Source organism: Saccharopolyspora rhizosphaerae (assembly GCF_003931915.1).
In the GTDB taxonomy this organism is placed as follows: domain Bacteria; phylum Actinomycetota; class Actinomycetes; order Mycobacteriales; family Pseudonocardiaceae; genus Saccharopolyspora; species Saccharopolyspora rhizosphaerae.
On record NZ_RSAA01000004.1, the window covers coordinates 1 to 114637 of the forward strand.

107 protein-coding genes, 3 tRNA genes, 1 other RNA gene and 1 riboswitch (1 of these 112 cut by a window edge) are annotated in these 114637 nt (G+C 71.1%); of the genes, 44 read left to right on the forward strand and 67 right to left on the reverse strand.

Translation table 11 applies throughout. The features are described from left to right. Positions 1-474 precede the first annotated feature (474 nt). The 4 genes from EIL87_RS03430 to EIL87_RS03445 all read right to left on the reverse strand — a co-directional run bounded on the left by EIL87_RS03430 (position 475) and on the right by EIL87_RS03445 (position 9126). Positions 475-4179, reverse strand: a complete 3705-nt coding sequence (locus EIL87_RS03430; RefSeq protein WP_125088683.1) for an FkbM family methyltransferase — start codon at positions 4177-4179, stop codon at positions 475-477. A 272-nt stretch (positions 4180-4451) separates the two neighbouring features. Continuing rightward, entirely contained in the window at positions 4452-5795 is a 1344-nt protein-coding gene (locus tag EIL87_RS03435; protein ID WP_125088684.1) for a glutamine synthetase family protein, read from the reverse strand. Positions 5796-5870: 75 nt separating this feature from the next. Then, positions 5871-7484, reverse strand: coding sequence for an SLC13 family permease (locus EIL87_RS03440; RefSeq protein ID WP_125088685.1), 1614 nt, complete (start codon positions 7482-7484; stop codon positions 5871-5873). 61 nt (positions 7485-7545) lie between these two features. Then, a complete protein-coding gene (locus EIL87_RS03445; protein WP_125088686.1) occupies positions 7546-9126 on the reverse strand; it encodes an alpha/beta hydrolase in 1581 nt (526 codons plus the stop codon). Positions 9127-9209: 83 nt separating this feature from the next. Between EIL87_RS03445 and EIL87_RS03450 the strand changes: the two genes are divergently transcribed. The 5 genes from EIL87_RS03450 to panB all read left to right on the forward strand — a co-directional run bounded on the left by EIL87_RS03450 (position 9210) and on the right by panB (position 16828). Next, entirely contained in the window at positions 9210-10955 is a 1746-nt protein-coding gene (locus tag EIL87_RS03450; protein WP_125088687.1) for an NAD+ synthase, read from the forward strand. Between the two features lie 121 nt (positions 10956-11076). After that, positions 11077-14061, forward strand: coding sequence for a DEAD/DEAH box helicase (locus tag EIL87_RS03455; protein ID WP_125088688.1), 2985 nt, complete (start codon positions 11077-11079; stop codon positions 14059-14061). Next, positions 14054-14854 (forward strand): SWIM zinc finger family protein, encoded by an 801-nt coding sequence (locus EIL87_RS03460; protein ID WP_125088689.1) that lies wholly within the window; start codon positions 14054-14056, stop codon positions 14852-14854. Before EIL87_RS03455 ends, EIL87_RS03460 begins: the two co-directional genes overlap by 8 nt. A 192-nt stretch (positions 14855-15046) precedes the next feature. Continuing rightward, positions 15047-15838, forward strand: a complete 792-nt coding sequence (locus tag EIL87_RS03465; protein WP_125088690.1) for a transporter substrate-binding domain-containing protein — start codon at positions 15047-15049, stop codon at positions 15836-15838. A 135-nt stretch (positions 15839-15973) separates the two neighbouring features. Further along, entirely contained in the window at positions 15974-16828 is an 855-nt protein-coding gene (gene panB, locus EIL87_RS03470) for a 3-methyl-2-oxobutanoate hydroxymethyltransferase (protein WP_125088691.1), read from the forward strand. A gap of 8 nt (positions 16829-16836) precedes the next feature. Here panB and EIL87_RS03475 read toward each other — a convergent pair whose 3' ends face one another. The 13 genes from EIL87_RS03475 to rnpB all read right to left on the reverse strand — a co-directional run bounded on the left by EIL87_RS03475 (position 16837) and on the right by rnpB (position 29014). Then, positions 16837-17046 (reverse strand): hypothetical protein, encoded by a 210-nt coding sequence (locus tag EIL87_RS03475; protein WP_125088692.1) that lies wholly within the window; start codon positions 17044-17046, stop codon positions 16837-16839. Beyond that, positions 16995-17405: a DUF4326 domain-containing protein gene (locus EIL87_RS03480; protein WP_125088693.1), complete on the reverse strand. Its 411-nt coding sequence runs from the start codon at positions 17403-17405 to the stop codon at positions 16995-16997. The genes EIL87_RS03475 and EIL87_RS03480 overlap by 52 nt, the downstream gene beginning before the upstream one ends. Positions 17406-17809: 404 nt before the next feature. Next, a complete protein-coding gene (gene npdG / locus EIL87_RS03485; protein ID WP_199740240.1) occupies positions 17810-18475 on the reverse strand; it encodes an NADPH-dependent F420 reductase in 666 nt (221 codons plus the stop codon). Positions 18476-18555: 80 nt separating this feature from the next. Continuing rightward, complete coding sequence (locus tag EIL87_RS03490; protein WP_125088694.1) at positions 18556-19998, reverse strand: RNB domain-containing ribonuclease; 1443 nt, start codon at positions 19996-19998, stop codon at positions 18556-18558. Positions 19999-20004: 6 nt separating this feature from the next. Next, positions 20005-20190: a hypothetical protein gene (locus EIL87_RS03495; protein WP_125088695.1), complete on the reverse strand. Its 186-nt coding sequence runs from the start codon at positions 20188-20190 to the stop codon at positions 20005-20007. A gap of 85 nt (positions 20191-20275) precedes the next feature. Beyond that, a complete protein-coding gene (locus EIL87_RS03500; RefSeq protein WP_125088696.1) occupies positions 20276-20725 on the reverse strand; it encodes a hypothetical protein in 450 nt (149 codons plus the stop codon). A gap of 44 nt (positions 20726-20769) precedes the next feature. Continuing rightward, positions 20770-21783: a C40 family peptidase gene (locus tag EIL87_RS03505; RefSeq protein WP_125088697.1), complete on the reverse strand. Its 1014-nt coding sequence runs from the start codon at positions 21781-21783 to the stop codon at positions 20770-20772. Positions 21784-21786: 3 nt separating this feature from the next. Next, positions 21787-22374 (reverse strand): hypothetical protein, encoded by a 588-nt coding sequence (locus tag EIL87_RS03510; protein WP_125088698.1) that lies wholly within the window; start codon positions 22372-22374, stop codon positions 21787-21789. Next, positions 22374-24326, reverse strand: coding sequence for a hypothetical protein (locus EIL87_RS03515; RefSeq protein WP_233575996.1), 1953 nt, complete (start codon positions 24324-24326; stop codon positions 22374-22376). The genes EIL87_RS03510 and EIL87_RS03515 overlap by 1 nt, the downstream gene beginning before the upstream one ends. Further along, positions 24323-27214: an ATP-binding protein gene (locus tag EIL87_RS03520; RefSeq protein WP_407690510.1), complete on the reverse strand. Its 2892-nt coding sequence runs from the start codon at positions 27212-27214 to the stop codon at positions 24323-24325. The genes EIL87_RS03515 and EIL87_RS03520 overlap by 4 nt, the downstream gene beginning before the upstream one ends. Continuing rightward, the gene (locus EIL87_RS03525; RefSeq protein ID WP_125088699.1) at positions 27189-27749 is read right to left on the reverse strand and encodes a hypothetical protein; all 561 of its coding nucleotides are present in this window, start codon (positions 27747-27749) and stop codon (positions 27189-27191) included. Before EIL87_RS03525 ends, EIL87_RS03520 begins: the two co-directional genes overlap by 26 nt. A 6-nt stretch (positions 27750-27755) precedes the next feature. Next, complete coding sequence (locus EIL87_RS03530) at positions 27756-28046, reverse strand: hypothetical protein (protein ID WP_125088700.1); 291 nt, start codon at positions 28044-28046, stop codon at positions 27756-27758. Between the two features lie 575 nt (positions 28047-28621). Continuing rightward, an RNA gene (gene rnpB, locus EIL87_RS03535) (RNase P RNA component class A) lies at positions 28622-29014 on the reverse strand. A 276-nt stretch (positions 29015-29290) separates the two neighbouring features. Between rnpB and EIL87_RS26720 the strand changes: the two genes are divergently transcribed. Then, positions 29291-29467, forward strand: a complete 177-nt coding sequence (locus EIL87_RS26720; RefSeq protein ID WP_158628574.1) for a hypothetical protein — start codon at positions 29291-29293, stop codon at positions 29465-29467. Between the two features lie 73 nt (positions 29468-29540). Here EIL87_RS26720 and EIL87_RS03540 read toward each other — a convergent pair whose 3' ends face one another. Genes EIL87_RS03540 through cobC form a run of 4 tightly spaced genes read right to left on the reverse strand, consistent with a single transcriptional unit; the run spans position 29541 to position 33292 of the window. After that, positions 29541-30671: a bifunctional RNase H/acid phosphatase gene (locus EIL87_RS03540; RefSeq protein WP_125088701.1), complete on the reverse strand. Its 1131-nt coding sequence runs from the start codon at positions 30669-30671 to the stop codon at positions 29541-29543. Further along, positions 30668-31393, reverse strand: coding sequence for a zinc ribbon domain-containing protein (locus EIL87_RS03545; protein WP_125088702.1), 726 nt, complete (start codon positions 31391-31393; stop codon positions 30668-30670). Before EIL87_RS03545 ends, EIL87_RS03540 begins: the two co-directional genes overlap by 4 nt. Next, on the reverse strand, positions 31390-32265 hold the full coding sequence (locus EIL87_RS03550) for a Nif3-like dinuclear metal center hexameric protein (RefSeq protein ID WP_125088703.1): 876 nt from the start codon (positions 32263-32265) through the stop codon (positions 31390-31392). The genes EIL87_RS03545 and EIL87_RS03550 overlap by 4 nt, the downstream gene beginning before the upstream one ends. Next, positions 32246-33292, reverse strand: coding sequence for an Rv2231c family pyridoxal phosphate-dependent protein CobC (gene cobC, locus EIL87_RS03555; protein WP_125088704.1), 1047 nt, complete (start codon positions 33290-33292; stop codon positions 32246-32248). Before cobC ends, EIL87_RS03550 begins: the two co-directional genes overlap by 20 nt. Positions 33293-33358: 66 nt before the next feature. Between cobC and EIL87_RS03560 the strand changes: the two genes are divergently transcribed. The 3 genes from EIL87_RS03560 to EIL87_RS03570 are packed head-to-tail and all read left to right on the forward strand — an operon-like array spanning position 33359 to position 35609. Beyond that, on the forward strand, positions 33359-33814 hold the full coding sequence (locus EIL87_RS03560; RefSeq protein ID WP_125088705.1) for a low molecular weight protein-tyrosine-phosphatase: 456 nt from the start codon (positions 33359-33361) through the stop codon (positions 33812-33814). Then, positions 33814-34677 (forward strand): fructosamine kinase family protein, encoded by an 864-nt coding sequence (locus tag EIL87_RS03565; protein ID WP_199740252.1) that lies wholly within the window; start codon positions 33814-33816, stop codon positions 34675-34677. The genes EIL87_RS03560 and EIL87_RS03565 overlap by 1 nt, the downstream gene beginning before the upstream one ends. Before the next feature lie 47 nt (positions 34678-34724). Beyond that, a complete protein-coding gene (locus EIL87_RS03570; RefSeq protein WP_125088707.1) occupies positions 34725-35609 on the forward strand; it encodes an SURF1 family cytochrome oxidase biogenesis protein in 885 nt (294 codons plus the stop codon). A 126-nt stretch (positions 35610-35735) separates the two neighbouring features. On the opposite strand, the gene EIL87_RS03575 is transcribed toward EIL87_RS03570, so the two are convergent. Continuing rightward, positions 35736-36671 (reverse strand): cobalamin biosynthesis protein, encoded by a 936-nt coding sequence (locus EIL87_RS03575; RefSeq protein WP_125088708.1) that lies wholly within the window; start codon positions 36669-36671, stop codon positions 35736-35738. 137 nt (positions 36672-36808) lie between these two features. Here EIL87_RS03575 and EIL87_RS03580 point away from each other — a divergent pair, with 137 nt between their 5' ends. The 4 genes from EIL87_RS03580 to EIL87_RS03595 are packed head-to-tail and all read left to right on the forward strand — an operon-like array spanning position 36809 to position 45016. Then, complete coding sequence (locus tag EIL87_RS03580) at positions 36809-38458, forward strand: TIGR02677 family protein (RefSeq protein WP_125088709.1); 1650 nt, start codon at positions 36809-36811, stop codon at positions 38456-38458. Continuing rightward, entirely contained in the window at positions 38455-39654 is a 1200-nt protein-coding gene (locus EIL87_RS03585) for a TIGR02678 family protein (RefSeq protein WP_125088710.1), read from the forward strand. The genes EIL87_RS03580 and EIL87_RS03585 overlap by 4 nt, the downstream gene beginning before the upstream one ends. Continuing rightward, positions 39651-43769: a TIGR02680 family protein gene (locus EIL87_RS03590; protein ID WP_233575997.1), complete on the forward strand. Its 4119-nt coding sequence runs from the start codon at positions 39651-39653 to the stop codon at positions 43767-43769. Before EIL87_RS03585 ends, EIL87_RS03590 begins: the two co-directional genes overlap by 4 nt. A gap of 26 nt (positions 43770-43795) precedes the next feature. Then, positions 43796-45016 (forward strand): DUF2399 domain-containing protein, encoded by a 1221-nt coding sequence (locus tag EIL87_RS03595; protein WP_233575998.1) that lies wholly within the window; start codon positions 43796-43798, stop codon positions 45014-45016. Positions 45017-45327: 311 nt separating this feature from the next. Here the strand turns inward: EIL87_RS03595 and EIL87_RS03600 are convergent, their stop codons facing one another. Next, entirely contained in the window at positions 45328-45813 is a 486-nt protein-coding gene (locus EIL87_RS03600) for a GNAT family N-acetyltransferase (protein ID WP_125088712.1), read from the reverse strand. Positions 45814-45897: 84 nt separating this feature from the next. On the opposite strand from EIL87_RS03600, the gene EIL87_RS03605 reads away from it, so the two are divergent. Then, complete coding sequence (locus EIL87_RS03605; protein WP_125088713.1) at positions 45898-46449, forward strand: VOC family protein; 552 nt, start codon at positions 45898-45900, stop codon at positions 46447-46449. Between the two features lie 228 nt (positions 46450-46677). Here EIL87_RS03605 and EIL87_RS03610 read toward each other — a convergent pair whose 3' ends face one another. Together EIL87_RS03610 and EIL87_RS03615 are read right to left on the reverse strand one after the other, a co-directional pair. Continuing rightward, complete coding sequence (locus EIL87_RS03610; RefSeq protein WP_125088714.1) at positions 46678-47724, reverse strand: saccharopine dehydrogenase family protein; 1047 nt, start codon at positions 47722-47724, stop codon at positions 46678-46680. Positions 47725-47800: 76 nt separating this feature from the next. Beyond that, the gene (locus EIL87_RS03615) at positions 47801-48382 is read right to left on the reverse strand and encodes a TMEM165/GDT1 family protein (protein ID WP_233575999.1); all 582 of its coding nucleotides are present in this window, start codon (positions 48380-48382) and stop codon (positions 47801-47803) included. A 991-nt stretch (positions 48383-49373) separates the two neighbouring features. Between EIL87_RS03615 and EIL87_RS03620 the strand changes: the two genes are divergently transcribed. After that, positions 49374-50096, forward strand: coding sequence for a maleylpyruvate isomerase family mycothiol-dependent enzyme (locus EIL87_RS03620; protein WP_125088934.1), 723 nt, complete (start codon positions 49374-49376; stop codon positions 50094-50096). A gap of 171 nt (positions 50097-50267) precedes the next feature. Here the strand turns inward: EIL87_RS03620 and mshB are convergent, their stop codons facing one another. The 3 genes from mshB to EIL87_RS03635 all read right to left on the reverse strand — a co-directional run bounded on the left by mshB (position 50268) and on the right by EIL87_RS03635 (position 52944). Further along, positions 50268-51110, reverse strand: a complete 843-nt coding sequence (gene mshB, locus EIL87_RS03625) for an N-acetyl-1-D-myo-inositol-2-amino-2-deoxy-alpha-D-glucopyranoside deacetylase (protein WP_125088935.1) — start codon at positions 51108-51110, stop codon at positions 50268-50270. Between the two features lie 78 nt (positions 51111-51188). Beyond that, positions 51189-52151, reverse strand: a complete 963-nt coding sequence (locus tag EIL87_RS03630; protein WP_233576000.1) for a DUF3048 domain-containing protein — start codon at positions 52149-52151, stop codon at positions 51189-51191. A gap of 64 nt (positions 52152-52215) precedes the next feature. Continuing rightward, positions 52216-52944, reverse strand: coding sequence for a Clp protease N-terminal domain-containing protein (locus tag EIL87_RS03635; RefSeq protein ID WP_125088716.1), 729 nt, complete (start codon positions 52942-52944; stop codon positions 52216-52218). Positions 52945-53048: 104 nt separating this feature from the next. Between EIL87_RS03635 and EIL87_RS26725 the strand changes: the two genes are divergently transcribed. Beyond that, the gene (locus EIL87_RS26725; protein WP_158628575.1) at positions 53049-53225 is read left to right on the forward strand and encodes a hypothetical protein; all 177 of its coding nucleotides are present in this window, start codon (positions 53049-53051) and stop codon (positions 53223-53225) included. A 10-nt stretch (positions 53226-53235) separates the two neighbouring features. Further along, entirely contained in the window at positions 53236-53451 is a 216-nt protein-coding gene (locus tag EIL87_RS03640) for a hypothetical protein (RefSeq protein WP_125088717.1), read from the forward strand. Positions 53452-53953: 502 nt separating this feature from the next. On the opposite strand, the gene EIL87_RS03645 is transcribed toward EIL87_RS03640, so the two are convergent. From EIL87_RS03645 to EIL87_RS03655, 3 genes are all read right to left on the reverse strand, one after another. Continuing rightward, positions 53954-54703: a D-Ala-D-Ala carboxypeptidase family metallohydrolase gene (locus EIL87_RS03645; protein WP_125088718.1), complete on the reverse strand. Its 750-nt coding sequence runs from the start codon at positions 54701-54703 to the stop codon at positions 53954-53956. Between the two features lie 1127 nt (positions 54704-55830). Continuing rightward, positions 55831-56622 carry a thioesterase family protein gene (locus EIL87_RS03650; protein ID WP_125088719.1) on the reverse strand — a complete coding sequence of 264 codons (792 nt, stop codon included), beginning with the start codon at positions 56620-56622 and terminating at the stop codon, positions 55831-55833. 306 nt (positions 56623-56928) lie between these two features. Continuing rightward, positions 56929-57501, reverse strand: coding sequence for a GNAT family N-acetyltransferase (locus EIL87_RS03655; RefSeq protein ID WP_125088720.1), 573 nt, complete (start codon positions 57499-57501; stop codon positions 56929-56931). Between the two features lie 178 nt (positions 57502-57679). Between EIL87_RS03655 and EIL87_RS03660 the strand changes: the two genes are divergently transcribed. The 6 genes from EIL87_RS03660 to EIL87_RS03685 all read left to right on the forward strand — a co-directional run bounded on the left by EIL87_RS03660 (position 57680) and on the right by EIL87_RS03685 (position 61911). Next, positions 57680-58249, forward strand: a complete 570-nt coding sequence (locus EIL87_RS03660; protein WP_158628576.1) for a class I SAM-dependent methyltransferase — start codon at positions 57680-57682, stop codon at positions 58247-58249. Next, positions 58212-58703, forward strand: coding sequence for a DUF1059 domain-containing protein (locus EIL87_RS03665; RefSeq protein ID WP_125088722.1), 492 nt, complete (start codon positions 58212-58214; stop codon positions 58701-58703). Before EIL87_RS03660 ends, EIL87_RS03665 begins: the two co-directional genes overlap by 38 nt. Before the next feature lie 46 nt (positions 58704-58749). Beyond that, entirely contained in the window at positions 58750-59424 is a 675-nt protein-coding gene (locus tag EIL87_RS03670) for a helix-turn-helix domain-containing protein (protein ID WP_125088723.1), read from the forward strand. Then, positions 59421-60263, forward strand: a complete 843-nt coding sequence (locus EIL87_RS03675; protein WP_125088724.1) for a GNAT family N-acetyltransferase — start codon at positions 59421-59423, stop codon at positions 60261-60263. Before EIL87_RS03670 ends, EIL87_RS03675 begins: the two co-directional genes overlap by 4 nt. A 90-nt stretch (positions 60264-60353) precedes the next feature. Continuing rightward, entirely contained in the window at positions 60354-60986 is a 633-nt protein-coding gene (locus EIL87_RS03680; protein WP_158628577.1) for a LysE family translocator, read from the forward strand. A 67-nt stretch (positions 60987-61053) separates the two neighbouring features. Next, a complete protein-coding gene (locus tag EIL87_RS03685) occupies positions 61054-61911 on the forward strand; it encodes an alpha/beta fold hydrolase (RefSeq protein WP_125088726.1) in 858 nt (285 codons plus the stop codon). On the opposite strand, the gene EIL87_RS03690 is transcribed toward EIL87_RS03685, so the two are convergent. The 3 genes from EIL87_RS03690 to EIL87_RS03705 form a co-directional block, all read right to left on the reverse strand. Then, the gene (locus tag EIL87_RS03690) at positions 61908-62414 is read right to left on the reverse strand and encodes a putative immunity protein (RefSeq protein WP_199740253.1); all 507 of its coding nucleotides are present in this window, start codon (positions 62412-62414) and stop codon (positions 61908-61910) included. The two genes, EIL87_RS03685 and EIL87_RS03690, sit on opposite strands and share 4 nt — an antisense overlap. 83 nt (positions 62415-62497) lie before the next feature. Further along, positions 62498-63121: a class F sortase gene (locus EIL87_RS03695; RefSeq protein WP_125088728.1), complete on the reverse strand. Its 624-nt coding sequence runs from the start codon at positions 63119-63121 to the stop codon at positions 62498-62500. A 650-nt stretch (positions 63122-63771) separates the two neighbouring features. After that, a complete protein-coding gene (locus EIL87_RS03705) occupies positions 63772-64296 on the reverse strand; it encodes a PadR family transcriptional regulator (protein WP_158628578.1) in 525 nt (174 codons plus the stop codon). A 73-nt stretch (positions 64297-64369) separates the two neighbouring features. Between EIL87_RS03705 and EIL87_RS03710 the strand changes: the two genes are divergently transcribed. Together EIL87_RS03710 and EIL87_RS03715 are read left to right on the forward strand one after the other, a co-directional pair. Beyond that, on the forward strand, positions 64370-65764 hold the full coding sequence (locus EIL87_RS03710) for a carotenoid oxygenase family protein (protein WP_125088730.1): 1395 nt from the start codon (positions 64370-64372) through the stop codon (positions 65762-65764). A gap of 104 nt (positions 65765-65868) precedes the next feature. Further along, on the forward strand, positions 65869-66654 hold the full coding sequence (locus EIL87_RS03715; protein ID WP_125088731.1) for an OBAP family protein: 786 nt from the start codon (positions 65869-65871) through the stop codon (positions 66652-66654). Between the two features lie 103 nt (positions 66655-66757). Here EIL87_RS03715 and EIL87_RS03720 read toward each other — a convergent pair whose 3' ends face one another. The 8 genes from EIL87_RS03720 to EIL87_RS03755 all read right to left on the reverse strand — a co-directional run bounded on the left by EIL87_RS03720 (position 66758) and on the right by EIL87_RS03755 (position 72135). Then, a complete protein-coding gene (locus EIL87_RS03720) occupies positions 66758-67534 on the reverse strand; it encodes a sulfite exporter TauE/SafE family protein (protein WP_199740255.1) in 777 nt (258 codons plus the stop codon). An 80-nt stretch (positions 67535-67614) separates the two neighbouring features. Beyond that, entirely contained in the window at positions 67615-68193 is a 579-nt protein-coding gene (locus tag EIL87_RS03725) for a rhodanese-like domain-containing protein (RefSeq protein ID WP_125088732.1), read from the reverse strand. 38 nt (positions 68194-68231) lie between these two features. After that, positions 68232-69656 carry an MBL fold metallo-hydrolase gene (locus tag EIL87_RS03730; RefSeq protein WP_125088733.1) on the reverse strand — a complete coding sequence of 475 codons (1425 nt, stop codon included), beginning with the start codon at positions 69654-69656 and terminating at the stop codon, positions 68232-68234. Then, positions 69653-69976: a rhodanese-like domain-containing protein gene (locus EIL87_RS03735; protein WP_125088734.1), complete on the reverse strand. Its 324-nt coding sequence runs from the start codon at positions 69974-69976 to the stop codon at positions 69653-69655. The genes EIL87_RS03730 and EIL87_RS03735 overlap by 4 nt, the downstream gene beginning before the upstream one ends. A gap of 78 nt (positions 69977-70054) precedes the next feature. Continuing rightward, entirely contained in the window at positions 70055-70324 is a 270-nt protein-coding gene (locus EIL87_RS03740) for a metal-sensitive transcriptional regulator (RefSeq protein WP_125088939.1), read from the reverse strand. A gap of 633 nt (positions 70325-70957) precedes the next feature. After that, positions 70958-71032, reverse strand: a tRNA-Val gene (locus tag EIL87_RS03745). A 92-nt stretch (positions 71033-71124) separates the two neighbouring features. Next, entirely contained in the window at positions 71125-71589 is a 465-nt protein-coding gene (locus tag EIL87_RS03750) for a peroxiredoxin (RefSeq protein ID WP_125088735.1), read from the reverse strand. A 111-nt stretch (positions 71590-71700) separates the two neighbouring features. Continuing rightward, positions 71701-72135, reverse strand: coding sequence for a DUF3052 domain-containing protein (locus EIL87_RS03755; RefSeq protein ID WP_125088736.1), 435 nt, complete (start codon positions 72133-72135; stop codon positions 71701-71703). Between the two features lie 299 nt (positions 72136-72434). Between EIL87_RS03755 and aceE the strand changes: the two genes are divergently transcribed. Both aceE and EIL87_RS03765 read left to right on the forward strand, forming a co-directional pair. Continuing rightward, positions 72435-75206: a pyruvate dehydrogenase (acetyl-transferring), homodimeric type gene (gene aceE / locus EIL87_RS03760; protein ID WP_125088737.1), complete on the forward strand. Its 2772-nt coding sequence runs from the start codon at positions 72435-72437 to the stop codon at positions 75204-75206. A 125-nt stretch (positions 75207-75331) separates the two neighbouring features. Then, positions 75332-76375: an isocitrate/isopropylmalate dehydrogenase family protein gene (locus EIL87_RS03765; RefSeq protein ID WP_199740242.1), complete on the forward strand. Its 1044-nt coding sequence runs from the start codon at positions 75332-75334 to the stop codon at positions 76373-76375. Here EIL87_RS03765 and EIL87_RS03770 read toward each other — a convergent pair. Next, positions 76362-77009 (reverse strand): nicotinamide mononucleotide transporter family protein, encoded by a 648-nt coding sequence (locus EIL87_RS03770; protein ID WP_125088739.1) that lies wholly within the window; start codon positions 77007-77009, stop codon positions 76362-76364. The two genes, EIL87_RS03765 and EIL87_RS03770, sit on opposite strands and share 14 nt — an antisense overlap. 97 nt (positions 77010-77106) lie before the next feature. Further along, positions 77107-77233: riboswitch (FMN riboswitch) on the reverse strand. 157 nt (positions 77234-77390) lie between these two features. Here EIL87_RS03770 and EIL87_RS03775 point away from each other — a divergent pair. Next, positions 77391-77618 (forward strand): DUF3263 domain-containing protein, encoded by a 228-nt coding sequence (locus EIL87_RS03775; RefSeq protein ID WP_125088740.1) that lies wholly within the window; start codon positions 77391-77393, stop codon positions 77616-77618. A 338-nt stretch (positions 77619-77956) separates the two neighbouring features. On the opposite strand, the gene EIL87_RS03780 is transcribed toward EIL87_RS03775, so the two are convergent. Both EIL87_RS03780 and EIL87_RS03785 read right to left on the reverse strand, forming a co-directional pair. Further along, the gene (locus tag EIL87_RS03780) at positions 77957-78820 is read right to left on the reverse strand and encodes a peptidoglycan recognition protein family protein (protein ID WP_125088741.1); all 864 of its coding nucleotides are present in this window, start codon (positions 78818-78820) and stop codon (positions 77957-77959) included. Positions 78821-78945: 125 nt separating this feature from the next. After that, positions 78946-79665: a mechanosensitive ion channel family protein gene (locus EIL87_RS03785; protein ID WP_125088742.1), complete on the reverse strand. Its 720-nt coding sequence runs from the start codon at positions 79663-79665 to the stop codon at positions 78946-78948. Between the two features lie 246 nt (positions 79666-79911). On the opposite strand from EIL87_RS03785, the gene EIL87_RS03790 reads away from it, so the two are divergent. The 5 genes from EIL87_RS03790 to EIL87_RS03810 all read left to right on the forward strand — a co-directional run bounded on the left by EIL87_RS03790 (position 79912) and on the right by EIL87_RS03810 (position 84754). Continuing rightward, positions 79912-81126, forward strand: coding sequence for a PucR family transcriptional regulator (locus EIL87_RS03790; protein WP_199740244.1), 1215 nt, complete (start codon positions 79912-79914; stop codon positions 81124-81126). 174 nt (positions 81127-81300) lie between these two features. Continuing rightward, complete coding sequence (locus EIL87_RS03795; protein WP_125088743.1) at positions 81301-82221, forward strand: ACP S-malonyltransferase; 921 nt, start codon at positions 81301-81303, stop codon at positions 82219-82221. After that, positions 82218-83198, forward strand: coding sequence for a beta-ketoacyl-ACP synthase III (locus tag EIL87_RS03800; protein WP_125088744.1), 981 nt, complete (start codon positions 82218-82220; stop codon positions 83196-83198). Before EIL87_RS03795 ends, EIL87_RS03800 begins: the two co-directional genes overlap by 4 nt. A gap of 75 nt (positions 83199-83273) precedes the next feature. After that, complete coding sequence (locus EIL87_RS03805) at positions 83274-83513, forward strand: acyl carrier protein (protein WP_125088745.1); 240 nt, start codon at positions 83274-83276, stop codon at positions 83511-83513. After that, the gene (locus EIL87_RS03810; protein ID WP_125088746.1) at positions 83510-84754 is read left to right on the forward strand and encodes a beta-ketoacyl-[acyl-carrier-protein] synthase family protein; all 1245 of its coding nucleotides are present in this window, start codon (positions 83510-83512) and stop codon (positions 84752-84754) included. Before EIL87_RS03805 ends, EIL87_RS03810 begins: the two co-directional genes overlap by 4 nt. A gap of 105 nt (positions 84755-84859) precedes the next feature. Here EIL87_RS03810 and EIL87_RS03815 read toward each other — a convergent pair whose 3' ends face one another. After that, a complete protein-coding gene (locus EIL87_RS03815; protein WP_125088747.1) occupies positions 84860-85444 on the reverse strand; it encodes a hypothetical protein in 585 nt (194 codons plus the stop codon). A 50-nt stretch (positions 85445-85494) separates the two neighbouring features. Then, on the reverse strand, positions 85495-86010 hold the full coding sequence (locus EIL87_RS03820; protein ID WP_125088748.1) for a DUF3145 domain-containing protein: 516 nt from the start codon (positions 86008-86010) through the stop codon (positions 85495-85497). Between the two features lie 376 nt (positions 86011-86386). Between EIL87_RS03820 and EIL87_RS03825 the strand changes: the two genes are divergently transcribed. Further along, on the forward strand, positions 86387-87631 hold the full coding sequence (locus tag EIL87_RS03825; RefSeq protein WP_125088749.1) for a hypothetical protein: 1245 nt from the start codon (positions 86387-86389) through the stop codon (positions 87629-87631). Between the two features lie 247 nt (positions 87632-87878). Here EIL87_RS03825 and EIL87_RS03830 read toward each other — a convergent pair whose 3' ends face one another. The 3 genes from EIL87_RS03830 to EIL87_RS03840 form a co-directional block, all read right to left on the reverse strand. Further along, on the reverse strand, positions 87879-88502 hold the full coding sequence (locus EIL87_RS03830) for a hypothetical protein (protein ID WP_233576003.1): 624 nt from the start codon (positions 88500-88502) through the stop codon (positions 87879-87881). Between the two features lie 134 nt (positions 88503-88636). Further along, a complete protein-coding gene (locus EIL87_RS03835; RefSeq protein ID WP_125088751.1) occupies positions 88637-89641 on the reverse strand; it encodes a hypothetical protein in 1005 nt (334 codons plus the stop codon). Then, a complete protein-coding gene (locus tag EIL87_RS03840; protein ID WP_125088752.1) occupies positions 89638-90168 on the reverse strand; it encodes a SigE family RNA polymerase sigma factor in 531 nt (176 codons plus the stop codon). The genes EIL87_RS03835 and EIL87_RS03840 overlap by 4 nt, the downstream gene beginning before the upstream one ends. 230 nt (positions 90169-90398) lie before the next feature. On the opposite strand from EIL87_RS03840, the gene EIL87_RS03845 reads away from it, so the two are divergent. The 3 genes from EIL87_RS03845 (at position 90399) to EIL87_RS03855 (ending at position 93726) form a co-directional block, all read left to right on the forward strand. Beyond that, positions 90399-91223, forward strand: a complete 825-nt coding sequence (locus EIL87_RS03845; protein WP_125088753.1) for an LLM class F420-dependent oxidoreductase — start codon at positions 90399-90401, stop codon at positions 91221-91223. A 164-nt stretch (positions 91224-91387) separates the two neighbouring features. Further along, on the forward strand, positions 91388-93523 hold the full coding sequence (locus tag EIL87_RS03850; RefSeq protein WP_199740247.1) for a carbon starvation CstA family protein: 2136 nt from the start codon (positions 91388-91390) through the stop codon (positions 93521-93523). Next, a complete protein-coding gene (locus tag EIL87_RS03855; RefSeq protein WP_125088754.1) occupies positions 93520-93726 on the forward strand; it encodes a YbdD/YjiX family protein in 207 nt (68 codons plus the stop codon). Before EIL87_RS03850 ends, EIL87_RS03855 begins: the two co-directional genes overlap by 4 nt. Positions 93727-93742: 16 nt before the next feature. On the opposite strand, the gene EIL87_RS03860 is transcribed toward EIL87_RS03855, so the two are convergent. Then, positions 93743-94366: a TetR/AcrR family transcriptional regulator gene (locus tag EIL87_RS03860; RefSeq protein WP_158628579.1), complete on the reverse strand. Its 624-nt coding sequence runs from the start codon at positions 94364-94366 to the stop codon at positions 93743-93745. A gap of 120 nt (positions 94367-94486) precedes the next feature. Between EIL87_RS03860 and pobA the strand changes: the two genes are divergently transcribed. The 4 genes from pobA (at position 94487) to EIL87_RS03880 (ending at position 99010) form a co-directional block, all read left to right on the forward strand. Next, the gene (gene pobA / locus EIL87_RS03865; protein WP_125088756.1) at positions 94487-95659 is read left to right on the forward strand and encodes a 4-hydroxybenzoate 3-monooxygenase; all 1173 of its coding nucleotides are present in this window, start codon (positions 94487-94489) and stop codon (positions 95657-95659) included. Between the two features lie 55 nt (positions 95660-95714). Then, on the forward strand, positions 95715-96410 hold the full coding sequence (locus tag EIL87_RS03870) for a class I SAM-dependent DNA methyltransferase (protein WP_199740248.1): 696 nt from the start codon (positions 95715-95717) through the stop codon (positions 96408-96410). A gap of 694 nt (positions 96411-97104) precedes the next feature. Continuing rightward, positions 97105-97305, forward strand: coding sequence for a cold-shock protein (locus EIL87_RS03875; protein ID WP_125088758.1), 201 nt, complete (start codon positions 97105-97107; stop codon positions 97303-97305). Positions 97306-98656: 1351 nt separating this feature from the next. After that, positions 98657-99010, forward strand: coding sequence for a nuclear transport factor 2 family protein (locus EIL87_RS03880; RefSeq protein WP_125088759.1), 354 nt, complete (start codon positions 98657-98659; stop codon positions 99008-99010). 377 nt (positions 99011-99387) lie between these two features. Here the strand turns inward: EIL87_RS03880 and EIL87_RS03890 are convergent. The 3 genes from EIL87_RS03890 to EIL87_RS03900 form a co-directional block, all read right to left on the reverse strand. Then, a tRNA-Ile gene (locus EIL87_RS03890) sits at positions 99388-99462 on the reverse strand. A 161-nt stretch (positions 99463-99623) separates the two neighbouring features. Next, positions 99624-99911 carry a hypothetical protein gene (locus tag EIL87_RS03895; protein ID WP_125088760.1) on the reverse strand — a complete coding sequence of 96 codons (288 nt, stop codon included), beginning with the start codon at positions 99909-99911 and terminating at the stop codon, positions 99624-99626. Between the two features lie 129 nt (positions 99912-100040). Continuing rightward, positions 100041-100250 carry a hypothetical protein gene (locus tag EIL87_RS03900; protein ID WP_125088761.1) on the reverse strand — a complete coding sequence of 70 codons (210 nt, stop codon included), beginning with the start codon at positions 100248-100250 and terminating at the stop codon, positions 100041-100043. 659 nt (positions 100251-100909) lie between these two features. Here EIL87_RS03900 and EIL87_RS03905 point away from each other — a divergent pair. Both EIL87_RS03905 and EIL87_RS03910 read left to right on the forward strand, forming a co-directional pair. Further along, positions 100910-101773, forward strand: coding sequence for an SAM-dependent methyltransferase (locus EIL87_RS03905; RefSeq protein ID WP_125088762.1), 864 nt, complete (start codon positions 100910-100912; stop codon positions 101771-101773). 130 nt (positions 101774-101903) lie between these two features. After that, entirely contained in the window at positions 101904-103049 is a 1146-nt protein-coding gene (locus EIL87_RS03910; RefSeq protein ID WP_125088763.1) for a magnesium and cobalt transport protein CorA, read from the forward strand. 11 nt (positions 103050-103060) lie between these two features. Here EIL87_RS03910 and EIL87_RS03915 read toward each other — a convergent pair whose 3' ends face one another. From EIL87_RS03915 to dnaG, 7 genes are all read right to left on the reverse strand, one after another. Beyond that, the gene (locus EIL87_RS03915; protein WP_125088764.1) at positions 103061-103261 is read right to left on the reverse strand and encodes a DUF4177 domain-containing protein; all 201 of its coding nucleotides are present in this window, start codon (positions 103259-103261) and stop codon (positions 103061-103063) included. A gap of 73 nt (positions 103262-103334) precedes the next feature. Next, a complete protein-coding gene (locus tag EIL87_RS03920; RefSeq protein WP_125088765.1) occupies positions 103335-103904 on the reverse strand; it encodes a thymidine kinase in 570 nt (189 codons plus the stop codon). A gap of 295 nt (positions 103905-104199) precedes the next feature. After that, positions 104200-104931 carry an ASCH domain-containing protein gene (locus EIL87_RS03925; RefSeq protein WP_125088766.1) on the reverse strand — a complete coding sequence of 244 codons (732 nt, stop codon included), beginning with the start codon at positions 104929-104931 and terminating at the stop codon, positions 104200-104202. Between the two features lie 86 nt (positions 104932-105017). After that, positions 105018-105090, reverse strand: a tRNA-Asn gene (locus EIL87_RS03930). 111 nt (positions 105091-105201) lie between these two features. Beyond that, positions 105202-105963 (reverse strand): trans-aconitate 2-methyltransferase, encoded by a 762-nt coding sequence (locus EIL87_RS03935; protein WP_125088767.1) that lies wholly within the window; start codon positions 105961-105963, stop codon positions 105202-105204. 81 nt (positions 105964-106044) lie between these two features. Further along, positions 106045-106572 (reverse strand): hypothetical protein, encoded by a 528-nt coding sequence (locus EIL87_RS03940; RefSeq protein ID WP_233576004.1) that lies wholly within the window; start codon positions 106570-106572, stop codon positions 106045-106047. Then, entirely contained in the window at positions 106569-108461 is a 1893-nt protein-coding gene (gene dnaG, locus EIL87_RS03945; protein ID WP_125088768.1) for a DNA primase, read from the reverse strand. The genes EIL87_RS03940 and dnaG overlap by 4 nt, the downstream gene beginning before the upstream one ends. Positions 108462-108530: 69 nt before the next feature. Here dnaG and EIL87_RS03950 point away from each other — a divergent pair, with 69 nt between their 5' ends. After that, complete coding sequence (locus EIL87_RS03950; protein WP_125088769.1) at positions 108531-109424, forward strand: sigma-70 family RNA polymerase sigma factor; 894 nt, start codon at positions 108531-108533, stop codon at positions 109422-109424. A 416-nt stretch (positions 109425-109840) separates the two neighbouring features. Here EIL87_RS03950 and EIL87_RS03955 read toward each other — a convergent pair whose 3' ends face one another. From EIL87_RS03955 to EIL87_RS03980, 6 genes are all read right to left on the reverse strand, one after another. Continuing rightward, on the reverse strand, positions 109841-110407 hold the full coding sequence (locus EIL87_RS03955) for a carboxymuconolactone decarboxylase family protein (RefSeq protein WP_125088770.1): 567 nt from the start codon (positions 110405-110407) through the stop codon (positions 109841-109843). 79 nt (positions 110408-110486) lie between these two features. Continuing rightward, positions 110487-111578: a serpin family protein gene (locus tag EIL87_RS03960; RefSeq protein ID WP_125088771.1), complete on the reverse strand. Its 1092-nt coding sequence runs from the start codon at positions 111576-111578 to the stop codon at positions 110487-110489. A gap of 221 nt (positions 111579-111799) precedes the next feature. Beyond that, positions 111800-111985, reverse strand: coding sequence for a hypothetical protein (locus EIL87_RS03965; protein WP_125088772.1), 186 nt, complete (start codon positions 111983-111985; stop codon positions 111800-111802). Positions 111986-112159: 174 nt separating this feature from the next. Continuing rightward, complete coding sequence (locus EIL87_RS03970) at positions 112160-113437, reverse strand: deoxyguanosinetriphosphate triphosphohydrolase (protein WP_125088773.1); 1278 nt, start codon at positions 113435-113437, stop codon at positions 112160-112162. A 197-nt stretch (positions 113438-113634) separates the two neighbouring features. Further along, positions 113635-114288, reverse strand: a complete 654-nt coding sequence (locus EIL87_RS03975; protein WP_233576005.1) for a YdcF family protein — start codon at positions 114286-114288, stop codon at positions 113635-113637. A gap of 88 nt (positions 114289-114376) precedes the next feature. Further along, positions 114377-114637, reverse strand: the final stretch of a protein-coding gene (locus tag EIL87_RS03980; RefSeq protein WP_125088944.1) for a glycine--tRNA ligase. Its footprint extends 1125 nt past the window's final position; the window shows 261 of its 1386 coding nt (coding positions 1126-1386); its start codon lies off the right edge, out of view; its stop codon occupies positions 114377-114379.

A 114637-nucleotide genomic window follows, 5' to 3' on the forward strand; every position in this document is an offset into this window, starting at 1 on the left:
AACAGTCCGCTGTTGAGTTCTCAAAGAACACACCCACACCATCACCACACCCCACTTCAGGGATGCCGGATCCGGGGAGTCATTTCCTCGTTCGTTCTTGTGCTGATCACTCTAGCAGGCTCTTGTTTCCGCGTTTTCAGGGGGGTACCCCCTGACGTTTCCCGCCGAACTAGCGAGCCTCATTCGAGTTATCAACTGCCGGTCGGAGGCAGAACCGAAGTTCCGCTTCTCCCGGCGACCGCCTTACGTTACCCGGTGCGCTTCGCGGTGTCAAACCGCGCGCCCCGAACCGGTCTGCGCTGTCGCGTTGCCCCGAACCGTGGTCCGGAACCTCGCGGCGCTCCCGGTGCCGTCCTCCGCGAGTGGCTCGCGGCGTTCGGCTTTCCGTGCGACGCAGACGAAGTTACGCACACTCTGCGTCAAAGTCAAATCGGCCGCGCAGGCCTGGACTCCACCCGTTCAGCCGATTGTCGATCACTTCTGCTTCGGGCGCAGCCAGAGCTTCACCGTGCTCCCGCTCCCCGCCGCCTTCATGGCTTCCAGCAGGTCAGAGGCTTCCACCGGGCGATCACGACCGACCGGCACGAGCTCGTAGCCCCAGGTTCCGAACTCACGGAGCGCAGCGGCCGGGTCGTCGCCGAGACCGCTGATCGCGTCCGGTGTGAACGAGCACACGATCGAGGGGCGATCGCGTCGGAGCAGCCGGACCAGCCCACCGAGCACCCGGTGCACCCGGGCTCCCACGTCGACGTGCACGACCGAGAGCTTGAGGTTCTCCAGCGAGGCGTGGTTCTCCAGCTCCTTGTCGAGCCGGAACGCCGGCACCCGCTCCCCCGCTTCCTGCTCGGAGTCCGCTGCGGCCGGGCTCACCGACACGCCGCCGGCGAGTGCGGGTTCCGCCGCGAGCTCGCCCGGTCCGTCCCAGGCGGCGCCTTCGACCAGCAGCAGCCGGTGCGCCCAGGCGGACGGGACGTTCATCTCGACGTTGTGCTTGAGCAGCGCCCGGGCCTGCGGGCTGGGCTCCACGGCGACGACCGCGCCGCTGTTGCCGAGCCTGCTGAGCACCCGCACGGTCTGGTAGCCGACGTAGGCGCCGACGTCGAGGAACACCCCGTCGGGTTCCAGCAGCGAATCGATGAGCGCGGAGACCTCGCTGTCCCACGTGGGGTTCGACGACAGCCACGGCAGCATCAGCGCGTCGTCGGCCGGCAGCCGCACCAGGCCCGCGTCGCAGAGCACCGGAGTGGTGGTGCCGTCGCCACCGGTGGCGCGCTCGTGCTCGCGCAGCAGGATCCGCTGCAGCACGTCGGTGCGCTGCAGCGCGTTCGCGGCGTCCCCGGCGGCGCTGCGGACACCGGACTCCAGATCGGCGCCGGGCTGGCGGGCTTCGAGCGCGTCCATCCGGTCGAGGACCTTCTCCAGCGCGCCGGTGAGGCCGTCGATGCGTTCGGCGAGGGCGTCGACGCGCCCGTCCGAGCCACCGGCGTCGGCCTGGGCACCCGTCTCCTCCAGCCGGCGGAGCCTGCGGTGCTGGTCGGCGAGGTCGGCACGAGCCCGGACCAGCCCGTCGTCGGTGCCCACCAGCTGCGCGCCGAACTGGTCCTGGCGGCGCAGCAGTTGAGCGAGCTCGGCGCGCACGGCCTCGACATCACCGTCGCCGTCGACCTCCTCCTGGCGGCGCAGCAGCTCGCCCGCGGTCTGCTCGACCCCGTCGACCAGCGAGCGGAGCACGTCGCGGATGTGCTCGTCGTAGTGGCTCAGCGCGCGCAGCACCGCCTTGCGCAGGGCCGGGGCGAGCGCGTTGTTGCCGCTCGGGCCCACGTCCGGGGCGCGGTGCAGCGCGTGCCGGGCGACCAGCAGCGGCCGCAACGGGTCGTCGAACTGCCCGTGCTTCTCACCAGCCCACTTCGTGCGCCAGCTGCGGTAGGCGTGCTCGACGCGCTCCCGCAACCGCGCGCCCGCGCGGGCGACGGTGTGGGTGCCCAAGAGCGTTTCGCGTGCCGCGACACCGAAGGCCGCGGTGCCCTCGGGGTCGTCGGCGGCGGCGCGCAGGATCTCGGCGGCCGCCTCGACGTCCGGTTCACCCGCGCCCTGGCAGGGCACGAGACGCGCGCACTGCCCGCCGAGGAGCTCGGCGACCGCGCCGTGCTCGCCGGCGATCACCGGCACGCCGTGGGCGGCGACCTCCCACAACCGCAGCGCGTGCTCGTCGTCGGCGTCGCCGCGGTGCAAGGAGACGAAGCAGTCCGCCGCGGCGAGCAGCGCGTGCAGGTCGACGTCGGTCTCCACCAGCACGACCCGGGCGTCGGAGGCGGTGGCGAGGCGGAGCCGCTCGGCGGCCTCGGGGTGCCGCGCCGCGCCGGTCACGCCCACCACCAGGCGCACGTCGTCGCGCTCGGCGAACGCGGAGAGGAACGCGGAGACGAGCCCGAGCGCGTTGTCCGCGCGCTCGGCGGAGTGGTCGACGTGGGCGGCGATGACGAACTCGTCGGAGAGCTCGAAGCGGGCGCGGGCGCCCTTGCGGGTGGGCAGGTCGACGCGGTCGCGCTCCGGTGCGGGCAGCGTCAGCACGCGGGTCTTGGTGCCGGCGCGGCGCACGGCGGCGCGGCTGCTCTCCGAGAGCACCCACGTCTCGGCGGCGTCCGAGTCGGTGGCGGCACCGGCGGTGAGCACGTCGATGACGTAGCGGCCTGCGGGGACGGCGAGGCCGGGCGAGCAGCGCAGGACGACCGGGTAGTAGGCGGTGTCGGCCGACGGCAGTCCGGACGCGCCGGCAGCAGTGCGCACCAGGTCTGCCAGCGGGCCGGTGCCGAGCACGGCGACGCCGAGCTGGTCGACCAGGGCGAGGTCGCCGCCGGTCCGGCGGTGCACGGCCGCGGCGGGCACCCGGCCGCTCGCTACCCCGACGCCCGCGCACCACTCGTGGAAGGCTTCGGCGTGCGCGCCGAACGGGTCCGGGTAGTCGCGCTGGAGGAGCTCGTCGTCGGCCCACACCGCCGCCGTCCAGCGCGAGCCGCCCGCGGCGCGCTGCCGCTCCTCGGCGGGCGCGCAGGCCCACGCCGTGAACGGCTCCGCTCCGCCGGGTTCGAACGGGCTCGGCGGTGCGTCGCCGGCCACGAGCCAGGCTTCGAGGTACTGGCGGCGCAGGCCATCCGGCAGCAGCACGCCGTCGGCGAGGGCGTCGAAGGGATGCGGCTGTTCGCGGCTGTACCCGGCGTCGACCAAGGCGTTGCGGTAGTTCGCGCACAGCCCGGCGAGCAGCGGGTTCTCCGACAGCAGCAGCCGCGGGTTGTCGGCGTAGTCGGCGGACAGCAGCCACGGCCGCTGCGGCTGGAAGCCGTCGAAGTGCACGCTGCGCAGCGCGGACCCGTCCACGACGTGCTCACCGTCGGCGAGCTCCAGGTCGCGCTGGGCGGCGTTGAACACCGACAGCCCGACGCCCGGGTCGCGGATGACCTGGTGGTCGACCAGAGCCGGAGCGCCGTCGAGGACCGGTGCGTCCATCGTCGGATCGGCGCGCAGCTGCTCGATCCAGGTGCTCAGGAGGCCCTCGGCGCCCGGGCGGACGGCGAAGGCGCTGGCGTCGAAGGTTCCGGATACGGCCAGGTCGGCGGGGCTCGGGCGGAGCCCGTCGGCGGCGAGCGGGTGCAGCACGCGCGGCACCAGCGCGACGGGCCGCTCCGCGGTCAGGCCGGTGAGCAGTTCGTCGAACGGGCCGAAGACCTGCACCCAGGGTTCGAAGTGCAGCACGGTCGAGCCCGACCGGAGCAGGTGCTGGAGCAGCCAGGGGCGCAGGACGCCGCGGAGCTGCTCGGCGGTGCAGCCGACGGCCAGCCGGGCGAACTCCTGCGGGTCGACCCCGATGTCGGTGATCGACAGCGCGTCCGGCTCGTCGCGGGCGGCTCCCGGTTCGTCGACGAGCAGCAGCACGAACCCCGCGTCGGGGTGGTGCTCGCGGAAGCTGCTGCGCAGCACGCGCGCGGCCGGGAGCTGGTCGCGGCAGGCCACGGTGCAACCGAGGAGGGTCAGCGCGGCGGGCTGGGCCGGGGACGGCTGCTCGGCCGGCCACTCCGGTTCGACGGACTCCGACGACTGCTCCAGGACACCCGACTGGAGCTCGACTGCGGACTCACCGGAGCGCCTGTCGTCCGGCTCGGGGTGCGGCTGCGCATCAGTCACGGCCGCAACCTATCGCCAACAGATCCAGACTGGAACGCCCAGTCCCTACCCACGACACTCCGCGGTTCCGATGCCGATGCCCGTCAGGCGACCGGCGAAGCCGGTTCCTCCTCCCCCCACCCGAGCAACCGGCACGGCCGGGGGTTCTGAGCGGTGCTGTGGCGAGCACGCCTCGACGCCGTGTTGGGCATCCACAAGTCGGGGCGCGCGGAGTCCACAGCGCCGCTCAGGATTCCCTGCTCGCACCGCTGAGCAGGAGGACCACAGTCTTCTCAGAGCACGGGGAGCATGGAGGAGAGCTCGTAGGGGGTGACCCGGCTGCGGTAGTTGTTCCACTCCTCGCGCTTGTTGCGGAGGAAGAAGTTGAACACCTCTTCGCCGAGGGTTTCGGCGACGAGCTCGGAGTTCTCCATCTCGCCGAGCGCCTCGGTGAGGTTCTGCGGCAGGTTGGCGAAGCCGGCGGCCTTCCGCTCGTACTCGGTGAGGCTCCAGACGTCGTCCTCGGTGGCCGGCGGGACCTCGTAGCCCTTCTCCACACCACGCAGGCCGGCGGCCAGGATCACCGCGTAAGCCAGGTAGGGGTTGCAGGCCGAGTCGAGGTTGCGGACCTCGACGCGACGCGACGAGGACTTGCCCGGTGAGTACATCGGCACCCTGACCAGCGCGGACCGGTTGGCGTGGCCCCAGCAGACGGCCGTCGGGGCCTCGCCACCGACGACGAGCCGCTTGTAGGAGTTCACCCACTGGTTGGTCACGGCGCTGATCTCGCGGGCATGGTGCAGGATGCCTGCGAGGAACGCCCGGCCGGTCTCAGACAGCTCGTAGGGGTCCTCGGGGTGGTAGAAGGCGTTCTGGTCGCCTTCGAAGAGGCTGAAGTGCGTGTGCATGCCCGAGCCGGGCTGGTTGCTGAAGGGCTTGGGCATGAACGAGGCGCGCACGCCCTGGGTGATCGCGACTTCCTTCACCACGTAGCGGAAGGTCATCACGTTGTCGGCCATGGTCAGCGCGTCGGCGTAGCGCAGGTCGATCTCCTGCTGACCGGGAGCGCCTTCGTGGTGGCTGAACTCCACCGAGATGCCCATCGCTTCGAGGGTCTCGATGGCGTTGCGGCGGAAGTGCGGGGCGGCGTCGTGGCTGGCCTGGTCGAAGTAGCCGCCCGAGTCAGCGGGCTCGGGCTCGCTGCCGTCGCCGGGCAGCCCCTTGAGCAGGAAGAACTCGATCTCGGGGTGCACGTAGCAGGTGAAGCCGGACTCGGTCGCTCGCGCCAGGGTCCGGCGCAGCACGTGCCGCGGGTCCGACCAGCAGGGCGAACCGTCGGGCATCTGGATGTCGCAGAACATCCGGGCCGAGTAGTGCTCGCCGTCTGCGGTCTCCCAGGGCAGGACTTGGAACGTACCCGGATCGGGCTTGGCGACCATGTCGGACTCGTAGACCCGGGCGAAGCCCTCGATCGCCGAGCCGTCGAACCCGATGCCCTCGGCGAAGGCGCCCTCCAGTTCGGCGGGCGAGATCGCCACCGACTTGAGCATGCCGAGGACGTCGGTGAACCACAGCCGCACGAAGCGGATGTCACGTTCCTCCAGGGTGCGGAGCACGAACTCCTGCTGGCGGTTCATGCTCCGCACTCTAACTTCCTGGCCTCGTGCTCGTCGTGATCGGCGTCGCCGGGTTACCTCGCGGTACCGAGGTCTTTACCCGAAGCCGACCGCGGCGACCATCAGCGGCAGCACCAGCCCGATCGTGATCGCGCCGGCGACGTCGAACACCACGCCGGAGCGGATCATCTTGGTGATCGGGACCGCGCCGGAGCCGTAGACCACGGCGTTCTGCGGGGTCGACACCGGCAGCATGAACCCGAACGAGGCCGCGAAGGTGGCCGCCAGGGCGGGCACGAACGGGTTGGTCCCGGCCGCCAGGGCCACCGGGATGACGATCGGGACCACCACCGAGGCCGCCGCGGTGTTGGAGGTCGTCTCGGACACCAGCACCGCCAGCACGATCGCGAAGACGGTGATCGCGACCCCGCTGGTCAGCCCCAGCGTCCCCGCGGTGCCCTCACCGATGGTCTTGGCGAGCTCGGTGTCGGCCAGCAGGGAGCCGAAGATGATGCCGGTGCCGAACAGCACCACGGTGCCCCAGTCGATGCGGGAGGCCTCGGTCCAGGTCAGCGTGAACTGGCGCTTCGACCAGTCGGTGGGCAGCAGGAACAGCAGCGCGGCGCCGAGGACGGCGACGATGCCCTCGTCGAGGCGGTCGCTGACCGCGTCGTAGGCGGCCGAGTCGTTGCCGGCGATCAGCGCGACGAACCCGGGCGTCACCCACAGCACGACGGTGACCGCGAAGGCGATCAGCGTGTTCTTCTCGGCGCGGGAGAAAGGGCCGAGCTTGGCGCGCTCGCCGGCGACGTACTCCTCGACCCCGCTGAGCTTGTTGATCTCCGGCCGGTTGAGCAGCAGGAGCACGACGGACAGCGCCGCGAACATCAGCAGGCAGACGGGCGCGGCCATGGCCATCCACTGCAGGAACGAGATGCGCTGCCCGGTGACCTCCTCGATCAGCCCGCGCCCGATGAGGTTCGGCGGCGAGCCGATGGGGGTGAGAAGGCCGCCGACGCTGGCGCCGTAGGCGAGCATCAGCATCAGCGCGACGCCGACGCGCAGCCGCAGCGGGTCGAAGGGCTCGCCCTCCGGGACCTGCCTGCGGACGAGCTCGGCCATGACCGAGAGGATGCCGACCGCGGTCGGCAGCAGCATCGCGACCGTGGCGGTGTTGGACACGACCGCCGAGAGCACGGCGGTGATCACGCCGAAGGCGATGATGACCCGCCAGGCGCTCCTGCCGACTCCCGGCAAAGACAGGATGGTGAAGGCGAACCGCCGCGCCACGCCGTGCCGCAGCATGGCCTGGGCGAGGATGAAGGCGCCGATGAAGGTGAACACCGTCGACGAGCCGAACGGTTCGAGCACGTCGTCGGGCGGCATCACGCCGAGGACCACCACGGCGCCGACGCCGAGCAGCCCGCCCACGGGGATCGGCACCGGTTCGCACACCCACAGCACGATCACGCCGAGCAGCACGGCGGCGAGCTTGTGCTGCGCGGGTTCGAGCTGCGTCGGCATCAGCAGGAACAGGATGGTCAACGCCGGTGCGAGGAACAGTCCTGTGGTGCGGCGGGCTCGCTCGAACCGCTCCTCCGCCGGGGACAGCACCTGCTCACCGAGGCTTTTGTACGTGCTGCCCGAGAGCAGCACCGAGGTCACGCTCTGCTCCTCGGGCTTCCTGCCCGATTCGTCCGCTGAACTCATGTGCTGACGATAGGCGGGACGTGACCTGGTTCACCACATCAAGATCAGACGAATCGATCAATCAACCCGAACAACGAGCCCCTTCAGGCGGGAGCTGGAGGTCGACCAGGTAGTTCGTGCCGGCCTCGTCGACGCAGCTCACGCCCTGCAGGAACACCGTGTGCTGGGTGCCCTCGTAGGTCAGCAGCCTGCCGTGCAGCGCCTGCGCCAGCTGCACACCCGCCTCGTACGGGGTGGCCGGGTCGGCGGTGGTGGAGATGACCAGCACCGGGGGCAGCTGCCCGACCTGCGGCTGGGTGGGGTCGCCGGTGACCGGGACCGGCCAGAACGCGCACATGTCGCGGGCCGAGCTCGGCGGGTTGCCGTCGTCGAGGAACGGCGCGGCCTCGCGGTAGCGGCGGTCGGCGGCGCGGACCTCCTCGGGGTTCAGGACCCGCTTGTCGTCGACGCAGTGGATGGCGTCGAAGGCGTCGGTGGTGTTGGTGTAGCGGCCGGCGGCGTCGCGGCCGAAGTAGCTGTCGGCCAGGCTCAGCAGCGTCTGGCCGCGTCCTTGCTGGAGCTCGGCGAGCCCGGAGTCGAGGGACTCCCACAGGGTCGGCGCGTAGAGGCCCTGGATCGCGGCCATCGTGGCGTCCGCGTAGGACAGCTCGCGGCCGTAGCCCGCCTGCACCGGGTCGTCGACCAGCGGGCGGGTGAGGTCCTGGAACCGCTGGACCGCCTTCGACGGGTCGTTGCCGAGCGCGCACTTCGCACGGGCCGCGCACCAGGCGGCGAAGTCGTTGAAGGCGCGCTGGAACCCGGCGCCCTGGGCCACCAGGGCGTCCACAGTGGTCTGTCCGGGGTCGATGGCGCCGTCGAGGACCATCGCGCGGACGTTGCCGGGGAAGGTCTCGGCGTACTCCGAGCCGATCCGGGTCCCGTAGGAGTAACCGAGGTAGTTCAGCTTCGGCTCGCCGAGCGCGGAGCGCAGCACGTCCAGATCGCGCACCACGTCGCGGGTCCCGATGTTGGCGAGCACGTCGACGCCGGTGCGCTCGGCGCACTTCGTCGCGTACTCCCGCTCCTCCTGCTCGGACTCGGCGACGCCCGACGGCGAGGTGTCGGCGTCGGAGTCGAGGCGCTCGGCGTCGCGCTCCGGGTCGGTCAGGCAGCGCACCGCGGGTTCGGAGGCGGCGACCCCGCGCGGGTCGAAGCCGACCAGGTCGAAGCGCTCCCCGATCTCCGTGTCGGCGACGCTGGTGGACAGGCTCGCCGCGGCGCTCATGCCCGAGGCGCCCGGTCCACCCGGGTTCATCATCAGGGCGCCGATGCGCGATCGCGGGTCCGTGGCCGGTTTGCGCAGCACGCCGATCCGGATGGTCTTGCCCTCCGGGTGCGCGTAGTCCATCGGCACTTCAAGCCGCGCGCACTCCAGCTCCGGGTCCTGGAAGGCGGTCCGGTCGGACGAGGAGGTCGCGAAGTTCGAGCACGGACCCCAGGCGAGCTCCTGGCCGTAGAACCGGTCCAGGCTGGCGGGGACCGGGCCGACCGGGCCCTGGCGCTCGGTGTGCGGCTGCAGGGTCGGGTTGCTCGGGAAGGTGCAACTCCCCGCGGCCAGCGCGAGCAGGGCCATCGCGGTCAGCACTCGAAGTCGGCGCGCCATCGTTCGATCCTGACATGGAAGGGCCCGTGTGATTCATCTCGGGCAGGGGCACACCACCTGGGTGGGTGCGCGAAGATGGGCCCATGCCCCAGCTGCGGATCGCACTCGCACAGGTCAACACGTGTGTCGGCGACGTCGCCGGCAACAGCTCGCTGGTCCTGGACTGGACTCGGCGCGCTGTGCAGGACGGCGCCCACGTGGTGGCGTTCCCGGAGATGACGCTGTCCGGGTACCCCATCGAGGACCTGGCGCTGCGCAAGTCGTTCGCCGCGGCGAACCGCGAGGCGCTGGAGCGCCTGGCGCGCGACCTGCTGGCGAACGGCTGCGGTGACGCGCTGGTGGTCGTCGGCCACCTGACCCGGGACGACGAGGGGCAGCGCAACTCCGCCTCGCTGCTGCACGGCGGCGAGGTCGTGGCGACCTACAACAAGCACCACCTGCCGAACTACGGCGTCTTCGACGAGGCCCGCAACTTCGCGCCCGGTTTCGACCTGCCGATCGTCAAGCTGCACGGCGTTGACGTGGGTGTGGTGATCTGCGAGGACATCTGGCAGAACGGCGGGCCGGTGGCCGCGCTGGGCAAGGTCGGCGTCGACCTGGTCGTGTGCCTCAACGCTTCGCCGTACGAGCGCTCCAAGGACGACCAGCGGGTGCCGCTGGTGTCGGGCCGCGCGGTCGAGGCCGGGGCGCCGCTGGCGTACGTGAACCTCGTCGGCGCGCAGGACGAGCTGGTCTTCGACGGCGACTCGGTGATCGCCGACTCCGCAGGGCAGATCATCGCGCGGGCGCCGCAGTTCACCGAGCACCTGCTGGTCGCCGACCTGGAGCTGACCGCGGGCGGCCACACCTCGACGACGGTCCCGGCCGAGCCCGGGCCGGTGCGGATGCCGGCCTTCGACGTGCACCGCATCGTGCTGCAGCCCGATCCGCTGCCGCGCTACGAGCCGCTACCGCTGCCGCAGCTCGCGGAGCCGCTGTCCGACGAAGCCGAGGTGTGGGGCGCGCTGGTCACCGGCCTGCGCGACTACGTGCACAAGAACGGCGCGAAGTCGGTGACGTTCGGCTTCTCCGGCGGCATCGACTCCGCGGTGTGCGCCGCGCTGGCCGTCGACGCGCTGGGACCCGACTCGGTCCACGGCGTGTCGATGCCGTCGGTGTACTCCTCGGAGCACTCCCGCTCCGACGCCGCCGAACTCGCGCGACGGCTGGGCTGCCACTACGAGGTCCAGCCGGTCGCCGACATGGTCGACCTCTACGTGCGGCAGCTGGGGCTGACCGGCCTGGCCGAGGAGAACGTGCAGGCGCGGGTGCGCGGCATGCTGCTCATGGCGCTGTCGAACCAGCACGGCCACCTGGTGCTGGCCACCGGCAACAAGACCGAGCTGGCCGTGGGCTACTCGACGATCTACGGCGACGCTGTGGGCGCTTTCGCGCCGATCAAGGACGTGCCGAAGACGTTGGTGTGGAAGCTGGCGCGGTGGCGCAACGACGCCGCGGAGAAGCGCGGCGAGCTCGCTCCGATCCCGGAGAACTCGATCACCAAGCCGCCGTCGGCCGAGCTGCGGCCGGACCAGACCGACCAGGACTCGCTGCCCGAGTACGACGTCCTGGACGTGGTGCTGGACGGCTACGTCGAGGGCGACAAGGGTTACCAGGACCTGGTGCAGGACGGGTTCGACGCGGAGCTGGTCGAGCGCATCCTGCGGATGGTGGACCGGGCGGAGTTCAAGCGGCGGCAGTACCCGCCGGGCACGAAGATCACGTTCAAGGCCTTCGGCCGGGATCGCCGCCTCCCGATCACGAACCGCTGGCGCGAAACCGCTCCGTGACGCCGTCTCCCGGACCGCGGCGGGCGGGCTCCGGTGAGTCGGGCGCCCGCCGCGGAACCGACACGCGTGCCCCGACCTAGACTCGCGGTCCGGGTTCGTTCGAAGCGTTGGGGGTCCGGCTGTGTGGGTGGTGCACGCGTGGTGCGACTCCCCGGACCGCGTGCTCGTGTGGGCCGAGGACTCGGAACGGCCGCCGCGCGTGCCCGGGCGGGCTCCCGCCGGGGTGCTTCCGCACCCCTTCGCCGTCGGCGACGACGAGCTGCTGGACGAGTTGCCCGCGGACGGCGTCGTCGAGAGCGCTGAACTGGCCCTCCCCTCCGTCGCGTCGGCACCGCTGGCCTCGCCGGAGCTGGTGCGGGATCCGCTGACCGCCGGGGCGGCGCCGCGCGGGAAGCTCCGGTTGCGGCGCTGGCGGCTGCCCGCGGTGGCGATCCGGCCCGCCGCCCTGCCGGACCTGCTGGCGGCCGAGCTGCCCGGGTGCCGGATCGGCTCGGACGCGCGGTTCCTGGCCGAGCTCGCCGAGTTCGCCGCATCCCTGGTCACCGGTGGCCGGGTGCTGCCGTCGCTGGTCGTCGAAGACGACCAGCCGGCCGCGCGCTGGGTCCCGGCTCTGTCGGGCTCGGACTCCGCGCGCTTCGTCGCGCTGCGCGAAGCGATGCCGCACGCCCTGCGCGCCGCCGGCGGCGAGCCGGTCGAGGACGTCCTGCGCGCGGCCCTGCACACCTTCGTCGACGACCTCGCGCGCAGCACGCTCACCCGGGGCCTCGCCCCCGCCACGGGCGTGACGGGCGCCTGGCTCCACGCGCTGAGCGGCGATCCCCACGTCGACGGCGACCCCGCCCAGCTGCGCGAACTCGCCCGCAAGCTGGAGTCCTGGCACAGCGGTCTGGCCGGGCAGAGCCCGCTGCGGACCTGCTTCCGGCTGCACGCTCCCGAGGACGACGAGACGGACTGGCTCGTGGAGTTCATGCTGCAGGCCGTGGAGGACCCAGGCGTGCTGGTCTCCGCGCAGGACGTGTGGGCCGGCAGCACGCACGTGCTGCAGCGCTGGGTCGACGAACCGCAGGAACTGCTGCTCGCCGAGCTGGGCCGGGCCAGCCGCACCTGCCCGGAGCTCGACACCGCGCTGCGCACGTCGCACCCGACGGGGCTGGTGCTCGACACCGAGGGCGCCTACGCGTTCCTCAGCCGCGCCGCCCAGCTGGACCAGGCGGGCTTCGCGGTCCTGCTGCCGTCGTGGTGGGGTCGCAGCCAGCGGCAGCTCGGCCTCAAGCTCAACGCCACCAGCACCGGCAGCGCCGGCGCCGTCACCAAGGACTCCGGCATCGACAAGGACGCGCTGGTCGACTACCGCTGGGAGCTGGCGCTGGGCAACGAGGCGCTGACCCGCGAGGAGCTCGCCGAGCTCGCCGCCGCGAAGGTGCCGCTGGTGCGGATGCGCGGCCGCTGGGTGCAGGTCGACCGGGAGCGGCTCGCCGCCGGTCTGGCGATGCTCGAGCAGGACGCGTCGGGCACGATGACCGCCCTCGAGCTGCTCAAGCAGGCAGGCGGTGAAGGTGAGGAGCAGCGGCGGCTGCCGGTCGTGGAGGTCAACGCCACCGGCTGGATCGGCGAGCTGCTGTCCGGTGAAGCCGACCAGCACCTCGAACCCGTCGACCCGCCCGCCGACTTCCGCGCGGAGCTGCGGCCCTACCAGCGGCGCGGTCTCGCGTGGCTGGCGTTCTTGAGCCGTCTCGGCCTCGGTGGCTGCCTGGCCGACGACATGGGCCTGGGCAAGACGGTCCAGCTGCTCGCGCTCGAAGCCCTCACCCGCGAGCAGGAGTCGCTCCCGCCGACGCTGCTGGTGTGCCCGATGTCGGTGGTCGGCAACTGGCAGCGCGAGGCCGAGCGGTTCGCGCCGGGCCTGCGGGTCCACGTCCACCACGGCGGTGGGCGGCTCAGCGGCGAGGACCTGCGCGACGAGGTGGAGCGCTTCGACCTGGTGCTCACCACCTACCCGCTGGCGATGCGGGATTCCGAGGCGCTGCGCGAGATCCGCTGGGAGCGGGTGGTCCTGGACGAAGCGCAGAACATCAAGAACAGCGCTTCCCGCCAGGCCAAGGCGGTGCGCGGGCTCTCGGCGCGGCAACGCCTCGCGCTGACCGGCACACCGGTGGAGAACCGGCTGGCCGAGCTCTGGTCCATCATGGACTTCGCGAACCCGGGGATCCTCGGTTCGCTCAGCACCTTCCGCGCCCGCTACGCGGTCCCGGTCGAGCGCGACGGCGACACCGACGCGGCGGCACGGCTGCGCCGGGTGACCGGCCCGTTCGTGCTGCGGCGGGTCAAGACCGACCCCGCGGTCATCAGCGACCTGCCGGACAAGTTCGAGGTGAAGCAGCTGTGCAACCTCACCGCCGAGCAGGCCACCCTGTACCAGGCGGTGGTGGACGACATGCTCGCGCGCATCGCCGAGAGCGAGGGGGTGGAACGCCGGGGGCTGGTGCTGGCGACCATGTCCAAGCTCAAGCAGGTCTGCAACCACCCGGCCCAGCTGCTCGGTGACGGCTCCGCCCTGCCGGGTCGCTCCGGCAAGCTCGCGCGGCTGGAGGAGCTGCTGGAGTCGGTGCTCGCCGAAGGCGACAAGGCGCTGGTGTTCACCCAGTTCGCCGAGTTCGGCGGGCACCTGGTGCCGCACCTGTCGGCGCGCTTCGACACCGAGGTGCCCTTCTTGCACGGCGGCACCCCGAAGAAGGCCCGCGACGCGATGGTCGAGCGCTTCCAGGACCCGGAGGGGCCGCAGGTCCTGCTGCTCTCGTTGAAGGCCGGCGGGACCGGGTTGACGCTGACCGCGGCCAACCACGTCATCCACCTGGACCGCTGGTGGAACCCGGCGGTCGAGGACCAGGCCACCGACCGGGCGTTCCGCATCGGGCAGCGCCGGGACGTGCAGGTGCGCAAGCTGACCTGCATCGGCACGCTGGAGGAGAAGATCGACCGGATGATCGAGGACAAGAAGGCGTTGGCGCAGCTCGTCGTGGGCAGCGGCGAGAACTGGCTGACCGAGCTGTCCACCCAGCAGCTGCGCGAACTCGTCACGCTGGACGCGGAGGCGATCGGTGACTGAGCAGTGGAAGTTCGAGGCGCGCGGGCCGATCCGGGTCGAGGGCGGCATCAAGGCGCGGAGCAAGCGCGGTGCGATCCCGCAGACCTGGTGGTCCGAGCGCTTCATCGAGGTCCTGGAATCCTTCGGCATGGGCGGCCGGCTGCAGCGCGGCAAGTCCTACGCGCGCGCCGGTCAGGTGCTCAACCTGACGCTGTCGACCAGCGTGGTGGTCGGGCTCGTGCAGGGTTCGCGCCCCGAGCCCTACCGGGCGCGGATCGGGATCAAGGCGTTCAGCCCGCAGCAGTGGGCCCACATCGAGCGCGAACTCGCAGGTCAGGCCCTGTACGCGGCGAAGCTGCTGGCCGGGGAGATGCCGCTCGACCTGGAGCGGGTGTTCGCCGAGCTGGGGCTGGAGCTGTTCCCGTCGACGATGCGCGAGCTGACCATGGACTGCTCGTGCCCGGACTGGGAGATCCCCTGCAAGCACCTGGCCGCGACCTGCTACCTGCTGGCCGAGTCCTTCGACGAGGACCCGTTCCAGATCCTGGCCTGGCGCGGCCGCAACCGGGAAGAGCTGCTCGACCGGCTGCGCGCCCTGCGCGGCACCCAGCAGGTCGTGCCCGCGGACACCGCCGACGACCCGCTGTCGGGCCACCTGCACGACTTCTGGACCAGTCCCCCGCCGGCCGGAACGCCGGAGGGCCCGGCCGCGAGCACCCCGGCGCTCGACGAGCTGGAGCCGCTGCCGCTGGAGGTCGACGGCGTGCCGGTGACCGACCTGCTGCGCCCCGCGTACCGGCGGTTCGCCGGGTGAATGCGTCGGGGAGGGGAGCACCCCCAAGCAGCTCCCCTCCCCGACGTCGCACGGCTCCCGCGCGCTCCGTCCGTCAGACGCTCACCGCCTGATCGACGTTGCTCGACGGGTTTTCCCGTTCTTGCCGGAATCAGGTCTGGTCTTCCGGGCGACGACGGGATATGCCTTGTCCACGGAAGATCAGGAGGCGGTATGCGCTGGGTGGAGTTCGGCATCGGGATGCTCGTGGCCACGGCGGTGGCGGCGGGGTGCAGCGCACCCCCACCGGAACCGCAGGCGGCCCCGCACCGGCTGCAGGAGGTGGTCCAGCGCGGCGAGCTGCGGGTGTGCAGCACCGGCGACTACCGGCCCTTCACCTATCGCGACGAGGCTGGCGCTTGGAGCGGCATCGACATCGACGTCGCCCGCGACATGGCCGAGGAGCTGGGCGTGCGCGCGACGATCGTGCCCACCACCTGGAAGACGCTGCTGGACGACTTCGCGGCGCGCTGCGACATCGCCGTCGGCGGGGTGTCGATCACGTTGGAACGGGCGCAGCGGGCGTTCTTCAGCACCTCGTTCGGGGTCGACGGCAAGACGCCGATCACCCGTTGCGAGGACGTGGGCCGGTTCCACACCCTGGAGCAGATCGACCAGCCCGGGGTGCGCGCGGTGGTCAACCCGGGCGGCACGAACGAGAAGTTCGCCCGGCAGGCGCTCAAGCGGGCGACCATCGTCGAGCACCCGGACAACAACACGATCTTCCAGCAGATCATCGACGGCCGCGCGGACCTGATGATGACCGACGCCTCGGAGACCCGCTGGCAGTCCCGGCAGCACCCGGAGCTGTGCCCGGTGCACCCGGAGCAGCCGTTCACCTTCGCCGAGAAGGCCTACCTGCTGCCGCAGGGTGACGTGGCGTTCCAGCAGTGGGTCAACCACTACCTCACCATCGCTCGCAACGACGGCACCTACCAGCGCTTCGCCGCTGCGTGGATCGGCTGAACCGCCGCGGGAACCGCTGTGATGTGAGTCGGGAGTCGTCGCCCCGGCGTCTCCCGCGTGCGACGCTGGACGCGCCACCATCCGCAACTACCCGGGGACCCGCGCGCGGGCCTCGAGGGAAAAGGACGGTCAACGATGACAGCTGCTCACAACCCGGGCGAGACCGCGGCCCCCTACGGATCGGGCCCGACCCGGCGCAAGGTGCGCATCCACCACCTCCAGCAGCTCAAGGAGCGCGGCGAGCCGTGGCCCATGCTCACCTCGTACGACATGTACAGCGCCCGCATCTTCGACCAGGCGGGCATCCCGGTGCTGCTGGTCGGTGACTCCGCCGCCAACAACGTCTACGGCTACGAGACCTCGCTGCCGGTGACCGTGGACGAGCTGCTGCCGCTGACCCGGGCCGTGACCCGCTCCGCCGAGCACGCGCTCGTGGTCGCCGACCTGCCCTTCGGCTCCTACCAGGCCTCGCCGCAGCAGGCCTTGGAGACCGCGACACGGTTCATGAAGGAAGGTCGCGCGCACGCGGTGAAGCTGGAAGGCGGGCGCCGCTTCGCACCGCAGATCGAGGCGCTGACCTCGGCAGGCATCCCGGTGATGGCGCACATCGGCTTCACCCCGCAGCACGAGCACGGCCTCGGCGGCTACCGGGTGCAGGCCCGCGGCGACCAGGCCGACCAGCTGCTCGAGGACGCCCTCGCGGTGCAGGAGGCCGGTGCGTTCTCGGTGGTGCTGGAGATGGTCACCGCCGAGGCCGCCAAGCGGGTCACCAACGAGCTGCGCATCCCCACCGTCGGCATCGGTGCGGGCCCGGACTGCGACGCGCAGGTGCTGGTGTGGACCGACATGGCCGGCATGAACACCGGCCGCACCGCCAAGTTCGTCAAGCAGTACGCGGAGCTCGGCAAGGCCCTCTCCGGCGCGGCCGAGCAGTTCGCCGCCGAGGTCAAGGGCCGGACGTTCCCCGGTCCCGAGCACTCCTTCCACTGATCACCGCGTCACCGGCCGGTGCCCCCTGCGCAGCTCACGTCCGCGGGCAAGGGGGCACCGCCGGTCGCGGCGGCGACCTCGTCGAGCCGCTCGAGGACGTCGTCGAGCCGCGACTGGTCGGCGACGAACTCCAGCGCCGCGCGGGAGAGGGCGTTGCGCCCCGGGTTCAGCCCGCCCGGTGGGCGAGCACGTCCGCGTGGCAGGGCTTCGGGGCGCACCAGCAGCCCAGAGCTCGGCCCGAGAGCTCCCCTTCGCGGATGCGCTTGAGCAGGTCCGGGCGGTCGTCGAGCCACTGCTCGTAGTGCCGGACCATCGCTTCGCGGTCGTGCTTGGCCTCGGAGACGAACGGGCTGGCGAAGTCCGACTGCGGCCAGCCGTGCCTCGGACCGGAGTGGCCGACGTAGGTCAGCAGGTCCTGATCGATCAGCCACGGCACCAGGTGCTTGTGCGGTCCGTCCTTGCGGACGTTGACCACCACGGTGTGTCCGTCGAGCAGGGCATCGGCGCGTTCCCGCTCGTCATCGCTCCAACTGCTGGCTTCCTCCGGCAACAACCGAACCACCTCCACCCCCAGCATGCCGTCCCCACGACAACACCACGGAAGACCGCCACCAGCAGCCCAGAACCACCCCAGGTGCCACCGCGGAGTGCCCCCAGCACCCAGGTCACGCCGGTGATCAGCCATCCGATCACCGGGGGCGGTAGGCCGAACTCGGCCGGATGAAGGCCGAACACGCGGCGAAGCCACCGTTCAGTGCAGGACCCCACCCGCACCGCGCAGGGATCCAGGCGGCCCGCGGCGGCAGCCGCTAGCCCAGGGCACTCAACCGGCACCGCGCCGCAGGTTCTGAGCGGCGTCGTGGCGAGTACGCCGCGACGCCGTGTACCGGCGTGCACCAGAGCGGCGCACGGAGTCCACGGAGCCGCTCAGGTCCTGCCACCCCGCACCGCCAAGCAGAGCGAGCACCGCCAAGGACGACCTCAGACATCCGTGATGCGGAGGCCTGCGTGTGCCTTGTAGCGCCGGTTGATGGCGATGACGTTGGCGGTGAAGGCCTCGACCTGGTGGGCGTTGCGGAGGCGTCCGCCGTAGATGCCGCGGACGCCGGGGATGACGTCGGCGAGTTCGCGGACCGTGTCGGTGGCTTCGCGGTCGTCACCGAGGACCAGGACGTCGAGGTCGACGTGGTCGACGCTGAGGTCGGCGAGGGTGACGGCGGAGACGTGGTGGAAGGCGGCGGTGACGCGGGAGTCCGGCAGGAGCTGCTCGGCCTGCTGCGCGGCGCTGCCCTCGTCGACCGGGAGGGCGTAGGGGCCCTTCTTGTCGAAGCCGAGGGGGTTCACGCAGTCGATGACGATCTTGCCCGCCAGCTCGGTCTGCAGCGACTTCAGCGTGTCGGCGTGGCCTTCCCACGGCAGGGCCGCCAGCACCAGGTCCGAGGCCGCCGCGCAACCTGCGTTGTCGGCTCCGGTGACGTCGCCGCCGGCGATCTCCTTGATCTCGTCGGCCGCCTGCTGCGCGCGCTCCGCGTTGCGGGACCCGATCACGACCTTCAGCCCGGCCTTGGCCCAGCGGATCGCCAGTCCACGGCCTTGGGCTCCGGTACCGCCCAGCACTCCGACGGTCATCTCCCGCACGCTCGTCACCTTCACGGCCCCTTTCGCCACGGTCAACTCGACACGGTCCACGATCGACCCGTGCCCCCGAGAATGCCACGGGGTGTGCGTCAGGCCACTTCGAACTCGACGTCGCGGCGGGCGGGATCGGCGGTCACCAGCCGCACCCGGACCTGCTGGCCCTCGGCGAGGCTGCCGCCGGCGCAGCGGGCGATGATCGGCGGGTCGGCCACGAAGACCTCCCCCGCCACCCCGTTGGGCACGCGCAGCACGGTCGCCGGGAACTCCTCGCCGACCCGCGATTCCAGCGACCACGCCTGGGTCTGGGCGATGCAGGCCCGCTCGACCTGCGCGGCGACCCGGTCGGACCCGCCCATGGCGGAAGGGAGTTCGCCCAGCGCCAGCAGCACCCACTGGGGAATCTCGCGCCCGGCGGTCACCGCCAGGCAGACCTCCGCGCTGTAGCGGTCGACGAGCCGCCGGATCGGTGCGGTGACGTGCGCGTAGGACGCCCCGATGCCGGCGTGCCCGGCCTTGGCCGGGGCGCCGGTGCCGAACGCGGTGTAACCGGCACCGCGCAGCAGGCGGGTGGCCGCGACGTGCACCGCCAGCGCCTCGGGGCGGGCGGGGTCGAGATCGGCCAGCGCTTCGGCCGCCGACAGGCCGACCGGCCAGTGCACGCCGAGCTGGTTGGCCGAGCGCCGCAGCACGTCGACGGTGTCGGCGTCCGGGTCGGGCACCGTGCGCAGCACGCCGACGCCGGCCTCCAGCATGATCTCAGCAGCGCACATGCCGGTGAGCAGCGAGATCTCGGCGTTCCACTCCTCGACGACGATCCGGGGCCGCAGCGCCAGCCGCCAGCCGCCGTGACCGTCGGACTCCACCTGCTGCTCGGGCAGGCCCAGCTCGATCGCGCCGCGTCGCAGCGCCTGCTCGCGGCGGAGCCGCCCGACCTCCGGCAGCAGGTCGATCGACGGGTGCGCGCAGCCCTGCTCCAGCGAGCGGTGGACGCCGTCGTAGTCGAGGCGGGCGACCGACCGCACGAGCGCCCGGCGCAGGTCCACCCGCTGCGGCGAGCCGTCGGAGTCCAGGTCGATGGTCCACAGCACGGCCGGGCGCACCTGGTCGGGCAGCAGGCTCGCGGCGTCCTCGGACAACCGGGTGGGGTGCAGCGGGATGTTGCCGTCGGGCAGGTAGAGCGTCTGGCCGCGGCGTCGCGCCTCCTCGTCGAGGGCGCCACCGGGCGGGACGAACGCGGCGACGTCGGCGATGGCGTAGTGGATCCGGTACCCGCTGCCGCGGCGCCGCAGCAGCACCGCCTGGTCGAGGTCCTTGGCCCCGGGCGGGTCCACGGTGACCAGCGGCAGGTCGATGGCGTCGTGGCGGACACCGGTGGGCAGCGGTTGGGCGACGGTCTGCTCGACCTCGGCGAGCGCGCCGGTCGGGTAGTCGCGAGGCAGGTTCAGCTCACGCCGGATGGCGGCGAAGTCCGCGTGCGCGGCTGCGGGAGGAACAGCGTTGACGCCGTTCGGGGACTTCTCCGCCGCCGCCACGGGAGCTCAGTCCTCTTCTTTCCAGCGGCGGTCGGCCTCGTCGGCCACCTTGGTCCGTTCCTCGGCTATCTCCAGCGCACGAGCAGCGGTCTGCTGGTCCGGGTACGGGCCCAGCCGGTCAGCGGCACGACAGCCCGACTTGGGCTCGACCTGCCGATGCTTCAGGCAGAAGTACCAACCTCCGCGGGCCATGCTTCGAGCCTCGCACGCGAACGCCGTGCTGTCACGCGCCGAGCGCCGGTTCGACCGAGATGTCGGAACGGGCGCCCACGATCGGTCACCAGGCAGGAGGAGGTGGTGGCGCGGCCGGCGGCCGGGCTCCCCGCGGTGGGATCGGGTCCAGGCAGGACACCAGGACCTGGAGGGCTTCCGGGTCGTCGATCCGGCGGCCGTCGCGCATCCGGTACTCCAGCTCACCGTCGTCGCCGACCTCGACGGTGCAGCCCACCTCCGCGAGCTGGTCGTCGTCGAGGTTGGCCAGCTGCTCGTAGCGGGACGGCACGACCCGGTAGACGGGCCACTGCACGTGCCCGAACGCCTGGTGGAACTCGGCGAGCAGGTTGCGCATCTGGTGCTGCCACGGCAGGGGCATCGCCTCGGCGAGCGACCGCGGTAACACCGCGTAGCCCGAGGAGCTCCCGGGCGGGGACTGGTTCAGGTAATCACCGAGCGGCGTGCTCGAGGCGGGCGGACCGGTCGGCCGCGGGATCGGGTCCGGCGTGAACATGAGCAACCCCCTCCGGTGTTCCAGCAGGCCGCCGCCATTGTTACCTAACGCGCACCTCCCGCGGCGGGCACCGCGCCGGGCGGCGCGGGCGTGTCCGCGACCGGCCGCACGACCGTCGGCAGCAACTGCCCGCCGTCCCACAGCTTCGTGACCTCGACCGACTCACCCGGCTGCGGCGCGTGGAGGAGCTGGTCGTCGCCGAGGTAGAGCCCGACGTGGTGAATTCCGCGCGGATCCCGGCCGTAGCCCCAGAACACGAGATCACCCGGTTGGGCCTGTGCCAGCGGCACGTGCACGCCGCCCTGGAAGTACTGGGTCTGCGAGTACTTGGGGATCTCGACGCCCGCCGCCTTCCACGCCTGCTGGGTGAGGCCCGAGCAGTCGAAGGCCGCCGGACCGGCCGCACCCCACACGTAGGGCTTTCCCAGCTGGCCCTTCGCGTACGACAGCGCCTGTTCGGCGAGCACGCTGGAACCGGGCAGGTCCTCGCAACCGGTGATGCCGGGGACGTCGCCCTGGACGCTGACCAAGTGCGCCGCCATCGGCTCCCAGCGGTGGTAGCGCAGCGGGAACGCGGAGCGCTCGACGCGCTGCGCGGCGGTGCCCGGCCGCAGCTCCTCCCACCCGGGGACGGCCAGCAGCACGTCGTAGAACTTGTTGATCTGGTAGTCGACGTCGGTGACCTGCGCGACCGAGCCCCAGCCCATCGAGGGCCGCATCTGGAAGATGCCCAGCGAGTCGCGATCGCCGTGGGCCACGTTGGCCAGGTTCGACTCGGTCTTGCCCGCCTGGATGGCGATCTGCCAGGCGCGCGGCGGAAGTCCGCGCTGCTTGCCGACGTCGATGATGCGCTTGGCGATCTGGACGGATTCGGGCTTGAGGGTGCGCGCGTCGCGCTCCCCGCGCCCGGCGCCGTCACCCCACGGTCCGAGGTCAGCGCTGCAGTTCGACCAGCCCTGGTTGCCGCCGCTGCCGCTGATCAGCATGGTCAGCGCCCCGAGGCCGATCATCCCTGCGAAACCCGCGAGCACGACGACGGCGACCACGAGCTTGCGCATGCGTCAGCCTTCCTTGTCGTACTGAGCCACCCGCCATCCGGCCGGGGTCTTGTTCACGGTCACGTTGAGCACCCCGATGTCGGTGGGCAGCCGCACGACCATCGAGCCCTCGGTCGAGCTCACCGCCGCAGGAGCGCCGGTGACCACGTTGCCCGCGTTCACCGGGTCCACGGTGGACAGCTCGCTGAGGAACTCGTCGGTGGTCAGCGGACGCAGCCCGTCCAGCCACTGCCGCCGTTCGGCGCCGACCGGGTGGTTCACCCAGGCCTCGCCCCACTTCTCGACGACCGCCACACCGGCGGGGTCCGGCGCGGTCGGCGTCGGTCCCGCCTGCGGCACGGAGATCGTCGGCGGCCGCTTCGGCGTGGGCACCACGGCGGAACGCTGCGGCGGGAGCTGGTAGCTCGTCGTCCGACCGCCACCGGCGGCCTCGTTGCGGCTCGGCGGCGGTTCGGGCAGCAGGAGTCCGACGACCGTCGCCGCCGCGCCCACCACGACCAGTGCGGCCGCCAGGTGCTTGGGCGAGCGCAGCGGCCAGCCCCAGAACCTGCGGTACACCGCGGCTCGCCCGCGGTGCGTCCGGATCGGCATCAGCTCCCCCTCGTCTGGTCGCCATCGGCCACCTCCAGCCCCCGGGAGGGCCGGTAGATCACGTGCACGGGACGGCCCTGCACGACCTCGCGGTCGGCGAGGCGCGGCGACTCGCCCACCGGCTGGTCCGACACCCGCTCCACCGTCGCGCGCGACGGGATCAACACCGGATCTTCGTCGTTCCCGTCCCACTTGGCATCCGCCACCGGGTTGGTATCAACCACCCGACTGGTCGCACGTGCCTCCGCGGCGCCCTGCGCACCGCCCGGCCGGCGCGGTGAAGCGCCGCCGGCGGGAAGGGCTCCGGCCGCGGCACCACCGTTCGAGGGGAGGGCGTCCGGCGCGGACGGGGCACCGTCCTCGCGGTCGAGCCGCTGCGCGACCGCGGGCAGCGCCGCCTCCGGGCGCCACCTGCGCGGCCGGTCGTCGTGGTCCTCGTCGACGTCGCTGTCGCGCAACTGCTCCCAGAACTCGCCACCGGCCGGGCTCTCGCCGCGACGGCCGAAGCGCGCGAAGACCCCGCCGGGTGCGCGAGGCGCCGCCCGGCCGACCGTGCCCACCGACAGCTCGACCATCTGGGTGAGCCGCCGGACGGGTTTGGCGATCAGCAGGAACACGATGGTGATCAGCGCCGCCAGCAGGATCTGGGTGAGCGCCGAGAAGCCCCGCGAGGGGTCGAAGATCCAGGTCAGGATCAGCGTGTGCAGGCCCGCCATCGCCGAGATCATCACGACGTTGAGCACCGCCGCGCCCGCCACCCGGCCGATCAGCCGCAAGATCTGGTGGTAGACGAGCGCGACCAGGCCGATCAGCGGCCCTGCCAGGATCAGCACCCGCAGCAGCACCTGCGCGAGCAGGATCGTGGCCTTGGCCAGCAGCTGGAAGGAGGCGTAGGAGAGCGACTGCACGCTGGCCAGCACGCCCGCGCCGACCCGGCTGCCATCGATGCCCTGGAAGTAGCCGTAGGAGCTGCCCATCTTGCCGGCGACGTCCTCGAACGCCTGCTTCTTGGGCTCCGGCGACCCGGCGTCGGCCCCGGCGTTGACCTCCTGCTTGGTCCAGGCCTGGGCGCGCAGCAGTTCCCGGCCCCACTGCTGGGCCTGCGGGGTGTCCGGCGATCCGAACTCACCGCGCAGCCAGTTGCGGTAGACGACCTGGTCGTGCAGCAGCGTCGGCAGCGCGTTCGCCTCGTCGACGCCGACCTCGTGCAGGAAACCGGCCTGCACCGCCGAGGTCCCGGTGATCACGATCTCGTCGAGCGCGTGCGTGTAGACCAGCGGCGTCAGGTAGGTCGCCGAAGCGAACCACAGGCCGGCCAGCGCCCACATGCCGCGCTTGCCGATGCTGGCCAGGTCGCCCTGCCAGATGTAGCGGAACAGCACCACCGCCAGCACCAGCGCGACCAAGCCGAACCAGGGCGCGAACACGCTGTCGTAGAGCGCGACCGTGCCGGTGGCGATCACCTCGTCCAGCGGGTCCATCAGGTCGCCGTTGAGCAGCGCGTAGTGCAGCCCGTTGGTGGCGCCCACCAGGTTCTTGGCGAGGTTGAACAGCTCGTTGCCGACCCAGGTGTCGACCATCGCCTCCGGGTGCGTCACACCCTGCGGGCCGCAGCCGAGGTCGTAGGTGTGCCAGACCAGACCGGCGTAGCCGACCTCGTCGTAGGCGCTGCCCGGGTTGCCCGCGCCCAGGGGCGCGGGGTCGAGCGCACCCACCATGCCCGAGCCGGGCCGCTCCGGGTTCGGCGCCTCCTTGCAGTCGAGGCCCTGGCCCCAGGCCGGGGCCGCCAGCAGCGACTGGAACGCCAGCACACCCGCGACCAGCAGGTAAGCCTTGCGGCGACGGGGCGTCAGCACCTCAGCCGAACGCGTCCGGCGGTTGATCACCAGCGTGGTGATCACCGCTGCCAGCGCAGCGGCGATCACCACCATGCCCAAGACCGCGCCGCTCACCGGGCGTCGTCCCCACCCCGCTCGCCCGGCCGGCGGGTCGAGCTCTCGGTGCCGTCATCGAAACCGATGCCGACGCTTTCGAGTTCGAACTCGTCGAACGCTTCGAAGTCGTCCCCGTAGTCGTCCTCAGCGGGGTTCAGCGCGGACGTGGTGGAGTCGGAGTTGGCGCCGTCCCCGTCGGGGGCGGGCGCCAGCGCCCGCGGTTCGCTGTCCGGCTCGGAAGCCGGGGTGGTGTCCAGCGATTCGCGCAGGTGCTCCAGGTGCGGGCCGGAGAAGTCGATGCGGATCTTCTCCACGCCGCCCGCGCCGTCGCCGAAGATGAACTGGCGCGGCGCGCGGTCCCGCTGCGTGGCGTTGCGGGCCGGGCCCGGCCGGCGACCCAGCGCCGAGACGACCTGCTCGTAGCCCGCGTCGACCGGCACCTTCAGCAGCTTCAACGCGTCGGCCTGCGCCTGCTCGTCGTCGAGCCGGCCGACGAACACCGAGTCCAGCAGGGACACGAAGCCCTGGATGCGCAAGAAGTCCGCCGGGATCTGACTGGACAGCAGCACTCGCACGTTCCACTTCCGGGAGTCACGAGCGAAGCGGTTCATCAGCACGCGGCCGGTCGGGACCTCGGAGAGGAAGAACGCCTCGTCGATCCAGACGCCCTTGCGCTCGCCCTTGGGCCGCTCGTAGATCGACCGCTGGGTCAGCCAGGCGGCGAGGTTGAGCATCTCCACGCCCAGCGCCTCGGCGTCGGTCCAGTGCTCGCGGCCGACGCCGTCCTTGGGCAGCGTCAGCCCGGCCATGGTCAGCACCGTGAGCCGGTCGTCGCGGGTCTCGGAGTAGGGGTCGGCGTCGTTCTCCGGGATGAGCAGCGCCATCCGCTCCCGGATCTCGTCGAGGAAGTCGGCGACGACGACCGCGTGCTCGTGGTGCTCGCTGGCGTCGCGGCGCAGCGCCTCGAAGACCATGCCCGGGTGCGCGTCGACCCGCCCGCCGACGGCGCGAACCGCGCGCAGCAGCACGATCCGCGTCTGCGGCAACTTCGCCACCTCGTAGGGCAGCAGGCCGGTGAGCACGTCGAGCACCAGGCGCCGCCGGGTGGCGGCGGCCAGCGCACGCTCCCGGCGCCAGCCCCGCTCCGGGTCGTCCTCGTCGACGAAGTGCTCCAGCTCCGGCTCGGCGACCACCCGGTACGGGTTGAGGATGCCGGGCTGGGCGTTGAGCAGGTTGATGTTGCGGGCGTAGGGCTTGATCTCCGGCAGGTTGCACAGCTCGGCGAGCGGACCCGACGGGTCCAGCAGCGTCCAGTGCGCCCCGGAGCGCAACGTCTTGTAGACGATGCCGCCGCCGAGGAACGACTTGCCGCCACCGAGACCGGCGACCATCGCGGTGAGGCCGGAGGCGTCGCGGACCTCCTGCGCCATCCACGGGTCCCAGGCGACCGGGCGCCGGGTGGCGGTGCAGGTCTCGCCGAGCAGGATGCCGCGGCGGTCACCGACCTCGGCGGTCGCCTGCGGCACCGCCGACGCCGCCCACACCACGGAACCGCGGCGCAGGTAAGCGGTGTTCGCCAGCGGCTCACCGGGGATGAACTCGCGCGCCATCGCGTACTGCGCCTCGGGGTGCTCGATGGCGACCTTCGGCTTGTACAGGTCGAGGATCTGCTGGGCGAGCCGCAGCGCGTCGCGCTCGGTGGGGCCGGACACCGCCAACCGCCACCAGGACTTGACCCGGGTGGCCAGGGCGGTGAAGCCGGAGGTCATCTCGTCGTCGATCTCCAGCACTCGGCTCGCCTGGCGGGCCAGCGAGGTCGGCGGCTCCAGGCCGTGCTCCTCGGTGTAGTGCCGGACCTGGGAGCGGACCTTGTTCATCTGCCGCTGCAGTTCGCCACCGACGTCCTCGGGGCGCCGCACGTAGATCCGCGCCGACCACTCCACCGGCGCGGGCAGACGGTCGGAGTGCTGCATCCACGGGTCGTCTATCTCCGGGATCTGCAAGCCGTGCGTCTGGCCCACGGTCAGCACCGCGACGTGCCGGGTGACGCCGGCGTTGGACCCGGTCCGCCCGCGCACGGTCACCGTCGGGGCGTACGGGTCCTGGTGCATGTCGGAGGCGTCGGTGAACGACGCGAGGTCCTCGGGTTCCCACGGGGCGCCGGGCACGGCGGGGAGGTTGCGCGGCGCGGGCAGGCCCAACGAGCAGGACCGGTGCATCAGCCAGGAGACCTCCTCGGCGGTCACCGGGCGACCGTCCAGCCCGGCGGAGCCGATCACCTGGTCGAGGTGCTCGATCTCGCTGTCGAGCGCGAGGAGTTCGGCGTCGACGGCCTCCGGGAAGACCTTCTGCAGCAGCGGCGCGGCGCGCTCGACGGCGCGGTCCACGACGTTGCGGGTCTGCACCTGGACGCCGAGGTAGACCTCCTTCTCCGCCATGGAGCGGCCCATCAGCTGCTGCTGCTCGCCGACCATGTAGTCGTCGAAGCTCAGCGTGCCCTCGGTGTCGGGCAGCGGGTTGCGCGCGTTGTGCACGTGCGCTTCGGCCCACATCCGGATCGGGTAAGGCCGGTTGGTCACCCGCAGGTGCAGCCAACGCCCCTGCAGTTCCGAGTACTGGCCTGCGATGGCCGCGATGAGGTCCTGCCGCTGCGAGTCGGAGCGGAAGGACCAGCGCTGCGGGGAGAGCCGGTACCAGGCGAAGACGTCCTGGCCGGTGCGCAGCAGGTGCCCGTCGATGGTGCGCGCGGCGATCGACGGGGTGTAGGTCGGGATCGACTGCTCGTCGCCCAGGCCTCGCGCGCGCTTGCGCGGCTTGCCGCTGCCCTTGGCACCGCGGACCTTGCCGCTGGAGCCACGGGGTACCTGCTGCGGCTGCTGCTCACCGCCTCGACGGCGACCGAACACCGCGAACCTCCTTGCTACGCGTGCGCCTGCTTCCGACCTGCTGGGTCCGGGTGGTGCGCGGCTGCTGCTGCGCCTGCCGGCCCTCTTGCCTGCGTGCTTGCGACTGCCGCTGGGTCTGCCGCTGGGCTTGCCCCTGCCGCGCTCGACCGCGGCGGGGACGCTTGTTCTTGGGCACGGGACGACGCCGGCGCACCCGGACCCGGGCGGCGCTGGCCGCTCCGCCGGTGGCCTGCGACTTCTCGCGGGGGGCCGTCAGCTCTCGCATCCACATCTGCATCACCGCGCCGAGCGGGCGCTCGTGCCCGATCTTGGCGCAGATCAGCCGAGTCAGCGCGACGGTGATGACCAGCGCCCACGCCGTGGAGAAGAAGCCGAAGCCGATGTTCATCCGTCGTTCGACGGCGAGGACGAGCAGGAACACGACCGTGCCGACGCCCCACGCCACGTAGCGGGCACGCCAGGGGAAGGTCGCCTTCGGCGGGCCGAGCCAGACGGCGTCCACCCGGTAAACCTCGTCATCGGTGCGTATTCGCACTGAGCATCACCCGTTGGTGCTGAAGAGCTGAGCGATGAAGGTGCCGATGTCGATGCCCGCGTTGGTGACGGCGATGCCGACGATGGCCAGCGCGACCAGCACACCGCCGAGTCGGCGCATCACGCCGGCGTTGTCGCCCTTGCCGCCGCCGAGCCACAGCAGCAGGATCGCGACGGTCAGCAGCAGCAGCGGTAGCAGGTTGTTCAGGATCCAACCGCGAATGCCTTCGGTGCCCAGCTGAGTCTGCTGCGCGAGTACGTCCAGGTGCGCCAGTGTTTCCAGCGGCATGGCGGTCATCTCTTTACCCCTGATTGCGCGGAGTGTCGGCGGGCCGGTACCTCAACGCGTGGCGGTGATCCGCAACGCGCCGGTACGAGTAGAACATGACATGGTCACCAGAAGTAGTGGTTGCGAGCTCGGGTGTGGCGGGTTGCAGCGCGGCGCGACAGCGGGCATCACGCGGCGCATCGGCCGTTCGAGCGGGCGACCACGGGCTGGTGATCGCGGAATCGGCGCTCAGGAGGCCGGTTTCGAGCCTGGATCTCGTGGCTGTTCACCCGCTTGCGAGCCCCTTCGTAACGCACCGTGAACATCGCGGTGGTCCAGTGGATTTCCGCACACCGCGCCAGGAAGCACCCGACTGGATCACTCGACGTGATCGCCGAACCCGGAGGGACGAGGTGATCTTGACGCGCACGGCTCAGGGTAACGCCCGCGGCACGGGCGGTTCTCGTCAGGGCATGGGTTCCGCCACCTAGGCCGCGAGGCCGAAAACCGCTGCGACGAACGGAGTAGTGCGAAGCGCCGGACGTCGCCGGAGGCGCGCACCGCCGGACGCGGAGGGTCCTGGGGAACGTCCTCGGAGGAGGGAGCGGAAGAGTCGGTCTGTAAGCCGGATTCTGTTCCCGGCGGTCTTGCGACCGACCGTTCAGCGACCATCTATCTAGGCCCGCCGTCACCGACGAGCTCGTGCGGCCTACCCGCGAACCTCGGGCGAGCAACCCTCGAACGTCCGCGCGGGCGTCGGAACGCCCATCTTGGCCTTGCTCCGGGTGGGGTTTACCGAGCCACCCCGGTCACCCGGGGTGCTGGTGGTCTCTTGCACCACCCTTTCACCCTTACCCGGCGCGCGAACGCCGGGCGGTCTGCTTTCTGTGGCACTTTCCCGCGGGTCGCCCCGGGTTGCTGTTAGCAACCACCCTGCTCTGTGGAGTCCGGACTTTCCTCGACGGGTCGGAGCCCGCCGCGGCCGCTCAACCGGCTCTTCCGCACCAGCGATCCTACCGCCGCACCGCTACCCCTTCCGCCGAGCCCCGCCCCCACCGTCGGCCAGGCGGCCCGGGGCCCAGCCCGCGCGTTCTCCACCCGCGAGCGACCTGCGGGGAGCGCGCCCAGCGGCTGTTCGAGATCACGACGGGAGCCACTCCGTTCAGCACCCACCCCGCACCCGCACCGCGCAGGCGCCTTCGAAGTTCGCGCGAACTTCGACCGTCCAACTTCGCGCGAATGGGGAACGGGGGCTCAGACGGCACCGCGCAGGGGTGTCCACCGCCGTGGGCTGTCCATCGGCCCTTGACGAGGACAGCGGTGCCGCCTGCGACGTGCTCGAGTCGCGGATCCCGGGCTACGTGCTCGAGTCGCGGATCCCGGGCTACGTGCTCGAGTCGCGGATCCCGGGCTACGTGCTCGAGTCGCGGATCCCGGGAGACGTGCTCTAGTCGCGGTGCTCGGAGTTCAGACGTCTGAGTTCCGGTCCCCGCACACTTGAGCAGGCCCGAGGGCCTCCCCCGGTCAGGCCCAGTGGGAGATGTCGTTGACGAGCCGCACGGAGGCGTTGCCGTCGGGGTAGAACTCCACGATGGACAGCGAGGCGAGGTCGAGGTGCATCCGGTAGAAGACCTCCGGCCCGACGCCCAAGCCGATCCGCAGCAGGGACTTGATCGGGGTCACGTGGCTGACGACGACGATCGTCCCGCCCGCGTGCCGCTCGACGAGGTCGTCGCGAGCCGCGGCGACCCGCTCGTGGACGGCGGCCAGGCTCTCCCCACCCGGCGGCACGACGGTCGGGTCACCGATCCACTTGCGGTGCACGTCGGGGTACCGTTCCGCGGCTTCGAGGAAGGTCAGCCCCTCCCACTCTCCGAAGTCGGTCTCCAGCAGGCCGTCGTGCAGTTCGAGCTCACCGCCGGTGGCGTCCGCGACGGCCTGAGCGCTCTGCCGGGCGCGGGTGAGCGGCGAGGTGATGATCGGTGCCGGCCCGTCGTCGGTGACGACGCCGTCCATGGCCGCGAGCCGCTTGGCGGCGGCGTGGACCTGCCGCTCCCCCAGCTCGGTGAGCTCGACGTCTCCGCGACCGGAGTAGCGCCGGTCGACGGACATGGCGGTCTGGCCGTGCCGCAGCAGCAACATCCTCACCGGGGCACCGCGGAGGTCCTGCCAGCCCGCGGGGCTGGTCCGGGCTGCGGCGCCCTCGGCCTCCGAGACCGGGTCGGGGTCGTCCGCGGGCGGGTGGGAGTCGACGGTGCGCCCGTCCATCGCGTCGTTGGCGAGCTGGTCGGCGGCCGAGTTCTCGGCGCGCGGGATCCACTCGTAGTCGACGCGCTCGAAGTCGGCGGCGAGCTCCCGGGCGACGGCGTGGAGCGGCTGGAGGTTGGCGTGCTTGACCCGCCAGCGCCCGGCCATCTGCTCGATGACCAGCTTGGAGTCCATCCGCACCGACACGTCGGTGGCGCCGAGTTCGTGAGCGGCGCGCAGCCCGGCGATCAGGCCCTGGTACTCGGCGACGTTGTTGGTGGTCTCGCCGAGACCGAGGGCGCGTTCGGCGAGGACGGCGCGGGTGTCGGCGTCGAGCACCACCGCGCCGCAGCCGGCCGGCCCCGGGTTGCCGCGCGATCCGCCGTCCGCTTCGACGATGACTCTCACTTGTTCTCCCGCACCATGATCGCGCCGCACTCCTCGCAGCGGACCACGTCGTCGGGGGCTGCTTCGCGGACCTCGTTGAGGGCGTGCCGGTCGAGTTCGATGCGGCAGGCGCCGCAGCGCGAGCCCTGCAGCAGTCCGACGCCCACGCCGCGCTGGCCGCGGACCCGCTCGTAGAGGGCGACGAGGTCGTCCGGCAGCGCCTTGACGAGGACCTCGCGCTCGTGCTGCTTGCGGGTCTCGGCGACCTCGAGCTCGTGGAGCGCCTCGTCGCGGCGGGCCTGGACGTCGGCGAGCCGCTGCTCGGCCTCGGTGACGGCCTCGCGGGACTTGGTCACGTTGGTCTCCAGCGCCTCGCGCTGCTCCATGACCTCGAGCTGCTCGTCCTCCAGGACCGCCTGCCTGCGCTCGAGGGTCTGCAGCTCGTGCTCGAGCTCCTCCTGCTGCTTGGCGGGCCCGCCGGCGGCCATCAGCTCGCGGTCGCGCGTTTCGCGCTTGCGAACGTTGTCGACCTCGGTCTCCAGGCGCTTGACCTCCCGGTCGAGGTCGTTGAACGCCGTCTGGGCCACCACGAGCTCGTCGCGCTTGGTCTGGACCTCTCGCTCGGCCTCACCGATCTGCTCGAGTTCCGGCAACGTGCGCCTGCGGTGGACGACGCGGTTGAGCTCCGCGTCGGCATCCGCGAGGTCGAGCAGCCGTCGTTGAACGGCGGGGTCGGCTTTCACGCGAGCGCCCTCCCTGGGTCTGGGGTCGCACCGGCGTGCACGGTCCACGGGTCGGTGCGTCGGGTGGAAACGAGGACTTCGACTGTATCCGGCAGCGCGGCGGACACGAGGTCCGCGGCCTGCTGGCACCACGGCCACTCGCTGGCCCAGTGCGCCACGTCGACCAGCGCGGGCACCGACGCGCCGGGCACGTCGGCCTGGGCGAGGTGCTCACCGGCCGGGTGGTGGCGCAGGTCGGCGGTGACGTAGGCGTCGACACCGGCTTCGGCGGCGGCGCTCAGGAACGAGTCGCCCGCGCCCCCGCAGACGGCGACGCGGCGGATCTCGCGGTCCGGATCACCGGCGCCGCGCACGCCCCACGCGGTGGTGGGCAGGCCGTCGGCGACGCGGCGGACGAACGCGCTGAACGGTTCGGCCGCCGGGAGTTCGCCGATCCGGCCGAGCCCGGTCTCGGCGTCCGGAGCGGTGGGCATCAGCGGCCGGGTCGCGCTCAGGCCGAGGGCACCGGCGAGCGCGTCGGACACGCCCGGCTTCGCCTTGTCGGCGTTGGTGTGCGCGCAGTAGAGCCCGATGCCGGCGCGGATCAGCCGGTGCACGACGCGTCCCTTGTGGTCGTCGGCGGGCACGCCGTGCACGCCGCGCAGCAGCAGCGGGTGGTGCGAGACGAGCAGCTGGGCCCCGAAGTCGATGGCCTCGTCCACGGTCGCCTCGATCGGGTCGACGCAGAACACCACGCGCTGGACGACCGAGTCGGGGTCGCCGCACACCAGGCCGACGGCGTCCCAGTCCTCGGCGAGCTCGGTGGGGTACGCCTTCTCCAGCGCACCGATCACGTCCCGGATCCGCACTGCCTCACCCACGTTCCACAACATCTTTCAGAGCCTTGACGAACAACGAGTTCTGCTCCGGGTCCCGCACCGCGATCCGGAGGTGGTCGGTGTCGAGACCGGGGAAGGTGTCGCCCCGGCGCACCGCGATGCCGCGTTCCCGCAGCGCTGCGCGCACCTGCTCCCCGCCGGGCACCCGCAGCAGCAGGAACGGGGCCTCGGCGGAGCGCACGACCTCGACGCCGGGCAGGCCGGTGAGCTCGGCGAGCAGTCCGGCCCGGTGCTCGGTGAACTCCGCTGCGGCGCGCTGCGATTCGGCGATCGCGGGCGGCTCGCAGCAAGCCTGCACCGCGGTGAGCACCAGCGAGTTGACCGGCCAGTGCGGGCGGTAGCGGCCCAGCTCGGCCAGCACGGCCGGGTCGCCGAGGGCGTAGCCGGCGCGCAGACCGGGCAGGCCCCACATCTTGGTGAGGCTGCGCAGCACCAGCAGACCCGGTTCGGCGAGGTGCGCCACGGATTCGCGTTCGCCGGGGACGGTGTCGATGAAGGCCTCGTCGACGACCACCACCCGGCCGGGCCGCAGCAGCTTCCGGACCTCCTCGGCGGGGTGCAGCACCGAGGTCGGGTTGGTGGGGTTGCCGAGCACGACCAGGTCGGCCTCGTCGGGGACCTGCTCGGCCCGCAGGCGGTAGCCGTCGGACGCGTCGAGGAGGACCCGTTCGACCGGCACCTCGGCGTTGCGCAGGGCGAGCTCGGGCTCGGTGAACGACGGGTGGACCAGCGCGGCCAGTTCCGGGCGCAGGGAGGGCAGCAGCGCGAAGCCCTCGGCGGCCCCGGCCAGCACCAGCACCTCGTCCGGCCGCCGGTCGTGCCTGGCAGCGACGGCGCAGCGAGCGGCCTCGTCGGCGTCGGCCGACGGGTAGGAGCCGAGGTCGTCGAGGACGTCGGCCAGTCGCGCGCGCAACCACGCCGGTGGCCGGTCGAGCCGCACGTTGACCGCGAAGTCGGTGAGCCCGCGCGCCGCGTCCACGTCGCCGTGGTGGCGCAACAGTTCTCGATCGTCCCCGCTCATCGTGGGCAGTTTAAACGTCCACGTCGGATCGCTTCAGGGTGCCGGGGATCCGTACCCTCGGTGGACGTGCATGTGTCTTTCATCTGTACGGGCAACATCTGCCGTTCGCCGATGGCCGCGCTGATCTTCTCCGAGGAGCTGCGCCGAGCCGGCCTGGACTCGCAGGTCCGGGTCTCCAGCGCCGGCACCGGGCCGTGGCACGTCGGTGAGCCGGCCGACCCGCGCACCGAGAAGGTGCTGGCCGCGAACGACTACCCCACCGACCACGTCGCCGCGCAGGTCGACGAGCGGCACCTGAGCGCGGACCTGCTCGTCGCGATGGACGAGAGCCACCTGCGGGCGGTCCGGCGGCTGGCCGACGATCCGGACAAGGTCCGGCTGCTGCGCTCGTTCGACCCGGACGCCGACGGCACCGAGGTGCCCGATCCGTACTACGGCGGACCGAACGGCTTCGAGGAGGTCCTGGCGATGGTCGAGGCCGCGATGCCGGGCCTGCTGGCCCACGTGCGGGAGCAGCTGTGATCGCCGACGAGGTCGCCCGGATCACCGGACGCCCGGTCGCCGAGGCGCGGCGGCTCGCCGGCGGTGACACGGCGGCGGCCTTCGCGGTCCGGCTCGCGGACGGCGCCGAGGTGTTCGCCAAGTCGATCTCGCCGTCGATGCCGGGTGCGGCCGCCGCGGAAGCGGCGTCGCTGCGGTGGCTGGCCGAGCCGGGGGTCGTGGCGGTGCCGGAGGTCTTCGGCGACGGCGAGGGCGTGCTGGTCACCGAGCACGTCGCCTCCGGGTCCCCGTCGGCTCGGGCCGCCGAGGAGCTGGGACGCGGGCTCGCGCGCTTGCACGCCGCCGGGGCTCCCGCGTTCGGCAGCGCTCCGCCCGGTGGGCCCGCGGACGCGTGGATCGGGCTGGCGCCGATGCGCAACGAGCCCGAAGAGGACTGGCCGACGTTCTACGCGCGGCACCGCGTGCAGCCCTACGTCCGCCGCGCGGTGGACGAGGGGGTGCTCAACGCGGACTCGGCCCGGGTGCTGGACCAGGTGTGCGAGGCGCTCGCCGATCTCGCTGGTCCCGCCGAGCCACCGGCGCGGCTGCACGGCGACCTGTGGAGCGGGAACGTGCACTGGGGCGAGGACCGGGCGTGGTTGATCGACCCGGCCGCGCACGGGGGCCACCGGGAGACCGACCTGGCGATGCTGCACCTGTTCGGCTGCCCGCAGCTGGACCGGATCGTCGCGGCGTACACCGAGGTCCACCCGCTGGCGGAAGGCTGGCGGGACCGCATCGCGCTGCACCAGCTGTTCCCGCTGCTGGTCCACGCGGTGCTGTTCGGCTACGGCTACTCAGCGCAGGCCACGGCGGCTGCGCGGAGGGCGCTCGCGTCACACTGAGACGGGGTCTCAGTTCCGGCGCAGGCCACGCGGCCTACCGTGGGGGTGTGCGTCTCAAGTTCTTGCTGCGGCCCGGGTGGCTGGGTGCGATCGCGCTGGTCGTGGTGTTCGCTGGGCTGTGCTTCACCACGCTCGCGCCGTGGCAGTTCGGGCGCAGCGAGGAGACCGAGACCCGCAACCAGGCCATCGCGGAGTCCTTCCACGCCGCGCCGAAGCCGCTCGACGAGGTGCTGCCCGCCGGACGGGCTCCCGACGTCAGCACCGAGTGGTCGCAGGTGGTGCTGACCGGCGAGTACGTGCCCTCGGCCGAGACGCTGGCCTGGCAGCGCACCGTGCTCGGCGAGCCCGCGTTCGAGGTGCTCACCCCGTTCCGGCTGCAGGACGGGACGACGGTGCTGGTTGACCGGGGCTTCGTGCGCCCGGTGAACGGCACGCAGGCCCCCGCCTACGCCACCCCACCTCCGGGGCCGGTGACGATCACCGCGCGGATCCGGGCCGATGAGACCGACAGCAAGCAGCGCCCGCTGTTCGACCACGACGGCCACCGCTGGACCTACGCGGTCAACTCGGGAACCGTCGCCGAGGGCACCGGCCTCCCGCTGCGTCCGGGCTACCTCGCGCTGACCGAGGGGCAGCCGGGCGTGCTGGGCGCACTGCCGCTGCCGCGGCTGGAGTCGGGGCCGTACTTCTCCTACGCGCTGCAGTGGATCGCGTTCGGCGTGATGGCGATCATCGCCATCAGCTACCTCATGTACACCGAGCTCCGGCCGGAGGCGGCCCCGGCCTGGCGCCGTGACACCGGCAGCGCGGGCGCCGGGGGAGCCCCGGCGAAGCGGCGCAAGCTGTCCGTCGCCGAAGCCATCGCCGAGGAGGAGCGCCGCGAAGCCGAGGAGCGGGGCGAGGCGAACTCCCTCCACCACCCCGGCGGCTGACCGAGCTCAGCACCTCCCTGGGCGCCGCCCGTCCACCTCGGGCCGGGGGACGGTCCCGTGGGAACCGGCACCCCCGCGGACCGCGGCGACCAGCCCTCGGAACGGCGCGGGCGGAGCTGTGGTGGGTCAGCGGCGGCGGAGGAGGGCTGCCGCGGCGGCGGTGGCCCCGGTGACCGCGCCGATCAGCCGGGAGAGCTCGACGCTGCGGGTGACGTCACCGGCGTCGGCGGTGCGGCCCTCGCCCATGATCGGGCGCTGCTCGGTGACGTGACCGTAGGTCGTCCGCCCGCCGAGCCGGATCTCCAGCGCGCCCGCGAAAGCGGCCTCGACCTGCCCGGCGTTCGGGCTGGGGTGGGCGGCCGCGTCCCGCCGCCAGGTGCGCCACGCTCCGCCTCCGGAGCCGCCGACGACCGGGGCGCAGGCGGCGGTGAGCACGGCGGCGAACCGGGACGGCACGAGGTTGAGCAGGTCGTCGAGCCGGGCGGAGGCCCAGCCGAACTCGCGGTAGCGGGGCGAGCGGTGGCCCACCATCGCGTCGAGGGTGTTGGCCGCGCGGTAGGCCACCAGTCCGGGGATGCCGGCGACGGCGCCCCACACCAGCGGGGCCACGACGGCGTCGGAGGTGTTCTCGGCGATGGACTCGACAGTCGCGCGGGCCAGCCCCTGCCCGTCGAGGACGGCGGCATCGCGGCCGCACAGGTTGCCCAGGCGGGAGCGAGCGGACTCGACCTCACCGGCGTCGAGCAGCCGTGCCATCGCCGTGCCCTCGTCGGCCAACGACGCGCCCCCGAGCACCGCCCACGTGACCACGCCGGTCGCAGCTGCTTCCAGGACCGGGCTGCGGCGGGCGGCGCGCTGCACCAGCGCGCCGAGCGCGGCCGCACCGCCCACGAGCGCCCCGGTGTAGACGACCCCGGCGGAGCGCCGGTGCTGGTGGAGCGGCTTCTCCAGCGCCTGGGCGACGCGTCCGAACACGGCGACCGGATGTCCGCGCCTGGGGTCGCCCAACGCCGCGTCCGCCGCCACGCCGAGCAGCAACCCGACGGCTCGTCCCGCGCTCACCCGCACCTCCACCTGCCGAAAAGACGATCTCGGACAACTCGGAAACAGCACCGCACGCTACCGCGAGACCGGGTGTGACCGATCACGGCATCCCGCGTGACCGGCTGTGTCCGGGCGACGGGATATCGTGGCGGACCGTGACGGCCCCTGATCACGAAGCCGATGTGCTGCGCGCCGGTGTCGCGGGGAACGCGACCGACGTGCCGGTGCCCGCTGCCGGGACGGCGCTGGACGACGCCCAGCGCCTGCAGCTGTTCGCCTACCTGCAGGCCCCGGAGCACCGCACGTACCTGGCGATCATGCGGTTGTTCACCTCGACGCTGCTCGCGGACCTCTCGGCCGGTGAAGTGGCCGCGGCCCTGGCGGCGGCCGAGCGCGAGGGCCGCGTCGCCGCCGGCGAGTCCGATGTGGACACCGTGATCGACCGGCTCAAGCAGCTGGTCAAGTGGGGCAACCTCGTCGTCGGGCGCCGCGAGACGATCGCCTCGAGCATCGCCGAGTTCCAACACGGCAGCGTCCGCTACCAGGTCAGCAAGCTCGCCGTCCGCGTCCAGCGCGACGTCGACGCGCTGCTGCGGGTGCCGGAGGGCGCCCGCGAGGTCTCCCGCGAGCTGCTGCCCGCGATCGACCGCGGTCTGGCCGGCATCGGCAAGGCCCTCTCCGAGGCGCTGGCCGCAGAACGCCACGACGCCGGCGCCAAGCAGGCCCGCCACGCCCGCGAACGGCTCGCCGAGCAGGTCACGACCGTGTTCCTGCAGCACGCCGAGCTCGCCGCCACGGTCCGCGACTTCTACGCCTACCTGGGCCAGGTCGTCACCCGCCACCAGCTCGCGCCGGAGGAGATCTCCGGCTTCCGCAACCTCTTGGTCGAGTACATCCAGATGGTCGTCGAGGACGTGCTGCGGCACACCGAGACCATCGCCGGTTCGCTGGCGGGCCTGACCGGGGCCCGCGACGACCTGCTGCGGCTGCTCGGCCCGGCCGACCAGCTGGGCACCGACGTCGAGCGGGCGCGCGGACGCACCCAGGCCGACTGGCAGGAGCTGACCGACTGGTTCGTCGACTCGCCCGGTCGTCCCAGCCAGGTCGCCGCGCTGCGCGAAGCCACCGCGCGGGCCATCGGTTCGCTGCTGGCCAGCGTCAAGCGCGCCACCTCCGGCGGCGGCCTCGTGCCGGGCAGGCGGGGCGAGTTGCTGAAGCTGGCGAAGTGGTTCGACCGCGCCGACGAGCGCAGCGCGCACCGGCTCTACGCGGCGGCTTTCGGCCTGCACTCGGCGCGGCACCTCCAGCCCGCGCCAGACTACGACTCCGACAACGACAAGGTGCCGTGGCGCGACGGGCCGGTGCAGGACGTGACGGTCAGCGTCCGCAGCCGTGGTGATCGCGGTGCGCGCGGACGCACCTCGCGGGTGCTCGACGACCCGATGACCGAGGAGACCCTGCTGCAGCAGGCCCGCCAAGCCGACCAGCGGCGCAGCGCGGCGGTCGCCGAGCTCGCCGGAGCGGGCGCGGATGTCGCCCGCAGCACGCTGTCGCCGGACGCGCTGGGGGTGCTTTGCGAGCTGCTGACGCTGGCGATGGCGCAGCGCGACAGCTCCGAGGACGAGGGGTCGGCGCTCGACCCGGTGCACCGGCTGCGCGTGACCGTCCGCCCGGAACCCGGCCGAGAGACCCGGATCCGCAGCGAAGCCGGTGAGCTGACGCTGCAGGACACGGTGCTGGAGCTGGCCGGTGACGGCGGCCTGCCCGAGTCCGAGGCCCCCGCCGCCCGAGGAGCCGCCCGATGATCTCGACGTTCGACGAGCTCCCCGACATCGACGCGGCGAACGTGGTGCGCTGCGCCCGGGTCCTGCTGCGCAGGCCGCTGCTGCGCGCCGACGGCCCGGACGGTGACCTGCTGCCGATGATCTACCGGCAGCGCGCCGCGCTGCAGGACGTCTTCTCCGGCCTGCTGGGGTACCGGCTCGTGGTGGAGCGCCGTTTCGCGCGGCTGTACAAGTCCGGGCCGGGCGAGGACGCCGGTCGCGGTGTGGAATCGCTGAGCCCGCGCGGCTACGCCTACTTCGCGCTGGCGCTGGCCGCGATGACCGGCATCGGCCGCCAGGTCCTGCTGTCCCGACTGGTCAGCGATGTGCGCGCGGCCGCGGCGGAGGCCGAGGTCGAGGTCTCCGACGACCCGGCGGACCGGCGCGCGCTCACCTCGGCGCTGCGGCACCTCGTCGCGCTGGGCGTGATCACCGAGACCGAGGGCTCGGTGACCGCCGAGTCGGCCGCCGAAGCGCTCATCACCATCGACACCGACATGCTGGGCCAGCTGGTGGCCGGCCCGCTGGCCGAGGCCGAGGACCCGCAGCAGCTGGTGGAGTTGGCCTCCGCCGCGGGACCGCGCCGGGTCGAGCACGCCGTGCGGCGCCGACTGGTCGAGGACCCGGTCGTGCTCTACGCGGACCTGCCGCCCGAGCAGGCGAACTGGCTGCGCGAGCACGTCGTCGGCGAATCCCGGCTGCTGGAGCGGTTCTTCGGGCTGGTTGGCGAGGTCCGCGCCGAGGGCGTGGTGGTCTGCGACCCGGAGGACTACCTCACCGACCTCGCCTTCCCCGGCCCCGCCACGGTCGCGCGCATCGCCCTGCTGGCGCTGCCGGAACTGCTCGACCGCGGCGAACCGGACTCCGCCGGCAGGCATCCGGTGAGCTGGCAGGACTTCGCCGACGTGTGCTCGGAGCTCGTGGACGCCTACCCGTCGGCGTGGTCGCGGCAGGCGACCGAGGACCACCAAGCCCTGGTGCGCTCGGTGATCGACCTGCTGACCAGGCTCGGCCTGCTGGCCGAGTCCGACGGGTCGTGGCTGCTGAGCCCGGCGGCGCACCGCTGGCTCCCGCAACCGGACGCGACACCGGCGCAACAGCAACGGGAATCCGAGCCGCCGGCACCCGAACCGCCGGGATGGTCACTGTTCGACGAGATGGAAGAGGCATCCCGGTGAGCCCACACAGCACCGAAGCGGCCGTGGCGGAGACCGCCCACCGGTGGCGACTGCACCGCGGCGGGATCGTCAACATCTGGCAGTACGCCGAGACGACCTTCGACCTCGACGGTGGGCGCGCGATCTTCCAGGGCACCAACGGTTCCGGCAAGTCCCGGACCCTGGAGCTGCTGCTGCCGCTGTGCTTGGACGGCGACCTGCGCCAGCTGGGCTCCAAGGGCTTCGACACGGTCAGCATCCGGCGGTTGATGCTGGACGAGTACCCCGGTGGGCCGAACCGGATCGGCTACGCCTGGATCGAGCTGCGCCGCGAGACGCCCGAGGGCGGCGAGGAGTTCCTCACCTGCGGCATCGGGGTGAAGGCGTCGAAGACCTCGCAGTCGATCAGCGACTCGTGGCGGTTCATCACCAGCCGCCGGGTCGGCCACACGCTGCACCTGGTGGGTGCCGACCGGGTTCCGCTGGGCGCGGCGCAGCTGCGGGAGCTGCTGGGCGCCGACTGCGTGCTCGACGACCAGTCGTTCCGCGCGAAGGTCGCCGCCACCGTCTACGGCGTGCCCGCCGCCCGCTACGGCGACCTGCTGCACCTGCAGCGCACCCTGCGCAACCCCGACGTGGGTCTGAAGGTGCTCGAAGGGCAGCTGGAGCAGATCCTCTCCGACGCGCTGCCGCCGCTGGACGCGGGTTTGATCGAGCGGCTGGCGACCTCGTTCGACGACCTGGAGTCGATCCGCGAGAACATCGTCCGGCTCACGGGCGCGGACAAGGCGTTGACCGCGTTCCTGTCCACCTACTCCGGTTACGCGTTCGGCGCACTGCGCGACCGGTCGGAGGCGATGCGCACCGCGCAGCAGAAGCTGGCGTCGCTGCGCGAGGAGCTGACCGGTCTCGAGTCGAAGTGCACCGCCAAGCGCGAGGACCGGGAGAAGGCCGAGCGCACCATCGCCGAGCTGGAGCAGCGCGAGAGCGAGCTGGAGTCCAGCATCGACGCGCTGCGCTCCCACCCCGCCTACTCGGAGCTGCAGAACCTCCGCGACCGCGAGAAGTTGGTCGAAAGCTCGCGCGCTGCAGCAGTTTCCGCGCTCGACACGGCGACGCGGCACCGGGCGCAGGAGACGCGCTCGGCGGAGTCGGTGCTGGGCGTGCTGCGCCGGCTCACCGGTGACGCCGAGGCCGCAGGCCACGCCGCGACCCGCGCCGGGCAGCAGCTGAGCACCGCGGGCCTGGGTGGCTCCGGTGTGCCGCACCCGCCGCCGGTCCCGGCGGCGGAGCTGGTCGCCGAGTCCGACCAGGTGCGCACCTCCCCAGAAGCGGACGCCGAACCGACCACTGTGGACCGCTACCGGCCGCCGCAGCTCGACGCCGACGCGCTGGCGGCCCAGTTCCGGGACGTGGTGGGCAGTTCCGCGCAGACCGCGACCGAGGCGCGGGACCGTGCCGCGCTGACCCTCGCGCTGCACCAGCAGGCCGTCGAGCTCGACGCCGAGCAGGCGCAGGTCACCGAGCTGCAGCGCAACGCCCGCCAGGCCCAGCTGACCTCGACCGAGGCGGCGGGCCGGCGCAACCAGGCCCAGCAGGAGCTCGCCGACGCCGCTGCGGTGTGGGTCGAGCTGGCCCGCAAGTGGGCCACCGAGTGGCCCGCCGCGACCGAGCAGCCCGCCCCGGAACCGCCGACCGTCGAGGACCTCAGCAACGACCGCGGTGCCAGCCGCAAGGCGCGCGAGCAGGCCCGGCAGTGGGCGCGTCCGCAGCTGCACGAGGCGCGGCGCGCGGTGTCGGCGGTGGAGCAGGAGATCACCGAGCTGCAGGCCGAAACCCGCGTGCGCGAGGAGGAGCTCGCCGAGCTGCGGGCCGGTCACGAGCGGCGGCCGGCACTGCCGTCGTGGGCCGAGGCCGAACGCGACCCGTCGCAGGGCCGCGCCTTCTACGAGCTGGTCGACTTCACCCCGTCGCTGAGCGACGCCGAGCGTGCCGGGCTGGAAGCGGCGCTGCAGTCCAGCGGGTTGCTCAACGCCTGGGTCACCGCAGACGGCCACGTGCCCGGCCTGGCCGACCTGCTGGCCGGCCCCGCCGCTCCGGTCGACCCGACGACCGGCGGCACGCTCGCCTCGTTGCTCACCCCGGCCGCCGTGGCGGACTCCCCGGTGCCGCCGGAGCGCGTCGCCGGACTGCTCGCGACGGTGTCCACCGGCGGAGGCACCGGGCTGTCCGTGTCCACCAACGGTTCCTGGAAGGCAGGGGTGCTCAGCGGCACCTGGCACAAGGACGCCGCCGAGTTCGTCGGCGCGGGCGCGCGGGAGGACGCGCGGGCGCGCCGGGTCGCCGAGCTGGAGGACGAGCTCGCGCGACTCCGCGAAGCGGTCGGTCAGACCGAACGGCGCCAGCGCGAGGCCGGGGAGCACGCGGCCGCCCTCGAGCAGCACGTGGAGGTCTTCCCCGACGACGGCGACCTGCTGACCGCGCAGGCGAAGCTGACCACCGCCCTCGAGACCGCCGAGGACGCCGAGCGGCAGGTCGTGCAGCTGCGCGAGCAGCACCTGGAGGTCGAGCAGCGCTGGCAGGCCGCGCAGAGCGAGCTGGTGCGCGCCGCGGGCGAGGCCGGGCTCCCCGCCGAGACGCAGGCGCTCGACGCCGCGCACCGGGCGGCCGTGGAGGCCCGCTCGGGCATCGACGCGCTGCGCGACGCCGTCGAATCCCGCTGCCTGCCCACGCTGGCCGAACTGCGCGAGATCTCGCTGCACCACGACGTCGCGGTCGCCGACCGGATGGAAGCCGAGTCGCAGGCGGAACGGCGCTGCGCCGAGTACGCCGAGCAGGCCAACGGCCTCGGCGAGCTGACCTCGGCGGTCGGTGGCGCGGCGCAGGAGATCTCCGACAAGGTCAGCGGTTTCGAGCGGGAGCGCGCCGAGCTGCGCGAGAAGCTGCCGCAGGAGCGCGAACGCATCAGCGCGCTGCGCGAGACCGCCGCGCGGCTGGAGACCCAGCTGGAGAACAAGCAGTCCCAGCTGGCCGGCCGGGAGCGGGACGCCGAGTCGGCGACCACCGCGTTCCGCCGGGCGTTGCAGATCCCCGGCCTGTGGGCGGCGGCGGAGGTCTCCTCCGAACCGCCGGGCGAGCTGTCCGACGCCGCCGAGCTGCTGGCCGGTTCGGACCGCAAGGGGTCGAACGAGTCCACCGTGCTCAACCGGCTGCAGACCCTGCAGCACTCGCTCAGCGGGAACTACGACATCTCGGCTGCCGACCAGGACGGCCTGCTCACGGTGACCGTCACCGGTGAGGAGGGCCCGCAGCCCGTCGCCGAAGCCGCGCGGCGGGTGTCCGAGAGGCTGGGTGAGCAGCGCGGGTACCTCAACGAGCGGTACCAGTCGATCTTCGCCGACTACCTGATCCGGGACCTGGCGGAGCGGCTGCGCGGGCAGATGACCATCGCCGAGGACCTGTGCCGGCGGATGAACGAGGTCCTCGACAGCGCCCGCTCCAGCCAGGGCGTGCACGTCCAGCTGGAGTGGCAGCCCTCGGCGGCGCTCGGCGACGACATCAAGCAGGCCATCGAGCTGGTGCGCACGCCGTTCGCCCACCGCAGCGAGGACCAGGACGCGTTGCTGCGGCGGGTGTTCACCGACCTCATCGAGTCCGAACGGGACAGCGCCTCGGGCGGGTACGCCGAGATCCTGGCCCGGGCGCTGGACTACCGGTCCTGGTTCGCCTTCACCGTGCGGGTCCGCGACACCGGCCCGGACGGCAAGCCCCGGGTCCGCCGCCTGCGGCAGCTGTCCTCGGGTGAGACGCGGCTGATCTCCTACGTGACGCTGTTCGCGGCAGCGGCGGCGTTCTACGACGCCGTCAGCGTGTCCTCGGACGGACGCGGCCCGCTGCGGCTCGTGCTGCTGGACGAGGCGTTCGAGCGGTTGGACGACCCGACGATCGCGCGGATGCTCGGGCTGCTGGTGGACTTGGACATGGACTGGCTGATCACGTGGCCGAGCGGCTGGGGCGTGTCGCCGAAGATCCCGAAGATGCACATCTACGACGTCCTGCGCCCGCGCAGCGGCCACGGCATCGCGACCACGCACACCACCTGGACGGGCACGGACCTGCAGCGTCCGAACACCTGACCAGCGATCCCAGAGGAGGTTCCGCCGTGGCGAGCACGGACGCGATCCGGGACGCGCTCGGCGGACCGGAGTTGCGCGGCCTGTGGGAGGCGGCGCGGGAGGCGCTGGCGTCCTCGAGGCCCACGTTCCGGCTGGAACTGCCCGACGACGCGACCCGCGCCGCGGTCGGGGAGCTCTACGGGCGGCCGATGTGGGGCGAGGGCACCCGGATCAGCGTGTCCAAGTTGGACGACGCGGTGCAGAACCGGTTCGGCGTCGGGATCTCCCAGGTCCTGGAGGCCCTGCACGGCTCGGTCGAGGTGGCCGGACCGGCTGCGGAGTTCGACGACGAGCTGCTGCCGGTCCTCGACGAGCACGGGTTGGCGGGCGCGTCGTGGGCCGGGCCGTGGCTGCGGTGGGTGCGCCAGTACGGCCGGATCGGCGAGGCCGAGCTGACCGGTATCGCGCACGCCGCCGCCCGCGTGCTGGCGTCGATGTCGCTGACCGAGCCGCCGCGCTCTTGGACCTCGCGCGCCACGCTGGCCGGGCGGACCGGGTTCCCGCACTCGCTGGACGACGGCACCGCGCTGAGCCGCGTGGTGCTCAAGGCCGCTTCGCTCGCCCAGGGCGTCGACCTCCCCGGCAACGAGCGCGACCGCCGCGCCCTCTGGGAGCGCTGCGGCGTCGCGCCCGACGCGGTGTCCGCGACGGTCCTGACCTGGGCGTTGCCGGTCTCCGGTGACGACGCCTGGTCGGCGGTTGTCCGCGCCCGCACCGAGCTCGGGCTCCCCGCGCACCTGACGCACCTGGACCTCGAGGCCGCCCCGTCACGGCTCGTGGCGTCCGGCACCCCGATCGCGGTCTGCGAGCATCCCCGCGTGCTGGAGGCGGCGGTCCGAGAAGGCCTGCGGCACCCGGTGATCTGCCTGAACGGGCTGCCGTCGACGGCAGCCCGCGAACTCCTCGAACGCCTGACCGCTGAGGGCGCCGTGCTGCACGTGCACGCCGACTTCGACTGGCCCGGCGTCGCGGCTGCCCTCACCGCCCAGCGGCACGGTGCGGTCCCCTGGCGCATGTCGGCCGACGACTACCGCGCGGCCCTCGACCGCGCGGCGCAGGACCGCACGGACCTCCCGAACCTCATCGGCGCACCCGTCCCCACTCCGTGGGACCCCCAACTGGCCGAACTGATGAGCACCACGGCCAGGGCCATCGAAGAGGAGCAGGCCATGCAACCCCTCCTCACCGACCTCCGCCAGGGCCTCTAGGAGCAATGCGGCGAAGCCGCCGTTCCCGGTGTGGCACTCAACCAGCACCAGCACGACCGCAGGGATCCACGCGGCCAGCGGCAGCAGCCGCTCCCCAGCTCGCACCAGCACGACCGCCGGGATCCACGCGGCCCACGGCGGCAGCCGCTCCCCCAGGTGCGGAACTCAGCTCGCACCGCCGCAGGTTCTGAGCGGCTTCGTGGCGAGTACGCCACGACGCCGTGTACCGGCCGTGCACCAGGAGCGGCGCACGGAGTCCTCGGAGCCGCTCAGGTCCTGCCACCCGCACCGCTCAGCCAGACCACGGACACCTAGAACATCCTGTACATGACGTGGAGTCCTACGTAGCCGTGCTCCGGGTGCCGGAAGGCCTCCGGCAGCGTCGCGACGATCTCCATGCCCAAGGACTTCCAGAGGTCCACGGCGCGGGTGTTGGTCTCAACGACCGCGTTGAACTGCATGGCGCGGAAGCCGTCTGCCTGAGCGCGGTCCAGCACGTGCCGCCCCAGGGCGCGGCCGACGCCTCGTCCGGCCGCGTCCGGGTCGACCATGAAGCTGGCGGTCGCCACGTGCGCTCCCGGTCCTTCCCGGTTGGGGCCGGAGATCGCCGTGCCCAGCACGCGCCCGCCGTCCACGGCCACGACGGTCCGCGCGGGTGGCGCGGGGAACCACCGCTCCCTCGCGCGCTGCTCGTCGAGGTCGCGCTCGTACGAGAACGTCTCCCCCGCGGCGATGATCCGCTGCATGAACGGCCAGATCTCCGCCCAGTCGGCGGCCTCGGCTTCCCTGATCTCCATGCCCCCAGCCTCGACGATCGGGCTCGCCGGTGCCAGGGCTTTTTCCCGGAGTGCCGTTCTGCCCGGTTCAGGTAGCTTCCCCGTATGCCGTTGGTCGTGGAGTTCGCCGCGCAGGAGCCGGAGCGCCTGGCGACGTGGTGGGCCGAGGTGCTGGGCTGGACCGTCGTGGGAGGGACGGAAGTCCGCCCCGACGGTCCCGGTGTCCCGTTGCGGTTCGTGCCGACGTCCGACACCAAGGACGGGCAGAACGACGTGCACCTGGACCTGCGCAGCGAGACGCACGGGGAGCAGAACCACATCGTCGAGCGGCTGTTCAACCACGGTGCCCGGTTCGCCGACATCGGCCAGAGCACCGAGGTGCCGTGGGTGGTCATGGCCGACGTCGAGGGCAACGAGCTGTGCGTGCTCGAACCTCGCAAGATCTACGCCTGCACCGGCCCGCTCGCAGCGGTCGTGGTCGACACCACCGACCCGCGTGAGCAGGGCAGGGCGTGGGCCGACGAGCTCGACTACGACGTGGTCATCGAGCAGGCCGAGTTCGTCTCCCTGCGCCCGCCCACGGGCGAGGGCCCGCACCTCGAGTTCCTCCACAACGAGCACCCCAAGCCAGGAATGCTCCGCGTCGTCCTCGGATAGGGGGGAGGCGTCGCTCCGCGTGGCGGTGTGGACAGGAGCAGGAGGGCACAGCGGCTCCGTGGCTCTCTGCGCCACTCCCTGGAGTACGGCGGGTGCACGGCGTCACGGCGCGCTCGCCACGGAACCGCTCAGGAACTGCGGCGGTGCCGGCTGTGTCCCACACCTGGAACAGCGGCGTCGCTGCACTTGAACAGCGAGCACCGTCAAGCGAGGTGATCCCGAGCAGGTCTAAGCCGGTTCGATGATCTTCACTCCGTGGAGCCGGCGGATGAAGTCGGCGCCGAAGGCTGTGGCGGGGGTGTGGGCGCCTGGGGCCGGAGCGTCGGCGACGAGGGCGCTGACCGAGCGCAGGACCGCGTCGGCGGTCATGTCGTAGGTGTCCGGCCCGATGAGCGCCGCGGAGACCGAGCGGCCCTCGGCGTCGGTGGCCTCGGCGAAGACCTCGACCCAGCTGTGCTGCCGGGTCGCTCGCCCCGGGCCCTTCACGAAGGCTCCGATGGCGGCCTTGCCCGCGCGCTGGACCGGCGCGGACCCGAGCACCTTCTGCCCGAGCTTGCCAACCCCGTCGCCGACCTCCGGCACGGGCAGCCGGGCGAACGTGGTGATGGTGCCGATGCCGGTGCTGCGGTAGGCGGTCGCGACATCGCCCCACGGCAGCGAGGTCACCTGGCGCGGTCCGGACGGGAAGGCCACCTCGCGGCGCCGCCACGCGAGCGGGACCGTGCGCAGCTCGCCGTCGACGCGAGCGCGCCCGCCCAGCGCGGCGCCTTCGAGAGCGCTCTTCAGCGTGCCGGGGCTGATCCGCCCGCCCGCCTGGAAAGCGAGGTCGAGATTGGTCGCGCCGGGCAGTTCGGCGGCGACCATGGCGGCGAGGCAGTCGGTGGGCACCACGTCGAAGCCGGACCCGGGCAGCAGCACCACTCCGGCCGCGCGGGCGTCCTCGTGCCGGGCGAAGATCGATTCGAACACGTCGATCTCGCCCGTGATGTCCAGGTAGTGGGTGCCTGACCGCAGGCACGCCTCGACCACCGGCGCAGCCGTCGCCGAGAACGGTCCCGCGCAGTGCGCGACGACGTCGATGTCGTGCAGCATCTCGGCGACCCGGGCGGGCTCGGAGAGGTCGAAGATCCGCGACTCCAGCCCGCGCGGGGCGGCGAACGCGGCCACCTTGCCCGGGTCGCGACCGGCGACCACCGGCCGTTCCCCGCGCTCCACCGCCAGGTCGGCCACCAGGCGGCCGGTGAAGCCGTTCGCGCCGTAGATCATCCAGGTCATCGCGTTCCCTTCGCCGTCCTCACCCCCGCTAACGAACACCGCTCAGAGCGGTCACGGGTTGCCTGGGCGTCGCCGATCACCCGTTCAGCGCGAGCACGGAGTCGACGATCAGCCAGCCGCCGAAGAGCACGAACAGGGCGGTGGCGCCGTAGCGGACGGCCTTCTCCGGCAGGTGCCGGCCCAGCAGCAGGCCCACTCCGATGGCCAGCGCGTCGGCCAGGACCATGCCGACCGTCGAGCCGATCCAGGTGCCGAGCCAGTCGTAGTTGGTGGCGAGGGTCACCGTCGCGAGCATCGTCTTGTCGCCGAGCTCGGCCAGGAAGAACGCCAGCGTGACCACGAGCACCGCGGAGCCGAACTTGCGGTTGGCCTTCTGCCGCTCCTCCTCGGTGAGGTGGTCGCCACGCAGCGTCCAGGCCGCGAAGAACAGGAACGCGATGCCGGCGACGAGTGCGATCCACTCGGTCGGCAGCAGTTCGCCGAGGCCGAACCCGAGAGCCACCGAAATCGCGTGCACAACGGTCGTGGCGACGGTGATGCCGAGCAGCACCTGCCACCACCGGTATCGAGTGGCGAACGTCATCGCCATCAATTGCGACTTGTCGCCCAGTTCAGCCACGAAGATCGCCGCAGAACTCAGCGCAACGCTGCCCAGCACGATGCGGAAAAACCACCTTCCAGAGGACTCCGAAGGTCTCGTCCACCTCGAACGCAAGGCTCGCGACCGGGTGCGAAATTGTTGCACCAGCATGTCGACCGCGAATTCGCGGACTACTCCCCTTCAACCGCGAATCGACGCTACCGGAAACATCGAATGCGGTGAAGATCGGGGCGCGTAGCAATTCGCATTTCCATTCCGCCAAATGCTCCTTTCGGCATGCCGCAAATCCAGGTGCGCCAGCGCGACGAGAGCGGGCTCACCCCCAGCCCGGGAAGACCCGCGGGCCCCTCGCCGTTGAAAGGGGCGGTCGATGCGTTCCGTGTCCCCGGGCCTCACCCATCGCCTTCGCGGAACACCGTCCGGCAGGAGCCGCGTCGCGCCACTCGCCGAGAGGCGACCGACGCATCGACCCCCACACCCACCACGCGGCCGCCGCTCCCTCTCCTCGGAGCGACGGCCGCACCGGTGTGCGTCACCAACGGGTCCGAGCCAGCGGCAGGTCCAGCATCCTGGTGGGCGGGCGAGACAGCGCTGCACGCGCCTGCCGGCCCCTCGACTCGACGAGAGCGGGCTCACCCCCAGCCCGGGAAGACCCGCGGGCCCCTCGCCGTTGAAAGGGGTGGTCGATGCGTTCCGTGTCCCCGGGCCTCACCCATCGCCTTCGCGGAACACCGTCCGGCAGGAGCCGCGTCGCGCCACTCGCCGAGAGGCGACCGACGCATCGACCCCCACACCCACCACGCGGCCGCCGCTCCCTCTCCTCGGAGCGACGGCCGCATGGTTCGCCAGAGCCTTCAAGAGCTGGCCGAACGGCTGGGCTGGGGGCACCGCTGTCCCACCGGCGCGCGGCCGCCGGGACAGCTGCGCAGCCCGAATGTCGTTTTGGCACAACACGGTTTGATAACAGCGCGCACGTAACCTCTTTCGGGTACCGATCGAGGCGAGGTGGTTTCAAACCGGTGATCCGCCCCTAGGATCACGCCGCGTGATGCCTCCGTTGAAAGCTGTTGCAGAGGGCCACCGGCGGCTGCTCGGCCTCACCGCCACGCTCACCGATGAGCAGGTGGCCGCCCCCTCACTCCTGCCTGGCTGGTCCCGCGGGCACGTGCTCGCACATCTCACCGACAACGCCCGCGCCTACGCGCGGGTGTGCTCGCTCGCGCTCAACGGCGAGCTCGTCGATGCCTACGAGGGCGGCCAGGCCGAGCGCGACGCCATCGTCGAAGGGCTCTCCGGCGGGAACGCTTTTTCCCACCACGACGGTCTGAACCGCCACATCGGCGTGCTCGAAGCCGTCTGGTCGCACGCTTCCCCCGCCGACTGGGAACGCCCGGTGCGCTACCGCAACGGCGACCTGGCCGGGATCGTGCACATGCGCTGGCGCGAGGTGTGGATCCACCTCGTGGACCTGGACCTGGGCGTCGGACCGCAGGAGTGGACCGAGGAGTTCTGCCACCACACCATCGAATTCCTGCTGCCCAGGCTGCCTTCCGGGGTCGCGCTGCGGCAGACCGATGGCCCGCGGCGCTGGTCCGCCGACGGTGAGATCAGCGCGGTGGCCGACGTCGAGATCACCGGCCGGGCGCACGACCTGGCCGCATGGCTGGCCGGGCGCTCTCCGCAGCGCCTGCCCTCCGGAGACCTGCCCGAACTCGGCCCGTGGCCGCCGCACCCGGCACCGGCGGACCGCTCGCACCTCGCCGCCGGCTAGGCCCGCTCGCGAGGTGCTCGCCACGGCACCGCTGGAGGACCTGCGACGGAGGCAGGCCTGGGCTCCACACCGGGAGCAACGGCCGGGACCAGACCACGTGGGTTCTCCAGCGGTGCTGCGGCACCACGCGGAGCACCGGCGCACACGTGGATCGCCTCCGGTCTTCCGCGGTCAGTCCAGTCCTGCGAAGAGGTCCGTCTCCCAGCGGGAAGGGCCCTCGCCCGGGCCCCGCTCCCCGCGGACCAAGACGTAGTGCTCGCGGCCGAACTCGGGGTCGTTGACCATCTTCGCGAAGAAACCGTCGTCGTCGATGTTGACCTGGCTGCGGTAGGCGCGCAGGGCGGCGAGCTTGTGGGCGTGGAACTCCCGGCCGTCGATCTGAGCGGTCAGCTCCTCGTCCGGAACGGTGCTCGGTTCGAAAGCCGCGACGGCCTCCTCGGACAACAAGCCCTCGTCCACCGCGCGCTTGAGCAGCGAACGCGGCATCGCCGTCCAGTACACCTTGGGCACGTCCCAAGCCTCGCCGAGCTCCGGCTCGTAGGACGGGTCGGCGGCGGGTTCGAGGGCGCCCATCAGCGCCTTGTTGGCGGCGATGTGGTCCGGGTGGCCGTACCCGCCGTTCTGGTCGTAGGTGACGGCGACGTGCGGACGTTCAGCGCGCAGCACGGCGACCATCGCGCGGGTCACCTCGGCCGGATCGGCGGAGGCGAAGGCGCCCGCGGCGTGGTTGGTGTCCTCACCGGCCATGCCGCTGTCGTGGAAGCGGCCGGGACCGCCGAGCCAGTGGTGCTTGATGTCGCCGAGTTCGTCCAGCGCGCGCACGATCTCGCCGCGCCGGTGCTCGCCGAGCTCCTGCGGCTTGTCGCGCAGGTGCGCGAGGTCGTCGGCGATGACCTCGCCCAGCTCACCACTCGTGCAGGTCACGAGGCTCACGGTGGCGCCTTCGGCGCTGTAGCGGGCCATGGTCGCGCCGGTCCCGGTCGCCTCGTCATCGGGGTGGGCGTGGACCAGCAGCAGTCGGCGTTCGCTCATGTCCTCCGAGCGTAGCGACTGGCACCGACACTGGTCGGCGATGTGGTGTTCGTCGCTGCCTCACGGCGCCTTCGGCACCAGCACCACCCAGACCTGCCCGGGCGCGAACTGCACCGGCTCGCCCGCTTCGGTGGTGTAGGTGGTGCCGAGCTCGGGGGCCGGGCGGTCCCAGTGCGCGTTGAACTTCAGACCGTCGCGCAGCACCACCGCCCGCCCGCTGCCCACGGTCTCGGCGAACGGTGAGACGTTGCCCCCGACGTCCTGGAACGGTGAGCTGAACACCGGAACCTCTTGCAGCACAACGGTGCTCGCAGCACCGGGTCCGCTGTCGGTGGTCACGTAGGGCTTGCCGTCCATCGACACCAGCCAGCGCCCGCCGTCCCAGTCGAACCCGATGCGCGCGTAGCGGTAGGCGATCTCCTCGTGCCCGGTGGGCACACCACCCGCCGCCGGAGCCGGACCGAACACCAGCGGAGCGGCCGGCGACCAGCCCGCACCCGGTGGCAGGCGGTCGGTGCGCGCGAAGAGGTTGTGCGGCGCCCGGCCCGGCCCCCGGTAGAACGCGCCGGGAAGGGTCTGCTGCGAGGCGTTGGTGACCGAGGAGCGGCCGATCTCCGGCAGCAGTTCCGGTGCGGCCCCGGAAAAGGCGAGCGTCGGCCGGCCGAACTGGGGCAGCAGCCGCAGGTCGGTTTGGCGCGCGCTTCGGACCGGCCCGACCACAGGCGGTGTGTGCGAGGCGAAGATGCCGATCAGGCGGCTGATCCCGGCCTCGACGGGTTCCACGTAGATCATGTCCGCAGCGCCGGTCCCGGTGTGCGGACGCGCCTTCGGCGCGTTGTCGATCTTGACCGCGAGCACCGGCGGTCCGGGTGGCGGTGGAGGCGGGGGCGGCGGCTCAGGGGCGGGTTGCGGCACCGGGTCGAGGGTCGGCAAGGACACCGTCTCGGTCGGTTGCACCGCCAGTCCGGCGGCCACCAGCAGGATCGCCGACACCAGCGTGCCGACCACGCGCACAACCCACATCGCCCCTCCACCGCGTAGCCTCGCCCGGCCGGTGGACGAGGACAAGCGGCCGAACGGCCCAGCTTCAGGGCTGCTGGCGCACGATCTCCTCGATGGTGGTGGCGATCTGGGACTCGCTCGTCCGCTTGTCGATGCCGAGGCCGGCGAGGATGCCGTCGCCGTCCTCGTGCTCGAGCAGGGCGAGCAGGATGTGCTCGGTGCCGATGTAGTTGTGGCCGAGCCGCAGGGCTTCCCGGAAGGTCAGCTCCAGGACCTTCTTGGCGTCGGCGTCGAAGGGCACCAGCGCGGGCAGCTCCTCGACGGCCGCGGGCAGCGCTGAGGTGGCGGCGTCGCGGACGGCGTCGAGCGCCACGCCCTGGGCCTGGACCACCTTGGCGGCCACGGCGTGCTCCTCGCCGAGCAAGCCGAGCACCAGGTGCGCGACGCGGATCTCGTCGTTGCGGGCCTCGTGGGCGGCGTTCTGCGCGAGCACCACGACGTTGCGCGCGCGTGGCGTGAACTTGCCGAAACCAGCGCTGGGATCGAGCCCGGCCTCCTCAGACCCCTTGGCCACGAACCGCTTCTGCGCGGCCTGCTTCGACACCCCCATGCTGCGGCCGATGTCGGTCCAGGACGCGCCCGTGCGACGGGCCTGGTCGACGAAGTGCCCGATGAGGTGGTCGGCCACCTCACCGAGGTGCTCGGCGACGATCACGGCGCCCTCGAGCTGGGCGAGCGGTTCGTCGTTGGCCTTCTTGATGCCGTCGATGAGGTCGTCGAGCCGGATGGTCGGGATCTCGTTCTTGTCAGCCATGCGTCAACCATAGGTTGACGAGGAAGCAGCGTCAACCTCATGTTGACGCCATCGACCGTGCGGTCGGACGGCGGTAGCGTTCGAGCTACGGGGGAGGTGAGCGCATGCGCGAGGAAGCGGAATCGGAGTGCCGCGGCTGCGGCGGCACCGGCAACATCAAGGTGGCCCGCCGGTTCATGGCTCTCGACACCGGTGAGGTGTCCACGGTGATGGCCTTGGGGCGCTGCCCGTACTGCCGGGAAAACCCGGGCCGACAGCGGGGCGGTGGGCCTCCCGTGTGAGGATCAACCCATGTCGGACGAGGGTGGCGACAACGCCGGTATCGACGCCAACGGCCCCAACGCGCTGTGCTCGTCGTGCGGGGGCCTCAAGAAGATCAGCGAGCCGCGCCTCTACATGATCCAGGCCACCGAGGAGATGCAGACCGGCATGACCATGGCCGAGTGGCGAACGTGCCCGCAGTGCACCGGCAAGGGCTACCGCCGCGGCATCAACCCTCCTGCCTGATCCACGGTTTCGGGAGGACGGGCCGCGCGGAGGCGGGGGGTCGCTCCGCCCGGCCCGTCCCCTCCCCACCGGGAGGCACGAGTCGGGCCCCCGGGGGGAGAGGGCCCCGGCTCGCTCCCTCGCTGGCCGGGGGCCGACTGGGGGGTTCGGCCCTCGCTCGGCCAGTCGAGCCGCTAGCACGGCCCGCACTCCTCCCCCTCAGAGGTCCCACGACGGGGAGGAGGGTCGGAAAGGCGTTGTCACGCGCGGTCGCGGTGGTGACGGGGGCGGCGTTGCGCACCTGCCCAGGTGGCCGGCTCCCCGCGGAGGCTTCCCACTACGCCGTGGAAGCGCTTCATCCATCATGCCGGATCGCACGCGCGTTCGGACCCGCCGACTACGGATAGTCACATCACACGTCATGCCCGTCACACAGGCGCAACTCCGAGCCACCGCCACATCGTCGGGCCGGACGCAGGACGGGCACCCGGCGGCCCCAGGTGCCCGCTGCTGACGACGCCGGTCAGATCCCGCAGTCGGGCGCGGACCAGGTGTCGGCTCCACCGGCGACGTGGACGTGGTCGTCGTGCCCCGGGTAGCCCGGGCCGAGGATCTCACCGAAGCCGTGGTTGCGCGCCTGCTTCGCCAGGGCGCAGAAGCCCTGCGACCCGGCGCCCAGATCGGCGGCGTCACCGTGGAGGTGGCGGCTGTTGGGGGCCCCGCCGACGGAGTCGTTGCAGGACACGCTGCGGAAGCCGCCGTTGACCTGGATCGGCGCGTCACCCAACGCGTGCCGCATCGCCTGGAGCTTCCACATCGTCACCAGTGCGTTGGACCTGGCCTCCGAGGCCGAAACCTTGCCGCCGGACCAGTCGGAGTTGCAGTTGTTGAGCTCGGAGTAGTCGAAGTGGGCGGGCGAGCAGTCGTCGTCTTGCAACTCGTAGATCTTGGCGAAGGTGGACTCGCCCGCGGCTCCGTCGGCGGGCAGACCGTACGCCTCCTGGAACCGGGCGACGGCGTCCTTGGTGCCCGGCCCGAAAACGCCGTCGATGGCGAGCTTTCCGCCGCTGCCCGGATAGCCGGCGACCCGGATCTGCAAGTTGCGGACGTCGTCACCGGAGTCGCCTTCGCTGAGCGACTTGCTCCAGGTGTAGCAGCCGTCGGCCTTCGGCGCGGGCGCCGCGGGTGCGGACACCGCGACGGGCGCGACGAAGGTCGCGGCGGCACCGGTCACGAGTGCAGCTGCCACACCGGCTGATCGTGTGCTCTTCATGCGGGAACACCTCTCGCTGCGAGGGAAGGACTTGCAGCTGCGGATGTTTCCGGAAGAACCCCACGAACTAGTGCTGTTGTCAGGAAATCACCAAAAAAGGCACAACGCGGTCGAACCCGGCCGTCCAGACGGCCGATCCACCACGACACCGGCGAACCGACACGACCCCGAGCAACCCCTACCCGACCACGACCCCGTCCGCGGACCGCACGAGATCACCGGCACCCGCTCGGTGAGAACGTCAACGACAGGAGCAGGCCCCACCACGCGACAACCGCCCGGTTCCACGGAGGGCCCGCCGCGCCACGACGTGCACACCCCACCAACACGCGCGCTCCTCCCGGGAAGGCCGGGCGTGTCTCTCCTGGTCACAACTCCGCTCGTTTCGAACTTCGCGCGGAATTCGACGCCGCCTCGTCCAGGCGGAAGTTCGCGCGAAGTTCGACCCCCAAGCCTCCAAGGAACTAACAGTGAGGCGAGAACCGCCCCCACTCGACGCAAGACCACTCCCCTCCCCCGAGGACCGCGAACCCGCGAACCCGCGAACCCGCGAATCTGCGCCATCCCGCGGAAGACCCGTCCAACTCGCTCGAGAACCGCCCCCCACGGCACGCCCCTGAACCCCATGAGAGGCCGTGAACCCAACGAGACGACCGTGACCCCAGCGGAGGGACCGCGGGCTCGGGTTCTCGGTTGTCGTGAGGGGCGAGGGTCGGGAGGAGTTCTCCTCCGGCGGAGCGGTCACCCCAGCGAGACGACCGCAGACCCTCACGAGACGACCGGGCACCCTGCCGAGATCCCGCGTCACCCCGTGGATACCGCGCCACCTACGCCGCCTCTCGCACTGCCTCACCAACGCGCGCCCTTGTGGGAAGCCCGGGCGTGTCTGCCCTGGTCACGTCCCCGCGTGTCGAGGTTCGCGCGAAGTTCGGTGGCGCATCGGCAGAGTCGAACCCGAGCGAACCTCGACCCTCACGCCTCCAGGGACGACCCTCAGGCCTCGCGGGGACCACCCCCAGGCCTCCAGGGACGACCTTCAGGCCTCGAGGGGACAACCCCCAGGCCTCCAGGCACGACCTTCAGGCCTCGCGGGGACGACCCCCAGGCCTCAGGGACGACCTTCAGGCCTAGAGGGGACGGACGGTGAGGATCTGCTCCGCGTGGCCGACGGGCCCGTCGACGTCGTGCAGGTCGGTGCTGGTCAGGCCCTGCCCACGGGCGCCGAAGGTGACCTTGGTGTCCAGCCCGGTCCACTCGCCCGAGGGCTGCCGGTGGAGGTGGAGGGTGAGGTCGACGTTGGGGAACATCCACTTCGTCGGTTCCTGCCGCACGGCGATGCCGTTGGCGGTGTCGATGAGCGCGACGAACGAAGCCAGCGGGCTCACCTCCTCCCCCACGACGAGCTCGTGCCCGGTGGTGACCCACGCGGTGGTCCGGCCCGGCCGCGGTTCACCGACGACGCGGGTGTGCAGCGATTCGATGAAGCCGCCGGACCACACGGACCCCATCGGCCACGGCTCCAGCTCGTTCGGGGGCGTCAGCGAGGCGGGCTCCCCACCGGCGACGACCTCGGTGTCCACCTCGGCGAGCAGCCACGCGCGCGCCCGCACGACCGCGCGTCCGCCGATGACCACGGTCGCCTCGGTGAGCTCGATGGTCCGCCCGGGGCGCACGGTCTCGACGTGGATGTCGAACTCCTCCAGCGCGATCTGCCCGAGGATGTCGAAGCTGATCCGGCTCATCACCAGGTCGGGACGGCCTTCAGCGGTTCTGGCCTGCTCGATCGCGTGGACGATGAGCCCGCCGAGCGGGCTGAAGTGCTGCTCATCCGCGCGCCAGGCCCCACCGACGTGCGCGGTCGGCTTGTACCGGCCGTCTCCCACGCGTGCGAAGTACCCGTCCCCCACCGTCGCGACCAACGAACTGCGCTCCCCCGTTCAGCGGAAATGTGCCGTCCCAGGATAGGGAGCAACCGGCCCCGGGGGACCCGAACAGGACCGGGATCACGACCGGGCGCGTGCAGCCGGGCGTGGTCCAGTGGAGCGCGCAGCGGAGCCGCGGGGCCGGGTCCACCGCACACCAGGCAGCGACGCCCCTCGCGGTCCGGCCCACTCCTCGCAGGCGTGGGGGACTGCGCCACGGTCGGAGCAGTGTGCCTGGAACCACCCGAGGCTGCGGGGCACGGCGCAGCGCGCACGGGTGACCCGGACGGCCGAACGGGTCGATCAGCGCAGGTCGCGGCGCATGAGGACTCGTGGGTGCCCGGCCAGCACGGAGCTGGTGCCGGTGACGTAGGTGAACCCGGCGCGCTCGAAGTTCGTGCGGATCCCGGCGTAGGCCATGGTCAGGTCGACCTTCGCGCCGCCGTTGTCGAGCGGGTACGCCTCGACCGCCGGGGCGCCGTGGGACCGGGCGAACTCGACGGCTCCCTCGATGAGCGGGTGCGAGAGGCCCTTCTTCCGGTAGCCGGGGCGCACGCGGACGCACCACAGCGACCACACGGGGAGGTCGTCGACCCAGGGGATCTTGCGGTTGCGCGCGAAGGTGGTCTCCGAGCGCGGGGCGACGGCGGCCCAGCCCACCGGCTCGTCGTCGGAGTACGCGAGCACCCCCGGTGGCGGATCCGCGCGGCACAGGCCGGCGACGTACTCGCCGCGGGCCTCGCCGCGCAGCTCGTTGTTGAGCTTCGACGGGATGCGGTAGCTCAGGCACCAGCAGACGTTGGCCCCGGCGGACTTCGGACCGATCACGACGCGGACGTCGTCGAAGACGGCAGCAGGGCGGATCTCGATGGCCACGACGTCACTGTGGCACGAACCGGCGCGCCCCACGATCGATGCGCGGTCCCGGACCGGTGGACGTGATGAGCAGCGCCCTAGCGGGCGGAACGGACCAATTCCCCTGGTCGTATCGCGGGTGCGGGCAGATGCTGCGGCAATGACGACCCGCGCACCCCTGAGCCGAACCGATCACACGATGCCGCCCGGGCTGCTGCAGCGGTTCCGCGTGCAGGTCGAGCGCCGGTCGTCCGGGCGAGTGCTCGACATCGGGGCGCGCGACCTCGACGAGCTGCCCGCCTACCAGTACCTCAGCCACCTGGCGCTGGTGGACGCGGGCTCGGAGATCCGCGAGACGCGCCTGCCGCTGCCGGCCGAGAAGAGCGACGCCTCGCCGGACGACCTGCCGTTCCCCGACCGCTCGTTCGACGTCGTCGTGTGCCGGTTCGTCCTGCACCGCGCGGAGGACCCGGCGCGGGTGGCCTCGGAGATCGCCCGGGTGCTCCGCCGGACCGGCCAGCTGCTGTTCGTCGACATCGCGGGTGGCGTGAACGGGCTCGACGTCCTGACCCACCTGCGGCTCGGCGGGCTCGTCACGCACGACGTCGACTCGTCACGTCCCCGTGGGAATCCGCGGTCAACGCTGGTGCAGGGCATCGCGGCGCACCTGCCCCCGCAGTACGTGCGGGAGTTCGCGTGGCTGTCGGGAGGCGCCCGAACAGGAGAACACCATGACGCGGAAAGTCGCGGACTGCAGGAGAACACCTAGCGAGAGCGGCTGCTCGCTGACGATCGCCGGCGAGGAGGACGAGGTCGTCCGCGCGGCCGTCGAGCACGCGGTGTCGACGCACGGGCACTCCGACACCCCGGAGTTGCGCGAGCAGATCCGCGCCGTGCTGGAGGACGAGGTCGAACCGGGCTCGGCGAGCCTGCGGTTCGTGCAGCTCATCGAGTTCCGGACCCGTCGCGCCGACGAGCTGAACAAGCTGGTGGAGGAGTGGGAGAGCCGCGCCGGCGGGAAGCGAGCGGCCACCCGCGCCCTGCTCACGCACTCCCACGAGCAGCCCGACGTGTACTACGAGTTCATCGAGTTCCCCTCGTACGACGAGGCGGTCGACGCCCACATGCCCGAGGCCGACGAGCTCTCCCAGCGGATCCGCGACCTCTGCGAGGGAGAACCGACGTTCCACACCCTCGACGTCGTGCGGCCCCACGAGCTCTGACACACCCTGCTTGTTCTGGAGCAGATGCTCCACTACTCTGCTCGCCATGCCACGCCCCCGCCTGCACGACCTCGACCAGGCCCTCGACGTGGCCGAACGGCTCGTCGCCGAAGGCGGGCCGGGAGCGCTCACGGTGCGCGCGCTCTCGGCAGCGACCGGAGTTCCCAACGGGGCGATCTACCACGGTTTCGGCTCGCTGGCGGCGTTGCGCGGGCGGTTGTGGCTGCGGGCCGCGGTCGACTTCCTGGACCTGCAAGCGCAGCTCATCACGCAGGCGCTGGACGCGGGATCGCCGCCCGACTCGGCCGTGAACGCGGTGATCGCTGCCGCCGACGCTCCCGCGGCGTTCGCCGACCAGCGCCCGGCCGCCGCCCGGATGCTCATGACGGTGGACCGGAACCAGCTGCTCGGGCCCGAACTTCCCGATCAGCTCGCGGATTCGTTGCTGGACTTGGACCGGAGGCTGGTGTCCGAGGTGCTCTGCCGCCTGGCGGTGGCGCTGTGGGGGCGACGGGACGACGAGACCGTCGAGGTCATGACGACCTGCGTCGTGGACCTGCCGACGGCGTTGCTGCGCCGAGCGTTCCACCAACCCGGCCCGGACGGCTCGGTGCGGATCAGCGCCGACCGGCGTGCCCGTCTCGCCGCGGCCGTGCGCGCGGTGCTCCACGACGCACCACCCACCCGCCAGCCACCCCGACCTGCAGGAAGTTGCACATGACCACTCGCGCGACGCCCCCGCACCACCCACCGGAACTGCTCAGCGGAGCGAAGCAGATCTCCGTCGGTCCTGGCCTGACCGGCCTGCTCTGGACGCGGGTGAGCACGCAGCTCACCAGCTCCGCTCGGCAGCACCTGCGCGGGACGTTCCCGGCCGCTGCGGTCCAGGCGTTCACCGCGACCACCGAGGACTACTGGCTGAACTGGCTCTCCGACGAGAACCTGGACCGGTTGGACGGCCTGGTCATCGTCGTCGACGCCGACGGCTTGCCGATCGCCTGGGTCGCGAGCAACGACCGGGAGCTCGGCGGCCGCAGGTGCTTCTACGCCAACTCGGCGGGCGTCCACCCCGACCACCAGGGCACCGGCATCACCAGCAGGATCTGGCGGGTGCTGCTGCGCGCAGCGATCATCAAGGCCGCACCACGCACCCTCCACGCGGTGATGCGGACGGCGAACCCGCTGGTCTACGGCGCGTGGTCGTCGGCCGCCGGTCGCACCGGCACCACATGGCCCGCGCCCGGGACCGAGGTGCCGGAGCACGTCCGCCAGATCTCCGTGGACGCCGCCACCGAACTGGGCCAGGCCGACCGGCTCGACCCGAGGACGTTGGTCATCAGCGAGGCGTACGACGACACCGAGGCCGGCTTGTGGACGCAACGTCCCACCTCGGACCGGGCGGACGTCGACGCCTGGTTCGACTCGATCCTCGGGCCTCGCGATGCGATCGTGCTCGTCGTCGCGTTCCACCCGCTGCGCATCCTGGTGGACGAGGCCCGGCGGGACCTCCGCCGCACCCTCGGACTGCGCCCCTCCCGTTCCCGCAGCTCCCGCGCCTGAGCAGCCCCGAAGCGCCGAGCGCGTCGCAGGACGCGAGTGGCGTCGTGGACCATGGGACGGCCACGATGACCGGCGTTGAGGAGGGACCGGGTGTCAGGGCAGTTGTGGGCCTTCATCGGAGCGTGCTTGGCCGTGATCGTCGTTCCGGGCCCCGACCTCGCGTTGCTGCTGCGCAACGCCGCTGTCGCCGGTCGATCCGCGGCGTCGGCGACGGCCTGCGGGATCATGACGGGCAACACGATCCTCGCCACAGCCGCCGTGGCAGGGTTGACCGCCCTCCTGCAGGCGTCGGGCCCGCTCTACAACGGCCTCCGCCTCGTGGGCGCGGCGTACCTCATCTACCTGGGCGTGCGCGCACTGATCGACCTCACCCGCAGGCGCCCCGCACCCGCCGAGCCGCAGTCGGTTCCGGTCGCCCCTGCCCTGCCGGGACGGCTCGCCTTCCGCCAAGGCCTGCTCAGCAACCTGCTCAACCCCAAGGTCGCCGCCTTCTACCTCGCGCTGTTCCCCCAGTTCAGCCTGCCCGGGATGCCGACGCTGGCGCAGCACACCCTGCTCGCAGGGCTGTTCTGCTTGCTCTCGCTGATCTGGTACGTCCTGCTCATCGCGGTCCTCGGCCGCGTCCAGACCTGGCTGCAGCGGCGGACGGTCCAGCGCAGCATCACCGGCGCCTCCGCAGCTGCCCTCATCACACTCGGCACCGGCCTGGCCCTCCAAGGCTGACCGCAGATGACTTCTCGCCTCGCCCGGAGTCCCACCCTCGAGACGGGCGATCCGGGTGGGAGGAACGATGACCATCGAGGCGAACGGCGTCACGCACGGGGTCGAGCACTTCGGCGACGCGAGGGCACCGCTGGTCCTGTGCGCGGGAGGGACGACGATGCTCTCCTGGCCGGACGCGCTCTGCGAGGGCCTCGCCCGGGGTGGACGGCACGTCGTTCGCTACGACCTGCGTGATTCCGGTACGTCGACGACGGTCGACCCCGGCGCACCGGCGTACACGCTGCGCGACCTCGCCGCCGACGCCGCGGCCCTCGCCCGCGAGCACGACGACCGGCCGGCGCACCTGGCGGGCGTCGGCGTCGGCGGCATGGTCGCCCAGGTCGCGGCACTGGAGCACCCCGAGGCGTTCGCCGCCCTGACCCTCGTCGGAACTCGGCCCGTGGCCCCAGGCCCGGTCGACGACGACCTCCCCGACCACGACGCGGAGGCGATGGGTCGACTGTTCGCGCGCACTGCCCCCGACTGGTCCGACCGCCAGGCGGTGGCGGAGCACGCTGCCGGTGAGGCTGTGATCCTCGGCGACGACCCGGAGACCGCCCGAGTCCTCGCCCAGCGCATCTGGGACCGCACGCCGAGCAGGCTCCCTGCGGTGCACCAGGCCAACCAACTGGGCGCCGTCTTCGCCGCACTGGACTGCGCGCCGCGCTGGCGCGAGCGGCTTCCCGAGCTGACCTTGCCGACCCTGGTGGTGCACGGCCGCCGCAACCTGTTCTTCCCCATCGGCAACGGTGAAGCGCTCGCTCACGAGGTCCCGGGCGCACGGCTCCTCGTGCTCGACGACGCCGCCACGGCAATCCCCGACGCGGCCGCCGACGCGGTCGTGGCGGCAATGCTGGACCTCTGGCCCGCCCCCACACGGGTCTAAGGACCGGCTCTCAGTGACAGGTCCAGGGCCGTCATGAGCTGGGCGACCCTGTTCTTCCCGGTGGGCGCTGCGGGATAGCGGCGGAGGACGTCGACGAGTCCCGGTGTCGCGCGCCGACCGGCCCGCTCGACGCACCGGTCACCCACAGCCGGAGCACCACCTGCGGCCAGTTCCGCCGCCCGCGCCGCGTGCGCGGTGGCGCGCAGGATGTGCCCGACCTGGCTCGCTCGCGCCAGGGGGTGGAGGTACGCGGCAGCGGCGGCATCGCCGGCGGCGTGCGCAGCGTGCTTCGCGGCTTCGGCGACGGCGTCCTTGGCCGCTCGGTGCGCGTCCACCGCCGCGACCCGCTGCAGCGTCGTCCGGTCAGCCCCCACCGCGAAGCTCCGAGCAGCGTCGACGGCGACCCGAGGCCTCGGGTCGCCGGGACGGTCTGCCTCGAAGAGCTGCAACACCTCCCCAGCGCTCCCCGCGGCGAACCGAGCCACCACCCGCAGGTCGTCCATGCTCAACTCGACGTCCCCAGGCCCGATCCCATGCCCGCATGCTCCCAGCAGGACAGTCGAACGCGCGGACATCACCGCAGTCCTCAGCCCGTGCGTCGCGCGAACACGACGACGTTGGCGAGGTAGCGACCACCTGCGGCGTCGAACCGGCCGCCACAGGTGATGAGCCGGAGCTCCGGCAGAGCGGTGGCCCCGTAGACGGACCCGGTGGGGAACTCGTCCTTCGGGTGCTCCTCGACCCGGTACGTGGTGAAGACCGCCGACGTCCCATCAGCTCGGTCGATGACCACCTCGGTTCCCTCGCTGAGCTTCGGGATCCGGTAGAAGACGGCCGGGCCGACCGAGGTGTCCACATGACCGGCGATCACCGCCGGCCCCCTCTCCCCCGGCTCTGGACCGTTCCGCCACCAGCCCGCGACCTCACCCGTGTCGGGAGGGATCAACGCGCCGCGGGAATCGACGTCGAGCGGAACGACAGGAGCATCGATGCCAGCGTCGGAGATGCGAACCCTGCTCGGCTCAGCGGCAGGACGCCCTTCCAGCTCCGGCCAGTCGCTCTCGACCGCCACGCGTGCAGCACGGTTCGGGAGGTGAGCACTGCCGTCACTTCCCTGGCACCCGGCCAGCAGGAGCACCAGGAGGGAGCAGGCGCCGGCGACACCAGCGCCCACCCTCCTCGAGCTCTTCGGACCTTCAAGCGTTCTCACTCCGCGGAGCTCGCCCGGCGGTGCCGAACCAGGGCGCCTCCAGCAGTCAGCAGCACGGCGCCGGCGAGACCGACGGGCACGACATGAGATCCGCTCTCAGCCGTTCCGCCGTGCCCGGTTTCCACACCGCCGGTCGGTGGCGTCCCCGAATCCTCATCACCGCTGGTCGTCACCCCGGACGGCGCGTCGGCCGACCCTTCGGCAGGCGCAGCGGCCTCCGCACCACCTCCGAGAGATTCGCAGGCCATGCCGTCGCTGTCGGCGTCCAGGCGCTCGGGATCTCCAGGCTGCGCCTCGAACGCGGCTTGAGCTTCTTGGCGGTTCGCGAAATCAGGGCAATCCCGGTCTTGCGCAAGAGCGGTTCCGGGAAGCGTGAGGAGGGACGCGGTTCCGAGGGCGGCCACCGCGAGTGAGGCACGACGAATCATCTCGACCTCCACAGCATCGGGTTGTACGACCCAGTCGCGGCGAGAACGTATTCCCGGCGAAGAGGTGGTCACCACCCGACCGGCACCTACAAGGACGCCATTCCTGAACGGGATTTCACCCGGACGGTGCGAACCGCGTTTGAGCAGCCGAGAACCGTCCATTCCGCCGCAACGCCCAGCACCCGAAGTGAACGGGTGTCACGTCACGAACGCCTCTGCAGGTCAGGCGCGGTCGTGGGAGTGCTGCACGGTTGTGCGCCAGAAGTCGAGGAAGTGGCGTTCGAGACCGATGCCCATCTCGAGGGCCAGCGCGATACCGCGCGGGCTGTCCTCGGAGAGGCCCGCCCGGGTTTCCTCGTACTCCCGCAGCTTCTCCTCGTGCAGGGCGATCTGGTCGGCCGCGAGCGCCTCGGGGTCGGCGCCGAAGAACAGCTTGAGCGTGGCGGGGTCGTGGACCTCGCAGAGGTCGCGCACCGGTTCAGCCCTCCACCGGTCCAGCTCCGCTCGTCCCTCCTCGCTGAGCGTGTACCTGCGGCGGCGACGACCGGTTTCCTCCCGCTCCTCGTGGAGGAGTCCGGCTTCGGCCAGACGGGAGGTCTCGCTGTAGAGCTGCGTGTGGGGCAGCGACCAGAAGTTCACCACGCTCTGCCCGGCCACCCGCTTGAGGTCGTAAGCGGTCGCGGGTTGGAACGCCTCGATCAAGCCCAGGACCACGTACGACGCATTCGTGAGGCGAACCGTTGACATGCCGGACACCCTACCGTACCTTCCGAATCGTTCGTATAGAACCATTCGACTCGAACCATTCGAGGTGAACGACATGGTCACCACCCCCCGTCCCGCCGACCTCGGACTCACCACCCTCGACGACGAGATCACCGTGGACGCACTGCCGGTCGAGGGCGACATCCCCTCATGGCTGTCCGGGAACCTGCTACGCACCGGCCCGGCCACGTGGCAGGCGGGCTCCACCGCGCTGCGCCACTGGTTCGACGGGCTGGCGATGCTGCACAGCTTCACCGTCAGCGGCGGCACGGTTTCCTACACGAACAAGTACCTCGGCAGCACGACCTACCGCTCGACGGAGGAGGCCGGGAAGCTCACCCACGGCCAGTTCGCCACCGACCCGTGCCGCTCGATCTTCCAGCGCGTCCAGGCCGCGTTCTCCGGCACGACCACCGACAACGCCAACGTCAACGTGGCCAAGCTCGGCGAGCGGTTCCTCGCGTTGACCGAAGGTTCGCTCCCGGTCGAGTTCGACCAGCGCACTTTGGAAGCTGCGGGCGTCGCCCCGTACCGGGCTCCGGGACAGCTCACCACCGCGCACCCGCACTACGACTCCGGCGCGATGCTCAACTACGCGGCCAAGCTGGGCCCGCGCAGCTCCTACCGCTTCTACCGGGTCGACGAACGCGGCACAGAGGTCGTCGCATCGATCCCGGTCCGACACCCGGCCTACATGCACTCGTTCGGGATGACCGAGCGCTGGTTCGTGCTCGTCGAGTTCCCGCTGGTGGTGGAGCCGGCGGCACTCGCGCTCTCCGGGAAGCCGTTCATCGAGAACTACCGCTGGGAACCAGAACGCGGCACCCGGGTCACGCTCGTCGACCGGCGGACCGGCGAGGTGGGCGCGCGGCGCACGCTCGAGCCGTTCTTCGCCTTCCACCACGTCAACGCCTACGAAGACGGCTCGGACGTCGTCGTGGACCTGTGCGCCTACGAGGACACGCAGATCATCCAGGACCTCTACCTCGACCGGATGCACGAGATCATGCACGACGACGCGCAGGACTTCGCGCGCTCGCACCTGAAGCGGCTGCGGTTGAGCAGCAACGGTGCCGCGTCCGAGCAGGTCTGCGACACCACGATCGACCTGCCCCGCATCAACGGCCGCCGCGCGAGGCTGCCGCACCGCTACGTCTGGGGAGTCGGCAACCGTCACGGGTGGATCGACCAGCTCGTCAAGATCGACACCACGGACGGTTCCTCACTCTCCTGGTACGAGCCCGACCAGCACCCGAGCGAGCCGGTCTTCGTCAGCCGACCTGGCGCCGACCGCGAGGACGACGGCGTGCTGCTGTCGGTCGTGCTCGACGTCCAGCGCGGGCGTTCGGCGCTGCTCGTCCTCGACGCCGGCACCCTGCGCCCACTCGCCCGCGCTGCCGTGCCGCACCACATCCCGTACCAACTCCACGGCCAGTTCAGCAGGGACTAGATCGCAGTTGGTGGGCGCGGTCGCGCCCACCAACCCCTCGCCCGACGTGGTCATGTCAGGGCTGACCGGGATTCACCACCCGAGCCGTGGGTAACCGTCGGTGCATGAAGGCACACGGCAACGTCCGCTCCACTGGCTCCTGCCGGAGCCTGCCCGCGGCCATCGGCATCGGTGTCGCCAGCGGAGCAGCAGCTGCGCTCAGCCTGCTGGCGAGCCGCAAGGTGGCGGCGACCATGAAGGTCGGCAGAGGACACCCGCCGTTGCACCGGGCGCTCGACCTCGCCTCCGGCCTCATGCAGCCGAAGTACCCGTTGGCGGCCATGAGCACCTACCTCAACGGCCTGCACATGTACGCCGACGAGATGGGGCGTCAGGTCGAGGCCACGCACTTCTGCGTCCACCTGCGCCACGACCTGCACCAGTGCGTGATCTTCGACCGCAACGCGCCGGACGCCCGCCTCATCGGGATCGAGTACATCATCAGCGAGGAACGCTTCCGCGCACTCCCCGACGAGGAGAAGCAGCTCTGGCACAGCCACCACTACGAGGTGAAGTCCGGCGTGCTGGCCGCCCCCGGCGTCCCGGAAATCGCCGAGCACACCTACTTCCAAGACCTGGTGAGCACCTACGGGAAGACGTTCCACACCTGGCAGTACGACCGCGACGACTTCCCCTACGGCATCCCGCAACTGATGATGGCCATGACCGGAGACGGCCAGGCCGACGAGGAACTGGTCCGCGAGCGCGACCAGGCCCTCGGCATCTCCACCTCCCACAAGCGCGAACACCGAGCCGACATCCCCGCGCCGGAAGTCGCCCCAGGCGCCAACTGCTGGGAAAGCGGCCGCTCCGTGCAAACCCGCCTGGAACAAGTTGACTTCAAGCGGTGAACCGCCGCGCCCAGGAGCACGCGTGGTCGTCGATGTCGGTTCGATCGATCCCCTCGCAGTGCCGACGACACCTGCCGAGGTAGCAACCCGCGGAGGTGCGCTGTCAGCCCACAACCGAAGGGTTGATGACGGCGGCCGCGGCCACGAAAGCTGCGACTGCCAGGACGACGAAGGCGAACCATCGGCGGACCGTGGCGGGGTTCAGCTTCGTGGACCACCGGGCGGCCATGACCGAGATGACCAGCGCGGTGCCGGCGAACAAGAGCAGCACGGGGAAGTCGATGGTGTCGGCGGTCCCGACATGGGCGATCATCCCCGAAACCGAGTTGATCAGCACCACCACCAGCGACGTCGCCACGGCCTGCTGCGCCCCCAGGCCGAGCAGCAAGCTCAGGGCCGGGACGATGATGAAACCGCCCCCGACGCCGAGCAACCCGGTGAGCAGGCCGACGGACGCACCGGCGAGCACGGACTTGGGAAGGCAGGTGCGCCAGTTGATCCCACCTTGGTGGGTGCGGCAGGCTCCGGAGTGGTTGTCGCCGCCACGCACCATCCGCACCGCGACGACGACCATGAGCGCGGCGAAGGCCAGCAGCAGCCAGCGTTGCGGGAAGAGCTTGCCGAGCGAGGCACCGGCGAAGGTCGCGGGGATGCCGGCCGCGCCGAAGACCAGCGCGACGGGCCACCGCACCGCGCTGCGCCGCTGACGGGGCAGCACGGCCCCCAGCGAGGACAGCGCGACGACGGCGAGCGAGGTGGGAATCGCCGTGTGCAGGGGCTGTCCGACGCCGTAGACCAAGGCCGGCACGGCGAGGATCGATCCCCCGGCTCCGAGCAGGCCCAGGGCCAGTCCGATCACCGCGCCGAACACCGCTGCCAACAACGAATCCACCTACCCCTGGAGCGGCGTCATCCACCGCTGCCCACGACACCGTGCACGCACTCGCCTGAGATCCACCCTCATCCCCGACCACCTGTCAGGGCCGCGACCACGGCACGACCGTCGGTGCGGGGTGTGCGGTTGTGGGGCAGCAATCCGAGGACGCGGGCCATGGCGCAGGTGTTGGTCACCGCTGCGAAGGTCAAGCCCCCGCCGACGAACCCGGCGATCCACTTCAGAGGGTCGTAGGCGGTGCTGGCCACCACGCCGGTGAGCACGAGCAGTCCGGCGGCCAACCGCACCTGCCGCTCCAAGGCCCAGGTTCCGCGCCCCTGGTCGAGCTCGCCTCCTTGCTGCTGCCAGCCGGAGATGCCGCCGCTCAGCACGCTGATCCGTCTCAGACCGGCGTTCTCCAGGAGGGTGCGGGCCTGCTCCGCGCGGCCCCCCGATGCGCACACCAGCACCACCGGATCACCGTGCTGCGCGGTCAGTTCCTCGCGGTGCTCCCGCAGCAGGTCGAGGGGGACGTTGTCGGAGCCCGGGATGTGCGAGGCCGCGAACTCGCCGGGCGTGCGCACGTCGATCAACCGGGTCCGGGGCTCGGCCTCGCGCAAGGCGAGGACCTGGGCTGTGTCAACGCTGGGCAGGGCATGGGTCATCGCCGGGGAAACCTCCACGATCGGTCCCGATGTCGGTGTCAGTGGTCGTCGTTCATCGGCACGCCGACCTCGGCGGCGGCGCCGAACTCGTCGTCGACGAGCACCACCGTGCGGCCGTCCGCTTCGAGCAGCGAAGCCGCGGCCGTGGCGCGGTACCCGCTGCCGCAGTGCACCCACACCGCACCCGGGGGCACTTCACCGAGCCGGTCCTTGAGCTCGTAGAGCGGGATGTGCACCGCACCGGTCACGTGGCGCGCGGTGAACTCGTTGTGGGTCCGCACGTCCAGCACCACCTCGGGCGCCGGAAGACCGCGTGCTCCACCGCTGAGCGCCGATGCCAGGTCGGCGAACTCGGCCGCCGGTGTGCTGCGCAGCTGCCCGGGATCGGCCGCCAGGTCTTCGGGAGCTCCCACGGCCGCTGCCGCGAACTTGTCGATACCGATGCGGGCCAACTCGCGCTGGGCCTCGGCGACCTGCTCGCGGGACTCGCCCAGCAACGTGATCGGGGCACCCCACTCGATCATCCAGCCCAGCCAGGTCGCCATGGGCCCGTCCAGGCCAAGACCGACGGTGCCCGCGAGGTGCGAGACCACGTAGGCCTTGCGGGAACGCAGATCGACCACCCACTCGCCGTGCTCCAAGCGGCGCCGCAGCTCCTCAGGCTCCGCGCGGGCCGGTTCGCGCAGGTCCAGCGGTTCGGGGCCGGTCGTGTTCTGCACGCCCATGTGCGCGTAGTAGGCCGGGTAGGCGTCCAGTCCTGCCAGGGTCTGCTCGACGAAATCGCCCTCGGCGAGGGTGAACACCGGGTTGCGCTGCTTCTGCTCGCCCAACGTCGCCGAATCCCCGGAAGCCTGCGTGGCCGAGCAGAAGCTGCCGAAACCGTGGGTCGGCCAGATCTGCGCACCGTCGGGCAGGGCCGACGCCAACTTCTGCGCGGACGCGTGCTGGTGCCGAGCGAGGTCCTCGCTGTGCTGTTCACCCAGCAGATCGGTGCGCCCGGTCGTGCCGAACAGCAGCGAGCCACCGGTGAACACGCCGACCGGGCCGTCGGTGCCTTCCAGCGCGTAGGACAGGTGGTGGTAGGTGTGCCCGGGCGTGGCCACCGCGCGCACCTGCATCCGCGGCGAGATCTCCACGAGGTCACCGTCGACCAGCGGGCGTCGGTCGAACGGCACCTCGTCGGCAGCCGCCAAGCCGTACTCGGCACCGGTCAGGCGGGCCAGTTCCAAGCCACCGGAGACGTAGTCGTTGTGCACGTGGGTTTCCAGCACCAGGGCGATCCGCACACCCAACCGCCCAGCGGCGGCGATCATCCGGTCCACGTCCCGCTGCGGATCGACCACCACGGCCACCTCACCATCAGTGGCCAGATAGCTGCGGTCCCCCAGCGACGACGTCTCGACCACCTCAACCGCGAGGCCGACCAAGCGGTCCTCCTGCTTCACCACATCCGCTGCCGTCACTGCCGCGCACTCCTTTCCACCGGATGTCCTGCTTCGATCCACCCCGCTGTCCCGCCGGACACCGAGACCGCTCTCCCACCTGCGGCGTTGATCGCCCCAGCAGCCTTCGCGCTGCGTCCTCCTGAGTGGCAGATGACGTAGCACTCCTGCTCCGCGAAGCTCTGCGGCGCAGCGAGCACCTCGCCCAGCGGCACGTTCACAGCACCCGGCACATGCCCCGAGTCGAACTCCTCAGGTTCACGCACGTCCACCAACCGGGTAGCCCGTCGCCAGGTACCCGCGAACACATCAACACTCACTTCCGGCACTTGCTCCACCACGACGTTCTCCTGAAACCCCCGGGGGTATGTGACAGACGCACGGCGCCGCTCCGCTCGAGAACGACACCTCAGCCGCGCTCAGGCGAGTGCGAGGAACAAGCGCTCCAGCTCCTGCTCGGTCATCGGAGGCTCATCGCCGTCCTCGCGAGCCTGCTGGCAGTGCTTCATCCCGCTGGCCACGATCTTGAACCCGGCACGGTCTAGAGCACGGGAAACCGCAGCGAGCTGGGTCAGCACCTCAGCACAGTCGCGACCTTCCTCCATGGCCTCGATCACGCTGTTCAACTGACCTCGAGCCCTGCGCAACCGCGTCAAGGCGTCCCCCACCACCTCGGGCTTCATCTCCACCACGACCATCTCCTTTCGCCCTCACCAACGTAGCAAACCCCCGGGGGTATTCCGGAGTCGTGGAACTCTGCGGCTGAGGACCGACGGCGTGCGGAGAAGGGACTCACCGCCGCGCCGCCTTCTCGCAGCCGTGCAGCGGCTGGAGGTCACCGCCCGGGACTCGGCCTCATCGCGGAGCAGACGTCGGACCAGCTGCAGCGCCGGGTTAGCGGCAAGGCGGACGTGCCGCTGACCCAGTTCCGAGCAGAGCAGTTCTGGCCACTCAACCCGTGGTGCTGCTCTGAGCACTGCGGAAGATCGCGTACAGCGCGGGCTTCTCGTAGAAGTCGACCAAGGAGTGGCGCTCGATCTGCCCCCGACTCGATCGCCTCCCACTGCCCACCCATGTCCGGGATCGGACGGGACAGATCGTTGGTGTGGTGCGAGCCCGCACGGACCTGGACGACGTAGATCTGATCGCCGGCGTCCCACGCCCTGCGCGCGTACTCCTGCGCCGCGTCGAACCTGACCTTCGAGAAGAGCCGCCACGCCCCCGAAGCCAGGACGCGCTCGACCCGGCGATGATCATTCGAGGGGGAACCGCACCCGCAACGAGGCTGAGCGCGCGGAGGGAAAAGAAACCCAAGGTAGAGGTGGTGGGCGCAGTTGGGTTCGAACCAACGACCCCCTGCTTGTAAGGCAGGTGCTCTTCCGCTGAGCTATGCGCCCTGGTGGTCGATCGGCCGAGCCGGTCGGACACCCCGGTGACATTACCGGGGCGTCTCGGCCGGCTGCGGGACCGGTCGACCGTCCGCGAAGGATCAGGCGGTGAGTTCCGCCAGAGCCTTCTTCCAGACGTCCTGGTCGCGGGCCTCGCCGGGCTGGTTGACCTCGGCGAAGCGGACCTTGCCCTCGGTGTCGATGAGGAAGGTCCCGCGGTTGGCCATGCCCGCGGCCTCGTTGAACACGCCGTAGGCCTTCGCGATCTCACCGTGCGGCCAGAAGTCCGACAGCAGCGGGAAGGTGTAGCCCTGCTGCTCGGCCCACGCCTTGAGCGAGAACGGCGTGTCGACCGAGATGCCGATGACCTGCACCTTGTCGTTCTGGAAGTCGCTCAGGTCGTCGCGGACCTGGCACAGCTCACCCTGGCAGACGCCGCTGAAGGCGAACGGGTAGAAGACCAGCAGGACGTTCTTCTTGCCCCGGAAGTCAGCCAGCGAGACCTTTTCCTTGTTGTAGTCGGGCAACGTGAAGTCCGGCGCCTGTGCACCGACCTCAACAGTCATGAGCGCACCCTCCTGTTCGACATGACCTTGTCCGGGCCCGAACCTACACCGCGCAACGACCGTGGGCACCGATGGCGACATCGGTGCCCACGGTTCGAAACGCGATCCGCGTCAGCGCCGGGCCTTGGCCCGGCGGTACGCGAGGCGGGTGCCCATCCAGCTGTCGCTGACGCTGGCGTTCGCGGTCTGCGCCAGGTTCGCCGTCGAGGCGGCCTCGGCGATGTCGGCCGGTTCGACGTAACCGTCGCGGCCGGTCTTGGGGGTCATCACCCAGATGACCCCGTCGTCGGACAGGGGCGTCATCACATCGAGAAGCGTGTCCGTGAGGTCGCCATCGTCTTCGCGCCACCACAGCAACACGACATCGACCACTTCGTCGGCATCTTCATCGAGGAGATCACTCCCGCAACGCTCCTCGATCGAGGCCCGGACATCGTCGTCGACGTCCTCGTCCCAGCCGATTTCCTGGACAACCATCTCCGGCTCGATGTCGAGCCTTTCGGCGACGTCGGCTTCGCCTTTACCGGCGTCTCCCGCGGCGACCACGGTTTGCTCACTCCTCCAATGCACCGGTGCGGCGCCGGCTGGCTCCGCACGACTTCCAGACCTGGCCGATAGCGAACACTGCGGACCGCCACCGGCGCAACTGCTAGGCGTACGACACGCCGTAGCAACACGTTGATGTCCGACTCTAGACGTGCTTCGCCCGCACCAACAGCCTGCACTGCGACGTCACCGGTTCCCGGTGCGCCCATCGGTCGCGAACATGGGGGAACATGGAGGTGTCGGACGTCACGTCCGGCACGACACCCTGCCACGAATCCCGACGTAGTCGAGGAGTTCCCTTGTCCGCGCCTAACAACGACGCCACCCACAACGTCCCCGCCCAGCGGGTCCGGGTGATCCGGGATGGGCTGGCCTCCCACCTTCCCGACATCGATCCGCAGGAGACCGATGAGTGGCTGCAGTCCTTCGACGGGGTGCTGTCGACCCACGGCCAGCAGCGCGCCCGCTACCTGATGCTGCGCCTCCTGCAGCGCGCTCGCGAGAGCGGAGTCGGCGTCCCCTCGCTGACCAGCACGGACTACGTCAACACCATCCCCACCGAGCAGGAACCGTGGTTCCCCGGCGACGAGGAGACCGAACGCCGCTACCGGGCGTGGATGCGGTGGAACGCGGCGGTGATGGTGCACCGCGCGCAGCGGCCGGGGATCGGCGTCGGCGGGCACATCTCGTCGTTCGCCTCCTCGGCGAGCCTCTACGAGGTCGGGTTCAACTGGTTCTTCCGCGGCAAGGACCACCCCGGCGGCGGGGACCACCTCTACATCCAGGGCCACGCCTCCCCCGGCATCTACGCACGTGCCTTCCTGGAGGGCAGGCTCACCGAGGACCAGCTCGACGGGTTCCGCCAGGAGCACTCGCACGCGGGGGCCGGTGGCGGCCTGCCGTCCTACCCGCACCCGCGGCTGATGCCGGACTTCTGGGAGTTCCCGACCGTGTCGATGGGCCTGGGCCCGATGAACGCGATCTTCCAGGCCCGGTTCAACCGCTACCTGCACGACCGGGGCATCCGCGACACCTCGCAGCAGCGGGTGTGGGCGTTCCTCGGCGACGGCGAGATGAACGAACCCGAGTCGCGGGGCCTGCTGCACGTGGCCGCCAACGAGGGCCTGGACAACCTGACATTCGTGGTCAACTGCAACCTGCAGCAGCTCGACGGTCCGGTCCGCGGCAACGGCAAGATCATCCAGGAGCTGGAGGCGTTCTTCCGCGGCGCGGGCTGGAACGTCATCAAGGTCGTGTGGGGTCGCGAGTGGGACAGCCTGCTGCACGCCGACCGTGACGGCGCGCTGGTCAACCTGATGAACACCACGCCGGACGGCGACTACCAGACCTACAAGGCCAACGACGGCGCCTTCGTGCGCGAGCACTTCTTCGGGCGTGACCCGCGCACCAAGGAGATGGTCAAGCACCTCACCGACGACGAGATCTGGGGCCTGCGGCGCGGCGGTCACGACTACCGCAAGGTCTACGCGGCCTACAAGGCGGCGACCGAGCACCACGGCCAGCCGACGGTGATCCTGGCCAAGACGATCAAGGGCTACGGCCTCGGCCCGCACTTCGAGGGCCGCAACGCCACCCACCAGATGAAGAAGCTGACGCTGGACGACCTCAAGCTCTTCCGCGACAGCCTGCGGATCCCGCTCACCGACGAGCAGATCGACGCCTACGAGCCGCCCTACTACCACCCCGGTCAAGACTCGCCGGAGGTCCAGTACCTGCAGGAACGCCGCCGCCACCTGGGCGGCTACCTGCCCGAGCGCCGCACCGGGTCCAAGCCGCTGGTGCTGCCGGGCGAGAAGGTCTACGAGGTGGTCCGCAAGGGTTCCGGCAAGCAGGAGGTCGCCACCACGATGGCGTTCGTCCGGCTGCTCAAGGACCTGGCCAAGGACCGCGAGATCGGGCCCCGGATCGTGCCGATCATCCCGGACGAAGCACGGACCTTCGGCATGGACTCGATGTTCCCGTCGCAGAAGATCTACAACCCGCAGGGGCAGCTCTACACACCGGTGGACTACCAGCTGATGCTGGCCTACCGGGAGAGCGAATCCGGGCAGATCATGCACGAGGGCATCAACGAGGCCGGGTCGACCGCCTCGTTCACCGCCGCGGGCACCAGCTACGCCACGCACGGCGAGCCGATGATCCCGGTCTACATCTTCTACTCGATGTTCGGTTTCCAGCGGACCGGCGACGGGTTCTGGGCGGCGGCCGACCAGATGGCGCGCGGGTTCGTGCTCGGCGCCACCGCCGGCCGCACGACGCTGACCGGTGAAGGCCTGCAGCACGCCGACGGGCACTCGCAGCTGCTCGCCGCGACCAACCCGGCGGTCGTCGCCTACGACCCGGCGTGGGCGTTCGAGGTGGCGCACATCGTCAAGGACGGGCTGCGGCGGATGTTCGGCGAGGACGCCGAGAACGTCTTCTACTACCTGACCGTCTACAACGAGCCCTACCAGCAGCCGGCCGAACCAGAGGGTCTGGACGTGGACGGCTTGCTGCGCGGGCTCTACCGGTACGAGGCGGCGCCGGAGGGCTCCGGGCCGCGCGCCCAGCTCATGGGGTCGGGCGTGCTGCTGCCGGAGGTGCTCCGAGCCGCGCGGATGCTGGCCGAGGATTGGGACGTGCGGGCCGACGTGTGGTCAGCGACGTCGTGGTCGCAGCTGCGCCGGGAGGCCGAGCAGGTCGACCGGCACAACCTGCTCAACCCGGGGGCCGACCCGCAGGTGCCGTACGTGACGCGCGTGCTGTCGCAGGCGGAGGGCCCCGTCGTGGCGGTCAGCGACTGGATGCGGGCGGTGCCGGACCTGATCCGGCCGTGGGTGCCGGGCGAGATGGTCAGCCTCGGCGCGGACGGCTTCGGCTTCTCCGACACCCGCCCGGCGGCGCGGCGGGTGTTCCTGGTCGACGCCGAGTCCACCGTGGTCGCGACGCTCGCGGCCCTGGCACGCACCGGCCAGGTGGACAAGTCCACGGTCGTCGAAGCCGCTCGCAAGTACCGCATCGATGACGTCCAGTCGGCCGGCCCGCAGACGTCGGACCCCGGGGACGCCTGACCGCTCCCCGACGGCCCCGGTGGCCCGCTGGACGGCGGCCACCGGGGCCGCTCCGTCTCCGGGTGCGTTGTGAGCGAGGTCGCCGAGCAGGGGCTGGCCCGAGGCTCGTGTGGTGGAGTGGGAGCGTGCGGATCGCGTGCATCGACGGAGATGGCATCGGACCTGAGCTGGTGGACAGCGCCCGGGAGGTGCTGGCCGCTGCCGCCGAGGCGGACGGGCTGACCGTGGAGTTCGGCTCGGAGTCCGCAGGGGCCGGGACCTACCTGCGGACCGGGGAGCCGCTCGCGGCGGGAGCCCTGGAGCGGTTCCGCACCGAGTACGACGCGGTGCTGAAGGGCCCGGTCGGCCTGCCGGACGTGCGCAAGCCCGACGGGACCGAGGCCGGCGTGCTCGGCGGGGTGCTGCGGAACGGGCTCGACACCTACGCCAACGTGAGGCCGGTGCGACTGCTGCCCGGCGTCCGCGAGGCCGCGGGCCCGATCGACTACGTGATCGTGCGGGAGAACACCGAGGGTCTGTACCTCTCGCGCGGCAGCGGGGTGCGCAACGACCGAGCGGCCAGCGACCAGCTGCTGATGACCCGGGTCGGCGTCGAGCGGATCGTGCGGTTCGCCTTCGAGACCGCGCGCGCCCGCACCGGCGCGCCCGCGGATGGTGTCCGCCGGGTGACCTGCGTGGACAAGAGCAACGTGCTGCGCAGCTTCGCGTTCTTCCGGGACATCTTCCACGAGGTCGCGGCCGACTACCCCGACGTCGAAGCCGACCACCGCTACACCGACGCCGCCGCGCACGACCTGGTGGCCAACCCGGGGCACTTCGACGTGCTGGTCACCGAGAACTTCGTCGGCGACATGCTCAGCGACCTCGGCGCGGCCACCGTCGGCGGGCTCGGCACGTGCCCGGCCGGCAACATCGGCGAGCGCACCGCCTACTTCGAACCCGTGCACGGCAGTGCGCCCTCGATCGCCGGGCAGGACCTGGCCAACCCGACCTCGCAGCTGCTCACCGCGGCGATGCTGCTCGACCACGTGGGCGCGACCGGGACGGCGCGGCGCATCACCGGCGCTGTCGAAGCCGCCTACGCGGAGGGTGCCGTCCGGCTCAACCCCCACGGCACCCCCACCTGCGGCACGAAGGGCGTGACCGCCGCGGTCCTCAGCCGCTTGTGACGGTGGTGGCGAACTCGCGCTGGTACCGAGCCATGCGGTTCCAGCTCCACCAGCCGTGCACGACCAGGGCGGCGAAGACGAGGTAGATGGCGGCGCTGAAGTACAAGCCGGAAGCGATCTGCAGCGGAACGCCGACCGCGTCCACCGCGAGCCACACCAGCCAGAACTCGACCAGGCCGCGGCCTTGCGCCCAGAAGGCGACCACGGTGCCGATGAAGATCCACGCGTCCGGCCACGGTGCCCACGAAGCGTCCAGGGCGCTGAGCAGCAGGGCGAACGCCGAGGTGCCCGCAGCCAGGACCGCGACGAGCACCAGCCGCTCGACCCCGGTGGACGTGCGGATCGCCACGCCGTAGACGGGGTCGCTGCGGCGGTTCCAGGCCCACCAGCCGTAGACCGAGATCAGCAGGATGACCACTTGCCGGATCGCCAGCCCGCCGAGGTGCGCGGAGGCGTAGACGGCGAACAGCAGCACCGTCGCCGACACCTGCACCGGCCACGTCGCCACCCAGCGCCGTTGCGCGAGGAAGACCACCGCGAGCGCGCAGAGCTGGCCGACGAGTTCGGCCCAGGAGATCTTCTGGCCCAGCACGGTGATCCCGTTGCCGAGCAGCCATTCCGCCACCGCTTGCACGCCCGCTCCTCCCGCCGGGTGCGCCGGGGTGTGCGCGGGCGACCGCTGTCTCGCGAAAGCGGGCGTGGTGCACCCGGTTTCGCGCGTGGCGGTGGCCCGTGCGCGCCTCTCATCCGGACTGTGACCGTCGGTCCCGGAGTTCCACCGGATCGGCCGGCTCGACGACGAGCCGGTTCGCGGACTTTCACCGCCGGTTCGGAGTTCCACCGACCCCGGAGCGCACGATTTCGTACTGCACTGCGCAACATCCTGCGCGTGTCGATCTGTTCCGCGCCGGGTACGTGCGTCGGATCACAACTCGCCGACACCGATGGCCGATCGAACACCCGTACCACGATCGCCTAGACTTGATCGTCGGAGATGGGCGAGGGGGCATGCCAGATGAACGACACTGACCGCGCCATCCTCGACTTCGAGCGGGAGCACTGGAAGTACCAGGGCAACAAGGAGCGCGTGATCCAGGAGCGCTTCGGCTTCTCCCCGAACCGCTACTACCAGCGCCTGAACCGGCTGCTGGACGAGCCGGAAGCGTTAGCCCAGCAGCCCGCCCTGGTGAAGCGCCTGCTCAACCGGCGCGACCAACGCGCACAACGCCGCCGCGCTGTCTAGTTCCAGCAGCTCTGTGGACTCCGTGCGCCGCTCTTGAACATTCCCCGCACCCGGCGTCACGGCCTCGCCACGAAGCCGCTCAGAACCTGCGGCGGCGCCAGCCTGAAGTCCCACCTTCGAACTTCGCGCGAACTTGGAAGGAGAACTTCAGCCCTCCCACCTCGCGCGAAGTTCGACGCAGCGCGGAGCGCCTACGGACGTCCCGCCGCGTTCCACACCCGCCTTGAACCTCCGGTCCAGCCGTCCAGTGCTGGGTCCTGGCGGCACCGCTGATGTCCGGGCGGAGGCCACCGCGCCACTCAGGTCCCGCAACCGTCCCGCTGAGCGGAGCGATCACCTCACGCGCCGGGGGCCGGTTGGCGTTGTTGCTGTACGCGAACCAGCTCGGCCAGCAGTGGGGCGGCCTGGTCCGCGGGCATCGCTTCGAAGGCGGCTTTGATCGCCTCGGCTCCCTGCAGGCCGCCGCCTCCCGCGTTCTGCTGCTGGGTGGCGGCCATGTTGTTGACCAGGTCGACGAGCATCGCGACGATCGTGCGCGGCCCCACCGCGGTCTTCCACCCCTGGATCTCGCCCTGGGGTCCGCGCGGACCGAGCAGCTCGTGCTCCAGACGCCGCAAGATCGCGTCCTGTTCCGGGGTCATCTCGTCCTCCTGCTCCTTGGTCACGAGGTCGGCGCGGAAGCGGTCCATGTCGACGTGGCCCGGGTCGATCTTGCCGGTCACGCTGGTCTCCTTGTGGCCGCGCGCAGCGTCCGGCGGTCGACCGAGGTGGCGGAGCACCGCGGCGGTCGCGGTGAGCGCCGCGCCGTGCTGCTCGGGACTGGGCCCCTGGTCGACGCCCTGGTAGTCCCACTCGAAACCGACGTAGAGGGTGTTGCCGTCACCGCCCGGGTTCGGGCCGGACGGCTTGGCCTCGCCCGCGTGGTTGGCACGGCCCGCGGCGATCAGGTGCACCACGCCGTCGAAGCCGATCACCGCGTGGCACAGCGGACCCTTGAGGTCCGGGCGCCCGTCGATGCACAGCTGCACGCTGGGCGCCGGGTTGTCGTAGGACGCGGGCGTGGCGGTGTGGTGTTCGAGCACTCCGACCGCGGCAGCGGGCTGCTCGCCCGAGGCGGTGCGTTCCTTCCAGCCGGGTGTTTCCACGACGTTCAGCCCGGCCGCGCGCAGGACGTCGGCGAGCCACACGAGCGGTAGCGCCACCGGTGATCACCCCCAATGAGATCCCGAGAACCATCGTCCCGATTCCCGGCACCCGCCCGGAACGGCCAAGAGGATGAAAAATCGGGACCCACCCGGCAGGTGGGTCCCGATCTCCGAGGGTGGAGTCACAGCGTGCCGCTGTGCCCCTGCGTGCCCCCTCCGGGCTGCGACTCGCCGCCGCCCTTGGCGGCGAACTGCGACTCGGCGTTGTTCAGCCAGCGCGTCCAGCGCTGCTGCATCGGCTGGATGAGGCCGCCGCCGACACCGACGACGATCACGCCCGCAGCCGAGGCCAGCACTGCGATCAGCACCGGCGTGGTGACGGTGACCGCGATGCCGATCTGGTTCAGCGCGGAGATGATGCCCAGCGCCAGGATGAAGCCGAAGGCGATCTTGCCCAGCGTCGGGCCGGCCGGGCGGTTGCCCAGCGAGCTGGTGATCAGGTCGGAGACCGCGCGGCCGATCGCCGCGGCCACCAGCACCAGGACCACGGCCACGACGATGCGCGGCAGGAACAGCACGACCTGGTCGATGAGGTCCTTGACCGCGTTCGGACCGAACGCGCTGAGCGCCAGCTGCAAGAAGATCAGCAGGATGAAGTAGTAGATCAGCTTGACGAGGATGTCCCCGACATCAATTCCCGATCCCGACGTCATGTCGTGCAGACCGGATTTCGTCAGCAGCTTGTTGAACCCCAACTTGCTGAAAGCCATCTGAACGGCCTTGGAAACCGCTTTGGCGATCAACCAGCCGATCAGCAGGATGATCAGGAAGACGACGAGTTTCGGAACGAAGGTGGCCACCGCGGACCACGCGGCGGCCAATCCTTGCTGGAGAGCTCCCATGTTCGTTGCTCCTCGGTGGAACCGGAAAGATCAGGGGCGGTTTCGGGTCTGGGGAATGGAACTCGATCACCACGTGGACAGCAACTGCGACAGGCTCCACGTTCGGAGGAAGCGGTTGATTCACTCGAGTGATTACATTCACCGCTTCGGTGAGGCGCTGTGCGTGCACGTGGCGGCGGGTGAGACGGCTCGCTCCGCCCCGCTCCCCGCGACCGCGCTGATCTCGGATCGTGCGATTCTGTCGGTATGAGTACCGAAGACGCTGGTGAGCGGGACACCGGTACACGAGATCAGGTCTGCGAAGCCACGCTGCGGCGGCTGGAGCGGGCTTCCGGCGGCCTGGCCGGGGCCAGCATCAACGCCATGGAGCAGCGGCTCCCCTGGTTCCAGCGGCTCCCCGCCGACCAGCGGGCGAGCGTCCAGCTGGTGACCCAGACCGGGGTGTCCAACTTCGTCGCGTGGATGCAGGACTCCAGCCAGTCCATCCGGCTGACCGCCGAGGCGTTCCGCAACGCTCCTCGCGACCTCTCCCGCTGGGTCAGCCTGCGGCAGACCCTGGAGCTGGTCCGCGTCGCCATCGACGTCTTCGAGCAGCAACTGCCGGAGCTGGCCGAGAAGGAGCACGAGCGCTTCGTGCTGCTGGAGGCGATCCTGCGCTACACCCGCGAGATCGCCTTCGCCGCCGCCACCTCCTACGCCGCCGCGGCCGAGGCGCGCGGCGCGTGGGACGCCCGGCTGGAGGCGCTGGTCGTGGACGGCATCGTGCGTGGTGACGCCGAGGAGTCGCTGCTGTCCCGCGCCGCCGCGCTGGGCTGGGACCCGGCCTCGCAGGCGACCGTCCTGGTCGGCAACGCCCCCTCGGACGACCCGCCGACCGTCGTCTACCAGGTCCGCAGCCGCGCCGCCCGGATCGGCTGCCCGGTGCTGCTGGGCGTGCAGGGCTCACGGCTGGTGGTCGTCTTCGGCGGCGCCGGCGAAGGCCGCAGCAACGACGAGATCGCCCTCGGGCTCACCGAGGCGTTCGGAGAAGGCCCGGTCGTCGCCGGTCCGAGCATGCCGAGCCTGGCCGAGGCGCACCGCTCGGCCGCGGACGCGATGTCGGCGCTGCGGTCGGTGGTGGCCTGGCCGACCGCGCCTCGCCCGGTCCCCTCGGCCGACCTCCTGCCGGAGCGCGCGCTGGCCGGGGACCCGGAGGCCGAGCGGCAGCTGGTCGAGCGCATCGTGCTGCCGCTGGTCGACGCGGGTGGCGCGCTGATGGAAACGGTCGACACCTACCTGGAGGTCGGCGGCGTGCTGGAGAACTGCGCCCGCCAGCTCTACGTGCACCCCAACACCGTGCGCTACCGGCTCCGGCGGGTCGCCGAGCTGACCGGACGAACTCCTTCCCACGCTCGGGACGCCCACGTGCTGCGGGTCGGACTCGCCGTCGGCCGGCTGGCCAAGGCCCGCGGCCTGTGGTGACACAGGCCTCATCCAGCCGGCCGGTCGGTCACCAACGGGTCACATCCGACAACGATTCACCAGTTGGTACCGCCTGGTCCTGGTGGTGCTTGTAGACACTCCACAACTTTGCGGTCAGGACTTCGTCCTCGTCGGCATCACCTCCATCCCGGCACCAGGTGTTCAGTAGCAAGAGTGATCGCGCTTCTCGCCCCCGGACAGGGGTCCCAGACCCCTGGCATGTTCAACCCGTGGCTCGAGCTCGACGGCGTCGAGGACCGCCTCGGACGCTGGTCGGAGCTGACCGGACTGGACCTGATCAGGCTCGGCACGACCGCGGAGGCCGACGAGATCAAGGACACCTCGGTGACGCAGCCGCTGGTCGTGGCGTTGTCGCTGATCGCGGCCGAAGAACTGCGCCGCCGCGTCGAGGTCCCCGCCGACACGCCCGTCGCGGGCCACTCGGTGGGCGAGCTCGCCGCAGCCGCGGTGGCCGGTGCGCTCGAGTCCGACGACGCCGTGGCGCTGGCCGCGGTGCGCGGCCGGGAGATGGCCGCCGCCTGCGCGCTGGAGCCCACGGGCATGGCCGCGGTGCTCGGCGGTGACGAGCAGGCCGTGCTGGCGGCGCTGGAGGACCTCGGTCTCGACCCGGCCAACCGCAACGGCGCCGGTCAGATCGTCGCCGCGGGCAAGAACGGCGCGCTGGAGCAGCTGGCCGCCGAGCCTCCGGAGGGCGCGCGGGTCCGCCCGCTGCCCGTCGCCGGTGCCTTCCACACCCGCTTCATGGCCCCGGCGCGGGAAACCCTCGCCAAGCACGCCGAGAACGTGAAGGCCACCGACGCGACGCTGCCGCTGCTGTCCAACGCGGACGGCGCGGTGGTCACCTCCGCCGACGACATCCTCAGCCGCCTGGTCAACCAGGTCACCAGCCCGGTCCGCTGGGACAGCTGCATGGCCGCGCTGGGCGAGCGCGGGGTGGACGCCGTCGTGGAGTTCCCGCCCGCCGGCGCGTTGACCGGCATGGTGCGCCGCGCCCTCAAGGGCGTGCAGACTATCGCCCTCAAAACCCCTGCCGACCTGGACAAGGTCGCCGACCAGCTCGGGAGCGCCGCGTGAGCCTGCCCCGCATCGCATCGAAGCCCGCCGTGGCGGGCACCAAGCTGCTGGGCTTCGGCAGCACCCAGGGCAACCGGGTCGTGACCAACCACGACCTGGCCAAGATCGTCGACACCAACGACGAGTGGATCCAGCAGCGGGTCGGCATCGTGCACCGCCGCCTCGGCGACGACGACCAGACGGTGGTCAGCATGGCCGTCGAGGCCGGCGCCAAGGCCGTGGCCGACGCCGGGCTGAGCCCGTCCGATGTGGACCAGGTGATCGTCGCGACCTGCACGATGCCCGGTGGCATCCCCAACGCCGCCGCGCAGGTCGCCGACCAGATCGGGATCAAGGCGAAGAGCGCGTACGACCTCAACGCCGCGTGCGCCGGCTTCGTCTACGCCACCGCGCAGGCCTCCGACGCCGTGCGCGCCGGTTCCGCCCGCAACGTGCTGGTCATCGGCTCGGAGCGGTTCCAGGAGTGGCTGGACTGGGAAGACCGCGCCAACTGCATCATCTTCGCCGACGGCGCGGGCGCCGCGGTGGTCGGCGCCGCCGAGGAACCAGAGCTGGGGCCGGGGGTGCTGGGCAGCGCCGGCGACCTGGTGGACACCATCTACCTGCGCGAGAACAAGTACATCTACCAGGAGGGCCAGTCGGTCTTCCGGTGGGCGACCACCCAGATCGCGCCGGTGGCCATCGAGGCCGTCGAAGCCGCCGGGCTCCAGCTCTCCGACATCGACGTCCTGGTCCCGCACCAGGCGAACCTGCGGATCGTCGAGGCCATCGGCAGGAAGTTGCAGACCAAGGGTGCCCGCGATGACCTGGTCGTCGCGCGTGACATCGTCTACTCCGGCAACACCTCGTCGGCGTCGATCCCGCTGTCGATCGACCACATGCGGGCGGCCGGGGAGATCCCCAGCGGTGCGGTGATGCTCCTCGTGGGCTTCGGTGCCGGGTTGTCCTACGCGGCCCAGGTCGCCGTGTGCCCTTGATGTCATGCCAGTGAAGAGCCACCGCAGGCCGCAGGCCCGGCGGTAGGGACGTAAGAACCAGGAAGGGAAAACCAAGTGTCGAACGAAGAAATCACCAAGGGTCTCGCCGCCATCGTCGAGGAGGTCGCGGGTGTCGACGCGGCCGACGTGACCACCGACAAGTCCTTCGTCGACGACCTGGACATCGACTCGCTGTCCATGGTGGAGATCGCCGTGCAGGCCGAGGACAAGTTCGGCGTCAAGATCCCGGACGACCAGCTGGCCAACCTCAAGACCGTCGGTGATGCGGTCGACTACATCACCAACAACGCATGACCACCGAAGTCGTCATCACCGGGCTGGGGGCGACGACACCGCTCGGTGGTGACGTCGCGTCCACTTGGGACGGGCTGCTCAACGGCTCCAGCGGCATCCGCCGCATGGAGGCCGAATGGCTCGACACCTACGAGCTGCCCGCGAAGATCAGCGCTCCGCTGGCGGTCGATCCGAGCGAGGTGCTGCCTCGCGTGCAGCTGCGCCGGATGGACCGCTGCGAGGCCATCGCGGTCATCGCGGCCCGCGAAGCGTGGGCTGATGCCGGCTTCGACATGCCCACCGACGAGTCCGAACCCGTCGACCCGGATCGGCTCGGCGTGGCGCTGGGCACCGGCATCGGTGGCCCGCTGACCCTGCTGCAGCAGGACGACCAGCTGGAAGCGGGTGGCCTGCGCAAGGTGTCGCCGCTCACCGTGCCGATGCTGATGCCCAACGGGCCGGCCGCGATGGTCAGCCTGGAGCTGCGCGCTCGTGCCGGTGTGCACTCGCCGGCCTCGGCGTGCGCCTCCGGTGCCGAAGGCCTGGCCAAGGCCGCTGAGATGATCCGGTACGGGCACGCCGACGTGGTGGTGGCCGGTGGTGCGGAGTCCTGCATCCACCCGATCACCATCGCCGGTTTCGCCCAGGCCCGGACCCTGAGCACGCGCAACGACGAGCCGGAGCGCGCCTCCCGCCCGTTCGACGTGGACCGCGACGGGTTCGTGATGGGCGAGGGCGCCGGTGTGGTGGTCCTGGAGAGCGCTGAGCACGCCAAGGCGCGCGGTGCTCGGATCTACGGCCGCCTGGCCGGGGCCGGCATCACCTCGGACGCCTACCACATCACCGGGAGCCACCCGGACGGTCTGGGCCAGGTCGCCGCGATGCGCAAGGCGCTCGCGGACGCCGACCTGCAAGCCTCCGACATCGGGCACGTCAACGCGCACGCGACCTCGACCGTGGTCGGTGACGTGGGCGAGGCGAACTCGGTGCGCAAGGCCCTCGGGGACGGGGCGGTCGTGACCGCGCCCAAGGGTTCGCTCGGGCACCTGGTCGGCGGGGCCGGTGCGGTCGAGAGCATCGTCACGATCCTCTCGCTGCACCACGGCGTCATCCCGGCGACGCAGAACCTCGAGAACGTCGACCCCAAGGTGGAGCTGGACGTGGTGGCCGACAAGCCGCGCCACGTCGAGCAGACCGCCGCCCTCAACAACGCCTTCGGCTTCGGCGGGCACAACGTCGCCCTCGCCTTCGCCCGGGCGTGATCGCGGCCGCGGGGACGGGCACCGGCCCGTCCCCGCGAAGCCCGCTCTTCTCGCGCGTGCGCGCGCTCTCCTCCTCCACTCCCGACCGAGCAGCGACCCGGTGCCTCAGGCGCAGGGGGCCGCGATCGCGCTGTTCGGGAGCTTGCTGATGTCCAGGACGGCGTTGCCGTTCTCGTCGACGACGACTGGGTAGACGACGTCCCACTGCACGCAGTGCGCCTTGACCTGCGGCGGCGCGTCCTCGAGGTCCTGCTCGCTCTTGAAGCTGAGCATCACCAGCGCGGAGCGGTCCTGTCCCGGGTCGATGCGGTGGACCTTCATGTCGTGGTCCCGGGTGCTGTCGTAGTCGTCGAACCACTTGCTCTGCGGGAGTTCGCGCCACTTGCTGGGCGGGACCGTCGACTTCCAGAGCTCGTAGTTCTTGCGGTTGATGCCGTCGAAGTAGTTGTCCAGCAGGCCCTCGATGATGCGCTGGTCCGGGTAGGCCGCGGCATCGGGCGAGTACTCGACCCCGGAGCGGGAGACGACGGGCTGCTGATCGGCTCGAACGCCCGGAACGCTCGGACCCCCCTGGACCCGCTGTTCGTCCCCTCCGAAGTGGAGGAACCGGGCGAGCAGGACACCACCGGTACCGGCCGCGAGGAGCACGACGACGGCGAGCGGGATCCCCCATGTCAGCCAAGAGCGCACGGGGCACAGCTTCGCACAACCCGATCAGGCGAGTGCGGGCTTCCCGGAAATCACCCGACGCGGTGCAGCACGGTCACCGGAGCGCCATCGCCGGCGCGGCGGAACGGTTCGAGGGCGTCGTCCCACGCCGCCCCGAGCAGCTGCTCGACGCGGTGCGCGAACGCCTCCGGCCCCTTGGCGTTGGCCGCCAACGTGCGGAGTTGATCTTCGCTCACGACGATGTCACCATTGGCGCTGGTGCAGGCGCGCCACAGACCGAGTCCGGGCGCGTGGCAGAACCGCTGCCCGTCGACCCCGGGGCTAGGGTCCTCCGTGATCTCGAAGCGCAACATGGGCCACGCGCGCAGGGCGGTCACGAGGCGTGCTCCGGTACCCGGCTCACCCGTCCAGGTGCACTCCGCGCGGAGTTGCCCGGGGGCTGCCGGTTGCGCCGTCCAGCGGAGTTCCGTCCGAGTGCCGAGTGCGCCGGAAATCGCCCACTCGACGTGCGGGCAGACCGCAGACGGCGACGAGTGGATGTAGACCACACCGCAGGTGAGGCCACTGTCGCTGCCACGGGTGCTCACTGCTGACCTCCGCTGTTCGACGAGGGACGTCTTCCCCTACGACCTCGCGAACTCGACGATCACCAGTTGCCGCGTCATTCTGCATCGCGGGTGGAGATCTTCGCCACCGCGAGATCAGCATCCGCAGGCGTCCGAAAAAGCCCGGCACCAGCCGAGACCAGCACCCCTCCGGCGACGGAGGTTCACTGAAATCGCTGATCCGAGCGCCGCGACGGGTGATCGGCATCCCTCGGACGCAGCAACACCAGCTCGGCAGACGAGTGGCGATTACCACTCGAACGGATTAATGCGCAAGCCGAAGCACGCGCCCGATCCACCCCCGCTAACGTCAACACCGCGGAAACACCCAGCACACCGCAACTCTCGAGGAGGCCCGATGCACCTGGTGCGGCTCGGAGTGGAACCGACCGAGGTCGGTGCCGACGTCCGGGCGGCCATCGCCGCGTGGGGATCCGGTCGCTCGGTTCTCGGAGGCGTCACCGTGTTCGGCTGCCGACCTCCTGGCAGCCCGCGCGAGCTCGACGCGGTGATCGTGCTGCCCCGGGGGCTGATCGTAGTGCTGGGCGTGGACCTGCCCGAACCGGCGTTGAAGCTCGAAGCCCCGGCGGGCACGCCGTGGACGGTCGACGGCTGGCCGCTGGTGCGCACCGAGGGCGCGGTCAACCCGGCGCAGGAGGGGTTGGAGTCCGCGGCGGCGCTGGCTCGCAGCCTGCAGTCGCGCGGCCTGGAACCGCTGCCGGTCGCCGCGGTCGTCGCCGTCGGCCCCTACGTCGGGCAGGTCACCCAGCCGACCACCGACCTGCACCGCGGCGTGCGGGTGGTCTCGCCGAACACGACCTCCGTCCTGTCGGCGGCTCGTGAGCTCGCGACCTACGAGAGCACGTGCGACGCGGGTTCCGCGAAGGCGCTGCTGGACGTGCTCGGCGCCGAGGTGACCGGTGAAGTGCTGGTCGGCGAGGGGTTCCCGGAAGCGCCGGAGGTGGACCTCGCCGGCGCCGACACGATGCTCATCCCGAAGTACTCCGAGAAACGTCCCGCCGGCCGGGCTCGCACGTCCGCGCGGTCCCGGTCGTTCCCGCGCGGCAAGCTGATCGGGGCGGTGGCCGCGCTGGTGGTGGTGTTCGGGCTGCTCGGAGCTCTGGCGCTGGGTTCGACGTGGGCAGGTCCACCGGAAGTCGCGACCCAGCGGGTCGACGGGGTGGGGTTCGCGCACCGCGCGACCGACCACGTCGCCGCGTGCGGCCAGCACTCCTACGGCGACGTGCAGCGGTGGTTCCAGGTGCAGCCGTGCCGCAGCCTGCGGCGCGGGCTCTTCGAGACGCACCGCGGTGAGTCGGCGGTGGCGCTGTCGGTCGCGGTCGTGGACCTGCCGGGCCAGGAAGCGGCCACGCAGTTGCGGAAGCTGCTGGAGTCGGCCGGAACCGGTGGCATCAGCGACCTCGTCTCGCAGGGGCGCGGCTGGTCGGGCGGGCCGCGCGACTTCGGCGACGCCGCGCAGGCGGTGCAGCAGCACGGCAGCCAGGTCCGCGTCGTGCAGGCGGTGTGGGCGCGAGAACCGTCCCACCCCGACGACCTGGAACTGCGCGCCATGGCCGAACGCGGCCTACGGCTCCACCCCTAGCCAGCAGCCCGGCGCAGCCGCCGTTCAACCCCCGCGCCGGGCGGCAGCGTTCGAACTTCGCGCGGATGTCGAGGCTCGAAGTTCCCCGTCGAGGTTCGCGCGAAGTTCGAAGGGCCCCAACGGGGCTGCCGCGAGTCCTCGAGCGGCTGCGTGGCGAGTGCGCCGTGCGACATGCCCTCTGGAGCGGCGCGCGGTGTCCACGGAACCGCTCGAGTCGCGCCACTGGCACCGCTGGGCGGGACGGAGCCTAGGAGTGCTCCTGCTCGGTGACGCCGGAGTCGTCGCGGCGCTGTTCGGGGACGGGGCGCGGACCTCTGGTGAGGTACGGGGTGCCGAGCCGGGACAGGAACAGCATCGGCGCGTACAGCGGCACGACCGCGGCCAGCGCAGCGGCGGTGACGCCCGCTCGCAGGACGTCGTGGGGGAACAGGGTCGGTCGTTCCAGGAGCCGCTGGGAGATCTGCGCGCTGATCCACAGCAGGAGGATGAACCCGACCATGCCGGCCACCGCGACGAGCATCGCCGGGCGGTAGCCGAGCCGTTCGGCGCCCAGCATCACCGCGACCCAGCCGAGCAGCGCGGGCAGCTGCCCGCGTTCGGTGGTCGCCGCCCACAGCAGTCCGCCGAAGATCGCCAGCCCGCCGCCGCTGCGCTGCCAGGTCTCGGTCACCCGCTCCGCCCAGCCGCTCCCGGTCAGACCGACGCGAGCGGCGAGCTCACCCAGCACGCCCAGCGCGCTCGGCCCGTGCTCAGGTGCCAGGAACTGGCCGACGATCCACGCCAGCGCCCACAGCGAGACGCAGCACGCCACGACCTGCTGCCACCGCGGACGGTCCAACGCCACGAACACCAACCGCCGCAAACCCCGCACGACCACCCCAACCCTCGACCGCCTCGAGGATGGGACACCCCCAGCACCCCGACCACCACATCAGCCGCTTCTCCCCCACACGGGTGAGCACCACCGTCGTTCTCGCAGGAGCCTGCGGACGGCGTTGTGTCTGGTCAGAAGGTCGCGGGGAGGGTGGTGCAGGGTTCGGGGGTAGCGCAGGGCAGCGGGATGGGGAGCACGTCCGGGCCGTCGACGAGCCACTGCGCGGCGCCGGGGGCGGAGACGAGGGTCCGGCCCTGGGCGTCCACCGACAGACCCACCTCGCCGGGTGGCACGGGCGGCATCGCGAAAGGCGCTCCCGCCGCGAGCTTCCGCCCGGAGTCGGCCGCGTAGGTGGCGACCCGGGCACGCCCGGGAGCGTCGCAATCGGCGGGCTCCAAGGCCGCGATGTCCTGGCCGGACCCGGTGACCGCCAGCGGCGCGCACCGACCTGTCCCGACCGCGCGAGCGCCGTCCACCGTGGCCGGATCCGGACCGGTCAGCAGCAGCTCGGAGCGACCACCGCGCTCGGCGAGCAGGGCCAGCCGGCCGCCGTCCGTCAGCGCCAGGTCGAGCACCCGCATGCCGGGCGTCGGCAGGACGCGGCGGGTCCCGCCGGACCACACCACCAGACCGTCGTCCTCGGCGTAGGCGACCCGGCCCCCGCGTGCCGCGAGCGCCCGGGGGCCGCGCACTGCGGCGAGGGGGCGCTGCCCCTCGGCCGCCACCTCGACCACCCGTCCACCCTCCGGAGTGGACACCGCGGCGAAGACCCGGCCGCGGTCGCCGGCCAGCTCGGTGACCTCGCCTCCGGTGATCCGGGCGACCTCCCCCTGCTCCCGCCCGGTCGCCACGTCGAACGAGGCGATCACCCCGTCCTCCACCGCGGCGACGTAGTTGCCCGGACGCACGCTCACCGGCTGCGGGTCCGGCGTCTGCACGCCCACCGCCACGCCGGCGAAGACGGCTACGACGACCGCTGCGGCGACGACCAGGAACGTCGGCCTCCGGTACGGCGCGCGGCGGCGCCGAGCCGCGGCCAGCAACGTCGGCAAGGCGTCCGGCGCGGGCTCGACGTCGGCGACCGCCCGGTGCAACCGGGCCCGCACCAGCTCGACGTTCCGATCGAGTTCGTTCACACCCGCTCCCCCAGCAGTTCTGACAACCTCGCCACCCCGCGCGAGCAGTAGGACTTCACCGAGCCCTGGCTGCACCCCATCACCTCGGCGGTGCGGACCTCGCTCAGGTCGGCGTAGTAGCGCAGCACGATCGCCTCCCGTTGCCTGCGCGGCAGCCGGGCGAGCGCCTGGGCCAACACAGCGCGGTCGAGCCCGCGCCCGGTGTCGTCGGGCAGGCGGTCGGCCACGGCCAGCTTCGGCAGGTGCTTGCGCGCGACCAGGCGTCTGCGCAGCGTCGACCGCGCCCGGTTGAGCACCGCCTGCCGCAGGAACGCCAGCGCCTTGCCCGGGTCGCGCAGCCTGCTCCGCGAGTCGAAGACCCGCAGGTACGCGTCCTGCACGATGTCCTCGGCGGAGGCGCGGTCGTCCACCAGCAGCACCGCGATGCGCAGAAGTTGCGCGTAGTGCTCCCGGTAGAGGTCGGTCAGCTTGTTCGTCAGCTCGTCCACTGCCGCCGACCCGTCACCCGGCCGGATGGTCACAGGCATTGCGATCGACACCGTCACATCTGTGCACGACGCCCGGACCCCCTCCTGGGTTGTGGCCGGTGTGCGGTCGTGACCGAACCCGGCTGTGATCAACAGCGGCGACTCTACCGACGGGGCACCCCGTTGATCAGTTCGTGCGTCGAGTTCACGCCACCGGCCCGGCGGCGAAATCTTGCCGTCACCGGCTCGCACCGGTAGGGCTGAGGGGAGCCGCGCGCGAGGAGGACTTCATGAAGTTCGGCATCTCCACGTTCGTCACCGACGAAGGCATCACCCCGGTCGACCTCGGCAAGGCACTGGAGGAACGCGGTTTCGACGCGCTGTTCCTCGCCGAGCACACCCACATCCCCGCCAGCCGGGAGACGCCCTACCCGGGCGGCGGTGAGCTGCCGCGGATCTACTACCGCACGCTCGACCCGTTCGTGGCGCTGTCGGCGATCGCCTCGGTCACCGAGGAGCTGCTGCTGGCCACCGGCATCGCCCTGGTCGTCGAACGCGACCCGATCACCACCGCCAAGGAGGTCGCCAGCCTCGACCTGATCTCGGGCGGCCGAGCCGTCTTCGGCGTCGGCGCGGGCTGGAACCGCGAGGAGATGCGCAACCACGGCACCGACCCGCGCACCCGGGGCAGGTTGATGGACGAGCGGATCCGCGCGATGCGCACGATCTGGACCGAGGAGGCCGCGGAGTTCCACGGCGAGTTCGTCGACTTCGATCCGATCTACGCCTGGCCCAAGCCGGTGCAGAAGCCGCACCCGCCGATCTACATCGGCGGCGAGAGCGACCGCTCGATCGCCCGCGTCAGCGAGTTCGGTGACGGCTGGCTGCCGCGCGGCGGCACCGAGAACCTCGGGGACCTCATCTCCCACGTCCGTGACACGGCCGGACGGAGGGTGCCGGTCACGCTCTTCGGCGCCGAGGACGACGCCGCCAAGCTCACCCGCTACGCCGAGGACGGGGTGGACCGCGCGCTGCTGATGCTGGAGACCATGCCGCGCGACGAGACGCTGCGGAAGTTGGACGAGTTGGCCGAGCTCACCCGCGGGATCGGGTGAGGACTTCACATCCTGATTACGCTGGCGCAACGGGCTGGACATTCCCGACGCGCGCGCCGATGCTCTAGAACTGCTGTGCACACGCGTCTCGCACAGCAGGATTGGAGTCCGAGACGGTGGCTACGACAACGGCCCCGAGCGGTGGATCGGCTCGGAAGCGCAGGATGAGTCTCAAGGAGATCATCACATGGGTGCTGGTCGCGCTCGTCGGCGCGGTCAGCTGGGGTGTGATCGCGCTGGTGCGCGGTGAGGAGATCTCGGCCGCCTGGCTGGTCTTCGCGGCGCTGGCTTCCTACGCCATCGCGTACCGCTTCTACGCCCGGTTCATCACCCACCGGGTGCTCAAGACCGACGACGACCGGGCGACTCCGGCGGAACGGCTCAACAACGGTGCCGACTTCCACCCGACCGACCGGCGGGTGCTGTTCGGCCACCACTTCGCCGCGATCGCCGGCGCCGGCCCGCTGGTGGGTCCGGTGCTCGCCGCGCAGATGGGATACCTGCCCGGCACGGTCTGGATCATCATCGGCGTCATCTTCGCCGGTGCCGTGCAGGACATGGTGGTGCTGTTCTTCTCCACCCGCCGCAACGGCCGCAGCCTCGGCCAGATGGCCCGCGAGGAGATCGGGCCGGTGGGCGGCATCGCGGCGCTTGTCGCCGTGCTCGCCATCATGGTCATCTTGCTCGCGGTGCTGGCCCTGGTCGTGGTGGGCGCGCTCAAGGGTTCGCCGTGGGGCGCTTTCTCCATCGGCATGACGATCCCGATCGCCCTGTTCATGGGCTTCTACCTGCGGTACCTGCGGCCGGGCAAGATCGTCGAGGTCTCGGCGATCGGCATCGTGCTGCTGCTGGCCAGCATCGCGGGCGGCAGCTGGGTGGCCGAGTCCGGCATGGCCGAGTTCTTCACCCTCAGCGGCAACGAGGTCACCTTCGCGCTGATCATCTACGGTTTCGTCGCCTCGGTGCTGCCGGTGTGGATGCTGCTGGCGCCGCGCGACTACCTGAGCACCTTCATGAAGGTCGGCGTGATCGTGCTGCTGGCAGCCTCGATCCTGATCGCGATGCCGGTGATGAAGACCGGCGCGGTCACCGACTTCGCGCTCAACGGCAAGGGCCCGGTGTTCTCCGGTGCGCTGTTCCCCTTCGTGTTCATCACGATCGCCTGCGGTGCCCTGTCCGGGTTCCACGCGCTGATCTCCTCGGGCACCACGCCGAAGATGATCGAGAAGGAGTCGCAGGTCCGGGTCATCGGCTACGGCGGCATGCTGACCGAGTCGTTCGTGGCGATCATGGCGCTGGCCGCGGCCTGCATCATCGACCCGGGCATCTACTTCGCGATGAACATGCCCGACAGCGCGCTGGGCGACACCGTGCAGTCGGCGTCGCAGGCGGTGGCCGGCATCGGCTTCCAGGTCACGCCCGAGCAGCTCTCGGCGGCCGCGGCGGCGGTCGAGGAGGAGACGCTGGTGGGCCGCAGCGGCGGCGCGCCGACCCTGGCGCTGGGCCTGTCCGAGGTGTTCTCGCAGGTCATGGGCGGGGACGCGATGAGGGCCTTCTGGTACCACTTCGCGGTGATGTTCGAGGCGCTGTTCATCCTGACCACTGTGGACGCCGGTACCCGGGTGGGCCGGTTCATGCTGCAGGACACGGTCGGCAACGTCTGGAAGCGCTTCGGCGACGTCAGCTGGAAGCCGGGCAACTGGCTGGCCAGCGCGGTCATCGTGGGCGCGTGGGGCTACTTCCTGTGGGCCGGCGTGAACGACCCGCTGGGCGGCATCAACCAGCTGTTCCCGCTGTTCGGCATCGCCAACCAGCTGCTGGCGGCGGTGGCGCTCGCGGTGGCCACAACCATGCTGATCAAGGCAGGTCGGGCCAAGTACGCGTGGGTGACGCTGATCCCGTTGGCCTGGGACGCGGCGGTGACGCTGACCGCGAGCTGGCAGAAGATCTTCTCCGACAACCCCAAGATCGGGTTCTTCGCCCAGCGGGCGTCGTACCAGGCCGCGCTGGACGCCGGTGAGACCAGCAAGGGCACGGCCAGCACCGTGGAGGAGATGCAGAAGGTCGTGGTGAACTCCACTGTGGACGGCGTGCTCAGCGTGCTGTTCGCGGTGCTGATCATCATCGTGCTGGTGGACGCCATCCGCGTCTGGATCAAGGCGCTGCGCACCACCGAACCGCTGCCCAGCACCGAGGCCGAGTACGTGAAGTCGGAGCTGTGGGCGCCTTCGGGCCTCATCCCGACGGCCGAGGAGCGGCAGAAGCAGAAGGAGCTCGCCACGTCCGGGAGCAGCAGTTGACCTCGACGACCCTGTCCAGGCTGCGCGGATCCGTCCGCGCAGCCTGGCAGATCGTGCGCGGGGTGGCGGGCGAGACGGCGTACGAGACCTACCTCGAACACCACCGCACCCACCACCCCGGCGAGGAACCGATGTCGGAACGGGAGTTCTGGAAGGCCCACATCGACCGCCAGGACACCAACCCCGGCTCCCGCTGCTGCTGAGCGGCGAACGCTGCCGTCAGAGGTCGGAAGTTCCCGAGGGGACTTCCGACCTCTTCTGCGTTCCGGCGAGCACCACGTCGACGAGCTCGTCGACGCGGTCAGGGCTCTGGGCGTCCAGCAGGTGCGCGGGCGTGGTGTGCACGTGGTTGGTGACCGCCCCGGCGACCAGGTCCGCCACCAGCGCGACGGAGGTGCCCTCGGGGAGCTCGCCCCGGGCGAGGCCACGGCGGATGATCGCGCGGGTCGCGCGGATGTGCTCCGGGTACGGGTCCTCGGCGAAGGCCTCGGCGAGCTGCGGCGAGAAGGTGGCGTCCACGCCCAACCGGAAGATCAGCGCGCCCTCGTCGGTGCGCAGGTAGTCCCGCCAGCCCCGGGCGAACTCCACCAGGTCCCCGCGCAGCGATCCGGTGTCGATCTCGGCGATGAACCGCGCGCGCTCGCGCACCGCGGCGACCAGCAGCGCGGCCTTGTCCGGCCAGCGCAAGTACAGCGACCCCTTGCCGATCCCGGAGCGTCGCGCGACCTCGTCCAGCGAGAACCCGCTCCACCCGCGCTCGGCGTAGACGGCGCGGGCAGCGCTCAGCGCGCGCTGCTCGACCCCGGGGTCACGGGGCCGCCCGGATCGCTGCGCTTTCGCCACGGGCACATCCTGACATCCGAGCGTCCGTTTTCCACTCAGCGGTAGCCAAGCCATCGTGCCGAGCGGGACCGGATCAGAGAGTGAAGCGAGTCCGTGGTCCCGAAGAAGTGAGGCCGTGCTGTGCGTACCCAGGTCGCGATCGTCGGCGGTGGTCCCGCCGGGCTGCTGCTGTCCCACCTGCTCCACCTGCAGGGGATCGACTCGGTGGTGCTGGAGCGGCGCAGCCAGGAGCACGTCCAGCAGCGGGTGCGCGCGGGCGTGCTGGAGCAGGGCACGGTCGACCTGCTGCGCGAGGTCGGTGTCGGCGAGCGGATGCTGCGCGAGGGCGACCGGCACGAGGGCGTGCACGTGCAGTTCGACGAAGAGCGGCTGCACATCCCGTTCACCGAGCTCACCGGCCGGGCGATCACCGTCTACGGCCAGCAGGAGGTCGTCAAGGACCTCAACGAGCGCCGCCGGGCCGACGGCGGGCAAGTGCTGTTCGAGGTCGACGACGTCGCGGTCCACGACGTCACCTCCGACAACCCGAGCGTGACCTTCACCCACGACGGCGTGGCGCAGGTGCTGCACGCGGACTTCGTCGCCGGCTGCGACGGGTTCCACGGGGTCTGCCGGGACACCATCCCGCCGGACGTGCGCCGGGTCTACGAGCGCGTCTACCCGTTCGGCTGGCTCGGGATCCTGGCCGAGGTCGCACCGTCCACCGACGAGCTGATCTACGCCAACAACGAGCGCGGTTTCGCGCTGCACAGCATGCGTTCAGCCACCATCAGCCGCTTCTACCTGCAGTGCGCGCCCGACGAGCCGCTCGACAACTGGCCCGACCAGCGCATCTGGGACGAGCTGGGCACGCGGCTGGCGGCTCCGGGGTGGAAGCTGCAGGAGGGGCCGATCATCGAGCGGTCGGTGACGGCGATGCGCAGCTTCGTGGCCGAGCCGCTGCGCCACGGCCGGCTCTTCCTGGCCGGCGACTCGGCGCACATCGTGCCGCCGACCGGCGCGAAGGGTCTCAACCTCGCGGTGGCCGACGTGGACCGGCTGGCGGAAGCGCTCGCCGACCACTACCGGACGGGCAGCGACGCCGGGCTGGACGAGTACTCGGCGAAGTGCCTGGAGCGGGTCTGGCGGGTGCAGCACTTCTCGTGGTGGATGACGTCGATGACGCACCGCTTCGAGGGCCCCGACCACGACTTCGACCGCCGGCTGCAGCGCTCCCAGTTCGACTACCTGCGCTCCTCCACGGCCGCGGCGACCACGCTGGCGGAGAACTACGTCGGCATGCCGCTGCGCTGATCCGGCCCGGGAAAAGCAGTTTCGCCCCCGCGCGGCCGCCGGAAGAATGCGGCGGGTGGACTTCCAGACCTTTGACGCGCGGGGGTACCGGACGGTCGACGTCCGGACCGGGTACGGCGAGTGGGTGGCGCACTACGAGGACACCGTCGAGGACGTGATGGACCTGGCGCTGCTGGAGCGCCTGGTCGAACCCTCCTGGCAGTCGGTGCGCCGGGCCGCCGACCTCGGGTGCGGCACCGGCCGCACCGGCCAGTGGTTGCGCGACCGCGGTGTCACCCGCGTCGACGGGGTGGACGTCACCCAGGAGATGCTGGAGCTCGCCCGTCGGCGGGGTGCTCACGAGCGGCTGGTGGAGGCCGACGCCGCCGCGACGGGCCTCCCCGGCGGCAGCTACGACCTGGTGATCTGCTCGCTGATCGACGAGCACCTCGACGACCTGCGGCCGCTGTACGCCGAAGCGCACCGGTTGGCCGCCCCAGGCGCGGCCTTCGTGCTGGTCACCTTCCACCCGCACTTCATCATGACCTCCGGCATGCCCACCCACTACACCAACGCGGCCGGGGAGCCCGTCGCGATCGCCACCCACGTGCACCTGATCAGCGACCACGTCGCCGCAGGTCTCGGTGCCGGGTGGCGGCTGGCGGACCTCCAGGAGAACGTCATCGACGACACCTGGCTGGCGGTCAAGCCCAAGTGGGAGCGCTTCCGCAACCACCCCTTCTCCGCCGCTTACACCTGGCGCAAGGACTGAGGGCGCGGCCCGGCGGCGTCCCGGCGCACTCGCCACGAAGGTTGCTCGAGAACCTGCCAGCTGAGCCCACCCTCGAAGTTCGCGCGAAGTTCGACGCCCCGGGCTCGGCTCCCGGTCAAACCTCGCGCGAAGTTCGAGGGCACCTGCGCGGCGCGGGGCTTCGAGGCACGGGGACTCCCCCGCCTTCTCGAACAGCTCCTCCCAAGCCGAAGCGTCCGACGACCTGCCGCGCGTCCACACCGGACAGACGCGGCACCCGGCCGCGCGCGGCGGCGGCGAAGCACGCCCGCCTTCTCCGCGGGGCGGCGACCAGATCCTCTGCGAACCCCGTGCCCGGACGGTCACGACCACCCCGCGGGAACGGCACTGGTTTTCCCGTTGCCGCCCGACACGCGCGGGCCTCGGAGGAGGCTTCCTCCTGATCGAGGCGCACAACCCCTGGTCACAGTCATGAGACGTACATCACCCCGGTGGGAAGCGGAGCTGGCCGAGCAGACCGGGACGGGCTGCGTGTAAGGTAGGTGCTGGTCGTTGTTTTTCTGGGTTCGTGTTCTTGCACGCTCGCAGGATTCTGATGCGAGCGAGCTGCTGTCCCCGTGGTTGTAGCTGGTATAGCCGCCGTTCGAGATCTCCGGCCCGGGCTCCCACGAAGTGTGAGGGCCCGTCACACGCTCCAGCTCCTAAGGAGACACACATGGCACAGGGAACCGTGAAGTGGTTCAACTCGGAAAAGGGCTTCGGCTTCATCGCCCCGAACGACGGCGGCGCTGACGTCTTCGTCCACTACTCGGCCATCGACGCCTCGGGCTTCCGCAGCCTCGACGAGGACCAGCAGGTCACCTACGAGGTCACCCAGGGCCCGAAGGGCCCGCAGGCCAGCTCGGTGCGCATCTGAGCCACCTGAGCTTCACACACCGCCGGCTGCTCACCACAGCGTGAGCAGCCGGCGGTGTTGCTTTTCAAGGAAGGTTTTTCTGATCAACACAACAACTCACGCGTCCGAGAGCACACCGGCGCCTCGACAGCCCGCTGAGGACGAGGTCACCCCGGTCCAGTTCGTGGAGCCGGCACCCAGGGCCGAAGAAGGCCACCACCCCGTCGCAGACCACACCGAAGACGCGATGCGAGAACTCCGCACCCCCTTCGACGTCTGAGTCCCCGCCCGATCGGGCGGACGCAGGCCTGTGATCACCAGTCCAGGCCGCCGACCAAATCGAGCGGGCGGTCTTGCACCCGCCCGCCCCGAGGGCACGTTCGAGTCGTCTTGACCTGGGCCCCTGGCAGAACTCCCCGCCGCACGGCAACCGCACCCCGCGGTAAGCCGGAACATCCCGGCCCGTCGATCTCTCCCGTGCCGCCTTCCCCGATCGGATCGCGTCTACCGCTCCGCTGGGCCCGCCGTTCCCCGGATGCGAACTCCGCACCTCGACGCAGCCGAGATCCACTCCAGTGAACGCAAGCCCGCTGGTGGAATCGATGCAAGTCGGCTGCAGGTCGAGCAAGCAATCCTCGCTGGTGGACACCACATTGAGCAGCGAAACCGGTTGTCGCACAGACGGGATCACGTACGCCTGGGGCTCACGAGCTAGCTAGCGCACTTGCGATAATCCGCGCTCGACCTGCCGGAACCCGTATCCCTCCTCCTGCTGTGGGACGAAGTTTCGTCGGCTCTGTTGCCGAGGGGCCTGTCACTACGGCGGACGAGCGGTCAAGCCTTGGCGGGCGTTCTTCCTGCTGCCGCTCGCGGTGGCGGTTGCCTTCATCGCGTTCTGGGTTTCGGGACTTGGCCGGGTCGAGTGAACATGGAGCGGACCACCAGCTCCTGCGCACTCGTGCGCCCTGAGCAAGGACGGTGAGGCTACGTCCGTGGCGGCTGACCACGCGAGGAGCTCGTGATCCACAGTGAACGGTTTCCTGAACCAGCGACCGGCTGAAAGGTGGGGCCTGCCTGGGGGCGGGTCATCGTCGATGTCAGTCGACTGGCGGACGGCTAGCGGTCTCACCACCCATCCGCCCGCCCAGGCAGGTGGATCAGCCTCGGGAAGTGGCGCGCGGTCGCGCAGGGGCCGAAGACCTCGCCAAGGCCCGACCTCGGGTTCGAACGGTCTGGTGCATCGCGGACCGAGCGCGTCGCGGTGACCCCAGTCACATCAGGATCCGCGAGCGATGATCCACCCAGGGTCGGCCGGTCTCACTCAGCAGCAGCGCGTGCTCCAGCAGCACGCACGCCGTCGAAGGAGACCGACATGCCCCAGAGCACCCGTGCCCAGACCGTGCGCGCGTTCGCCGCCGCCTTCACCACCTGCGACATCGACACCATCATCGACTGCGTCAACGAGGACCTCGTCTGGGAGTTCAACGGCGAGAAGGCCGGTCAAGGCAGGGCCTCGCTCGAGGAGCGCATGCGCGCAGACCTCGCCCAAGGACGCGCCGAAGTGACCATCGAGCAGCTCATCGAGGAGGGCGACACCCTCGTCGCCCTCAACCGCGGGCGCTTCGTCCCCCAGCATGGCGTTCCCATGGCCTACGTCTCCGCCGAGGTCTACACCTTCACCGGCGACAAGATCAGCCGCATGCGGACCTACCAGCCCATGAGCTGAGCAACCGGTGACACCGCGACCGGAGCAAGCCGGTCCGGCTCCCCGGCGTCGCGACCGGATCGCACTCCGGCCGCCTGAAGGCCTTCCAGACGGGACCACGCTGCTCGTGTCCCTGTCCCGGGCCGTCCTGGGCCCCACCCCCAGCAGAGACGACCCGCGCCCTCGATGGGCGACGCAGGTTGTCCTCACGACATCGCCGACCAGCTTGGGCACTCGACGGTCTCGACGACACAGGACGTCTACACGGGCCGGAAGGTGAAGAGCCGCAAGGCTGCGGCCGCGCTCAACGAGGTCAAGCGGTGCGAAGAACGAGCGTGGGGAAACTGTGGAGATGACCTCTCGGCCCTTTCCCCGCACGTGTTTCACCTGCGCGTACGTGGGGCAGGTGGGACTTGAACCCACGACCTGACGGATTATGAGTCCGCTGCTCTGACCAGCTGAGCTACTGCCCCGTGGGGTGCTCGGTATCGGGATCGTATCGAGGGTGTGACGGAGCGCGGTCGCCGGGTGTTCCGGCCGACCGGCCCATGGTGGTGTTGGGCGGAACGGTGGAAAGCCCAGCACACCGGCGTTGCGTCGGCTGGTCTACTGATCTTGGCGAGCGGAGTCGGGGTCAGCAGTCCGCAGGAGCGATCATGCCCTGTTCGCACAGGTGAGCGCGTTGCTCTTCACCGCTGGTGCGTTGCTGCCCGCAGGCCGTGCCGCACCGCTCGGACCCGGGGAGGTCGTCGTACTCCTGGAACGAGTGCGGGTATCCCGAATCGCGCTGGAACTGCCGGAATTCCTCGGGTGCGCTCTCGCTGACCACGCTCGGCTGGACGGGGGCGGGCGGTGCGGTCGGGGCGCCTTCGCACGCCAGCAGCGCTATCGCGAGAGCTGTGGTCGCGATCGGTCGGCCCATCACCACACCTCCTCTGGTCACCCGGGACGCACGAGTATCGGGGCAGGTGCGCAGGCCCGCTACTCGGCTGGACACACGCAGGCCCGGCGCCTGTGGAGAGCGCCGGGCCTGCGGAGGAGTCGTCGATCTTCAGCTGAACATGCGGAAGAGGTCGAACGCTCCGGAGAGCTGACCGATGATCGCGATGGTGGCCATCAGCGCCCCGAGAGCGGCCACCGTCATCACCGACATGATGATCAAGTAGACGACTGCCTTGATCGGTTTCGGCAGGTTGCTCACCGTTTCGACGAAATCCGGCAGCGTGATGTGAGGTTCTTTGCCGATTCCTGGTGCGGACATCTGACTCCCCCGTTCCTCATCAGCCTTCGAACGACCACCTGCGTTCGAAGGACGGAGCGCAACGGGAAACCGTTGCGCCGAATCGCATCACGAATTCGTCTCGGTCGAACTCCGAACGATCAGCCAGCGCGGTCGGTGCTTGCGGCTCCGCGTTCCGCGCGGCTTGACACGAATCATCCGTACCAACGCCGTCGGCCGCGAGCCGAGCCAGGAGGACATCGCGCATTTCGACCTCGGATCGTTATCCGGCCGACGGCCCGCAGGACGCGGGCGGGCGATGCTGGTGGATCACGACGCTCCGACGCTGGAACATCGCCGATCGCACCTATGATCTCACACCGCTCACCGTCGATCTTCGCCTGGGCAGGCCCAGGTCGGCACCGCCGACCGCGGCTCGATCATCCGCTTGGCGCTCGACGACCCGACGCGGGAACCCGGCTCCTGCGGCCCGTGGCGACCGAGGGTGGTCGACGGCTCGACGGCCGGCCACGACGAGCCTCCCGAACCCTGTCTTCGCACGTCACAGCACCCGGAAGTGAATCATCCCGATGGGTGCATGACCGAGCACCCGTTCGGTGGCAGACTACGCCGCGAGTGAGCGTGACGTGATCACTACGATGCGTCGCGAAGGACAGGGGTACCGCGAAGGGGTAGACACCGTGAGTCAGTCGAGGGCGGAGATGTTCGCGCCGGAGGGCGTGGACCTGGAACACCCCAACGTCGCCCGGGTTTATGACTACTACCTCGGCGGCAAGGCCAATTACGCGGTGGACCGCGTCTTCGGCGAGAAGGCGCTGGAGCGCTACCCGTTCGTCGCGCCGGCCGCCAAGGCCAACCGGCTCTTCCTGCACCGCGTGGTGCGCTACCTGTGCAAGCAGGGCGTCCGGCAGTTCATCGACATCGGCTCCGGTGTGCCGACGATGGGCAGCACCCACCAGGTCGCCGACGAGGTCGTCGACGACGCCAGCTGCGCCTACGTCGACAACGAGCCGGTCGCCGTCGCCCACTCGCGCATCCTGCTGGAGCAGGAGGAGGTCACCGACCAGCACACCGTGCTGCACGCCGACCTGCGTGACCCGGACGGGTTGTGGCAGCAGATCGAGGAGAGCGGTGTCATCGACGTCGAGCAGCCGGTGGCGTTGCTCCTGATCGCCGTGCTGCACGTGACCCAGCCCGGCCCGAGCGGCGAGGACGTCGGCCCGCAGGCCGTGGCGCGCTTCCGGGAGCTGCTGCCCAAGGGCTCCTACCTGGTGATCAGCCACGGCACCGCCGACGACGTGCCGGAGAAGCGCAAGCAGGAGATGGCCGAGTTCGGGAAGATGTACGACAAGTCGTCGACGCCGGTGATCTGGCGCCCGCACGACGAGATCGAAGCCTTCTTCGGCGACTTCGAGATGGTGGAGCCGGGCTGCACCTGGACTCCGCTGTGGCACCCGGAGGAGACCGGCGAGAACGCGCCCGTCATCGAGTTCGACAGCCCGAACGACTCGGTGGTCTGGGCCGGAGTCGGGCGCAAGGCCTGATCGACAGCATGGCAGCCGTCGTGACCAGCCGGTCGCGGCGGCTGCGTCGTGTGGTCGGAGTCAGCGCGTGAGGGGTTCCGCTGGGTACGCTCGATGCGATCGCTGCCCCTGACGAACCCGGGAGGTCACCATGCCTGAATGGCGGCCCCGCCCGCTCCGCAGGCGCAGCAGGCACACCGAGCCGGCGCACCGCCAGGAGGCGGCTCCCGAGCACTCGATGGACCCACGCGCCGATGACGAGCGTCCGCTGGCGGACCGACCGCTGATCGACACGGCCATCTACCGGGACGGCGTTCGCATCGCCACCCCCTCCAGCCTCGGCGAGACCTACCGGCAGCTGCCCGGCGCGACCGGGACGATGGCCTGGATCGGCCTCTACCGGCCGGCCGAAGAGGAGTTGCTGGCCGCCGCCGAGGAGTTCGACCTGCACAAGCTCGCGGTCGAAGACGCGATCGTGGCCCACCAACGGCCCAAGATCGAGCGCTACGGCGACACGCTGTTCGTGGTGCTGCGCGCCGCCACTTACCTCGACGAGGTCGAAGAGGTCAGCTTCGGCGAGCTGCACCTGTTCGTCGGCACCAACTTCGTGCTGACCGTCCGCCACGGCCCCTCCCCGGACCTCTCGGTGGTGCGGCGACGGATGGAAGCCGACCCGGAGTTGCTGCGGCGTGGGCCGGAGGCGGTGCTCTACGCGGTGCTCGACCACGTCGTCGACGGGTACGCACCGGTCATCGCGGGGCTGCAGAACGACATCGACGAGATCGAGACCGAGGTCTTCGGTGCCGACCCGCACGTGTCGCGGCGCATCTACGAGCTCTCCCGCGAGGTGATCGAGTTCCAGCGGGCGACCCGGCCGCTGCTGGCGATCCTGCGCAGCCTGGAAGCGGGGTTCGAGAAGTACCAGATCGACGAGGAGCTGCAGCGCTACCTCCGCGACGTCGCCGACCACGCCACCACCGTCGCCGAACGCGTCGACGGCTTCCGGCAGATGCTCGACAACATCCTCACCGTCAACGCCACGCTGGTCACCCAGGCGCAGAACGAGGAGATGAAGCGCATGACCGAGGCCAGCTACGCGCAGAACGAGGAGATCAAGCGGATCTCGTCGTGGGCGGCGATCTTGTTCGCCCCCACCCTGATCGGCACGGTGTACGGGATGAACTTCGACGTCATCCCGGAGCTGCACTGGTCGCTGGGCTACCCGTTCGCGCTGGTGCTGATGATCGTGGTCTGCGTCAGCCTCTACGCGATCTTCAAGCGCCGGAACTGGTTGTAGCGCAGCGGGGTTCAGGCCGGGCGTTCGAAGGTCACCAGCAGGCCCTCGACTCCGCCCGGTCCCATGCGTCCCCGGACATCGGCGCCGGTGATCGCCTTGAGCTGCCACCCCTCGGCGGCGTGCTCGTTGAGCACGCGCTCCAGCTTGTCGCCGGACATCTTGCCACCGAGCCACTTCTCGCGGAGCTCCACGACCTTGTACTGGTACGGCACAGGGGCACCTCCCGGTCGACGGCCAACGCCCCACTCGACCACGAACCGCCCCCGGCCGCAGCCGGAGCGTCCCTCAGCCGAGCGTGCCTACCTCGTGCAAGTAGCAAGTGCCGCACATGGATTCGTACCCGACGTCGCCGTCGATGGCGACTTGGCTGCCGTGCCGGGTGAACTCACCGTTGGCGGTGCGCGCGTTGAGCGTGGCCTTGCGCCCGCAGCGGCAGATCGTCTTGAGCTCCTCGATGGAGTGGGCGAGCTCCATCAGCCGCAGGCTCCCCGGGAAACCTCGGGTGCGGAAGTCGTTGCGCAGCCCGTAGGCGATCACCGGGATCCCGTCGAGCACCGCCAGCCGGAACAGGTCCTCCACCTGCTCGCCGGTGAGGAACTGGGCTTCGTCGACGAGCACGCAGTCCGGCGTCCCCGCGGCCAGCACGACATCGCGCACCGCGGTGTCGGCCGAAGTGACGAGGTCGACCTCCCGCGTCACGTTGATCCGGGACAGCACCCCGGGGCTCTTGGTGTCGATCTCCGGCTTCAGCACGAACACCCGCTGGCCGCGCTCGGCGTAGTTGTGCGCGACCTGGATCAACGCCGTCGACTTGCCGGAGTTCATCGCTCCGTACCGGAAGTACAGCTTCGCCACGACCGAACACGCTAGCGACACCCCTCCCCCGCCCCGAACCCGCCCCGACCCGCGGTCACGGGCGAAGATGACCTGTCCTGCCGATCCACGAACCGGGCTCGACGAACGCCCCCGTGCTCCAGAACGTGCCGGAGGGGGCCACCGGCCGACCAACACGTCGGTCGTGCGCGACGTCGAGCGCCCCTGGACGTGGTGGGGCTGGGGCCGATCTCTCGTCCTCGCTCGTCGCCATGGCCGCCGCTGTGTTGGCGTCAGGCCCCACCGGCCGTGGACCTCCGGGGGCGGCGACCGGGATCTACGCCGGGTGCGCGCCGGCGATGGGGAGGGCGAACTCGACGATGTCCACGGGATCGGTCGGTTGCAGGCCTGGGTAGTGCTGGTCCAGAGCCGCGTGGAGCTCCGCGAGGTCCTCGAAGCCGTCGCGGCGGGCGTCCTCGAGGGTGAGCTCGTCGCGCGTGGCCGTGCGCACCGAGAGGATCGTGCACGGCATCGTCCGCACCTCTCCGGACTCCTCCGCGAAGACCAGGACGGCGTCGCCGGGGCGGAACGGGTCGTCGACCCGGATCGTCTGGCGCTTGTGGCCGTCGAGGATGCTCTGCTCGTAGCCCTCCCCCATGTGCAGGCGCTGCGGGCCTTCCAGCGCGCGGGAGTCGAAGGCGTGCGGGAGGAGCTCGGTGACCGGCACCGCGGTGAGCCCGTTCGGCTCGCGGACGACGCAGCGGATGGCCGGGTCGACGTCGAACAGCACCTGCCGGCACTTGCCGCACGGTGCGATGACGTCTCCGGTGGGCCCGTAGGACGCGGCCACCGCGACGACCGGGTCGTTCGGGCGGACGGCGGCCCGGTTGGCGAGAGCGTTGATCTCCGCGCACGGGCCGCCCAGGAAGTGGTGCGCGTTGACCCCGAACACGAGCGCGCCGCTGCCGAGCCGCATCGCCGCCGCCACGGTGTGATCGCCACCGTCGTTGACGGCCTCCGCCTGCGTCGCAGCGGCCTCCACGAGCGCCCTGTCATCACGGGAGAGCACGCATCCACGGTAGCTCGCAGCCGGGCATGTGCCCGACGCGAAGCAGAAGCCCCCAAGGTCAGTGACCTGGGGGGCTTCTGCGGGTGCTCCTCCGACTGGACTCGAACCAGTAACCCTTCGGTTAACAGCCGAATGCTCTGCCGATTGAGCTACGGAGGAATGTTCTCTTGTCGTCCACGCTCTCGCGCTGACGACAACTACTTTAGCGGATGCTCTCCCCGGGTTTCACGGCACCCCCCGTGTTGTCTTCACCACGAACGTCAGCCCAGGTCAACGGCGGTGCGCGACGACGAAGATCCGGCGGAACGGGAACCAGGTCACACCGTCCGGCCGCTTCGGGTAGGCGACCCGCAGACGATTCGCCAACTCGTCGCGGAACTCCACCCACTCCTCGTCGTCCAGCGCCGCGCGCACCGGCCGCAGCGCGGTGCCGCTCACCCACGCCAGCACCGGGTCCTCACCGCGCAGCGCGTGCACGTAGGTCGCCTCCCAGGCGTCGACCTCGAGGTCCGGATCGGCGAGCTCGTCGGCGTACTCCAGCGGGTCGTGCACGACGTCGCTGTGCCGCAGCACGCCGTCCAGCTTGCCGCGCCAGCGGGGCTCGGCCGCCAACTCGCGGATCGTGACGTGCGAAGGGGAGTCGAAGTTCCCGGGCACTTGGAAGGTGAACCAGGCCCCGCTGGGCAGTTCGGGCAGCCAGCGGTGCAGCAGTTCGAGGTGGCCCGGAACCCATTGCAGGACCGCGTTGCACAGCACCACGTCGGTGTCCGGCTGCGGTTTCCAGTCTCGGACGTCCTCGACAAGCGCGGGCACGCCGCGCGCCCGCGCTTCGGCGACCATCTCCTCCGAGGAGTCCAGCGCCTCGACCCGGGCGTGCGGCCAGCGGCCGGTGAGCAGGCCCGTGAGGTTCCCCGCTCCGCAGCCCAGGTCGACGACCCGTCGCGGGCTCTCGGCGCGGACCCGGGCGATCAGCTCGAAGGCCGGCCGGTCCCGCAGGTCGCTGAAGGTCAAGTACGTGCCGGGATCCCACATGCGCCCACCTCCGATAGCAGTACACCCGTACTGTATACGTGACGTGGTGTCGCGTCGAGGAATCCCGGGAGTCGGGCGGGATCAGGCGGGCAGGTCGCGCGAGGCGCGCAGCCGCTCCACCAGCGCACCCGTCAAGCGGTCGAGGGCGGCCTCGTCGGTGCCCGGGTCCGGGCGGACCTGCAGCTCGATGCCGTTGCGACCGGGCACCTTGCGCTGGACGAACCACGCCCCACCACCCGGCAGTTCCCGGTGGTGACGGGTGCGGATCGAGCGGTTGACGCGCTCGTGGACCACGTCCGGCAGCCGGGTCTCCCCGGTGAGCACCAGGTGGCGGGGTTGCAGGTCGTGCAGGACGACCGCGCCGTCGAGCCGGCGGGCCTCCTCGGCTTCGGTCAGGGTGAGGACCTCGTTGCCCCAGCCGGCCTTGCTGATCAGGTGCCAGCCGACCCGACGTCCCTCCGGGAGCCACAGGCCGAGTTGGGTGGCCACGACCGACCCGTCCTCGCACGAGGCGACCGACAGGACGTGCTCGTCCGCGCCGAGGCGGCCCGGGAAGTCCGCCGGGACTTCGGCGGTTCCGCTCAGCTTCGCCAACAACCTCTTGATCACAGACTCGTTCCCATCGCCTGTTCCAGCAGTGCCTTGCGGTAGCCCTCCAGGGCCACCATGTCGCCGAACAGGGCGTTGTACTCCTCGGCGTCCTCCAGCGGGGACATCCGCTGGACCTTGGACTTGATGTCCGCGATCTGCCTGCTGACCAGCCGCTCCTGCAGCCGGGCGATGATCGCGCCCACGTAGCGCGGGTCGTCTTCGGTGGTCCACTCCAGCGCCTCGACGGCCAGCTGGGTGCACAGCCTCGCCCCGACCTGGCTCTCGCACTGCTGCGAGACCGCGTCGACCAGCGCCGCACCGCTCAGTCCGCTCGCGGTACCGCCCGCGGCCAGCAGGGCCTTCTGCAGCTCGGCGTAGATCGCTTCGGTGAAGGCCTCGGCGGGCAGCGAGTCGTAGAGCGGGCCGGCCAGGGCCGGGACCTGCAAGGCCGCCTTGAGCGCCTCGCGCTGCAGCCAGCGCGGGTCGTGCCGCGGCGGCTTCGGAGGCAGTTCGACCTCCATGCCCAGCGACTGCTGGTTCTCGTCGCGGCGCGGGCGGCGCGGCTTGCGAACCGGCGCGCCGGAGCTCTCCCGGACGCGCTTGACCACCTGGTTCTCGTCGTTCCAGCCCGCCCACCAGGCGAGCTTGGCCGCGTAACCGTCCCGGCTGGCCGGGTCCTTGATCTGTGCGACCAGCGGAACGGTGCGCTTGAGCGCGGCGACGCGACCGTCCACGGAGTCCAGGTCGTAGTCGTTGAGCAGGCTGCGGATGGCGAACTCGAACAGCGGTCGCCGCCGGGCCACCAGATCGCGGACGGCGGCGTCACCGTGAGCTTCCCGCAGCTCGCACGGGTCCATGTTCTCCGGGGTGATCGCCACGTAGGTCTGCCCGGCGAACTGCTGCTCACCGTCGAAGGCCTTCATCGCGGCCTTCTGCCCGGCCTCGTCGCCGTCGAAGGTGAAGATGACCTCACCGCGGAAGGCGTCGTCGTCCATCATCAGCCGCCGCAGCACCGAGATGTGCTCGTCACCGAACGCCGTGCCGCAGGAGGCGACCGCGGTGGGCACACCTGCGAGGTGCATGGCCATCACGTCCGTGTAGCCCTCGACGACCACCGCCTGGCGGCGCTTGGCGATCTCCCGCTTGGCCAGGTCGATGCCGAACAAGACCTGCGACTTGTTGAAGATCGGGGTCGCGGAGGTGTTGACGTACTTGGCCTCGATCGGGTCGTCGTCGAAGATCCGGCGGGCGCCGAACCCGACGACGTCACCGCCGAGGTCCTTCAGCGGCCACAGCAGCCGCCGGTGGAAGCGGTCCATCGGACCGCGCCTGCCCTCGCGCGACAAGCCGCACTTGATCAGCTCGTCGACCTCGAAACCCTTGCCCAGCAACAGCTTGGTGAGCTTGTCCCAGCCGCTGGGCGCGAAGCCGCAACCGAAGCGCTGGGCGGCCGCCTCGTCGAAACCGCGCGTGGTCAGGTACTCGCGGGCGGGCCGGGCCTCGGGCGAACGCAGCTGCTCGGCGTAGAACTCGGCAGCGATGCGGTGGGCCTCGACCATGCGCGCCCGGCTGCCCCGGTCGCGCTTGGGGCCCGGCGTGCCGCCCTCGTACTGCAGCTGGAGGCCGACCCGGTCGGCCAGCCGCTCCACCGATTCGACGAAGCCGAGGTGCTCGATCTTCATCACGAAGGCGATCACGTCGCCGCCCTCACCGCAGCCGAAGCAGTGGAAGGTGCCGTGGCTGGGGCGGACGTTGAACGACGGGGTCTTCTCGTCGTGGAACGGGCACAGGCCCTTCTGAGCGCCGCCCCCGGCGTTGCGCAGCGCGACGTACTCGCCGACGACGTCGTCGATCCGGTTGCGGTCGCGCACCTCGGCGATGTCGCTCTCCCGGATCCTGCCTGCCACGTCGCCCAGTCTAGGGCCAAGGTGATCGATCACGACCAGGTGTCCGCCCGGTGCGGCAGAATCAGTCGCGTGAAGCCGGACACCAGCACCCTCGCCGCCGACTTCGACCGGCACCGCAGCCGCCTCATCGGGCTGGGCTACCGGTTGACCGGCCGGCTCGCCGACGCCGAGGACGCGGTGCAGGACGCCTGGCTGCGGCTCACCGACGCCGATCCCGCCGAGATCCGCGACCTGGGGAGCTGGCTGACCACGGTGGTGAGCCGGCTGTGCCTGGACAAGATGCGCTCGGCGGCCGTGCGCCGGGAGAGCTACGTCGGGCCGTGGCTGCCCGAACCCCTGGTGAGCTCGGTGGATTCCGACCCGGGTGACATCGTCGCCGGGCAGGACGACCTGCGGATGGCGGCGATGCGGGTGCTGCACGAGCTGCCGCCGGACCAGCGGCTCGCGCTGGTGCTGCACGACGGCTTCGACGTGCCTTTCGCCGAGATCGCCGAGGTGCTGGGCTGCAGCGTCCCGTCCGCCCGCCAGCACGCCTCCCGGGCGCGCAAGGTGATGAACGAGGCCGCCCCTCCGGAGCGGGCGCCGCTGCCCGAGCAGCAGCGAGCGCTGGAGGACTTCCTGACCGCGGTGGCGGCCAAGGACCTCGCCGCCCTCACCCGCCTGCTCAACCCGACCGCTGCCGTCTACGGCGACAGCGGCGGCAAGGCCCGCACCGCGCGCCGTCCGGTGGTCGGTGCCGAGAAGGTCGCGCGGTTCGCCGTCGGGCTCATCGAGAGGTACGGCACCGAGCTCGTCGGGTCGGTGCGTCCGGTGCTGGTCAACGGTGACCTGGGCCTGCTGTTCCCGGGCACCCCGGAAACCGCCCCGCGGGTGTTCTCGCTGGCCGTCCGCGACGGACGGCCGGCAGAGCTGTTCGACATCGTCAACCCCGACAAGCTCACCCACGTCGAGTTCAAGTGGTGATGTCCGGGGAGGTGCGGCTGTCCCCGGGGAGGTGTGGCTGTTCAGGTGCCGCTGTCCTCGCGCGGTGTGGCTGTCCGAGGTACCTGCACCACGCAGGAGCCATTGGAACTTCGCGCGAGATTCGAGGGCCCGAAGTTCCCTCGCCGAACTTCTCGAGGATTGTGAACGGTGGGGCCTCAGCCCAGCCCGCACCGCGGCAGGTTCTGTGCGGCCTCGTGGCGAGCACGCCGTGACGCCGCGTGGCAGGCAGAGCTGACGCCGCGTGGCGGGCGGTCTTGAAGCCGCGTGGCGGGCGGTCTTGAAGCCGCGTGGCGGTCGGTCCGAAGAGCAGCGCACGAGCCGCGGAGCCGCTGCGCTCTCCCCTTCAGGGGTTCCTGCTCCCCCCACCGCCACGCGGGCGACCACCGCACCAGGCTTCAGCGCTGCGGGACCTTGCAGGCTTCGCCGCTGGTGAAGCCCTGTGCTGTCAGCCCGAGGGCGTGGTTGAAGCGGGTGCGCTGGTTCTCCACGGCGATCATGTGGGTCAGCTCGACCAGGCCCTCGTGGCCCAGGCGCCGGTCGAGCTCGACGACCTGCTCGTCGGTGACCTGCACCGGCTGTTCGGTCATGGCATCGGCGTAGGCGATGACCAGCCGCTCCACCTCGGTGTAGGCGTCCGAGGTGCGGTAGTCGTCGATGTGCTGGAGCCGGTCGATGTCCAGGCCCTCGTTGCGCTGCAGCATCGTGCCGAAGTCGACGCACCAGGAGCAGCCGATCTTGGTGGCCACCCGGTAGACGGCCAGCTCGCGCAGGTTCGCCGGCAGCCTGGTCGCCGTCTTCTCCACCGCCAGCTCCGACACGGCCGCGGCCATCATCAGCCGTCGGTGGTGGGCGATCACGGTCAACGGGTCCAGCACGGCGCCGTACCGGCGCTGCGAGAACCTGTAGATGAGCTTGGTCAGCAGGTTCGCTCCGCTGGTGGGCACGCCCGGAATGCGCGGCATGTGCTCGCTCCCTCCTCGCCACCCCGGTTTTCGGGGTTCGTCACCGGAGAGACGAGGCAGGGCGCCGAAGCGTGACAGCTCAGCTCGGATCGGTGACGCGGGCCAGGAAGTAGACCACTCCGCTCTCCCGGTGGCGGACCAGGAACAGGAACGGGCGGTCGACCTCGACGCGGACCGGCTCGGGCTCCCGGACGACCGCGGTCAGCCGCATCATCACCGCCGTCGCGGCCGCACCCTCGAGACCCGCTTCGTCGACGTCGAGCACCGCTTCGTGCAGTACCTCCGACACCCGCAGGGATCTGTCGGTGAGCGGGGTGAAGTCCGCGGCCGGGGTGAACAGGTCGTGCACGCCCAGCGCGCCGAGCGGGTCGGTGAGCTCGGCGCCGCCGGAGACCTCGAACCGCGGGAGGAAGAGCTCGACCCTGCGCTGCTCCACCGCTCCGAGGAGCCCGGACAGCCGCGCGGAGTCGAGGGCGGTTTCGGCGGCGGACAGCTCGTCGTCGGGCAGGAGGACGAGCGCCTCCACTCCCCCGGCGGCCGGGAGACCGACCACCTGCCAGCCGTCGGTGGCGGCGTAGCCGAGGGTCCGCGCGGCCGTCATGGTCGGGACGTCCCGATCCCCGTCGGGTGCGTGGAAGGGCCGCTGGGCCGTCTTCGACTCCTCGAAGGCCTCCTTCCAGGGGACCTTCAGGTACAGCGCGTTGACCAGGGCGGCAACGGTCTGCGGGTGGACCGCACCGGTGGGCAGCAGCTCCGGGATGAGGTCGCGGGTGGTCTCGGCGACGTCGGCGTTGATCAGCTGACGGGCCGCCTCCGGGTCGTCCTGGAAGGGAGCGTTGCGCACCGCGCTGCCGGGCCAGTCCTTGAGCGCGAGCCGGTAGGACTCCTCGATCGGCAGGTCGGCGTGGGCCCAGAGGGTGTTGGCGACCGCCAGAACCGGCTGCTCACCGGAGGCCGCGGTGAGCTCCGAGGCCGAGCTGAGCAGTTCCAGCAGGTTCGCCGGTTCCTCGCGCAGGGCGTTGACCAGCTCTTCCCGGGTCTTGCCTCCGGTAGCGGTCGCGGCCAGGCCGAGCGCGCTGCTGACCGAGTACGGCGACCAGCAGAAGGTCTTCGCCGGCGGCGGAGCCAGCCTCTCGTGCAGGGCCAGGGTGAAGTCGAGGTGATCGTTCACGTCGGCGGGCTCCGTTCCGCGTCGTGGAGGCTCGGACTTGATCCCGAGTCTGCCAGAACGCGGCTCCCGACCAGGGCCGCGAACGCGTGCTCAGTGATGCCGGTGGAGGAGCCCGGGCGGAAGTTGGAACCTGTCCCGGGTGCGCCGCGTGTGGAGCGGCGCACCCGGGTCAGGGGACTGGGCGGGTGCGGTCACCCGCGCTGACTGCCCGGGGGAGGCGGTCAGCGGAGGGATTCCTCGATGTCGGACAGGCCCATGAGCCTGAGTTCCTGGGCGATGTACTCGGCGGCTCGCTGGCTGGCGGGGTCTTGCCAGCGGAGGTCTTTGATCCAGTCGGCCAGGTTGTCGGCGTTGACGTACGGCTCGCCTCCGACGACGAGCTTCTGGATGTAGTGCCGGTTGCGCATTCGGGGTCTCCTCGCGGCCCGACGTCGGGGAACGTCGAACCGCCGCCGCTCGGCTCGGGGTGCCTCGCGGTACGGGGATCAGGGCACATGCCGCCAGCGGAACCGCCGGTCGACACTCTGAGTAAGAATTGTTCCCGACGGATCGAGATCCATTCACCCCCATTCGGATTAACGTCACAGTGGTTTGGACACCCTGTGTACATGCCGCTCATGCCAGGTCACCGCCTGCGCATCCGTCAGCGAGGCGACCTGGTCGAGGATCACGCGAAAACGGGACGAATCGTCCGAAGCTCGCATCCAGGACTCGCGCATCGCTGCATCAAGTGAAGCCGGAGCGTTCTCGGTCAACGCCTCGACGAGTTCGGACAACAGCTCCCTCTGCTGCCTGAGCTTCTGCTTCCGCTCCTCGTCGTCGAACACGTAGTGCACCGCCATCGCCTTGAGGACCGTCACCTCGGCGACCGCCTCCTCCGGCAGCACCAGGTCCGCGCGGTAGCGGTGCAACCCGGAGCCGAAGCGGGCGACCGTGCCGCTGACCGCCGCGGCCACGAACCGGCCGACCAGCTCGCTGGTCAACCGCTTGAGGGCGACCTGCGCCGACATCGTCCCGTCGTAGTCGAGCACCGCCGCCACCACCGGCCAGCGCACCAGCTCGGCGGCGGCCTCCTCCAGCTGCGCGGTGTCCCAGGCGCGCGGGAAACGTCTTCCAGCGAGCTTGGCGATCTGAGCCCGCTCCTGCGGATCGGTCAGCGTGCGCAGCGAGATCCGGCCGGAGATCACCGCGTCCTCGACGTCGTGCACCGAGTAGGCCACGTCGTCGGCCCAGTCCATGATCTGCGCTTCCAGGCAGCGGTGACCCTCCGGAGCTCCCGCCCGGACCCACTCGAAGACCTCCAGGTCGTCGTCGTAGACGCCGAACTTGGGCTCTCCGGAGCGCCTCGGCCACGGGTACTTCATCGCCGCGTCCAAGCAGGCGCGGGTCAGGTTCAGGCCGCGCCCGACCTCACCGACGTCGGTGACCTTCGGTTCGAGCCGGGTGAGGATGCGCAGCGTCTGGGCGTTGCCCTCGAAACCGCCGTGGTCGGCGGCCAGCTCGTCGAGCGCGTCCTCGCCGTTGTGCCCGAACGGCGGATGTCCGATGTCGTGCGCCAGACCGGCGGTGTCGACGAGGTCGGGGTCGGCGCCCAGCGCGGTGGCGATGCCCCGGCCGATCTGGGCGACCTCCAGCGAGTGCGTCAACCGCGTGCGCGGCACGTCGCCGCCCTCGTTCGGCCCCAGGACCTGCGTCTTGCCCGCCAGCCGGCGCAGCGCGGCCGAGTGCAGGACCCGCGCGCGGTCCCGCGCGAATGGCGTGCGGTCGTCCGGGTGCGCGGAGGCGGCCTCCTTCGGCGCCTCGGGGTGCAGGCGCTGGAGGTCGTGCTCGCCGTACTCGGCCGGTTCCACGGGGCTCATCGAAGTGAGGCTAAGGCCCCGAGATGACATTTCCACGCCACGCCCCCGATGACGAGGTCAACGATGCCCACCGCTCCGCTGAAGGGGGGAAGTCCCCTGAGAACTTCTCACCGCGGAGGTGCGACCGCAGTTCCAAGCGGCGCCTCCCGCCCCCGAGTGTGACCGGAGACCCCGGCTTTCGACGGCGAGAACGGGGTTCAGCCGAGGCCGTCGCCGTTGAGCTCCGCGGGGGCGTGGGTGAGCCGGTAGTAGAGCAGAGCACCGGTCTCGCGGACGATGTACTTCATCTGGATCTCGCGGGTCTGCACCACCGGGCCCGAGCGGGCCGGCGACGCCCACGCCTCCAGGCCCATGTCGTTGGCCATGGTTCGGGCCCGCAACGAGTGCCACGGGTCGCTGACGATCAGCGCGCTGTCCCAGCGCCGCTGCTCGGCGAGGTCCGACACCGCCTGCATGCTGCCGAGGGTGTCGGTGCCGACGTCGACCTCGACGATCTTGTCGCGCGGCACGCCGTTGTCGACCAGCCACTTCTTGCCGGCCTGCGCCTCGGTGTAGGCATCACCGGCCTTGCGGCCGCCGACGGTGACGATGTGGTCGGCCAGCCCGTCTTCGTAGAGGCCGAGCGCCTGCTCCAGCCTCGCTTCGAGGATGTCCGACGGTTTGCCGTGGTACTGCGCAGCTCCGAGCACCACCGCGATGTCCACGGGCTGCCGGTCGTCCGCGCGGGCGACCTGCCACACGCGGATCGCAGTACCGCCGACCACCAGGATCGTCACCAGCAACGCGCCCGCCAGGGCGCGCGCGAAGATGCGACCGGTACGCGACCGGTGGGCGGGATGATGTGCGCTCACCCAGGCATCCTCGCAGATCCGAATCCAGCCCTGCCCGGGCCGGGCCCGTCCGAGAACCGGCCCGGTGCCCCGGGTTTCCGCATCGCGATCAGCAGCCGACCAGCCGGGCGCCGAGGTACTCCTCGAGCTTGTCGATGGCCACGCGCTCCTGGCTCATCGTGTCGCGCTCGCGGACCGTGACGGCGTGGTCGGAGAGGCTGTCGAAGTCGATCGTGACGCAGAACGGCGTGCCGACCTCGTCCTGCCGACGGTAGCGGCGACCGATCGCACCGGCGTCGTCGAAGTCGACGTTCCAGTTGCGGCGCAGCATCGCCGCCACGTCGCGGGCCTTCGGCGACAGGTCGGCGTT

Excerpts from the sequence above, each read along its gene's own strand:
- EIL87_RS03585 (WP_125088710.1), top strand. The coding sequence starts at position 38,455 with ATGATCTCGACGTTCGACGAGCTCCCCGACATCGACGCGGCGAACGTG.
- EIL87_RS03440 (WP_125088685.1), bottom strand. The coding sequence starts at position 7,484 with ATGAGTTCAGCGGACGAATCGGGCAGGAAGCCCGAGGAGCAGAGCGTG.
- EIL87_RS03530 (WP_125088700.1), bottom strand. The coding sequence starts at position 28,046 with ATGACCGCCATGCCGCTGGAAACACTGGCGCACCTGGACGTACTCGCG.
- EIL87_RS03465 (WP_125088690.1), top strand. The coding sequence starts at position 15,047 with ATGCGCTGGGTGGAGTTCGGCATCGGGATGCTCGTGGCCACGGCGGTG.
- EIL87_RS03500 (WP_125088696.1), bottom strand. The coding sequence starts at position 20,725 with ATGTTCACGCCGGACCCGATCCCGCGGCCGACCGGTCCGCCCGCCTCG.
- EIL87_RS03845 (WP_125088753.1), top strand. The coding sequence starts at position 90,399 with ATGAAGTTCGGCATCTCCACGTTCGTCACCGACGAAGGCATCACCCCG.
- EIL87_RS03910 (WP_125088763.1), top strand. The coding sequence starts at position 101,904 with ATGCCTGAATGGCGGCCCCGCCCGCTCCGCAGGCGCAGCAGGCACACC.
- EIL87_RS03645 (WP_125088718.1), bottom strand. The coding sequence starts at position 54,703 with ATGAAGAGCACACGATCAGCCGGTGTGGCAGCTGCACTCGTGACCGGT.
- EIL87_RS03605 (WP_125088713.1), top strand. The coding sequence starts at position 45,898 with ATGCCGTTGGTCGTGGAGTTCGCCGCGCAGGAGCCGGAGCGCCTGGCG.
- EIL87_RS03850 (WP_199740247.1), top strand. The coding sequence starts at position 91,388 with ATGAGTCTCAAGGAGATCATCACATGGGTGCTGGTCGCGCTCGTCGGC.
- EIL87_RS03970 (WP_125088773.1), bottom strand. The coding sequence starts at position 113,437 with ATGAGCCCCGTGGAACCGGCCGAGTACGGCGAGCACGACCTCCAGCGC.
- EIL87_RS03495 (WP_125088695.1), bottom strand. The coding sequence starts at position 20,190 with ATGGCCCGCGGAGGTTGGTACTTCTGCCTGAAGCATCGGCAGGTCGAG.
- EIL87_RS03790 (WP_199740244.1), top strand. The coding sequence starts at position 79,912 with ATGAGTACCGAAGACGCTGGTGAGCGGGACACCGGTACACGAGATCAG.
- EIL87_RS03715 (WP_125088731.1), top strand. The coding sequence starts at position 65,869 with ATGAAGGCACACGGCAACGTCCGCTCCACTGGCTCCTGCCGGAGCCTG.
- EIL87_RS03965 (WP_125088772.1), bottom strand. The coding sequence starts at position 111,985 with ATGCGCAACCGGCACTACATCCAGAAGCTCGTCGTCGGAGGCGAGCCG.
- cobC (WP_125088704.1), bottom strand. The coding sequence starts at position 33,292 with ATGAGCGGGGACGATCGAGAACTGTTGCGCCACCACGGCGACGTGGAC.
- EIL87_RS03750 (WP_125088735.1), bottom strand. The coding sequence starts at position 71,589 with ATGACTGTTGAGGTCGGTGCACAGGCGCCGGACTTCACGTTGCCCGAC.
- EIL87_RS03705 (WP_158628578.1), bottom strand. The coding sequence starts at position 64,296 with ATGTCAACGGTTCGCCTCACGAATGCGTCGTACGTGGTCCTGGGCTTG.
- EIL87_RS03620 (WP_125088934.1), top strand. The coding sequence starts at position 49,374 with ATGCCTCCGTTGAAAGCTGTTGCAGAGGGCCACCGGCGGCTGCTCGGC.
- EIL87_RS03775 (WP_125088740.1), top strand. The coding sequence starts at position 77,391 with ATGAACGACACTGACCGCGCCATCCTCGACTTCGAGCGGGAGCACTGG.
- EIL87_RS03840 (WP_125088752.1), bottom strand. The coding sequence starts at position 90,168 with ATGCCTGTGACCATCCGGCCGGGTGACGGGTCGGCGGCAGTGGACGAG.
- EIL87_RS03665 (WP_125088722.1), top strand. The coding sequence starts at position 58,212 with ATGACGCGGAAAGTCGCGGACTGCAGGAGAACACCTAGCGAGAGCGGC.
- EIL87_RS03480 (WP_125088693.1), bottom strand. The coding sequence starts at position 17,405 with ATGCTGGGGGTGGAGGTGGTTCGGTTGTTGCCGGAGGAAGCCAGCAGT.
- EIL87_RS03810 (WP_125088746.1), top strand. The coding sequence starts at position 83,510 with ATGACCACCGAAGTCGTCATCACCGGGCTGGGGGCGACGACACCGCTC.
- EIL87_RS03630 (WP_233576000.1), bottom strand. The coding sequence starts at position 52,151 with ATGTGGGTTGTGCGCGTGGTCGGCACGCTGGTGTCGGCGATCCTGCTG.
- EIL87_RS03900 (WP_125088761.1), bottom strand. The coding sequence starts at position 100,250 with ATGTCCGCACCAGGAATCGGCAAAGAACCTCACATCACGCTGCCGGAT.
- EIL87_RS03690 (WP_199740253.1), bottom strand. The coding sequence starts at position 62,414 with ATGGACGACCTGCGGGTGGTGGCTCGGTTCGCCGCGGGGAGCGCTGGG.
- EIL87_RS03640 (WP_125088717.1), top strand. The coding sequence starts at position 53,236 with ATGTCGGACGAGGGTGGCGACAACGCCGGTATCGACGCCAACGGCCCC.
- EIL87_RS03450 (WP_125088687.1), top strand. The coding sequence starts at position 9,210 with ATGCCCCAGCTGCGGATCGCACTCGCACAGGTCAACACGTGTGTCGGC.
- EIL87_RS03710 (WP_125088730.1), top strand. The coding sequence starts at position 64,370 with ATGGTCACCACCCCCCGTCCCGCCGACCTCGGACTCACCACCCTCGAC.
- EIL87_RS03550 (WP_125088703.1), bottom strand. The coding sequence starts at position 32,265 with ATGTTGTGGAACGTGGGTGAGGCAGTGCGGATCCGGGACGTGATCGGT.
- EIL87_RS03675 (WP_125088724.1), top strand. The coding sequence starts at position 59,421 with ATGACCACTCGCGCGACGCCCCCGCACCACCCACCGGAACTGCTCAGC.
- EIL87_RS03725 (WP_125088732.1), bottom strand. The coding sequence starts at position 68,193 with ATGACCCATGCCCTGCCCAGCGTTGACACAGCCCAGGTCCTCGCCTTG.
- EIL87_RS03660 (WP_158628576.1), top strand. The coding sequence starts at position 57,680 with ATGCCGCCCGGGCTGCTGCAGCGGTTCCGCGTGCAGGTCGAGCGCCGG.
- EIL87_RS03635 (WP_125088716.1), bottom strand. The coding sequence starts at position 52,944 with ATGGCTGACAAGAACGAGATCCCGACCATCCGGCTCGACGACCTCATC.
- EIL87_RS03955 (WP_125088770.1), bottom strand. The coding sequence starts at position 110,407 with ATGCCGCGCATTCCGGGCGTGCCCACCAGCGGAGCGAACCTGCTGACC.
- EIL87_RS03435 (WP_125088684.1), bottom strand. The coding sequence starts at position 5,795 with ATGAACCGCCAGCAGGAGTTCGTGCTCCGCACCCTGGAGGAACGTGAC.
- EIL87_RS03685 (WP_125088726.1), top strand. The coding sequence starts at position 61,054 with ATGACCATCGAGGCGAACGGCGTCACGCACGGGGTCGAGCACTTCGGC.
- EIL87_RS03610 (WP_125088714.1), bottom strand. The coding sequence starts at position 47,724 with ATGACCTGGATGATCTACGGCGCGAACGGCTTCACCGGCCGCCTGGTG.
- EIL87_RS03670 (WP_125088723.1), top strand. The coding sequence starts at position 58,750 with ATGCCACGCCCCCGCCTGCACGACCTCGACCAGGCCCTCGACGTGGCC.
- EIL87_RS03600 (WP_125088712.1), bottom strand. The coding sequence starts at position 45,813 with ATGGAGATCAGGGAAGCCGAGGCCGCCGACTGGGCGGAGATCTGGCCG.
- EIL87_RS03935 (WP_125088767.1), bottom strand. The coding sequence starts at position 105,963 with ATGTGGGATCCCGGCACGTACTTGACCTTCAGCGACCTGCGGGACCGG.
- EIL87_RS03510 (WP_125088698.1), bottom strand. The coding sequence starts at position 22,374 with ATGCCGATCCGGACGCACCGCGGGCGAGCCGCGGTGTACCGCAGGTTC.
- EIL87_RS03445 (WP_125088686.1), bottom strand. The coding sequence starts at position 9,126 with ATGGCGCGCCGACTTCGAGTGCTGACCGCGATGGCCCTGCTCGCGCTG.
- EIL87_RS03875 (WP_125088758.1), top strand. The coding sequence starts at position 97,105 with ATGGCACAGGGAACCGTGAAGTGGTTCAACTCGGAAAAGGGCTTCGGC.
- EIL87_RS03895 (WP_125088760.1), bottom strand. The coding sequence starts at position 99,911 with ATGGGCCGACCGATCGCGACCACAGCTCTCGCGATAGCGCTGCTGGCG.
- EIL87_RS03825 (WP_125088749.1), top strand. The coding sequence starts at position 86,387 with ATGCACCTGGTGCGGCTCGGAGTGGAACCGACCGAGGTCGGTGCCGAC.
- EIL87_RS26725 (WP_158628575.1), top strand. The coding sequence starts at position 53,049 with ATGCGCGAGGAAGCGGAATCGGAGTGCCGCGGCTGCGGCGGCACCGGC.
- EIL87_RS03785 (WP_125088742.1), bottom strand. The coding sequence starts at position 79,665 with ATGGGAGCTCTCCAGCAAGGATTGGCCGCCGCGTGGTCCGCGGTGGCC.
- panB (WP_125088691.1), top strand. The coding sequence starts at position 15,974 with ATGACAGCTGCTCACAACCCGGGCGAGACCGCGGCCCCCTACGGATCG.
- EIL87_RS03880 (WP_125088759.1), top strand. The coding sequence starts at position 98,657 with ATGCCCCAGAGCACCCGTGCCCAGACCGTGCGCGCGTTCGCCGCCGCC.
- EIL87_RS03505 (WP_125088697.1), bottom strand. The coding sequence starts at position 21,783 with ATGCGCAAGCTCGTGGTCGCCGTCGTCGTGCTCGCGGGTTTCGCAGGG.